Annotated in this window: 100 protein-coding genes, 2 tRNA genes, 1 pseudogene and 1 other annotated feature (2 of these 104 running past the window's edge); of the genes and pseudogenes, 23 read left to right on the top strand and 80 right to left on the bottom strand. The window is 48.5% G+C overall.

Annotation, left to right across the window (positions count from 1 at the left end):
- A protein-coding gene (locus K331_RS0100995; RefSeq protein WP_028588829.1) for a glycoside hydrolase family 32 protein crosses the window boundary here: on the top strand, positions 1 to 1,327 show its 3' portion. 143 nt of this gene lie to the left of the window's left edge; 1,327 of the gene's 1,470 nt are visible here — the last part of the coding sequence; the start codon falls outside the window, past its left edge; it ends in the stop codon at positions 1,325 to 1,327.
- Between the two features lie 122 nt (positions 1,328 to 1,449).
- Here the strand turns inward: K331_RS0100995 and dhaK are convergent, their stop codons facing one another.
- Positions 1,450 to 3,219: a dihydroxyacetone kinase subunit DhaK gene (gene dhaK / locus K331_RS31320; protein WP_028588828.1), complete on the bottom strand. Its 1,770-nt coding sequence runs from the start codon at positions 3,217 to 3,219 to the stop codon at positions 1,450 to 1,452.
- Positions 3,219 to 4,358: a glycerol dehydrogenase gene (locus tag K331_RS0100985; RefSeq protein WP_028588827.1), complete on the bottom strand. Its 1,140-nt coding sequence runs from the start codon at positions 4,356 to 4,358 to the stop codon at positions 3,219 to 3,221. The genes dhaK and K331_RS0100985 overlap by 1 nt, the downstream gene beginning before the upstream one ends.
- 302 nt (positions 4,359 to 4,660) lie before the next feature.
- On the opposite strand from K331_RS0100985, the gene K331_RS0100980 reads away from it, so the two are divergent.
- On the top strand, positions 4,661 to 5,701 hold the full coding sequence (locus K331_RS0100980) for a PocR ligand-binding domain-containing protein (RefSeq protein WP_028588826.1): 1,041 nt from the start codon (positions 4,661 to 4,663) through the stop codon (positions 5,699 to 5,701).
- Positions 5,702 to 5,887: 186 nt separating this feature from the next.
- On the opposite strand, the gene K331_RS0100975 is transcribed toward K331_RS0100980, so the two are convergent.
- Positions 5,888 to 5,973, bottom strand: a tRNA-Leu gene (locus K331_RS0100975).
- A gap of 276 nt (positions 5,974 to 6,249) precedes the next feature.
- Here K331_RS0100975 and K331_RS0100970 point away from each other — a divergent pair.
- Positions 6,250 to 6,420, top strand: a complete 171-nt coding sequence (locus K331_RS0100970; protein WP_018886841.1) for a hypothetical protein — start codon at positions 6,250 to 6,252, stop codon at positions 6,418 to 6,420.
- 222 nt (positions 6,421 to 6,642) lie between these two features.
- On the top strand, positions 6,643 to 6,837 hold the full coding sequence (locus tag K331_RS0100965; protein ID WP_028588825.1) for a hypothetical protein: 195 nt from the start codon (positions 6,643 to 6,645) through the stop codon (positions 6,835 to 6,837).
- Positions 6,838 to 7,231: 394 nt separating this feature from the next.
- Here K331_RS0100965 and K331_RS32100 read toward each other — a convergent pair whose 3' ends face one another.
- Positions 7,232 to 7,399 carry a hypothetical protein gene (locus K331_RS32100; RefSeq protein ID WP_169718287.1) on the bottom strand — a complete coding sequence of 56 codons (168 nt, stop codon included), beginning with the start codon at positions 7,397 to 7,399 and terminating at the stop codon, positions 7,232 to 7,234.
- A gap of 339 nt (positions 7,400 to 7,738) precedes the next feature.
- On the opposite strand from K331_RS32100, the gene K331_RS0100955 reads away from it, so the two are divergent.
- Positions 7,739 to 7,812 (top strand) — tRNA-Ile (locus K331_RS0100955).
- Between the two features lie 134 nt (positions 7,813 to 7,946).
- Here K331_RS0100955 and K331_RS32095 read toward each other — a convergent pair.
- On the bottom strand, positions 7,947 to 8,111 hold the full coding sequence (locus tag K331_RS32095; RefSeq protein ID WP_018886838.1) for a hypothetical protein: 165 nt from the start codon (positions 8,109 to 8,111) through the stop codon (positions 7,947 to 7,949).
- A gap of 226 nt (positions 8,112 to 8,337) precedes the next feature.
- Positions 8,338 to 9,204 carry a helix-turn-helix domain-containing protein gene (locus tag K331_RS28625; protein ID WP_051289520.1) on the bottom strand — a complete coding sequence of 289 codons (867 nt, stop codon included), beginning with the start codon at positions 9,202 to 9,204 and terminating at the stop codon, positions 8,338 to 8,340.
- Positions 9,205 to 9,338: 134 nt separating this feature from the next.
- On the opposite strand from K331_RS28625, the gene K331_RS0100940 reads away from it, so the two are divergent.
- Positions 9,339 to 12,389: a glycoside hydrolase family 2 TIM barrel-domain containing protein gene (locus K331_RS0100940; RefSeq protein WP_028588824.1), complete on the top strand. Its 3,051-nt coding sequence runs from the start codon at positions 9,339 to 9,341 to the stop codon at positions 12,387 to 12,389.
- Between the two features lie 185 nt (positions 12,390 to 12,574).
- Here the strand turns inward: K331_RS0100940 and K331_RS0100935 are convergent, their stop codons facing one another.
- The 3 genes and pseudogenes from K331_RS0100935 to K331_RS0100925 form a co-directional block, all read right to left on the bottom strand.
- Positions 12,575 to 12,901: a hypothetical protein gene (locus K331_RS0100935; protein WP_028588823.1), complete on the bottom strand. Its 327-nt coding sequence runs from the start codon at positions 12,899 to 12,901 to the stop codon at positions 12,575 to 12,577.
- Positions 12,902 to 13,238: 337 nt separating this feature from the next.
- Positions 13,239 to 13,403 (bottom strand): annotated as a pseudogene (locus K331_RS33080) (SDR family oxidoreductase); the annotation flags it as partial.
- A gap of 379 nt (positions 13,404 to 13,782) precedes the next feature.
- The gene (locus K331_RS0100925; RefSeq protein ID WP_028588822.1) at positions 13,783 to 14,661 is read right to left on the bottom strand and encodes a hypothetical protein; all 879 of its coding nucleotides are present in this window, start codon (positions 14,659 to 14,661) and stop codon (positions 13,783 to 13,785) included.
- A 121-nt stretch (positions 14,662 to 14,782) separates the two neighbouring features.
- Here K331_RS0100925 and K331_RS0100920 point away from each other — a divergent pair, with 121 nt between their 5' ends.
- Positions 14,783 to 15,724, top strand: coding sequence for a zinc-binding dehydrogenase (locus K331_RS0100920; protein ID WP_028588821.1), 942 nt, complete (start codon positions 14,783 to 14,785; stop codon positions 15,722 to 15,724).
- 183 nt (positions 15,725 to 15,907) lie between these two features.
- On the opposite strand, the gene K331_RS0100915 is transcribed toward K331_RS0100920, so the two are convergent.
- The gene (locus K331_RS0100915; protein ID WP_028588820.1) at positions 15,908 to 16,414 is read right to left on the bottom strand and encodes a MerR family transcriptional regulator; all 507 of its coding nucleotides are present in this window, start codon (positions 16,412 to 16,414) and stop codon (positions 15,908 to 15,910) included.
- A gap of 174 nt (positions 16,415 to 16,588) precedes the next feature.
- Here K331_RS0100915 and K331_RS0100910 point away from each other — a divergent pair, with 174 nt between their 5' ends.
- Positions 16,589 to 17,446, top strand: coding sequence for an SDR family NAD(P)-dependent oxidoreductase (locus K331_RS0100910; RefSeq protein WP_028588819.1), 858 nt, complete (start codon positions 16,589 to 16,591; stop codon positions 17,444 to 17,446).
- A gap of 127 nt (positions 17,447 to 17,573) precedes the next feature.
- On the opposite strand, the gene K331_RS0100905 is transcribed toward K331_RS0100910, so the two are convergent.
- From K331_RS0100905 to K331_RS0100885, 5 genes are all read right to left on the bottom strand, one after another.
- On the bottom strand, positions 17,574 to 18,965 hold the full coding sequence (locus tag K331_RS0100905; RefSeq protein WP_028588818.1) for an ABC transporter substrate-binding protein: 1,392 nt from the start codon (positions 18,963 to 18,965) through the stop codon (positions 17,574 to 17,576).
- Positions 18,966 to 19,079: 114 nt separating this feature from the next.
- On the bottom strand, positions 19,080 to 20,702 hold the full coding sequence (locus K331_RS0100900; protein WP_028588817.1) for a response regulator transcription factor: 1,623 nt from the start codon (positions 20,700 to 20,702) through the stop codon (positions 19,080 to 19,082).
- Entirely contained in the window at positions 20,699 to 22,453 is a 1,755-nt protein-coding gene (locus tag K331_RS0100895) for a sensor histidine kinase (protein WP_156897599.1), read from the bottom strand. The genes K331_RS0100900 and K331_RS0100895 overlap by 4 nt, the downstream gene beginning before the upstream one ends.
- Positions 22,454 to 22,499: 46 nt before the next feature.
- Positions 22,500 to 23,399 carry a carbohydrate ABC transporter permease gene (locus K331_RS0100890; protein WP_028588815.1) on the bottom strand — a complete coding sequence of 300 codons (900 nt, stop codon included), beginning with the start codon at positions 23,397 to 23,399 and terminating at the stop codon, positions 22,500 to 22,502.
- A 17-nt stretch (positions 23,400 to 23,416) separates the two neighbouring features.
- The gene (locus K331_RS0100885) at positions 23,417 to 24,313 is read right to left on the bottom strand and encodes a carbohydrate ABC transporter permease (RefSeq protein ID WP_018886825.1); all 897 of its coding nucleotides are present in this window, start codon (positions 24,311 to 24,313) and stop codon (positions 23,417 to 23,419) included.
- A 245-nt stretch (positions 24,314 to 24,558) separates the two neighbouring features.
- Between K331_RS0100885 and K331_RS0100880 the strand changes: the two genes are divergently transcribed.
- Positions 24,559 to 27,144, top strand: a complete 2,586-nt coding sequence (locus K331_RS0100880; protein ID WP_028588814.1) for a heparinase II/III domain-containing protein — start codon at positions 24,559 to 24,561, stop codon at positions 27,142 to 27,144.
- Positions 27,141 to 27,461 carry a cupin domain-containing protein gene (locus K331_RS0100875; protein WP_018886823.1) on the top strand — a complete coding sequence of 107 codons (321 nt, stop codon included), beginning with the start codon at positions 27,141 to 27,143 and terminating at the stop codon, positions 27,459 to 27,461. Before K331_RS0100880 ends, K331_RS0100875 begins: the two co-directional genes overlap by 4 nt.
- A 264-nt stretch (positions 27,462 to 27,725) precedes the next feature.
- On the opposite strand, the gene K331_RS0100870 is transcribed toward K331_RS0100875, so the two are convergent.
- A complete protein-coding gene (locus K331_RS0100870) occupies positions 27,726 to 28,556 on the bottom strand; it encodes a MurR/RpiR family transcriptional regulator (protein WP_028588813.1) in 831 nt (276 codons plus the stop codon).
- A 203-nt stretch (positions 28,557 to 28,759) separates the two neighbouring features.
- On the opposite strand from K331_RS0100870, the gene K331_RS0100865 reads away from it, so the two are divergent.
- Genes K331_RS0100865 through K331_RS0100850 form a run of 4 tightly spaced genes read left to right on the top strand, consistent with a single transcriptional unit; the run spans position 28,760 to position 33,294 of the window.
- The gene (locus K331_RS0100865; protein WP_028588812.1) at positions 28,760 to 29,647 is read left to right on the top strand and encodes a hypothetical protein; all 888 of its coding nucleotides are present in this window, start codon (positions 28,760 to 28,762) and stop codon (positions 29,645 to 29,647) included.
- On the top strand, positions 29,640 to 31,688 hold the full coding sequence (locus tag K331_RS0100860) for an ABC transporter ATP-binding protein (protein ID WP_028588811.1): 2,049 nt from the start codon (positions 29,640 to 29,642) through the stop codon (positions 31,686 to 31,688). The genes K331_RS0100865 and K331_RS0100860 overlap by 8 nt, the downstream gene beginning before the upstream one ends.
- Positions 31,663 to 32,490, top strand: a complete 828-nt coding sequence (locus K331_RS0100855) for an energy-coupling factor transporter transmembrane component T family protein (RefSeq protein WP_028588810.1) — start codon at positions 31,663 to 31,665, stop codon at positions 32,488 to 32,490. Before K331_RS0100860 ends, K331_RS0100855 begins: the two co-directional genes overlap by 26 nt.
- 15 nt (positions 32,491 to 32,505) lie before the next feature.
- Complete coding sequence (locus tag K331_RS0100850; RefSeq protein ID WP_028588809.1) at positions 32,506 to 33,294, top strand: PHP domain-containing protein; 789 nt, start codon at positions 32,506 to 32,508, stop codon at positions 33,292 to 33,294.
- 76 nt (positions 33,295 to 33,370) lie between these two features.
- Here the strand turns inward: K331_RS0100850 and pyrE are convergent, their stop codons facing one another.
- From pyrE to lspA, 10 genes are all read right to left on the bottom strand, one after another.
- Entirely contained in the window at positions 33,371 to 34,012 is a 642-nt protein-coding gene (gene pyrE / locus K331_RS0100845; RefSeq protein ID WP_025680842.1) for an orotate phosphoribosyltransferase, read from the bottom strand.
- Positions 34,009 to 34,746, bottom strand: a complete 738-nt coding sequence (gene pyrF, locus K331_RS0100840; protein ID WP_028588808.1) for an orotidine-5'-phosphate decarboxylase — start codon at positions 34,744 to 34,746, stop codon at positions 34,009 to 34,011. Before pyrF ends, pyrE begins: the two co-directional genes overlap by 4 nt.
- Positions 34,747 to 35,122: 376 nt before the next feature.
- A complete protein-coding gene (carB, locus tag K331_RS0100835) occupies positions 35,123 to 38,338 on the bottom strand; it encodes a carbamoyl-phosphate synthase large subunit (protein ID WP_028588807.1) in 3,216 nt (1,071 codons plus the stop codon).
- A 3-nt stretch (positions 38,339 to 38,341) separates the two neighbouring features.
- Positions 38,342 to 39,478, bottom strand: coding sequence for a glutamine-hydrolyzing carbamoyl-phosphate synthase small subunit (gene carA / locus K331_RS0100830; protein ID WP_028588806.1), 1,137 nt, complete (start codon positions 39,476 to 39,478; stop codon positions 38,342 to 38,344).
- A gap of 99 nt (positions 39,479 to 39,577) precedes the next feature.
- A complete protein-coding gene (locus K331_RS0100825; RefSeq protein WP_404821455.1) occupies positions 39,578 to 40,915 on the bottom strand; it encodes a dihydroorotase in 1,338 nt (445 codons plus the stop codon).
- Between the two features lie 2 nt (positions 40,916 to 40,917).
- Positions 40,918 to 41,829 (bottom strand): aspartate carbamoyltransferase catalytic subunit, encoded by a 912-nt coding sequence (locus tag K331_RS0100820; protein ID WP_404821460.1) that lies wholly within the window; start codon positions 41,827 to 41,829, stop codon positions 40,918 to 40,920.
- On the bottom strand, positions 41,829 to 42,389 hold the full coding sequence (gene pyrR / locus K331_RS0100815; protein ID WP_018886811.1) for a bifunctional pyr operon transcriptional regulator/uracil phosphoribosyltransferase PyrR: 561 nt from the start codon (positions 42,387 to 42,389) through the stop codon (positions 41,829 to 41,831). Before pyrR ends, K331_RS0100820 begins: the two co-directional genes overlap by 1 nt.
- Positions 42,390 to 43,189: 800 nt before the next feature.
- A complete protein-coding gene (locus K331_RS0100810) occupies positions 43,190 to 43,918 on the bottom strand; it encodes a hypothetical protein (protein ID WP_028588804.1) in 729 nt (242 codons plus the stop codon).
- Positions 43,919 to 44,303: 385 nt separating this feature from the next.
- Complete coding sequence (locus K331_RS0100805; protein WP_404821454.1) at positions 44,304 to 45,272, bottom strand: RluA family pseudouridine synthase; 969 nt, start codon at positions 45,270 to 45,272, stop codon at positions 44,304 to 44,306.
- Positions 45,256 to 45,759, bottom strand: a complete 504-nt coding sequence (lspA, locus tag K331_RS0100800; protein ID WP_028588802.1) for a signal peptidase II — start codon at positions 45,757 to 45,759, stop codon at positions 45,256 to 45,258. Before lspA ends, K331_RS0100805 begins: the two co-directional genes overlap by 17 nt.
- A gap of 184 nt (positions 45,760 to 45,943) precedes the next feature.
- Here lspA and K331_RS0100795 point away from each other — a divergent pair, with 184 nt between their 5' ends.
- Positions 45,944 to 46,672 carry a TraR/DksA C4-type zinc finger protein gene (locus tag K331_RS0100795; protein ID WP_028588801.1) on the top strand — a complete coding sequence of 243 codons (729 nt, stop codon included), beginning with the start codon at positions 45,944 to 45,946 and terminating at the stop codon, positions 46,670 to 46,672.
- A 147-nt stretch (positions 46,673 to 46,819) separates the two neighbouring features.
- Here the strand turns inward: K331_RS0100795 and K331_RS0100790 are convergent, their stop codons facing one another.
- From K331_RS0100790 to spoIIGA, 12 genes are all read right to left on the bottom strand, one after another.
- A complete protein-coding gene (locus tag K331_RS0100790; protein WP_051289516.1) occupies positions 46,820 to 47,167 on the bottom strand; it encodes a DUF5665 domain-containing protein in 348 nt (115 codons plus the stop codon).
- Between the two features lie 160 nt (positions 47,168 to 47,327).
- Positions 47,328 to 50,417 carry an isoleucine--tRNA ligase gene (gene ileS, locus K331_RS0100785; protein WP_028588799.1) on the bottom strand — a complete coding sequence of 1,030 codons (3,090 nt, stop codon included), beginning with the start codon at positions 50,415 to 50,417 and terminating at the stop codon, positions 47,328 to 47,330.
- A 74-nt stretch (positions 50,418 to 50,491) separates the two neighbouring features.
- Positions 50,492 to 50,781, bottom strand: a binding site (T-box leader).
- Between the two features lie 92 nt (positions 50,782 to 50,873).
- The gene (locus K331_RS0100780; protein ID WP_018886804.1) at positions 50,874 to 51,383 is read right to left on the bottom strand and encodes a DivIVA domain-containing protein; all 510 of its coding nucleotides are present in this window, start codon (positions 51,381 to 51,383) and stop codon (positions 50,874 to 50,876) included.
- A 188-nt stretch (positions 51,384 to 51,571) separates the two neighbouring features.
- Positions 51,572 to 52,354, bottom strand: a complete 783-nt coding sequence (locus tag K331_RS0100775) for a YlmH family RNA-binding protein (RefSeq protein ID WP_028588798.1) — start codon at positions 52,352 to 52,354, stop codon at positions 51,572 to 51,574.
- A 9-nt stretch (positions 52,355 to 52,363) separates the two neighbouring features.
- Positions 52,364 to 52,627, bottom strand: coding sequence for a YggT family protein (locus K331_RS0100770; protein WP_018886802.1), 264 nt, complete (start codon positions 52,625 to 52,627; stop codon positions 52,364 to 52,366).
- 7 nt (positions 52,628 to 52,634) lie between these two features.
- Positions 52,635 to 53,078, bottom strand: a complete 444-nt coding sequence (locus K331_RS0100765) for a cell division protein SepF (protein ID WP_018886801.1) — start codon at positions 53,076 to 53,078, stop codon at positions 52,635 to 52,637.
- Position 53,079: 1 nt separating this feature from the next.
- On the bottom strand, positions 53,080 to 53,769 hold the full coding sequence (locus tag K331_RS0100760; RefSeq protein ID WP_028588797.1) for a YggS family pyridoxal phosphate-dependent enzyme: 690 nt from the start codon (positions 53,767 to 53,769) through the stop codon (positions 53,080 to 53,082).
- Between the two features lie 8 nt (positions 53,770 to 53,777).
- The gene (gene pgeF / locus K331_RS0100755) at positions 53,778 to 54,662 is read right to left on the bottom strand and encodes a peptidoglycan editing factor PgeF (protein WP_028588796.1); all 885 of its coding nucleotides are present in this window, start codon (positions 54,660 to 54,662) and stop codon (positions 53,778 to 53,780) included.
- A 49-nt stretch (positions 54,663 to 54,711) separates the two neighbouring features.
- Positions 54,712 to 55,029, bottom strand: a complete 318-nt coding sequence (locus K331_RS0100750) for a YlmC/YmxH family sporulation protein (RefSeq protein ID WP_084165319.1) — start codon at positions 55,027 to 55,029, stop codon at positions 54,712 to 54,714.
- 191 nt (positions 55,030 to 55,220) lie between these two features.
- Entirely contained in the window at positions 55,221 to 56,003 is a 783-nt protein-coding gene (sigG, locus tag K331_RS0100745) for an RNA polymerase sporulation sigma factor SigG (protein WP_018886797.1), read from the bottom strand.
- A 140-nt stretch (positions 56,004 to 56,143) separates the two neighbouring features.
- Entirely contained in the window at positions 56,144 to 56,866 is a 723-nt protein-coding gene (gene sigE / locus K331_RS0100740) for an RNA polymerase sporulation sigma factor SigE (RefSeq protein WP_028588794.1), read from the bottom strand.
- Positions 56,867 to 56,880: 14 nt separating this feature from the next.
- Complete coding sequence (spoIIGA, locus tag K331_RS28620; protein WP_036633845.1) at positions 56,881 to 57,825, bottom strand: sigma-E processing peptidase SpoIIGA; 945 nt, start codon at positions 57,823 to 57,825, stop codon at positions 56,881 to 56,883.
- A 403-nt stretch (positions 57,826 to 58,228) separates the two neighbouring features.
- Here spoIIGA and K331_RS0100730 point away from each other — a divergent pair, with 403 nt between their 5' ends.
- On the top strand, positions 58,229 to 58,837 hold the full coding sequence (locus K331_RS0100730; protein WP_028588793.1) for a hypothetical protein: 609 nt from the start codon (positions 58,229 to 58,231) through the stop codon (positions 58,835 to 58,837).
- A 159-nt stretch (positions 58,838 to 58,996) separates the two neighbouring features.
- Here the strand turns inward: K331_RS0100730 and K331_RS0100725 are convergent, their stop codons facing one another.
- The 20 genes from K331_RS0100725 to mraZ all read right to left on the bottom strand — a co-directional run bounded on the left by K331_RS0100725 (position 58,997) and on the right by mraZ (position 83,769).
- Positions 58,997 to 59,317, bottom strand: a complete 321-nt coding sequence (locus tag K331_RS0100725; protein WP_028588792.1) for a PTS sugar transporter subunit IIB — start codon at positions 59,315 to 59,317, stop codon at positions 58,997 to 58,999.
- 38 nt (positions 59,318 to 59,355) lie between these two features.
- Positions 59,356 to 60,792, bottom strand: coding sequence for a glycoside hydrolase family 1 protein (locus K331_RS0100720; protein WP_028588791.1), 1,437 nt, complete (start codon positions 60,790 to 60,792; stop codon positions 59,356 to 59,358).
- A 35-nt stretch (positions 60,793 to 60,827) separates the two neighbouring features.
- Positions 60,828 to 62,123: a PTS sugar transporter subunit IIC gene (locus tag K331_RS0100715; protein WP_028588790.1), complete on the bottom strand. Its 1,296-nt coding sequence runs from the start codon at positions 62,121 to 62,123 to the stop codon at positions 60,828 to 60,830.
- Between the two features lie 15 nt (positions 62,124 to 62,138).
- Entirely contained in the window at positions 62,139 to 62,504 is a 366-nt protein-coding gene (locus K331_RS0100710; protein WP_036633842.1) for a PTS lactose/cellobiose transporter subunit IIA, read from the bottom strand.
- Between the two features lie 209 nt (positions 62,505 to 62,713).
- Positions 62,714 to 64,636 (bottom strand): BglG family transcription antiterminator, encoded by a 1,923-nt coding sequence (locus K331_RS0100705; protein ID WP_028588788.1) that lies wholly within the window; start codon positions 64,634 to 64,636, stop codon positions 62,714 to 62,716.
- Positions 64,637 to 64,739: 103 nt separating this feature from the next.
- Entirely contained in the window at positions 64,740 to 65,846 is a 1,107-nt protein-coding gene (ftsZ, locus tag K331_RS0100700; protein WP_018886787.1) for a cell division protein FtsZ, read from the bottom strand.
- A gap of 59 nt (positions 65,847 to 65,905) precedes the next feature.
- Entirely contained in the window at positions 65,906 to 67,165 is a 1,260-nt protein-coding gene (ftsA, locus tag K331_RS0100695; protein ID WP_018886786.1) for a cell division protein FtsA, read from the bottom strand.
- A 198-nt stretch (positions 67,166 to 67,363) separates the two neighbouring features.
- A complete protein-coding gene (locus tag K331_RS28615) occupies positions 67,364 to 68,128 on the bottom strand; it encodes a cell division protein FtsQ/DivIB (protein WP_036633839.1) in 765 nt (254 codons plus the stop codon).
- 60 nt (positions 68,129 to 68,188) lie between these two features.
- Entirely contained in the window at positions 68,189 to 69,472 is a 1,284-nt protein-coding gene (murA, locus tag K331_RS0100685) for a UDP-N-acetylglucosamine 1-carboxyvinyltransferase (protein ID WP_028588787.1), read from the bottom strand.
- Positions 69,473 to 69,920: 448 nt separating this feature from the next.
- Complete coding sequence (gene murG, locus K331_RS0100680) at positions 69,921 to 71,036, bottom strand: undecaprenyldiphospho-muramoylpentapeptide beta-N-acetylglucosaminyltransferase (protein WP_028588786.1); 1,116 nt, start codon at positions 71,034 to 71,036, stop codon at positions 69,921 to 69,923.
- A gap of 4 nt (positions 71,037 to 71,040) precedes the next feature.
- Positions 71,041 to 72,138, bottom strand: coding sequence for a stage V sporulation protein E (spoVE, locus tag K331_RS0100675; RefSeq protein ID WP_025680828.1), 1,098 nt, complete (start codon positions 72,136 to 72,138; stop codon positions 71,041 to 71,043).
- A gap of 50 nt (positions 72,139 to 72,188) precedes the next feature.
- Positions 72,189 to 73,610 carry a UDP-N-acetylmuramoyl-L-alanine--D-glutamate ligase gene (gene murD, locus K331_RS0100670; protein ID WP_028588785.1) on the bottom strand — a complete coding sequence of 474 codons (1,422 nt, stop codon included), beginning with the start codon at positions 73,608 to 73,610 and terminating at the stop codon, positions 72,189 to 72,191.
- Between the two features lie 3 nt (positions 73,611 to 73,613).
- Positions 73,614 to 74,582 carry a phospho-N-acetylmuramoyl-pentapeptide-transferase gene (gene mraY, locus K331_RS0100665; protein ID WP_028588784.1) on the bottom strand — a complete coding sequence of 323 codons (969 nt, stop codon included), beginning with the start codon at positions 74,580 to 74,582 and terminating at the stop codon, positions 73,614 to 73,616.
- Between the two features lie 21 nt (positions 74,583 to 74,603).
- Positions 74,604 to 76,004, bottom strand: coding sequence for a UDP-N-acetylmuramoyl-tripeptide--D-alanyl-D-alanine ligase (locus tag K331_RS0100660; RefSeq protein WP_028588783.1), 1,401 nt, complete (start codon positions 76,002 to 76,004; stop codon positions 74,604 to 74,606).
- On the bottom strand, positions 76,004 to 77,491 hold the full coding sequence (locus K331_RS0100655; RefSeq protein WP_028588782.1) for a UDP-N-acetylmuramoyl-L-alanyl-D-glutamate--2,6-diaminopimelate ligase: 1,488 nt from the start codon (positions 77,489 to 77,491) through the stop codon (positions 76,004 to 76,006). The genes K331_RS0100660 and K331_RS0100655 overlap by 1 nt, the downstream gene beginning before the upstream one ends.
- Before the next feature lie 2 nt (positions 77,492 to 77,493).
- Positions 77,494 to 79,461 (bottom strand): stage V sporulation protein D, encoded by a 1,968-nt coding sequence (locus K331_RS0100650; protein WP_028588781.1) that lies wholly within the window; start codon positions 79,459 to 79,461, stop codon positions 77,494 to 77,496.
- A gap of 134 nt (positions 79,462 to 79,595) precedes the next feature.
- The gene (locus tag K331_RS28610; RefSeq protein WP_036633835.1) at positions 79,596 to 81,893 is read right to left on the bottom strand and encodes a penicillin-binding transpeptidase domain-containing protein; all 2,298 of its coding nucleotides are present in this window, start codon (positions 81,891 to 81,893) and stop codon (positions 79,596 to 79,598) included.
- A 24-nt stretch (positions 81,894 to 81,917) separates the two neighbouring features.
- Positions 81,918 to 82,325: a hypothetical protein gene (locus K331_RS28605; RefSeq protein ID WP_036633832.1), complete on the bottom strand. Its 408-nt coding sequence runs from the start codon at positions 82,323 to 82,325 to the stop codon at positions 81,918 to 81,920.
- Positions 82,326 to 82,362: 37 nt separating this feature from the next.
- Complete coding sequence (gene rsmH / locus K331_RS0100635) at positions 82,363 to 83,313, bottom strand: 16S rRNA (cytosine(1402)-N(4))-methyltransferase RsmH (protein ID WP_018886774.1); 951 nt, start codon at positions 83,311 to 83,313, stop codon at positions 82,363 to 82,365.
- An 18-nt stretch (positions 83,314 to 83,331) separates the two neighbouring features.
- Positions 83,332 to 83,769: a division/cell wall cluster transcriptional repressor MraZ gene (mraZ, locus tag K331_RS0100630; RefSeq protein WP_018886773.1), complete on the bottom strand. Its 438-nt coding sequence runs from the start codon at positions 83,767 to 83,769 to the stop codon at positions 83,332 to 83,334.
- 246 nt (positions 83,770 to 84,015) lie between these two features.
- Between mraZ and K331_RS0100625 the strand changes: the two genes are divergently transcribed.
- Positions 84,016 to 84,381: a papain-like cysteine protease family protein gene (locus K331_RS0100625; protein WP_226383514.1), complete on the top strand. Its 366-nt coding sequence runs from the start codon at positions 84,016 to 84,018 to the stop codon at positions 84,379 to 84,381.
- Between the two features lie 127 nt (positions 84,382 to 84,508).
- Positions 84,509 to 84,991 carry a hypothetical protein gene (locus K331_RS0100620; protein WP_028588779.1) on the top strand — a complete coding sequence of 161 codons (483 nt, stop codon included), beginning with the start codon at positions 84,509 to 84,511 and terminating at the stop codon, positions 84,989 to 84,991.
- 389 nt (positions 84,992 to 85,380) lie between these two features.
- Here K331_RS0100620 and K331_RS0100610 read toward each other — a convergent pair whose 3' ends face one another.
- From K331_RS0100610 to K331_RS0100570, 9 genes are all read right to left on the bottom strand, one after another.
- A complete protein-coding gene (locus K331_RS0100610) occupies positions 85,381 to 86,646 on the bottom strand; it encodes an adenosylhomocysteinase (RefSeq protein WP_018886772.1) in 1,266 nt (421 codons plus the stop codon).
- Positions 86,647 to 86,698: 52 nt separating this feature from the next.
- Positions 86,699 to 88,330 carry a bacillithiol biosynthesis cysteine-adding enzyme BshC gene (gene bshC, locus K331_RS0100605; protein WP_028588777.1) on the bottom strand — a complete coding sequence of 544 codons (1,632 nt, stop codon included), beginning with the start codon at positions 88,328 to 88,330 and terminating at the stop codon, positions 86,699 to 86,701.
- A 187-nt stretch (positions 88,331 to 88,517) separates the two neighbouring features.
- Positions 88,518 to 89,462: an ABC transporter ATP-binding protein gene (locus K331_RS0100600; protein ID WP_036633955.1), complete on the bottom strand. Its 945-nt coding sequence runs from the start codon at positions 89,460 to 89,462 to the stop codon at positions 88,518 to 88,520.
- Positions 89,463 to 89,765: 303 nt separating this feature from the next.
- Positions 89,766 to 90,716, bottom strand: a complete 951-nt coding sequence (locus K331_RS0100595) for an ABC transporter permease (RefSeq protein WP_028588775.1) — start codon at positions 90,714 to 90,716, stop codon at positions 89,766 to 89,768.
- Between the two features lie 3 nt (positions 90,717 to 90,719).
- Positions 90,720 to 91,652, bottom strand: a complete 933-nt coding sequence (locus K331_RS0100590) for an ABC transporter permease (protein WP_028588774.1) — start codon at positions 91,650 to 91,652, stop codon at positions 90,720 to 90,722.
- A 198-nt stretch (positions 91,653 to 91,850) separates the two neighbouring features.
- Positions 91,851 to 93,536, bottom strand: coding sequence for a peptide ABC transporter substrate-binding protein (locus K331_RS0100585; protein WP_028588773.1), 1,686 nt, complete (start codon positions 93,534 to 93,536; stop codon positions 91,851 to 91,853).
- A gap of 151 nt (positions 93,537 to 93,687) precedes the next feature.
- Positions 93,688 to 94,074 (bottom strand): DUF3397 domain-containing protein, encoded by a 387-nt coding sequence (locus K331_RS0100580; RefSeq protein ID WP_018886766.1) that lies wholly within the window; start codon positions 94,072 to 94,074, stop codon positions 93,688 to 93,690.
- Positions 94,075 to 94,079: 5 nt separating this feature from the next.
- Positions 94,080 to 95,081 (bottom strand): ketopantoate reductase family protein, encoded by a 1,002-nt coding sequence (locus K331_RS0100575; RefSeq protein ID WP_028588772.1) that lies wholly within the window; start codon positions 95,079 to 95,081, stop codon positions 94,080 to 94,082.
- A 325-nt stretch (positions 95,082 to 95,406) separates the two neighbouring features.
- Positions 95,407 to 96,054, bottom strand: a complete 648-nt coding sequence (locus K331_RS0100570) for an RsfA family transcriptional regulator (RefSeq protein WP_018886764.1) — start codon at positions 96,052 to 96,054, stop codon at positions 95,407 to 95,409.
- Positions 96,055 to 96,362: 308 nt separating this feature from the next.
- Here K331_RS0100570 and K331_RS0100565 point away from each other — a divergent pair, with 308 nt between their 5' ends.
- Positions 96,363 to 97,448: a hypothetical protein gene (locus K331_RS0100565; protein WP_028588771.1), complete on the top strand. Its 1,086-nt coding sequence runs from the start codon at positions 96,363 to 96,365 to the stop codon at positions 97,446 to 97,448.
- A gap of 126 nt (positions 97,449 to 97,574) precedes the next feature.
- Here the strand turns inward: K331_RS0100565 and K331_RS0100560 are convergent, their stop codons facing one another.
- The gene (locus K331_RS0100560) at positions 97,575 to 98,906 is read right to left on the bottom strand and encodes a PhoH family protein (RefSeq protein WP_025677079.1); all 1,332 of its coding nucleotides are present in this window, start codon (positions 98,904 to 98,906) and stop codon (positions 97,575 to 97,577) included.
- Between the two features lie 189 nt (positions 98,907 to 99,095).
- On the opposite strand from K331_RS0100560, the gene K331_RS0100555 reads away from it, so the two are divergent.
- Entirely contained in the window at positions 99,096 to 99,677 is a 582-nt protein-coding gene (locus K331_RS0100555) for a YhcN/YlaJ family sporulation lipoprotein (protein ID WP_028588770.1), read from the top strand.
- Between the two features lie 7 nt (positions 99,678 to 99,684).
- Here the strand turns inward: K331_RS0100555 and K331_RS0100550 are convergent, their stop codons facing one another.
- From K331_RS0100550 to K331_RS0100530, 5 genes are all read right to left on the bottom strand, one after another.
- Entirely contained in the window at positions 99,685 to 100,137 is a 453-nt protein-coding gene (locus K331_RS0100550; RefSeq protein WP_028588769.1) for a pyridoxamine 5'-phosphate oxidase family protein, read from the bottom strand.
- Between the two features lie 83 nt (positions 100,138 to 100,220).
- Positions 100,221 to 101,300: an LCP family protein gene (locus K331_RS0100545; protein WP_028588768.1), complete on the bottom strand. Its 1,080-nt coding sequence runs from the start codon at positions 101,298 to 101,300 to the stop codon at positions 100,221 to 100,223.
- A gap of 234 nt (positions 101,301 to 101,534) precedes the next feature.
- Positions 101,535 to 103,376 carry a translational GTPase TypA gene (typA, locus tag K331_RS0100540; RefSeq protein ID WP_018886758.1) on the bottom strand — a complete coding sequence of 614 codons (1,842 nt, stop codon included), beginning with the start codon at positions 103,374 to 103,376 and terminating at the stop codon, positions 101,535 to 101,537.
- A 198-nt stretch (positions 103,377 to 103,574) separates the two neighbouring features.
- The gene (locus K331_RS0100535; RefSeq protein ID WP_028588767.1) at positions 103,575 to 104,066 is read right to left on the bottom strand and encodes a hypothetical protein; all 492 of its coding nucleotides are present in this window, start codon (positions 104,064 to 104,066) and stop codon (positions 103,575 to 103,577) included.
- Between the two features lie 230 nt (positions 104,067 to 104,296).
- Positions 104,297 to 104,965: a TerC family protein gene (locus tag K331_RS0100530; protein WP_025677074.1), complete on the bottom strand. Its 669-nt coding sequence runs from the start codon at positions 104,963 to 104,965 to the stop codon at positions 104,297 to 104,299.
- Positions 104,966 to 105,142: 177 nt separating this feature from the next.
- Between K331_RS0100530 and K331_RS0100525 the strand changes: the two genes are divergently transcribed.
- A complete protein-coding gene (locus K331_RS0100525; RefSeq protein ID WP_051289563.1) occupies positions 105,143 to 105,805 on the top strand; it encodes a TerC family protein in 663 nt (220 codons plus the stop codon).
- Positions 105,806 to 105,992: 187 nt separating this feature from the next.
- Here K331_RS0100525 and thiI read toward each other — a convergent pair whose 3' ends face one another.
- The 6 genes from thiI to K331_RS0100495 all read right to left on the bottom strand — a co-directional run bounded on the left by thiI (position 105,993) and on the right by K331_RS0100495 (position 110,737).
- A complete protein-coding gene (thiI, locus tag K331_RS0100520; RefSeq protein WP_028588765.1) occupies positions 105,993 to 107,219 on the bottom strand; it encodes a tRNA uracil 4-sulfurtransferase ThiI in 1,227 nt (408 codons plus the stop codon).
- Complete coding sequence (locus tag K331_RS0100515; RefSeq protein ID WP_028588764.1) at positions 107,216 to 108,370, bottom strand: cysteine desulfurase family protein; 1,155 nt, start codon at positions 108,368 to 108,370, stop codon at positions 107,216 to 107,218. Before K331_RS0100515 ends, thiI begins: the two co-directional genes overlap by 4 nt.
- Positions 108,371 to 108,530: 160 nt before the next feature.
- Positions 108,531 to 109,214: a lytic transglycosylase domain-containing protein gene (locus K331_RS0100510; RefSeq protein ID WP_028588763.1), complete on the bottom strand. Its 684-nt coding sequence runs from the start codon at positions 109,212 to 109,214 to the stop codon at positions 108,531 to 108,533.
- 160 nt (positions 109,215 to 109,374) lie between these two features.
- Entirely contained in the window at positions 109,375 to 109,749 is a 375-nt protein-coding gene (locus K331_RS0100505) for a hypothetical protein (RefSeq protein ID WP_084165296.1), read from the bottom strand.
- 51 nt (positions 109,750 to 109,800) lie between these two features.
- Positions 109,801 to 110,025, bottom strand: a complete 225-nt coding sequence (locus K331_RS0100500) for a DUF1540 domain-containing protein (protein WP_028588761.1) — start codon at positions 110,023 to 110,025, stop codon at positions 109,801 to 109,803.
- 211 nt (positions 110,026 to 110,236) lie between these two features.
- On the bottom strand, positions 110,237 to 110,737 hold the full coding sequence (locus K331_RS0100495) for a YpuI family protein (RefSeq protein ID WP_025677069.1): 501 nt from the start codon (positions 110,735 to 110,737) through the stop codon (positions 110,237 to 110,239).
- 233 nt (positions 110,738 to 110,970) lie between these two features.
- Here K331_RS0100495 and K331_RS28600 point away from each other — a divergent pair, with 233 nt between their 5' ends.
- Positions 110,971 to 112,863 (top strand): S8 family peptidase, encoded by a 1,893-nt coding sequence (locus K331_RS28600; protein WP_036633827.1) that lies wholly within the window; start codon positions 110,971 to 110,973, stop codon positions 112,861 to 112,863.
- 132 nt (positions 112,864 to 112,995) lie between these two features.
- On the opposite strand, the gene pdxR is transcribed toward K331_RS28600, so the two are convergent.
- Entirely contained in the window at positions 112,996 to 114,471 is a 1,476-nt protein-coding gene (gene pdxR / locus K331_RS0100485; protein ID WP_028588760.1) for a MocR-like pyridoxine biosynthesis transcription factor PdxR, read from the bottom strand.
- 194 nt (positions 114,472 to 114,665) lie between these two features.
- On the opposite strand from pdxR, the gene K331_RS0100480 reads away from it, so the two are divergent.
- Positions 114,666 to 115,343: the 5' portion of an aminotransferase-like domain-containing protein gene (locus tag K331_RS0100480; RefSeq protein WP_028588759.1), read on the top strand. The gene runs 531 nt beyond the window's last position; 678 of the gene's 1,209 nt are visible here — the first part of the coding sequence; its start codon is at positions 114,666 to 114,668; its stop codon lies off the right edge, out of view.

Genomic DNA, 115,343 nt, shown 5'->3' with positions numbered 1-115,343 from the left:
GGGTCCTATGCACTGGGGGCATGCGGTTAGTACCGATCTGATTCATTGGGAAGAGCTCGATATAGCCTTGCACCCAGATGACAACGGAACAATATTCTCCGGGAGCGCCGTCATTGACTGGGATAATACAACTGGATTCTTCCCAAATAAGCCAGGAATTGTAGCCATATTCACTAGCCATAAGGACGGAATCCATGGAGGTCCGGCTGTTCAAGCCCAAAGCCTGGCCTACAGCCATGATCAAGGGAGAAGCTGGACGAAGTATGATGGCAATCCAGTCTTGCGCAGTGAAGACAAAGTCGACTTCAGAGATCCTAAAGTATTCTGGCATCCACCTACTGAACAATGGATCATGGCTCTTGCTACCGGGCAGACTATAACCTTTTTTATCTCTTCTGATCTGAAGGAGTGGACACTGGCCAGTGAGTTTGGTGATGGAATTGGTATACATGATGGCGTGTGGGAATGTCCTGATCTTTTCCCGTTAACGATTGAGGGTACGAACACGACCAAGTGGGTGTTATTAGTTAGTGTCGGAGATAATCCTGAATTGGAGTCAGGCTCACTAACGCAATATTTTATCGGGTCCTTTGACGGAATCACGTTTAGGCCCGACGATGAAATTGTCCGTATCCTTGACCATGGACGTGATAACTATGCAGGTGTGAGCTTCTCAGACATACCTGAGCAAGATGGACGGCGCATATATCTGGGCTGGATGAGCAACTGGCGTTACGCCAATCAAGTGCCCACATCTGGCTGGAGAGGTGCAATGACCATACCACGTGTGCTTGGACTAAAACAAGTAAATGATGAAACCATTCTTGTGCAAAGGCCTGTTGAAGAAGCAGACAGCTTCTTCTCACAAATACATGTGACTAGTACCGATTTGGAGATCATGGATGGCACGCCAAAGGAATTTACTTGGGGGTTACATGCCCTGGATTTGAACGTAAAATTCGATATGGGCTCTGCCCACTTATTGAAACTCATTATAAAGCACGCTGATCAGCAGCAATCGGCCATCACTTACTCTGCAACGGATGGTACCTTTACATTAGATCGAAGAGGCTCTGGGCAAATAGCTTTCTCAGAGATGTTTGCCAAGCCTCAATCCGTTACGATCAATCCTAGAGATTCGCTTGAGCTTCGTTTAATGTTGGACACCGGCTCCATGGAGCTATTCATGAATGGCGGTGAGCATGCGTTAACCAGTTTACTGTTCCCCGAAGGCATATGTGAGAAAATAACCATTCAAGCAACAGGTGGTTCCGTCAACATAAGAAAATTAACTTTGTCGGCTCCAGAAAATAAGTCCATAATCTAAAGTAAAAGAAACGACTTTAGTTCTAACTTCCCTTAGACTAAAGTCGTTTCTTTGGCTTACTGTAGACATTCCACCATCAAAAAATTATCAAGTGTTGCTGCCATAATGCACGTTCCCTATAGCTATTTCATGGACTCGGACAGCTCTGTGAAAATAACGCCTAGTGCGTATGCGCCAGCATCTGGGTATCCCAGACTACGATCACCGACTGTTCCTGCCCGGCCCATGCGTGCCACGATATCTTCCGTTTTCTTCGCACCCTCGACGGCTGCTGCTGCACCTTTGGCAAATGCGGATTTGAAGTCATCGCCAGACTCTGCACTTTGTGTCCAGGCATCAGCACATGGAACGAGTGCATCAATCAATGTCTTGTCCCCTACAACGGCACCGCGACCGAAGGAGCGCTCTCCTGTCGACTGAATACCTTGAACCGCCGCCTGCATCATTTCGGCAAATTCAGCAACGCTCAATTGCTGTACATCCCCCACAGCCTTGCCTGCTGCACGGAAGGCCGAGCCCCAGATCGGGCCAGACGCACCGCCACAGTATTCCATGATCACAAGCGAACAGGCATCGAGGAACGAACCAATGTCTTTCTTCTCTTCATGAATGATGTGATTCCACTCGCGCTTCAATTGACGGAAGCCCTTGGCCACACTCATGCCGAAATCGCCATCACCCGCATGGGAGTCCAGCTCACAGAATGGCACTTCGTTCTTGATGATGATTTCACTCATTTTATCAATCAGGTAGACCATGTTATCCAGGGAGAATTGATTGTTGCTAATCACCGCAGACGAAGCAGGCGTCTCCACTTCATAAGAGACCGGAGCATCCTCCGTCTGAGCAGCCTCAAATGCATCGGAATATGCCACTTGTGCTGCAGGAGGACCGGATACTTTGAACGCAGGAGCTTCACTTTCCTTGAACAACAGAGCCTTCAGCTCCTCGTCCAGCTTCAGTAGGGTAACGGACGCCCCCGCCATATCTATACTTGTCATATAGTTGCCAACAAACGTCGTAGCCACCTGTAGACCTGCATGTCCTGCAAGCTCCCGTTGAACCGAATTGTTCAGCAGGTACAGCTCCTGAAGCGGTGTTGCACCAAAGCCATTCACAAGCACCGCTATCTCGGCAGAAGCATCCTTGTCCAGCTTCATGTCTGCTAACAATGCCGCGACCATCCGGCCTGCCAGCTCATCTGCGGTTACGATTTTCTCACGGCGGATACCTGGTTCACCATGGATGCCTACACCGAACTCCATTTCGTCCTCTGCAATGTCAAATGTCGGGGTGCCCTTGGCTGGAACCGTGCAGGATGTGAATCCAAAACCAATGCTACGCACATTCTGTGCTGCTTTCTCCGCCACTGCTTTTACCTCTGCCAGACTGCGTCCTTCTTCTGCTGCTGCTCCGGCGATTTTGTGAACGAGTACCGTACCAGCAACGCCGCGACGACCTACAGTATATAGGCTGTCTTGTACAGCAATGTCATCCTCAACCCGTACATATTGTACGTTGATGCCATCTTCCTCTGCCAGATGCGCCGCATTCTTAAAGTTCATCATATCTCCGCTATAGTTCTTGATGATCAAGAGTGTACCCTTGTCGCTGGCTGTGGCCTTGATCGCCTGATACACCTGGATTTGGGAAGGAGATGCGAACACATCCCCACACACCGCTGCATCCAGCATGCCTTTTCCGACGTAGCCCGCGTGAGCAGGTTCATGTCCACTACCACCGCCACTGATGAGACTGACTTTATCAGCCTGGATCTCTCTGCGCTTAATCACTTTATATTTCTTCAAAAATTCAAGCTCTGGGTGCGCAAGCGCAATCCCGTTGCACATCTCCATGACAACATTCTCAGCCTGATTGATTATTTTTTTCATTATTTCCCCTCCCGGCGAGCCTTGTACTCCCGTCCGATCCGGTCAGCTGTTGCAATAGCGCCAGCAACCTCAGGAACTGTGATCGGGAACGGCATCGAGTGAATGGATTCCTCCGGAATACAAGCAATCTCTGCCACCTTCAGCAGCTCTTCTTGGCTAATCGTATCTACTCCGATATCGGCCAGACTGACTGGCAGGCCAACTTCAAGACAGAAGTCGAGTACCTGATGCAGCTCCTCGGTTGGAGCATTTTCAAGGACGAGCTGTGCAATGGTTCCGAACGCTACCTTTTCCCCGTGGAAGAAATGATGTGTACCCTCCAGAATGGTCAACCCGTTATGGATCGCATGGGCTGCAGCCAGACCGCCACTTTCGAAGCCAAGACCAGACAACAGGATGTTGGTCTCCACAATATTCTCCAGCGCCTGCGTCACCATGTTGCTGTCACTGGCTAACTTGGCCTTCACGCCATCGCTCAGTAGCATTTCATAGCACAACTTCGCCAAGGCAAGTGCCGCATTTGTACCGAATGCTGACGGTGTGTAGCCTTCACGAGAGCCCATCGGCAGACTTGCATTCACGCGGGAATAAGATTTCGCTGTTGCTCTTGCTTCAAAATACGTTGAGAGTGCATCTCCCATACCAGATACCAGGAAGCGTGTGGGAGCGTTAGCGATCACCGTTGTATCCACGAGAACTACGCTCGGGCTTTGTTTGAAATAAGCATAGTCATCAAAGGCACCCTCTGGTGTATACAATACGGCGGAGTGGCTTGTCGGTGCGTCGGTTGCCGCAATTGTTGGGCAGATGATCAACGCCTCACCCTCTGCTACACATTTAGCCGCGTCAATCGCTTTACCACCACCGAGGCCAATGGTACAGGTGCAGCCTTTGTCCTTCGCAATCGCTTGCAGGCGCGCAACTTCCTCACGGGAGCATTCTCCTCTAAAACCGCTTTCAACAAAAGTAATATTGAACTTCTCTGCGGTTGCATCCAGCTTCGCCTTTACGCGCTGAACATCATCCGGATGTGCAATCAGCAACGCAGAATTCCCGAAGGATTGTACAAAGTAACCCAGGTTCAACAGCTCATCTTCGCCTTGCACATATTTGGTTGGACTGATAAATGCTTTTCTCATATAGATATACGCCTCCTGATCTGATATGAAATCAGAAATATGTTTTAATTTTAATCGCTTACAATAACCCTAATATAACGCAGGAGATGGACGTTTACAGTGGACTTTTATAACAAATAATTATAATTTTCAATCGTAAATTTTTGCTTTTTCACACAGTCGTGGTATGTTATTGTCATGAGATGGTTGAATATTGACCTCCCATACTACATTACCCTTCGTTATTCCATCTTAATATGTACAAATTGCTAACTTTTAACGGCCAAATTCATGGATTCAGGTTAGCTATGGGGGTCGCACCTATGATCAAAGAATATCTGCATATTCATAAAATTCTGGATCTTAACAAATGGAAACGTCTACAGGACTCACTTGCAACGGTGACCAAGCTCGCGATACTAACCGTGGATTATAAAGGTATTCCCGTAACCAGCCATAGTAGCTGCCAGGCCTTCTGCCAGAATGTTCGCCAAGATCCCGAGCTTCTTCCCTACTGCCAAAAATGCGATGCGCGCGGCGGTCTGGAAGCCGTTCGACTAAATGAACCCTACGTCTATCTTTGTCATTTCAATATTATAGATATTGCGATTCCCATTACGATCGATGGTAAATATATCGGCGCCGTGATGGCGGGACAAGTGAAGCTCGCCGACCCCGAGAAAGGGACTGAGCTGGAGCAGATCGTCACTTCTAAGAACGTGCCCATGCATGCCGGGAAGCTAGAGGAATTACAGAGCGACTACGACCAGTTGCCTGTCATGACCTATGATGAGATTGTGAGCATCTCCAATATGCTCTCCCTACTCTGTAGCTACATTGTGGAGGAGGCGCTGAACAAGCATTTGCTGGTCGAAATGTTCGAGAAAGCCTCCGGGAATCAGGAGACATTGAACCTGTCCACCATTCTGCCTGGCTACTCCATTCGCAATATCGAATCCATCAAAAAAGAGATGACCAACGCGATTGCAGATGCCTATCTCAAGAACAGCCCGAGCGATACTGACATCACAAGCCCGGTGCTACAGCCTGCTTTTGAATACATACACAGTCACAAGAGTGAACAGATTACGCTCAAACAAATGGCCGAGCTATGTCACCTGAGTCCAAGCTATTTCAGCAGGTTGTTCGCCAAGGAGACTGGCGAGAACTTCACGACTTATCTGGCAAGGCTGAAGATCAAATGGGCCAAGCAATTGCTAGAGGTCACCGACATGCCCGTCGCGCAGATCAGTGATGAGCTGGGATTCAATGAATCGGGGTATTTTATCAAAATTTTCAAAAAGTTCGAGGAGATCACGCCTGCGCTCTATCGCAAGTATATTCAGGAGAAATCTGTTCGGTAAGGGTGAAGGCGTGAACCGTGTTGCAATGATGATGGGGCTACGCGGCTTGGGGACACTTCTGACAAAATTGCTTGTCCCCAGTAGTGAACTTAAGGTACGTGCCTTTTGTTATAGGTGGTATAACTTCAATTATTAAAAAAAGAAAGAATCCCTTAAATATCAAGGGATTCTTTCGATAAAATATGATGCCGAGGACGGGGGTCGAACCCGTACGGTAGTCACCTACCGCAGGATTTTAAGTCCTGTGCGTCTGCCAATTCCGCCACCCCGGCATAAAATCATATGTGCTTCCGCTTATATCCAAAGCAATAATTGGAAGGCTTTTAATTCATATCCGTTTTGCGGTCACCAACATATCTTACGATAAATTAGAGATGTTTGCAAGTATTTTTTTCAGTCCTTTGAAAAATCCTGTATTTGCGGAGACCCCGAGGCATTTATCTCCTATAACAAATTCAAACTTCACACAAATACAACCACGCATATCCTGTTGCGCTTAAACACACAATAATGCTGTCTTTCATTCTGATCTGTGAGGAGTGTTATGTATGCGTGAAGGGTTAGTTCCAACCGTTCTTGGTACCGTTGTGTCTGCCTCGGGAGCCGTACTGCTTGCAAGCAAGTACAAGCTCGCCGCCACTGGCATTCTTGGATTTGGTCTGGCCCATTTGGTGCTGGGCACCATCGATTTGGTTGAACACCGAGTTGAACACAGATAAGCACGAAGGACCTGGCCGGAGAGGTACAACTTCTCCGGCTTCATTTTGATTCAAGATCAAGAATGCGGTTAATAGCATCATATAGCGAATCGTAAAGTCAGCGAAAAATTACTTTATGTTGTTTCACTTATTACTTGTCTCCAATATAGGCTCAGGTGTTGGCTCACTTACAATATCACTTGAATCACAAACAGTTCTTTTCGAAGAAATGAGGTGTAATAGATGAGCAAAGCTTCTAATCATGAGAAAGACAAGCCATTGGAGGAGCGAGCTCCAGGGTTCAATGAGCTCCCTGATGTAGACCCCAGCCGTCCAGCAGCAACCGATATGATTGACGAAGCCGTCAACAAAGGAATGGAGAAGCTCGCAGAGGATTTTAGTGGCGAGCACACCCAGCATGAACCTGAGGAGGAATAATGTCCCCTTAGGCTTACTTATCAACCAGGATGGGTCTAAGGTGCTACAGGCGTGGTACAGGCGTGTACAGGCTTTATAGGAGTTTATAGGCAGGCACAACGGATATGCAATCCTAGCCCCTCTTTTAGACAGCAAAACACCGCCACAGATATCTCTGGGCGGTGTTTTCTCGTATTACTACAATTAATTGCTTTACTACAATTAATCGCTTACTACTACAATTAAAGGCTATTTCGATACTTATTCCTACGATAACAAAACGTTTCTACTATGTTTTAGATAATTTCACTTCAGATATATGTAGTCTGCAGCTACCTCCAGGAACAGGGCTATCGTTGTTCGCTGCTCCTTTACGTCTTTGCGTTAGCTTCTGTAGCTGCACAATGTTTACTTATTAGACCTTCAATAACATTGAAATCCAGCCAATAATAGATACCCAGAGTACCGCACTGAGCACGAGTCCCCAGATGATCCCGGTCGTAAAGCTGCCTTCCTCCGTTGATCTGGCAGGATGCATGCCAAGACGCATGCCAAGCTTAACCTTTATTGCATTCCAGTTCATACAACCCCCTCCTTAAGTTCTATTTCGACATATATGACCCGATTATTTAGACCTATAGGCACATTCGTTCAACTTTTTTATAGGCTTTTGCGACGAATATCCCCATAATAGTACAGGACCTTCCTCTCAACTCCCATTATGTCCCCTACATTTGTCCACAACTGTACCAAAAGTCATACTTGTTAAAATTTTAATAAAAGCTGTTCAGCATTGTTCATGAGACCGTCATAGCCTGATGTCAAAAAAACACTTGACGAATGAAATGAAAATGTTGTATATTAATTAACGCCGCTGTTTGATGTTTCCTAAAAAATAATCAGCAACACAGCATAGCATTGAGGGCCCTTAGCTCAGTTGGTTAGAGCGGTCGGCTCATAACCGATTGGTCGGGGGTTCGAGTCCCTCAGGGCCCATACATAGCAAATCCTCTCCTGTTCATTCAGGAGAGGATTTTTGCTTTATCTCATGTTTTTTTGCTGTGTTCACCATACAGATTTCATCCATTTCATCTTTCCAAAAAAATAATCCTTCTATACTATTCCTTCAATCACGGTATGAAGCGAACGCCGTAGCGCCCCCTGCGTGACTGATAGATCTCCACGGCCTTGGGGTCCTGATATCCGTACATCCATCCGTCCTCCTCAAGACGCTTGGCCAGGCAGCCGGCTTGGAACTTTGTTGTATACAGCTTACCGAAATAAATCCACTGCATGAACGTCCCTCTTTCGCTACAAGTTGTCCCTGCTAGTGTGCCCGGCTCGTCGCAAAAATAGCATTATCTGCAATGATTCCCTGTCATACACAAGTTTTCTTCCATTGATCATCCATAAAATGAGCTTCCTAACAGCATGGGTTTCCTTACGGTATGGGTATGGTAGATCCCCTTCCCCTTTTGGCTTTATTAAGTACATATGGGCAGATGCCCATGGATCATGAAATCATCGGTTCCCTGGCGTCCAGAGCTTCTTCTTGTCAAGCTGGCGCTGGCGATGCTCCGAGGGCGTGACCGTATAGGTCTGCTTGAAGGTACGGGTAAAATAGTCCGGCTCCATCCCTACATGAAGCGCAATCTCCTTCACCGTCATCTGCTGCTGATGATCAAGTAGCCAAGTGGCAGTCTCCATACGTATTTTTTTCAAATACTGATGTGGTGTCATTCCTACTCGTCCTGTGAACAGCCGCACCGTCTGCTTCGCTGAATATCCAATGTACGCTGACAATTCATCAAGCGAGAAATCTCGCTCTAGATGATCATGCAGAAATGAGGTAATCGCTTCTACCACACTATCCGGCTGACGTGTCGGCACGATGTCCGTTCTCTCCGCTTTCTGCAACCGATGCAGCTCCACGCAGAATGATAGCAGCAGCTCGGCAGACTTCCACAGCTGAGGACGCTCCCCTGTAATCTCCCACATCTCCTCCATTCGTGCATACAGGGAATCCACCTCGGTCAATGGCATACAATAAGGCTGCTGCCCGAAGCCTAATTCGGCCATCCATCCCTCTCTTCGCTCCGTGAAGGTGACGAATCCCAACAGCCAATGCTGCTGATCCAGCGCCATGTATTCATGCGGCAGCCCAGCAGGTATATACAGCAGACTGTGCTCGGGAATAGCCGACCATTCCTCCTCCCCATAGATTCGAAATACCCCGCTCCCCTGGAGCGAAATCATGCATTGCATCGCTGAGAAGCCCTGCGGTCGCGTCATAGGCGCTTGAGGCTCCACCCCAATAGTATATAGCTGAATTGGCATCCCCTCCGGGCTTTGCTGATACAGATTGATTCGTAGCCCCAGCTTCTCCACTGTATTGCCTCCTTAGATAAAATGTCCTTTTTGTGAGGTTAAATGTCCATTTACCACCTATGTATTAACTCACTTTGTCTATATAATCAGATGTGTTATTACAGTGATCTTACCATGACAAGGAGTCTGATGAAATGATCCGTATCGAACCCTATTGGGAAAATCCAAATATTCTACAGGTGAATCGCGAACCGGCCCGCGCTGCCTTCATACCTTATGATAATCAGGCCGATGCCATCTCCAGAAAAAGAGGGTTTTCACCCTACTACCAATCTCTGAACGGAAGCTGGAGCTTCAGCTACAAGGCAAGTGTTCATCAGGTTAATGAGCCTTTCTATGAGAAGGACTTCGACACCTCCTCCTGGGATCAACTGTTGGTGCCGTCCTGCTGGCAGACGAATGGGTATGATCAGCAGCACTATACAAATGTAAACTATCCAATTCCATTCAATCCACCTTACGTTCCGAGCGAAAATCCTGCCGGATTGTATGCACGTAGCTTCTATCTGTCGGAGAAGGAGACCACGAAGCAGCAGTATATCGTGTTTGAAGGGGTCAACTCCTGCTTCTACCTGTGGGTGAACGGTCAGTTCGTTGGTTACAGTCAGGGTAGCCGTATGCCTGCAGAATTCCGAATCAGCGACTATGTACAGGCCGGCGAGAATAAAGTCGCAGTCATGGTGCTGAAATGGTGTGATGGAACGTATTTGGAGGATCAGGATGTCTGGCGTTATTCTGGTATCTTCCGTGATGTCTACTTGCTGAGCCGCGAGGATAGCCATGTGCGTGACTTCGAAATCCTTCAAGCCTTCAATGAGGATCTGACCTCCGTCAACTTGCATGTACAAATTCAAGCGTCTGACTTATCGACAGACGAGCTTCCTGTGACAGCTACACTGCTGGACCACAATCGAAACTCTGTCGGCACTGCACATAGCAAGCTGACGAAGGATGGAAGTCTGTCCATAAGACTAACCAATCCAACACTATGGAACGCCGAGCAGCCTTATCTCTATGAGCTGATTATTCAGGCCGGAACGGAGACCTTCGCTCATCATGTTGGCTTCCGCACCGTATCCATTGAAGATAGCGTGTTCAAAATCAACGGCGTCCCCGTCAAATTAAAGGGTGTGAACCGTCACGATTCTCATCCTGTTCTGGGTGCTACCGTCTCCATGCGGCATATGAAGGAAGATCTGATGCTGATGAAGCAGCATAACATTAACACGGTTCGTACATCGCATTATCCGAACGATCCGCGTTTCCTCGATCTGTGCAATGAATATGGCTTCTATGTCATTGATGAAGCAGATCTGGAGTGCCACGGGCTCATTCGAGCTTTCCCTGGTAAGGAAGAGGCCTTCCACATGATCTCTGCTGACCCTCTCTGGCGTGAATCCTTCTTAGAGCGGGCTGAGCGGATGGTAGAACGGGATAAGAATCATCCGTGCGTCATCATCTGGTCTATGGGGAACGAGTCCGGCTATGCAGACAATCACATCGCAATGGCTGCCTGGACCAAGCAGCGGGATGCCTCAAGGCTGGTGCATTACGAGGGAGCGGCTGAGCGCTACAATGGCGACAAGCGCAAGGATGTCCTTGACATGGAGAGCGAAATGTATGCCTCCACAGAGAAGGTTCAGGCTTATGCAGAGGACCCGAATCAGACCAAGCCATTGTTCCTGTGTGAATACAGCCATGCGATGGGGAACGGCCCTGGGGATCTGAAGGAGTATTGGGATTTATTCTACCGCTATCCGAAGCTCATGGGTGGATGTGTATGGGAATGGTGCGATCATGGTATCCAGCAGACTACTGCCGATGGTACCAAGTATTTCGCTTATGGTGGAGACTTTGGAGAATCGCCACATGACGGCAACTTCTGTATTGACGGATTGGTATCCCCTGATCGCAAGCCACATACAGGTCTGCTGGAGCTCAAGCAGATTATCGCGCCTGTCCATACGGAGCTGGTGGATTTTGCAAAAGCAGAGATTCGCATTCATAACCGCTATGATTTCACGGATCTGTCCAATGTCATGCTGCACTGGAAGCTGGAGCAAGCTGGGCAACTCATCGCGCAAGGTCTACATTCAGAGCTGAACGTTCAGCCCGGTGATCAGGCCGTGATTCAGCTGCCCTATTCTCTGGAGGAGCTGGTGCAAGAGCAGGATTCGGTCTGGCTTACACTCACGTATCGGAGCAAGCTGGAGACGGCCTGGTCAGTACCTGGCTACGAGCTTTCCTTTGCTCAATTCGAATATGCCGCACAGCAGCAGGCTGTCGCACCGATGGTCTCGTCGTTACCGGAATGGCCACTGGAGACTGTGGAGGAGAATGGTCAGCTGTTGATTTGTGGTCGTCATTTTCATTACACCTTCGAGCTTGGTCTGGGCACATTCACTTCGATCTCCAAGCAGGGTGTGGAAATGCTCGCTTCACCGCCGAAGCTATCCGTATGGCGAGCTCCAACAGATAATGACATTAACATTAAGAAAGATTGGTTGAGCTGGCAAATGCATGAGCTCCACACGAAAATCTACAGCTGCTCATGGAGCCGCACCGAGACAGGTATCATTGAGATTCGCGTCTCCTACGGACTTGGCGGTAGCATTCGTCCGATGCTGATTCAAGGTCGTTCGGTATGGACAGTGGACAGTCAAGGCCTGATCACCTTCTGCACACAGGCCGATGTGAACGAAGAGGCTCCTTATCTGCCGCGCTTTGGTCTTCGTCTAGAGATGCCGAAGGGTGCGGAGGAAGTCGAATACTTCGGCTATGGACCACATGAGGGCTATGCTGACAAGCATCACAGCACCCGTAAAGCCGTGTATGAGACCACCGTTGACCAACTGTTCCAGCACTATGTGATGCCACAAGAGAATGGCGCACGCTTCGGTACAGGATGGGCAAACGTAACAAACCTGCTGGGCATGGGACTTCGCTTCACCGCCGAGGAGGATTTCTCCTTCCAGGCGCTGCATGTGACCCCAGAGCTGCTGGCTAAGGCAGAGCATACCTATGAGCTGCAGACGATTCCGGAGACTGTAGTCCATATTGATTACAAAATGAGCGGTGTCGGCTCCAACTCCTGTGGTCCAGAGCTGCTGCCAGCCTATCGCTTGTCCGAGAAGAACATTCGCTTCACTTGTCAGATCCGTCCTGTATTCAAGGAAGATGAATAAGGAGCGACATTGTGGATGAACCCCGTTCACTGAGTTACTGGGTTAGTTTCAGGCATATCATTCACTTGATCAGTCAGCAGAAAAAATGTTAGACATCCACTAGTAAAAAGCAGCGGGAGACCAAGACTTGATTAAAAAGTCTTGGTCTCCCGCTGTTCTCATTTAACTAACGCTTCCCGTTAGCTTCACTGTGACTTCCAACGTTCTAAACTTTCGCAAAGAGCCATATAGGCTCGCACCGCTATTTTAGCCTCATCTGCGAGGATGGTGATTGAATCATCGAAATACGAGACAATGATTCGCAACACGAATTCTCCATCTCCTTCAATCCAGTAATAAATTTGATAAATCTCCTGTTCTTTACTGGCGCGCTCTAGTACCACTGTAGCATCTATAAATTCATTAGCGATAGCTTCAGGGAGAAAAGGTAAATACGTGCGCGAACCCAGGGGCTTCCTGTACCCGTAGATGATCAATTTATTTTCTAAGTCTCCAACAATTCTATAGGCCATCTTTAAACTCCCATCCAGATCAAATACTTCTCATGATATTAATTTACACTTTCTTCTAGAGAAGCGAAAGGTCCTGTTCCAAGTACTCGAAGACGCTGGTGCGCTACTAATCTGGGAGTCGATAGAACCAAGTCCCCACTCCTAACCTTCATTTTAACTTGCGCTATTGTTTCCAGTTAGTTCAGTATGGTAAGATACGGCTCTCCGCGTTGTCTTTAACGGCAAGTATGTCGACTTCTTTTTCGTGTCCTAATTGCACGAAAAAAGAGAGTCAACCAACAACACTACTTCCCGCTGTTCGTTCGCCTCTCCTTTCTCAGAACCACTTTCCACAATATCAATTAAACCTGCCGTTAATGCGAATCGTCTGTCCCGTTATCCAATGGGCTCTGTCACTGACGAGCAACTCGAGCGCATTCGCAATATCCTCCTTTTCACCGAGCCGTCCGAACGCGTTCATTCGACGGAACGAATCGACCACCTCCGGCGATTTACCATTGAGATTTTGGGGTGCGTTCACATTGGTCAACGGCTTTCTTGGTGTCAATGAGCTATAGTGTCCCGTTAATTCAATAAAATGAATAGCTAGCATCCGCCGAGCATAGAAAGACCGCCATTGAAGGCGGTCTAAAAAATTCATTATTTCTGCACGACAATGACAAGGGGAAAAGGTAGCCTTGAACCAGCGCGGCGTAATCAAGTCTAGAATGAGATTCGTAGGCAAAACGATTAATGCCTATACCATCATAAATAGTACTTGTTTCAACTTCATAGCCAGCGTTGTGAATGAATCGCTGGGCATCTTCCTTCTGCATGCGGTAATCAATGAAATGATATTCATCAAAAATAATGTTAGTCTGATACACGCTAGAAGTGTCAGATTAGACAAATGCACAATCAGTTGGACATCCCAGTTTCCCAAAAACTGTGCGCGCGGCAGAATCTACCGGCAGGAAAACCTCAATTTGCGGATATAAGCGGCCACCTGCAGAGATCGAAACCTGTCTGTAGCGTACGGGAATAAGGTCTCCGGAGCTTTCCATTCTGGCTAGAATTGTTTGTGTTTGATCAGCATTTCCCCTTACATCCGGCACACTCAGATATTCGCACGCGTTATATTTCCGAACTCTATCCAGCAATTTTTGATACCAAGCATCATAACGCGAGAGCATGTGCTCACTCTTAAATGCTTGTATTCCGTTTATGATGTGCTCCTCCCACTGCTGAAACGACGCCTTATCAAACGTGGAGCGGGACCGGATAGGAAGACCAGAATTAAAATGTAAATCAACCCTATTCATTAAACCATCATATGAACGGTCGAGAGGAATTTCGAACAATTGATGAAACGGCTCATTTAATCCCTTAATGTCCTGAGTATGTGTTACGACCATGGCGGGAAAAGGAATACTTCTCATCGTTTGCTGAGCCCACTCTAATGCACGTTCCAACGACCGTCCATACAATTCCGTCTGAATTGGAAGATAACCGGCTGCCATAAGTAAATCGTTACGCTCGTCGGATGTACACTCAAGATATTCTGCAATATTTATGATCGTCTGGCGGGTCGGTATGCGGCGGGTACGTCCAACCAGCAGATTTTTATACGAAGGAAAAGCCTCGTCGTTCAGCTCTTGTTGAGTAAATCGTTTCAAGGACGGTTGAGGTAGATCGACAAGCTTTTGCTGACGTTTTATCCGCAGGGCTTCAATTTCTCCCATTACGATTCTATGTCTGGAATTCTCCATATCTATATCCATCTTCTCTTCCCTTCTCTTATGAAGTGTAGTTCTGCACTTGGGCCGAACCTTTATTTAAAGTATACTCCTCATTGAAATGAAGGTCATCTAATGACCATAACCAACATGGAGGAAAACCGATATGATTCGTACTATTGTAGTTGATCCGCATGCCCCGTCACATTTGGCGTTCAAGGAAGTTGACGCCCCGCAGGCCAAGCCTTGGGAAGCACTTGTGCAAGTGAAGGCCGTCTCACTCAACCGCGGTGAAGTGAGTGACGCTAAAAATCAGGAAATACCTAGTCGTCCTGGCTGGGATTTCGCCGGGATTGTCATCGAGCAGGCTGAGAACGGCGCAGGACCGCAAAAAGGGGCCAGGGTTGTTGGTCTGCTCCCGATGGGAGCCTGGAGCGAGCAAGTGGCTGCTCCCGTATCGTTGTTGGCCGAAATCCCAGACAAACTCACTTTTACGGAGGCGGCTACCCTCCCCGTAGCAGGGCTCACGGCTCTTTATGCACTCCGCAAAGGCGGCATGCTGCTTGGCAAACGCATTTTCATTACAGGCTCTAACGGCGGAGTTGGGCTATTCGCCCATCAGCTTGCAGTCCAATCCGGCGCATACGTTGTAGGTACGGCAAGCACGGAAGAGAAGGCTGAGCTTGTTCGGGAGGTAGGAACCGACGAAGTGATCGTTGGATATTCCCTAATTTCATCAGCCCGTAAATTTGGACCGTACGATCTGATCATCGATTCAGTAGGCGGCGATACACTGGCGGCGTTGCTGCCGCAGTTAGCGCCCCAAGGGGTTTGCGTTGCGGTAGGATTTTCCTCTTCAAATACCGCAACGATCGATATGATGAATCTGGTGACCAGCGGAGGCAGAACCTTGTACAGCTTCTTTCTAGGTGAGGAACTCACTCGTCAATCAGCGGTGGACGATCTGAGTTTGCTAGCCCGGATGGTAACAGATAAGCGGTTAATCCCCCGGATCGAAGTGGAGGCGCCTTGGACCGAAATTGACACCGTTGCCCGTAACATGATGGAACGGAAATTCTCCGGCAAAGCCGTGCTTCACATAGGTTGATTGTATAAGTTTGCAACAATAATGCCAGGAATCTAAAAACGAATCTGTTACTTTCTTACTTTCTACGCAAAAAACCCGTCATTTCGACAGGTTGAATAGCATCAAATGTGCAGCGCCAAAACATGGGCTGTGCTGGTTAAGTTATTGTCTGTTTGGCTGGAACTCCTCTTGTTATTTGCGAGCTTATCTTATAGTTGCCCGTGACTTGCCAGCTTTGGCCGATACGGAAAAATAACTCATCTCAGCGGGTGAGACGGACTTGGGATTCGGTTCTCCAGTTATATGCTCTGACACGCCGTCTTGGCTTTCATCCGAGCAGTGCCGGCGGTATCTTCCCTCCTCGAGCTTCATGTCGATAAAATCGACGACCTGCTGTAGCGAAGCGATTTGGCTGACGATATTTTCCCGGTGGCTCCTTATGTGCTCTACTAGCTCAGGATATTCTCCGGGATCTGCGTCGGCGGAGACTGCCAAAAATGGCCGCATTTCCTCCAGTGGCATCCCCGTTTTTTTCAGGCAGCCTATCAGCAGGATCATATTGATGTCTTCCTGCCGGTAGATGCGGTGCCCGTTGTCCTTCCGATCCGCCCGAGGTAGCAACGCGATCTTTTCGTAATAACGAATCGTATCCTCGGAGATTCCTGTTTGCTCGGCGGTTTGCTTTATTGTAAAGGTATGCTCGGCCATCATCCTATTTCCTCCCGGAGATCGTTTTTTTGTGCATTATACATCTTGGTGCTGACTCCAAGTCAAGTCCCTTATCCTTAAAACAAAAACTCTGTTTACGTTCCTTGACTTAGAGTCGACTCCAATGAATAGAATATGCGCTATCAGGGAAATATCCCACCTCAGGAGGAATCTACAATGAATACGAGCCAACGAGAAAATATAGCACTGATAACTGGTGCAAGCAATGGAATCGGGTTGGAATTAACACGGAAGTTGCTGTCGGAGGGCTGGCAGGTGGTTGCTTTGAACCGTTCCGACTTTCCTACCGATGATATGAAAATCCAAAATGCCATAAATAGTGGATGGCTTCGTATGTATAAAATAGCGGATCTTGCCGATTATGCCAGCTTGAGACGTACTTTGGAAGAGATCAAAGGAAAAGAGCAGCAGATCGACATCTTGTTCAACAATGCGGGCGGAAGCTTTCATGAACTGAGCTATTCGAAACAAGGGCGTGAGAAGCATTATGAACTGATGACGGTCGTTCCATATATCATTCTGATGGAATTAAAGGAGCTCTTAAAAAACGCTGACTCAAAAACGGTAATCAACACCTCATCTTCAGCACTAAACTTTGTGAAAGAATTTAATATCGAAATCCTGGAACACCCCAGAACCTTTCGCAAGCTGCTTGGTCCATATGCCACTTCAAAGCTTGCGCTTTCACTGTGGACTCAGGCTATCGCACCACAGCTTGCCAAAGAAGGCATTAAAATCCGCAGCGTTGATCCGGGTGGCAATAACACGCTAAGAAAAGGGAAACCGTCGGGTTTACCCAAAGTGGTTGAATTGCTAATGAAGCTGTTTTTCTCTCCACCGATCCACGGTGCGAACAAGTTGTATGAGGGGGCCCTCGGGCAACACTGTAATGAGACTGGCGTGTTTTTGCTAAAAGACCAGGTTGCAGATTTAAAATTCAAAGATCAAGCGCACAACGTTTTGGATAGGATTAATGCGATTTACACACACGAATTTCTTGATGAGCGCGTCTAAAGCCGCGCTCCACCGTTCACCACCAGATTAATAAGTAAAAGGGCCTTACCCCGTCACTAGCTGACTGTTGGGAAGGCCCATGCATTCAAACAAATCACTTTATTACATTTACATACTATTTATATCGTTACTTCTTCTCTGCCAGAGAGCCTTGAAGATCTGCCGCACTGAAATCTGGCTTGGCCTCGATGGAGGTATCTCCAGCAGCCTTTGCCTTCTCCAGCGCTGCATTGTAGCGAGCGTTCAGATCTGCGATATCTTTATCCAGATCGCCGCCAGCGAAGATAAAGCGGTTAAAGATATCGACCTTCTTCATTCCCTCTACACGCCCTTCTGTAATGATCAGCGGAGTAGCCGGGTAGATACCGTCATTGGCCGTTGGCAAGAAGTTCTCGATGCCAGCAATATCAGGCGCCTTGGCAGTTGCTGCTACGGAAGGAATTACGGATAGGCCATAGCCACCCTCTTGGTAAGCTACCTGTACTTCATCACTATACATCCATTCAATGAACTTCCATGCCGCTTCCTTGTTCTCGGAATTCTTGCTCAATGCAAGGTAGCTACCGGAAATGACCTGATCTGCACCGTTCGCTTGTCCGTCAATGGTAGGCGGCATAGCTGCTGCCCAGCGAATGTCTGTCGGGAATTGGGTCTTGTATACAGTCGGCTCTACAGAGTGGTTGAAGTACATGCCGATCTTGCCTTGCGCAAATTGCGCACGCAGTGGATCGATATCCAGCGATTCCGAGCCTGGCAGCATGCTTCCATCTTCTTTAATCTGATGCAGTGCCTCAGCTACTTCTTTATACATACCGAAATCAAATTGTCCCTTTTGGAAGTCATAGCCTTCGTTACCTACATTCTTACTTAGCGTCGTAATCGGATAGGCAATACGCTCAAAGCCACTTGCACTCTTGAAGTTGCCCGCGAAGCCATAAGCACCGATATCCTTACCTGCCTCTGTGATCTTCTTGGCATCTTCAACCATTTCCGCAACGGTCGTCGGAGGACTGTCGATGCCTGCTTTTTCGAACAGGTCCACATTATAGATCAGACGCCAGAATTGACCGATATTCGGCAGGGTGTAGATCTTGCCATCGACCATATTCTTCTCCTCAATCAGCACGTTAGCGAAGCGCTCCTTCATCTCAGGCGAGATGTAATCATCGAATGATTCCAGATAGCCCCGTTTCACCCAGGTCGGTACGTTACCAGGATCGACCCGTAGAATGTCTGGTGCTTGATTGCTTGCGAAGGCAATGTCCACGGACTGTGAATAGTTGTCCGCCATCACCTTCATTTCAATCTCTACATCTTTATTCAGTTCCTGGTATTCCTTAATCTTAGCTTCAATAAAATCGGAGTCATGTCGGTCAATGGTCCAGTATACCAGCTTGGTCTTCTGTCCCTCCGTACCACTGCCTGTCTCAGGAGCAGCTGTCTGTCCCGAGGAGCATGCAGCCAGGGAACCCACGAGCAGCAATGAAGCTCCAGATAACAACCATTTTTTCATACCCATACCTTTATTTCCTCCCCTTTTGTAATCGCATTCATTTACAACTAAATCATAATCCAATGTCCTCTGATGTCGTGAAGGAGAAAACAACTGTTCAGGGGAGAGAAAACCATCATTCTAATTGGTAGCCGGCGATGCGTATTTTGCACGAAAATCCGTAGGCGTCATCCCGGTATGGCGCTTGAATAGCTCCGTGAAATAAGGGCGATCCTCATACCCTAGCGAGCTGGCAATATCCTGTACCTGTAGCCCCTCCAGGACAAGCTCCTTAGCCCGTTCCATGCGTTGACTCGTAATATACTGAGCGAGAGTCATCCCCATCTCCTTTTTGAACAGATTGGAGAAATAGCTTGGACTTAAATGCACCACCTTGGCGCAATCCCCCACAGATAGATTCTGATGCAAATGGCTCCGTATATGTGAAATCGCCCGCTCCACAAGAATGCGGGAGTCACTAACCTGTCTCACCTTCAGATACTCGCAGCCCTGGCGGCACAATTCTCTGATCTGGCTACGTAGATCCTCGAAGGAGGTCGAATTATTCATGTCCGACAGCTTGCGATCCAGATCATTCTGTTCCTCCTCGGATACTTTCTCTGAGAATGCCCGATGGATCGAGTGGGCCAATTCCAGACAAAGTGTCTTCACATGAGCTGGATCAGGACGTGTCGGACAAGCGATCCATTCGTTCCATATCTGCTCCAGCTGCTCCTCTGCCTTTGGCAAATTGGAAGAACGTAGACAATAGAGGAGCTCCTTCTCCTTCTCATAGGAGTAACGAAGATGACCCGCTCTGCTCTCGGCCTCTTCCTCGAAGCAATAGACACTGTTGCCCCCGGTCAGGAAGGTATACGCCAGCGCCGTCACTGCCTGTCTGTAGGACATGGCGAGCTGGGATGTCTGCTTCACCTCCGTACCAACACCAATGGAAATGGTCTGATAGGTGTGGAGATGTACATTTTCACGGCAATGCTCTGCCAGTTGCTCCATCGTTAATGCCTCGCATGGATTCACCACGATCACAAGCTGGTTCACCTTCTCACGGAAGACAATGCCCTTCGTGTAGCGGAAGATGGTCTCTTCTATAATATTCTGCACAGCAAAGCGGATCAGCTCTACCTCGTTGACGGGCAGCTCGGCGGTACGATCTGCGAAGAAATCAATCTCAGCGACCATCACGCCAAAATCCTGATCCTTCATCGTAATCCCATAGAAATCCCATTGCTGCTGATGACGATCCTGCTGAATACCGTAGCGAATTGCAAGCCGCATGAATTCCTGTCTTAAGTACGGAAGACTTTCACGCAGCTTCTTCTCCATGCCTCGCATCTGCTCTACCTGACTGCGTTCTCGTTCGATAATTTCCTTAGCCTTCAGAACAGACTCCAGTACCTGCTCCTTCGTGAATGGCTTGACAATGAAATCGAAGGCTCCGAGCTTCACAGCTTCCTGTGCGTAAGCAAAGTCCGTGTAGCCGCTCAGGAAAATCAGCTTCAGGCCTGGTAACTCATCTTGTAGGCTACGCATCATTTCAAGTCCATCCAGAAACGGCATGCGAATATCCGTTAGCACAATATCCGGCTTCACCAGCCGGATCTGCTTCAAGCCTTCTTCACCGTTGCTGGCCGTCGCAGCTACCGTGATTCCATGCTCCTCCCACGGAATACGCTGGGATAACCCGCGCACCACCGTCGCTATATCATCAATAATGCAAATTTTGATTCGCTCATCAAATGTCATGATTCATCCTCACCTTCCAGTGGAATCAGCAAGGTAGCTACAGTAGCCTCGTAAGGTATGCTGGTGAAGTGGATCGCTGCTGCTTGTCCGTAATAGAGCATAATGCGGTTACGAATGTTGGACAGCGCATATCCTCCACTGCCACCTGCTTCTCTCAAGCTGGCATTAAGCTGGTCTGCATCCACGCCGATTCCATTGTCCGTTACTCTAATGATCAGAAAGGTCTCATCTGACGTGACTTCAATATGAATTTGTCCTTGCTCCCGTTTCTCCTTCAGACCATGCAGGATGGAATTCTCCACCAAGGGCTGGATGATAATCTTCAGCACTGGCTTGTTCAGCAGCTCAGGCGGGGCAGTAATGGTGTATTCGAACAAACCCTCGTAGCATTGCTGCTGCAGACTTAGATACTGACGCACATGCTCTAGCTCTTTATCCAGCGTGGTTATCTCCAGGCCATTATTCAGCCCCAGCCGGAACAGCTTGGACAAGGAGATCAGCATTTGCTTCACATCCTCATACTCATCCATTTCACACTTCCAGAAGATCGTATTGAGAGTGTTGTACAGGAAATGCGGATCAATCTGCGCCTGCAGCGCCTTGATCTCTGCCTTTCTTTTCTCCTTCTCCGTAGCCTTAACCTCTACAATCAGACCATTGATCCGGTCAAGCATCTCATTGAATTTCTGACCAGCCTCTGCAATTTCATCCTGGAAAGGGCTTTCAAATCTGGCGTTGAGATCCTCTTCCCCCACACGCTTCATCGTACGCTGCAGCTTCTGCAGGGGGGTAAGCAAAAGGCCGGATAGATAAGCGGCCAATAATAGCGTCAGTAGTGTACAGCCTGCTATAATCAACAACACCATCCATTGGATCGTACGGACAGGCTGCAGCAGTCCCTCCTTGGAAAGGTAGCTAATGAGCGCCCAATCTCTGGCGTAACTGGACTGGGCGTAGCTTACCAGCATAGTTCCTGCATCCGTATTATATTCAAATTCACCCGCAGGCTCCGCGCCAAGCTTGTCAACAAAAGAAGCCGATCGTGTCCAATCTGGACGATTCTGATCGCCAATGACGCTGGTGCCATCCTTTTTAATAAGCAAAAAGCGGGTGGAGCCATGATCGGCCCCTCCGCTAACGACTTTCTCCAGCATAGCTTCTTTTACATTAATGGTCAGAAATACATCCGGTACATAATTCTCGGTCAAGGGCTGAAGAATTAAGGAAATGACCCGATTTCCCCCTACGAACAGCTCATCCTGATGATACTCAATCCAAGGTGATGCCGGGTCCTCCTTAATCCGCTGATACAGGCTGGTAGATTCGAACGGTACCCCCGCCTTGCGCAGCTTACTATTGGAGTAAAAATCGCCATGAGGCGTACTGATCAGAATGGAATCAATCGTATTCTCCGTAAGCTCAGCCTGTGTGAACTGGCCTTGCAGCAGAGAGAAATTCACAAAATAGCGCTCTGTATTATTCGCCTGAATGTCACGGATCGTCTGTTTGAAGGTCTCACTCAGCATCATCGTAGATGAGGCGACAATGATCTGCTTGAGCTTCTGATCCAGCACATTCACGGATTGGCTGATGACATTTTTGTTGAGCTGCGATGCATTCCGCTCCATAGCTCGGGCTGCAATCATATATGCGCATATCCCCGTCAAGGCTACGCAAAACACCGTTAAAATCGTGAACGACACCCATATACGTTTCTTGAGCGAGGTTCGGTATAACCAGGCTTTGATCACAGCTTAACACCTCTTCACCGCAGATTCTGCCCGCTTGCTGTAGCGATTAGCCTTTGACAGAGCCTGCTGTCATCTGCATGAACGTTTTGTTCGCAGCGACATAGACCAGCAGCATAGGAAGAATGGACAAGCACGCTCCTGCCAGCATCAGCTGGGATTGCGCCGCATCGCCTACACCGTATTTCAGACTCGCGAGACCTACGGTCAGCGTCTGCAAGCCTGGCTGCGTCATCGTAAAGACCAATGGAAGAATGTACTCATTCCACGCTCCGCGGAAGGTCCATAGCGCTGTAACACCAATCGCAGGCACCAGCAGCGGCAATATGACTCTGTAATATACACTATAGAAGTTGCATCCGTCAATATAAGCAGCTTCATCCAGATCCTTCGGAATCGCCCGCACAAAACCGATGAGCATGAAGAAGGCTGTCGCGTGAGAACTGATCAGGATAATTATAACCGCCCATAATGATTTTTGCAGATTCAGAGCTACCATCAGGTCGAACTGCGGACGCAATACCACAGCACCGATGGAGATGAACAAGGTCGAGGATTGGAGAATGATATATAGACGCTTTCCGATAAAGTCCACCCTTGCTACGGCATAGGCCGCCATCGTACCGATCAGAATGGTGCCTGCCGTCGTGAAGAAGCTGATAAACATACTATTCCACGTAAACTGTGCAAAATTCGCCGAATTCCAAGCCTGCACATAGTTATCCCATTTCCATGCCTGTGGCAGCAGCGTAGAGCCAGTAGATAGCTCCAGATTGGACTTCAAGGAACCGAAGAACGCGAGCAGGATAGGAAACAGGGCAAAAACGGCTACCGCAATCAGGAAAATCCACAGGATAATATTCGCGACAAGCTTCCGCATTTTGCCAAGCTGTGCACTGGACTCCAGTTGCTGTTCAGTACGACCAGCGGATGGATTGGCTGTATTCATGGTAGATTCCCCCTTCATTAATAGACGTCATTTAATTTCTTGGAAATGTAGAAGTAGATCAATGTAATCACACCTACGATGACTGCTGTGGCGAAGCCGACGGCACTACCATAGCCGAATTGTTGAATGCTGGAGCTTCCACTGGAGATCGGGAAGAACAGCTTGTACAGATAGAGATACATAACCTCGGTACGTCCATAAGGTCCCCCCTCTGTGAGGACCATAATGCTCTCATAGCCCTTCAGAGAAACCGTAATAGCAAGCATAATGATCATTTGCAGCACAGGGCCCAGCATGGGCACAGTGATGCTCCACATTTTCCGGAACGGCCCTGCGCCATCAATGGAAGCAGCCTCATACAGATCCTCTGGAATATTCTGCAGACCTGCGATGAACAAGAGCATGTAGTTCCCGATCGCACCCCAGATCGCAATAATAATGGAAGTCAGCAGTGCATATTTAGGTCCAAGCCAATCGATGGGAGCGGATACAATTCCGTAATTCACCAGCAATTGGTTCACCATACCGTTGTAGGAGTTGAACACAACATAGAATACGATGGCCATAACCGAAGCACTGACTACGGTAGGTAAGAAGTAAATGGCCCGGAGCAGCTGTCTACCTTTCAGCGCACGGTTCAAGATGACCGCAAGTATGAAGGATACGGGGATTGTAATAATCAGCTTGCCTCCGGCATAGATGAAGGTGTTCAGTACAGCATGCCAGAACTCGGTATCTCTGAACAGACGTGCGAAATTGTCCAGACCGATGAACACAGGCTCGCCAAAGCCCTGATAATCATAGAACATGTACTTCAAAGCCCAGATGATGGGATAGACACCGAAGATCAATGTCAGGATCAGACTGGGAGCAATAAACGTCCAAGCATTCAGTTGGCGTTTGCTATGGTGCATGGGTGATTCCTCCTCATGGTCAACTCAATTTCCTTATCCTCATCATAAGAGCGACTTGTCAGAAGGAGTTATGGAGAATACCACTTGCCAAGGGGGAGAAATTCACTTTTTCAGTGTATTTGCCTTTTTTCAGTTGCTTTACCCCCTTTCCTCCTTATGTTTATCCATCCCTTATTATGTAAGACCCACGATATAATCAGATCAGAACCCTGCAACGAATTCTATAAAGGAGGTCAGAACCTTTCATGTCTTCCATACACAATCGTATTCCCAATGCTCCATTTGGCTGCTATGAAGAGTCAGAGCTGGAGTCCATTCGTACTCGTGTCCGTGCTTCGACATTCATGCAGCAGGAATACGAACGACAGGTATCTCTGTCCGAGCAATTCCTGCGGGCTGAGGAAGCCTCCTCCTTACAGGAGCTTGGGTCCTTCCGCACGGACCCGTTCGTGTTTCGAACACCGGCTGCTGCGTCCTACCTGCATATTGCCATTCAAATCGTCGGTCCAGGCACTGCACGAATTCGCGGTATTCAGCTCACTCATTCCGAGTGCGGACTTGCAGTAGACTTGGCATCCCCATATCTGGGTCAGGACCTGACAGGATGGCGAGCTTCTCTCCCTGAAGGGTCATTTATGCAGGCTGTTCCTTACCTATCTACAGAAGCCTTCGCGCAAACGTCAGGTATTACACCGTCAGGTGGAGCTACCGAGGTTGTAAAGACTAGCTGTCTCGAGTTAGTCAGCAACGGGCCAGAGCCGATTGTACTAGTATATGAACAGCCAGTGTCTATTCAAGGGGATCAATATTACAGTGTGCAGACAGCACTTAGCCTTCTTCCCCCAAGCTACGCTGGAGTTCAGGTCGAAGTATCGTTCACCAATGAACAGCATCAGCCCGTGGCTTCACCTATGCGCTCTCCCCTATTCCAGCGAAGCACCTGCACGAACTGGGCCTATCTCCTTGAGGCAGCTGGCGCAGACGCTAACCGCTATATGATGGAGGATGACCCCCGCCATGCCAGATCTAGCGCGGACAAGCTGCTCTACATGCTGGATGATATGCTGCAGGGGATGGAGATTTTCCGGGCAACAGGTTGGCACGATGACGATGTATACGGGGCCGTTCACATCGGGCGCGGGCTTGCTGTCATTTCCATTATCTATGGGCAGATTATGGGTGCAGACGTACTAGAGCAAGGGGAAAAGCTACGGATACAGGAATATCTGGGCTCCATAGCCACCATGATGATGGACACCCAATATTACCGATATGATCTGACCGAATTCCCGGATGAAAAAGGCGGCATGCGCAGCAACTGGAATGCGGATCGAGCTACAGGACTTGGAGTATATGCTCTAATGTTCCCGCAGGAGAAGGATTCCGAGACATATCTGGAGCACGCCCGAAAGGTCGTGGATTGGCAGCTTGAGCATGTAGTTGACGCTCGCGGAGCATGGCCTGAGAACATTCGTTATCATGGGGCCGTCTTGCACCGATATTTTCTATTCTTTGTCTTGTTGAAGCGGCTTCGAGGGATTGATTATTTTGGTAACGAGCGTGTACAGGATATGTACCGCTTCCTGATCGGCTCGGCTATTACCTTTGACCGTTCTGTCAAGGTAGGAGCGGATGAACATCCGAGTCCTCGCATCGTCACGCCAAGTGTTGGCGATGCGAATGTCCATGAGCAATGGTGGCGTCTGATGGCTTATGCTGCGCCGCAATATAGCGAGGTGAATCCTAGCCTTGCGGGTGAAATGATGTGGGCATGGCAGCACGGAGGCAGGGTTGTACGAGATAACGGTGCTTTCCCCTATCCACTTGCCGCTCTGCTCTATCCGCAGCCTGAGCTGCAGGCACAGGCTCCCACGCTGGGCTCGGACTACTATCCAGACATGGGCTATGTTATATTCCGAGACCAGACAGATGAGCCTGATAAGAGTCATTATCTGCTCTACGAGGCTTCACCCTTGACCTATCATGCCCATAACGATGAAGGACACTTCTCGATCTGGGCTGAGTCTGTGCCGCTGACACTGGATTCGGGAACTGGCGGATATTATAACGGAGATCGTCATTGGTATCTGTCGAGTAGCGCACACAATGTCGTACAGTTCACTGATGCAAATGGTATCCTGCAGAATGGACCATTACGTAGTACTTGCGATACGGTCTATTTCTCGGAGGAGCTGGATTACGTATCGAGCACAATTCCTGACGAGCTGGCCCGCTCTTATCGGCGGCATATAGCATGGGTCAAAGCGGACTGGCACGTCTACCTCATCTGGGACCAAATAGACAGCGACTATGATTCCGTATGGAATCTGCATACGCTCAGCGAGCATGCGGATCTGGCAGCCCAAAGAATTACGGCTTACGGTCTGCAGGGAATGTGTCTGGATACTATGATTGCATCCCCTCAAGCTCCTGTAATCACTAGTGATGTTGGTGCCATCGGCGGTGGGTATGAGCTGGGAGCTCAGCAACACTTCAGAGTGCATGGAACTGCGGGACAGGATTATATCACTTTGCTGCATCCGAGAAGGCAGGGTTCACCACCACTTGTGGTTAACGCTTTACATGATGTGACGCTGCCCGAAGGTATTCACATGTACCAGCTCCGTTCTCATGACGGACGAGAACTCGTATATGTGCTTAACGCCAGCAAGCTTGGACAAGAGGTTCCATTTGCACTCGAAGGGAAGTTCCGCCTGTTAACAGCTGAACGAGACCAACATGCCTTTGACAATCTCTATACAGCAGAGCGCAAGTTACCGATTGGAGTCAATCAAATTCATATTTTCTCAAAGGAGGATGTTCAATCATGAGTAATATTGGTGTATGGGAGCAAGCAGAGCCTGGGGTACAACGCAAAATACTGAAGGCCGGCAAGGACCTGATGATGATGGAGGTTCATTTTGAAAAAGGGGCTGAAGGCTACGAGCACAGTCATGTGCATGAGCAGATGAGCTACTGCCTGAAAGGAAGCTTCGTATTCCGGATCGACGGCAAGGAGTATGCCGTATCCCAAGGCGATAGCATCGTCATACCAAGTGAGGCCAAGCATGGAGTCACCTCCCTGGAGGAAGGTTCAGCACTCTTGGACGTGTTCACTCCTTTACGCGAGGATCTGCTGAAGCGCTAAGGCAATCGGTGGTGCATCGGTGACGCAGAGATAAGAACTAATACCATATGAAACAAAAACAAGAGACAACGCGTGTTCTTCTGACTGCAAACAAAGCTACCAATGCTACCAATGCAGGTGCTTTAAATCGTCATGAGTGAACGCTTGTCTCTTTTTTGCTGCATGCGGGTCAGCGATAGCTGCTTATTCAAACTTTTATTCGATAATTCATAGGACTTACATTCGACCATTCCTATGTTATTCGGTGTTGTCTTCTCCACCTATCTACTCACGTGGTAGCTTATCCACATATCGTCCGCGCAGCGCTGTCAGTCGCTCCAGATTGGTGAGCGCATGCTCCTTCTGCTTCAGTCCAACTGCTAGCACGAGCTGCTCCATCAGCAATAGCGGGGTCACCATAGAGTGGAACTCTCCGAGCTCTCCCCGACTTACATAAAAAGACAACGACACAGGCAGTCCATACAATAAGTCCTCGCGGTCAGTCACCAGCATCGCCCGACTGCCAGCTTCTCTAGCATAGTCAAGGATGACTTCCGCTTCAGGCAGTAGCCGGGTGAAGCACATGAGCAGCACCACATCCTCTTGGTTCATATGCATCAACGTCTCCAGCAATTCATGCCCACCTCCAAGGCGAATGATGCTCATACCGAAGCGGGACAAGCGGAAGGACAATAGCTCAGCGAGGCCAGCGGAGGGACCTGGCGCATAAATATATAATCTCCGTGCCTCGGTCAGAAGTGCTGCGGCCTGCTCCAGCTCTCCTTGCTTCATATGTGATAATGTATCCTGCAAATGCTGGATAGAAGTCTCCAGCATCTGTACAGGCAAGCTGTCTGTATCGAGTCGTGAGATGGTCTTGTTCAGCTTCAGTGCAGGGGTGGTATCTGCTGAGGTGCGCAGCCGGATTTTGAACGCCTTGGCGTTATCGTAACCAACTGCACGCCAGAAGCGGGATACCGTAGCAATACTGACACCCAGCCTGTCGGCGATCTCCTGCTCCGTCATGAACAGCAGCTCCTCCGGGTGACGTTCAATAAAGTCTGCAATCTTTAGATGTCCTGGGGATAATTGCTCCCTTTTTGCAAATAAATTCATTGGCTAAGTTCTCCTTTTCCTGCTGTGACTCCAGTATAACAGTTGTTCAGACAGAAAGTAGGTCGCCTATGTAATATTTTTTTCAATAAATTTTATACCTTGTAATAAAAATTACATTTGATTTACAAATGTCCTTCCTCCCGTTAATAATCCGCCTCTAGACTGTGGCTATAATCGTTAACTTTCAGAGGAGGCAAGTATCGATGAAGAAAATAACCGAGCGTTACACACTCACGTCCTCGCAAAAAATGATGGTGTTTGTACTGTCCATGTCACTGTACGGCTTGTCCAACATGTTCACAGAGCTGATCCCGAAGCTCCAGCTTGGCCCCATTGAATTGTCTGTCGAGTATTTCGCCTTCATTCCACTCACGCTATGTATTCTGTTCCATCCCATGATTGCGGCATTGGGAGCGGCTCTTGGAGAGGTGATCTTCGGTGAGCTGATGCTGGGTCAATTCGGCGGACTGGGTGAGCTGGAGAAATTCATTACCTTCTCCTTCGCCATGTACGTTGCTGGACGTATGGTCAGTGACCCTCGCAATCGCAGACAGGTAGGCATCGCGGCGATTACGGGCGTCATCATTCACCAATTCCTCAGCTCCCTGGTCGATATCGGCAAGGTATGGATCGGAGTCGAGGAGCTAGAAGCCGTGCCTGGACTAGCAGAGAGCGTAGTTGTTATTGAAGGTGTAGGCTTCCTGAATGACGTATTGTTCTCAGGCATCCTGTTCGCGTTACTGCCCACACTCTATCTTGTTCCTATGCTTTACGGCAAAATCGAGCCTCTGCTCGGCATCAAGCCACGGAATCCTGGTATGAAATACGAAGGGATTAGCATCTTCCGTCCGAAGCTGGTTCTGATTGGACTTGTGCTGTTTGCCCTGGCATTTGGCGCAGAATCCCTATCCGAGATGGATATCAACTTTGCGGCATGGGAGACAGACTATGCAGATTCCCTTGGCACCACTGCGATCTGGATCAGTCTAGGTGCAGCAGCATTAATTGCCGCCATCACGATGCTGATTATGCGGAGCAGACGCAGCAAGAACAAAGCCGTCAGCGACCTGGAGAACCCACCTTATGCCTAAAACCGAGCAAGCTATCTCGATTCAGCAGGTAACCTTTACTTATCCTGGCTCTGAGCAGCCTGTCCTGAACGAAGCCACTCTGGAGCTGGCACGCGGCAGCTTCACGGCGATTATCGGGGGCAACGGGTGCGGCAAATCAACGATGTGCAAGCTGTTTAACGGTCTGATTCCCCAGTTCTATACCGGGGATTTCTCCGGTGAGGTTCATGTACTGGGTACCTCTGCAGCAGGTCGGGCTGTAGCAGAGCTGAGCAAGAACATCGGCTACGTCTATCAGGATTTTGATAATCAGCTAGTACGGCCTACCGTGCTGGATGAAGCCTGCTTCGCACCATTGAATTATGGTCTTCCCCACTATAGGGGGCTAGGTGAAAGAGCCCTTGCGATGTGTGGTCTAACAGGACTTAATGAGCGGTATATCTGGGAGCTGAGCGGCGGGCAAAAGCATCTACTCGCCTTGGCCGGGGCATTGTCGATGGACCCGGATATTCTGATCGTGGATGAGCCTGTCTCTCAGCTAGACCCTCAGCATGCCAGACAGATCTATGAATGCTTGTCTCGCCTGCATCGTGATCATGGCAAGACCATTATTGTAATCGAGCATCATACGGAATTTATCGCTGATTTCTGCGAGGATGTCGTGCTCATGGAGCAAGGACGTGTCATGTGGAAGCTACCTGTCAGGGAAGGACTGAACCAAATTGATGATCTACAGCGGCTTGGGATTCAGCCTCCAGAGGTCACCCGTGCAGCTATAGCTGTCGCTGAATATTCGGCAAATAACACCTTAAAGCAGACTTCATTTACTTCCAAGGTGGAGATCTACGCTCCGAATACTGAGGCAGTTGAGGCAGCATTACAGACAGAGCGCACATCATCCGAAAAGCTGGCAGCCGAAGCCCTGCTTAAGACTTCAGCTCAGAAAGGAGAGCTGTACCCGGTGACCGTCGAGGAAGCGGCGATGTATTTTTCAACGCGATACCCGTCCACTCCCTCGGGAACAGATTATCATCACACCGAAGCGATTAATCCGGGGGCCGATGATGCAACAGCATCACCGCTCATGAGCAGGAGTTTACAGACCCCAACAGGCTTAAGGGCAACGAGGCAGATAAGTTCCCTGGAGCCCATGCCAGTAGACATGCCTACTGGCACACAAGCTTGTAGTCACGCTATCGCAACCACACCTGTCGTTGAATTCAGTCATACGAGACTAAGCTATAGAGGGCTCGGCAAGCAGGAGCACGAGGTTATTCGCGGGCTGAACCTCACTCTGTACGAAGGGGAGCGTATCGCGCTGGTCGGCAACAACGGTGCAGGCAAATCCTCGCTATTGAAGCTTATAGCAGGAATCAGCCTACCGCAATCCGGCAGTGTCAGCGTACTTGGTCAGATCACGAACCGATCTTCCTTGGAACGTCTCGCTGGTCAGGTAGCCTACATTTTCCAACAGCCTGGTGAAATGTTCATTGAAGACAGTGTGCAGAAGGAGGTCTCGCACTTCATGCGAGCACGTCGTATGCCGGATACAGGGCAGCACAGCCAGCATGTTCTGGAGCGCTTCCGGCTGGGTCCGTTGCAGGATCGAGATGCTCGTCTTCTGAGCGGAGGACAGCAACGGCGGGTGACACTTGCGATTGGTGCAGCAATGAGGCCCTCTCTGATGCTGCTTGATGAACCGACTGCCAATCTAGATATGGCTACCCGGGAGGAGCTGATTGCAACCTTGGCTGAGCTGGATCAGCATGTACGCACCACCATCATTGCTACACATGATATGCAGCTCGTTACTGAGTGGGCCACCCGTGTCATTGTTCTTCATCATGGTCAGGTTGAGGCAGATGGTCCACCAGCTGATATTTTCACCGATGTCGCCCTGCTTCGACGCTGCGGGCTTGCACTAACACAGATTATGGAGCTTTCGCACCGGATGGAGCTGCCTTCACTCTGTTCAACAACAGAGGATTTTGTGACCACTCTTCTCTCAAGGTCTCTCATAAAGGAGGATGCTCGCCATGCAGCTTGTCCGCAACTGGCTTGATAAAATAACCATTGAGCGCATTCAGCTGGAGCTGATGAATACCGTATACGGTAGTGGTCATGCCAGCCTGTCGCGTCTTGATCCACGAGTAATGCTCATCTGGTATCTGTTCTTCGGAATTGTACCCTGGTTCATCCATAACGGCACAGTGCTGCTCGGGATGTTCTTATTGATGGTGACGACCACCATTCTATCGCGAGCCGCTCCCTTCATTATTATCATTCTGTGTCTGGGCTTGGTAGGACAGGTCGGCTGGATGTTCATCATCTCGCTATTTTTCGGTGGAAATCTGGAATCGGCCATGCCTCTCCTGCTGCTGACTCTGAAGCTGTCTATTGTCTCACTGGCAAGTATCACCGTCTTCTCTGGTATGGACCCGGAACGGATCGGAGACGGGCTGCTCGCACTAGGAATGCCCGCTGCCTTTTCTTTCAGCCTGTCCTATGCGTATCGCATCCTGCCCGTGCTGTTCGGTGAATATCGCAATATCATGCTATCCTACAGACTGCGTGGACAGGTGCCTTCCCGACCGGGATGGCTATACTGGCGGCTTGCAGTGTATTATATGAGGCTGCTTATGGTCTCCTTCTTCCCTCTCATGCTGGCTACGGCCAAACGATCACGCACAACCGTAGAAGCTCTGGAGACTAGAGGGTTCTCCTATGGCATGAAGCATCCTGCTTCCACACGCCTCAAGCTGGCCCATTTAAAAATTACAGTACGTGACATAGCTTTCCTTAGCGGATCAGCTATATACGTCGGTATGCTTTTCTGGCTGGGCGGACAGATTAACATTTTATAATAAGGAGTGTCACAAATGCGCATTGATCTTCATACTCACGGCAAATTGTCCAAGAAATCCGATTTCTCGGCAGCCTATTTTACAGAAATGGTGGCTGAAGCCAAGGCCAGCAGACTAGACGCGCTCGCCCTGACCGAGCATTTTAATACCCGTAATTTCTATGATGTCTATGAGTCTTTGGATCGCCTCTATCCTTACAATGGGGAATATTATGAGGCAGAAGGTCTACGTATCTTTCCCGGCATGGAGGTAGATATTCAGGAGGTAGGACATATCTTGCTCATCGGGCAAAAAGAGCACATTCTGGCAGTTCGCAAGCTGCTGGAGCCTTATACAGCTAAAAACTCGTTCATCCCGTTCGCAGATCTACTGGATCTGGCGGAGGCTTGGCCGTTGCTCAAGATCGGTGCACATCCCTTCCGTAAATCCACCCCACTCTATTTACATGACCGCAGTCTGCTCGCTCGCCTGGATGCCTTTGACCTGAATGCCAAGGACATGTATGAATATGGAATTCAGCCTTGTCGTGAGCAGGTGGAGCAGTTCGCAGCGTCATTCAACAAGCCAGTTACAGCTGGCAGTGACACACATCAATGTCTGCAATACGGTAGCGTCTTTAATGTGCTCGAGCGTCCCTGCGCCTCTGTAGCTGAGCTCAAGGAATTAATTCTGACTCAGAAGTATCATATTGAGGTCTCTTCAGAGCTGCCCCTACGTGTCAAAGCCTCCGTTATGCTCAAGAAGCTGATGAAGCGTCTGGACAAGCTGGAAGCCGGGTCGGTAAAGGAAATGCAGGAAATATAGCACGCACAAAAAATGAGCCCGAAGGAATAACTCCTTCAGGCTCATTGAATTTTCACAACCCATATGATGTGTCGAATTACTTACCGAAGGACGATGGGTCTTCTCGCCATGAACGAAGCAGTTCCAACTCTTCCTCCTGAATAGCCCCTGTGCGCAAGGCTACCTGCATCAATGCACTGTAATTCGAAAGTGTATCCAGCTTCAAGCCAGCTTCTGCGAATGCTTGCGTAGACTTATCCAGCTCATAAGTGAAGATCGCCAGCACCGCCAGTGGCTCTGCCCCTACTTGCTTAATAGCCTCTGCAGCCTTGATGGAGCTGCCCCCGGTCGAAATCAGATCCTCGATGACGACGACCTTCTGCCCCGCTTCGATGCGGCCTTCAATCTGATTCTCCTTGCCATGACCTTTGGCCTTGTCACGTACATAAGCCATTGGCAGCTGCAGCTTCTGCGCAACCCATGCCGCATGGGGAATACCCGCTGTCGCAGTTCCCGCAATGACCTGTGCTTCAGGATACCTCTCCTTGATGACTGCGGCGAATGAATCAGCAATCAGCTCTCTAACCTCTGGATGGCTCATCGTCAAGCGGTTATCGCAATAGATCGGGGATTTGATGCCTGATGTCCAGGTAAATGGCTCCTGAGGTCTAAGTGCTACTGCCTGAATCCGAAGCAGATGCTCGGCTATACTCTCGGGGATCGCTGCTAATGTGGTCATGCTTGAACCATCTCCTCAATAATTTGTAGGGCAGCCTGTCTTGGATCTGCTGCTGCTGTAATCGGACGGCCCACGACAATGTATGTACTGCCGCCGGCGATCGCTGATCCTGGTGTCGTGAAGCGGGACTGGTCTCCAATGTCACTTCCGGCTGGACGTATACCTGGTGTTATTGTACTGAATTCAGGACCACAGGCTGCTTGTATTGCTGCAGCTTCCAGTGGGGAAGCTACGACACCTTGCAGTCCTGCCTCCTTCGTCAACACCGCATAACGCACTACTGTATCTTCTACAGTACCCGGTATACCAATCTCTTCATTCATCACCTGCTGATTCGTGCTGGTCAGTTGGGTCACCGCAATAATGATAGGCATGGACAAGTCTGTGTTCTCCTCCAGTGCAGCCTCAGCTCCTTCGCGGGCAGCCTGCATCATGGCAGCGCCTCCGGCTGCATGAACGTTGAACATATCTACGCCGAGGTGTGTGATGCTGTTCGCTCCGCCACGTACCGTATTAGGGATATCATGCATTTTCAGATCAAGAAAAACGGAGTAGCCCTTAGCCTTAAGCTCCTGTACGAAGGCTGGACCTGCCGCGTAGTAGAGCTGCATCCCTATCTTCATGTAGCAAGGAATCCCCTCCAGCTGCTGAACCAGTTGACGGGCTGGCTCTGGATTCGGATAATCCAGTGCAACAATCAGCCTTCCGGCCATGCGCTTGAATTCATCAGTCATGCATTTATACCTCCTGTTGCTCGATTTCAGCTCATTCTAGTGCACTTTCGGGATTTTTGCCCGTGATAAAGGACATCCATCAGACGGTGCTGAAGATGTCCTCTCATCATTCGTTGCTGTGTTCTAGTACCTTGGCCGGATCATAATTGAAAATAGAGTCGCTGCAAGCAGGGAGCCATGTCGACCGCTGTTAAGCTTGCTGTTCTTTGATCCAAGCTGCTTCGGCGGTTGAACAGCAAGCTTAAAGGCGGACACTTCGTTTCTTTATAGCTTCCCCGCTTTCCGCTAACAATGTGCTTCCCAGGCCATTCAACCCGAAACCATATCCAGTCGTGGTACTAATGTTGTAGGAAGCTTATGCTCTTTACTCTATCCGCTAGCTCAGAACAGGCATCGCCTCGGAGGAGAAGTTCAAGGTCTCCAGCATACCGAGCAATGCTTTTACCGTATCCAGGGACGTCATGCAGACAATACCGTTCTCCACTGCCTCACGGCGGATACGGAATCCATCACGAGTAGGCGTCTTACCTTTGGTCAGCGTGTTGAACACGAAGTTCGCTTCGCCCGTACGGATCAGATCCAGAATGTTCGGTGTACCCTCACTGAGCTTATTCACGATGGTAACCGGGATATTAGCGGCCTGCAGGGCAGCAGCTGTTCCGCCAGTCGCGTAGATCTTGTAGCCCAGCTTGTAGAAGCCGCGCAGCAGCTCTACTGCCTCTTCCTTATCCTTGTCAGCCATCGTAGCGATGATCGCACCCGTAGAAGGAATCTTCATGCCTGCACCTACAAGACCTTTATACAGTGCCTTGGCGTATTTAGCGTCACGTCCCATAACCTCACCTGTGGACTTCATTTCTGGTCCGAGTGTAGGCTCTACGCGGCGCAGCTTGGCGAAGGAGAAGACCGGTACTTTGACCGATACATACTCGCTCTCAGGCCACAGACCATCCGTGTAGCCCATATCCTTCAGCTTCGTACCGAGGATCGCTTGAGTAGCTACATTTGCCATCGGAATGTTCGTAACCTTGCTCAAGAAAGGCACTGTACGTGAAGAGCGTGGATTTACCTCGATGACATACACTTCTCCGCCATGAATGACGAACTGAATGTTCACCAGGCCAATCGTCTTCAATTCCTTAGCGATGCTGATTGTGATATCCACAATCTTCTGCTTCGTAGCTGCATCCAGATGCTGAGGCGGATATACCGCGATCGAGTCACCAGAGTGAACTCCGGCGCGCTCTACGTGCTCCATGATTCCAGGAACGATTACCGTCTCACCGTCACAGATCGCATCGACTTCCACTTCTTTGCCAAGCATGTAGCGGTCAATCAAGACCGGATGCTCAGGATTGATCTTCACCGCTTGCTCCATGTAGCTCAGCAGCTCTTCATCAGAATATACAATCTCCATTGCGCGTCCACCCAGTACGTAGGATGGGCGCACCAGCACTGGATAACCCAGACCTTGTGCCGTCTCTACTGCTTCATCTACAGAAGTTACTGTACTACCCTTAGGCTGTGCAATCTTCAGACGAGTCAACAGCGCTTCGAACTTCTTGCGATCCTCTGCTTCATCTATGCTCGCAAGGTCTGTACCGAGAATCTTGACACCTGCCTTGCTAAGCGGTGCGGCGAGGTTAATCGCTGTCTGTCCACCGAACTGCACGATCACTCCAATCGGCTGCTCCTGCTCGATGACGTTCATGACGTCCTCGAAGAACAGTGGCTCGAAGTACAGACGGTCTGATGTATTGAAATCCGTCGATACCGTCTCCGGGTTGTTGTTAATGATAACCGCTTCGTACCCGGCTTTTTGAATCGCCCATACCGCATGCACCGTGGAATAGTCGAATTCGATCCCCTGCCCGATCCGAATCGGCCCGGAGCCCAGAACGACGACCTTTTCCTTCCGAGTCTCGGTCACTTCATTCTCAGTCTCATATGTGGAGTAGTAGTATGGCGTTGTTGCTTCGAATTCCGCCGCACAGGTATCTACCATTTTGTATACAGGGCGAAGATGATGTGATTTACGGAATTCAGTTACCTCTGCTTCCGTCTTATACCCGCCACCCAGTGGTGATGCACTACGCAGCTCAGCGATGGAACGGTCCGTGAAGCCCATGCGCTTCGCTTGGTACAGCGTATCGTAAGTGAGCTCTTCCTCTGAAGCAAGCTTCTTCTCGAATTCTACAATGCCTTCGATCTTGTCGAGGAACCACCAGTCGATGCTGGTCAGGTCTTGAATCTCCTGCTGTGTATATCCACGTCGGAATGCTTCTGCCACCAAGAACATCCGCTCATCATCTGGCTTGTTCAGACGCTGCTTCAGCACCTCGTCGGACAGCTCTTCCGCTTCCTTCAGATGAATACGGTTCACACCGATCTCCAGGGAACGAACAGCCTTGTGCATCGACTCTTCAAAGGTACGTCCAATCGCCATGACCTCTCCAGTCGCCTTCATCTGTGTGCCCAGCTTCCGATTCGCCGATGTAAATTTATCGAATGGCCAGCGTGGGATTTTGCTGACGATATAATCCAGCGTGGGCTCGAAGCAAGCGTAGGTCTGCCCAGTTACCGGATTCACGATCTCGTCAAGCGTATATCCGAGTGCAATCTTCGCTGCCATCTTTGCAATCGGGTAGCCTGTTGCTTTGGATGCAAGCGCAGAAGAGCGACTCACACGAGGATTAACCTCGATAACATAGTATTGATAGCTGTGTGGGTCCAGTGCGAACTGAACGTTACAGCCTCCCTCGATATTCAGCGCGCGAATGATCTTCAGGGAAGCTGAGCGCAGCATTTGATACTCACGGTCAGACAGCGTTTGGCTTGGAGCCACTACGATGCTGTCCCCTGTATGCACACCGACTGGATCAAAGTTCTCCATATTACATACGACGATACAGTTATCATTACCGTCACGCATAACTTCGTATTCTACTTCCTTCATGCCAGCGATGCTCTTCTCGACCAGACATTGTCCGATCGGGCTATAACGAAGGCCAGAGGCTACGATCTCACGCAGCTCTTCCTCATTTGCACAAATTCCGCCGCCTGTACCACCGAGTGTATAAGCAGGGCGCACGATAATTGGATATCCGATCTCATTTGCAAAATTCAGCGACTCCTCAAGCGTAGTAACAATCACGCTTTCAGGAACTGGCTGCTCCAGCTCGCGCATCAACTCGCGGAACAGGTCGCGGTCCTCCGCTTTCTCAATTGAGCTTAGCTGTGTACCCAGCAGCTTCACATTCTCGCTCTCAAGCACACCTGCACGAGCCAGCTCTACAGCCATGTTCAATCCCGTCTGTCCACCCAGTGTTGGCAGAAGACCATCTGGACGCTCCTGACGAATAATCTGGGTTACGAAATCAAGTGTAATCGGCTCGATGTATACTTTATCCGCCATATTGGTATCGGTCATGATCGTAGCAGGGTTGCTGTTGATCAAAATGACTTCTACGCCTTCTTCCTTCAGCGCTTGACAAGCCTGAGTACCTGCGTAATCGAACTCAGCTGCCTGCCCGATGACAATGGGACCGGAACCGATGACTAGTATTTTTTTGAGATCTGTATGTTTCGGCATGAATTAACGGGCTCCTTTCCCGGCAGCTGCGATGACTGCCTGACGCGGTTGTTGAGGGTGATTAAGCTTGTGCTCCCGGATCATTTCCAGGAAGCGGTCGAACAGATAGCTGCTGTCGTGCGGCCCTGGGGCTGCCTCTGGATGATACTGCACGGAGAAGGCTGGGAAGCGTTTATGCTTGAGTCCCTCCACCGTTTTATCGTTATTGTTGATATGTGTAATTTCCAGCTCTGTTCCCTCTACGGACTGCTCGTTTACCGAGTAACCGTGGTTCTGGGAGGTGATGAAGCAGCGTCCGCTCTCCAGCTCCTTAACCGGATGGTTGCCACCGCGATGACCGAATTTCAGCTTCTCAGTATCTGCACCTGCCGCTAGGGCAAAGAGCTGATGGCCGAGACAAATGCCGAAGATCGGATACTCGCCAAGCAATTCACGAATAGTATCTACTGCATGTGGCACATCCTTAGGGTCCCCAGGGCCGTTGGATAGCTGAATGCCATCCGGGTTCAGTCTGCGGACTTCATCGGCAGTCACATTGTGAGGCACGACGACAACATCACAGCCACGCTCGTTCAGCTCGCGCAGAATACCACTTTTTGCGCCATAATCGATCAGTACAATGCGCTCACCGTTACCAGGGCTGCTGTACATATGTGGAGTCGAGGTCATCGGTACCTGATTGCGGAGCTCAGCTATTGTCGTGTCATTCATCATTTCCAGCAGCTCTTCCACGGACTTGGAGGAGGTTGTCAAAATGCCTTTCATCGTACCGTGATGACGGATGATGCGGGTCAGCATCCGGGTGTCAATGTCGCTGATCCCGATAATGCCATATTCCTTCAACAGAGCGTCAACGCTGTATTGTGCTCTCCAGTTACTTGGAACAGGCTCATAGCGGCGCACCGCAAAGCCATGCACATAAGGACGGACGGATTCAAAATCATCACGTGTTATCCCATAGTTCCCGATCAACGGATATGTCATCGTAACGATCTGACCACAATACGAAGGGTCTGTAAGTACCTCTTGATAGCCTGTAATTCCTGTGTTAAATACCACCTCGCCCGTCTTTTCACCTTCAGCACCGAATGCTGTGCCGGTGAACAGCGTGCCGTCTTGAAGCAATAATCTTGCCTGCATTCCGTCTCACTCCTCTAATTGATCTTGTCTATTAAGCATTCTGCACATATCCTCGCCCAGCCATCTTTCACTTTGGCGATTGATTTAGCAAAATGAGTATTATTGTTCTGTTTTTACGCTCCAGACGATCTGACCATCTACCCAAGTAGCAACCGGCCAGCCCTTCAGCTTCCATCCACCGAAAGGTGTATTGTGGCCTTTGGACACGAAGGTCTCTGGGTCCACTGCCTGTTCCTGCTCCAGATCAATCATAGTTAGGTCAGCAGGTGCTCCCTTCGCAAGTCGTCCCGTCTCCAGTCGGAATACCTCTGCTGGAGCCTTTGTCATTTTTTGCACCAGGAATTCGAGTGTCCACAGCCCTGTCTCCACGAATCTCGTATAGAGCAGCGGGAAGGCTGTCTCGAAGCCCACGATGCCAAACGGAGCAAGCTGCATTCCCTTAGCCTTCTCTTCTGCACTGTGCGGTGCATGGTCCGTCACGATTATGTCGATCGTTCCATCCATCAAGGCCTCAATGCAGGCCTGCACGTCGCGTGGACTGCGTAATGGAGGATTCATTTTCCAATTGGCATCCATTCCCGGGATATCCTCTTCTGACAGAATCAGATGGTGTGGACATACCTCAGCAGTCACTCGAATCCCAATCTCCTTGGCCTGGCGAATCAACCTTATGGATTGCTCCGTGCTGACGTGGCATACGTGATAATGTACACCCGTAGCCTCAGCGAGCAAAATATCCCGTCCGACATGAATCGCTTCGGATTCATTTGGAATGCCCTTCAAGCCATGCTTGGTTGCAAACGAGCCTTCAGCAACAGGTGCTCCTTCTACAAGGGTGTTGTCCTCACAGTGGGCGATGACTGGCATGTCGAGCGCCTGTGCACGGTACATGGCATCCTTCATCATCTGCGCACTCTGTACACCCACTCCATCATCGGTGAAGCCAATGGCTCCGGCTTGTCGCAGAGCTTCGAAATCTGTCAGCTCTCGTCCGAGCTCACCCTTCGTAATCGCGGCGTATGGTAGTACCTTCGCCAATCCAGCTTCCTTCGCTTTGTTCAGGACCAGCTCCACAATCTCCGGGCTATCCGTGACTGGGCGTGTATTTGGCATACAGGCGATTGTTGTAAATCCACCCTTGACTGCTGATCTGCTACCTGTCTCAATCGTTTCTTTATGTTCGAAGCCAGGTTCACGCAAGTGTACGTGCATATCGATCAAGCCCGAAATGACCAGCTTGCCGCCAGCATCCACGATCTCCGCACCCTCCTCCGGATTCGGAAGCTCTTGGCCGTAATATACGCCCTGAATTTGTCCTTCAGCTATCTGTACCGCTCCGTTAACCTGCTCACCTTGCTCATTCAACAAGCTTGCATTTATGATCCATTGGGATATCATGTGCTTCGATTCCTCCGCTTCAAGTCTCTGATCTTTCATCCTTACAGCTTCATAGCCCGTTCCATGACGGCCATTCGAATAGGCACGCCGTTCGACATTTGTGGAAAAATCAGCGATTGCGGACTTTCCACGACCTCGCTATCAATCTCCACATTCCGATTGACTGGAGCCGGGTGCATAATAACCGTATTGCGATTCAGACGCGAGGCTCTCTCTGCCGTCAGACCATATTGCTCGCGATAGTGCTCTGCAGATTTCAGCATGCCTTCTGCATGTCGCTCCAGCTGTACGCGCAGCATCATCACAACATCACTGCGCAGCGCCTCCTCCATGGATACATAAGCTGCATGCTCAGCCAGCTCTGGTGCCTGCATATTTGGTGGTGCACAGAAGCGAACCTGCGCTCCGAACTTTTGCAGGGCCCACAGATTCGAGCGGGCAACCCGACTATGCAGGACATCTCCGATAATTGCTACATTCAGACCTCTCAGCTCACCAAATGCTTTGCGCATCGTGTACAGATCCAGAAGACCTTGCGTCGGATGCTCGTTGTTCCCGTCACCTGCATTGACCAGCGGGACACTGACCGTCTCAGCCAGCTGTTGGAGAACGCCTGCCGGCTTCAGCCGGATGACCCCAGCATCAATTCCCATGGATTCCAGTGTACGAACTGTATCATATATGGACTCGCCCTTCTCAACACTGGAGGCTGCGGAGGCGAAGTTCAGCACCTGAGCTCCGAGACGTTTTTGTGCCATTTCGAAGGAAAAGCGGGTGCGTGTACTGTTCTCGAAAAACATATTCGCTGCGAATTTGCCCTCCAGCACGGGAACCAGCTTCTGCTCCTGTCCTTCCCAATAGGCTGCACGATCCAGAATGGATTCAATCTCGTTACGGCTTAATTCCTTAAGTCCCAGCAGGCTGCGATCTTTGAGTTTGGTTTGGAGTGCCATCATTCCTGTTCCCCCCGATTCTGGATAATCACGACTTCATCTTTGCCATCGGTCTCCATGAGAGCAACTTCAATCTGCTCCGATCTGGAGGTAGGAATATTCTTTCCAATATAGTCAGGACGAATCGGCAACTCTCTATGTCCTCTGTCCGCCAGCACCGCCAGTTGAATCATACGTGGTCGGCCGCAGTCCATTAATGCATCCATCGCAGCCCGGATCGTCCGACCCGTGTACAGTACATCGTCGAACAGGATGACTTTCTTGTCCTGAATGCTTACTGGGTGGCTCATCTTGAGCTGCTCCGCGCAGTTCTTCTCGACAGTCGCGCTACGATCATCACGATAAGGCGTGACATCCAGCTCGCCCCAAGGAATCGGTGTTCCCTCGATCTCTTCAATCTTGGCTGCCAGCCGCTCTGCCAGATATACACCGCGTGTGCGTATTCCAATGAGCAGACAATCTCCGATCCCTTTGTTCTTCTCCAAAATTTCGTGGGCAATACGAGTTAGTGCACGGCGTATTGCCGTCTCATCCATAAGTACATGTACTTCACTGCTCATGCTTCCAGCCTCCTCGGGTATCCCTTCCGATATGGTCCCGTGACAGATACAAAAAAAACTCCTTGCCTAAAAGATGGCAAGGAGTTCCTACGACAGAGTACACCTGTCGCTGATCTCATCGGATACAACAAAGCATACCACCGCAGTGGATGCAGTTGTTCCATTCACGTTACCTTGCCAGCCTCACGGGACTGATTTAAAGGTGCTATTCAGATTTCCTTCATGCATTATGACATACAGGAAATGGCCTGTCAACACCTTGCCTGCCGGAGCACCGGAAGCATTTGCAGATTATGAAGTTGTTGAGAGCACGAATCCTTTAGAAATAAGTTCTACACATTGCCCACAAGAAAAGCTGTAATAAGATTCCACACTTACATCGGTTCATTCTTATTGCTGGTAAGTAACCTGAAATTCACCTGGAATGTAAGCCATCTGATCTTCGTTTATAATTATACAGCTTCACTGCATAATTATCCACTCCGATTTTTTCAAGTCTTCTTCCATTTCTTATTCCTTTAAGCTTAATCCATCTCCACAGTGAGTTGAATGTTGAGTTATCATGGATCTTTGTACGAATCGCAACTAAATTATCCAAAGCGAAAAAGCCTCTCACTCCACTTCATGTGGTAGGAGAGGCTTCTTTTATCCGATATGCATACGTCTGCAGTTGATCCCGGAGCTTCCGCACAATCGCCCAATTATACATGCCAATATGAGCTTCCCAAAAAGGGAGACAACTCACCACATGTTGTTAAATAGAGTAGATTTGATTACTCGACATCTGAAGAGGACGATATTTACTGATTATAATCAACTCTAGTCCACTCCGTTTCACCAAATGGTTTCTTGGCCCCAGGAATTACAAGTTTGTTATCGTTAACGGCAATCTCGAATACATGACTTGTATTTTCTACCGAGGTAGTTTTATAGTCTGGGGGAGTTGCTAACGTCCATAGCTCATACTGGAGTTTCAAGCGTGTATTGTTGCTAAAGGAATACGTCCCCGAAAATTCATAGTAATCGTTCTCACCTTCATAAGTACCTCTTGCAAATGTGCCGTCCCTAAAGAATTCCATGTACCCATTTGGAATTCCAGCAGCCTTCCATCTTCCAATAATGAGGGTACTTGAATCCAAGCTTGAACTTACCTTCGGCGATTCTTGTACTACATTTTCTGAAGATGACATCAAGGATTGGACCGGCTCCGGTTGCAAAGAATCCTCGGGTTGAGTAACTGAGGAATCAGCTGCCTCTGACGAATTGTCTTCAGCATTCGGTGGATCGGTCGTCTCCGACGAATGAGACTTTGTAGTTGATGGGGTTTTCTCGGTTGAAGATGGCTGCAAAGCATCCCGCTTGACCTCTGCATTCTCGTCATTTTTAGTGTCTGGTGAAGAATCCGTCGTAGATGAACTGTTATTCGTCTGTAATAGCTGCGGCATGGCTGAAGTAATGTATAAGGCCACTCCTAAAAATAGTACAGCGAATACAGCTACAGAAATAGAAAACACCTTTAATACTTTCATTCCTAACCTCCGTCATGTAAATAGGTACAAATATTAACTGCATGCCGCCGTAACCGATGTGGAATAGGAATGACCATTCTTTTTTGGGTGATCTACTTCCTTAACAAAAAAACACCCCAACAACTTATCCAGCAGGGTATTACCAAATGCATTCATATGTATTGTCTCAAGTATAATAATCCATTGGGTCTATTTTGTAAATAAATATAGTAATTTATTCCTGATCCTTATAGACTATATGCTGGCAGTTGATAAGTGAACAAGGGGCAATGATGAAGGTTCCCCCTCTTTTTGTAAAATGTAAAAAGCACCCGCTACTCCCGAAAAGGAAGAGTGAGTGCTCGAAAAGCCAGCTTTATATCAGCGCATGCAGTGCAATATTGGACTACCTGCTGCGTAGAGAAGCAAGTACATCTTCTATATCCTCAGGCAGAGGAGCACTGAATTCAAGGTATTCTCCAGACGATGGATGAACAAAGCCAAGTACCGCTGCATGCAGTGCCTGTCCATCCATTCGGATCCCTTTGTTTCGCCCATACATAGGATCGCCTACCAGCGGATGACCGATGAATTTCATATGCACACGAATCTGATGCGTACGCCCCGTCTCCAGCTTCAGCTCCAGCAGTGTGTAATCGCCAAAGCGCTCAAGTACCATAAAATGAGTCACCGCATGCTTGCTGTTGCGTTCTGTCACGGCGAACATCTTGCGATCATTCGTATCTCGTCCAATCGGAGCATCGACCGTGCCTTGATCGTGACTGAGATTACCGTGCACCAGCGCAATATAACGCCGAGTTACACTGTGATCCTTAAGCTGGGCAGCGAGCGAGGCATGGGCCTTATCATTCTTGGCTGCCATGAGCAGGCCGGAGGTATCCTTATCAATTCGGTGTACAATGCCCGGGCGAAGCTCACCATTAATGCCGGATAGATCTTTGCAGTGGTACATCAGAGCGTTCACCAGCGTACCCGAGGAATGTCCAGGGGCCGGATGCACCACCAGCCCTCTTTGCTTATTCACAACAATGACATCTCGATCCTCATAGACGACCTCAATAGGAATCGACTCAGGCTGTAGGTCTACAGCTTCAGGCTCGGGGACAGATAGCTCAATATGATCCCCGATATTCAGCTTGTAGTTGGACTTAACGACTTGGCCGTTGACAAGGACTTTTCCATCCCCAATCCATAGCTGCACCTGAGAACGAGATACATCCGGTAGCTGCTCCGCAATGAATTTATCTATACGTGTCTTGGATTCTTCTGCGATCCATGCCAGCAGCTCCTGCACAGTAGATTCACCAATCTCATCTGTAACATCACTTTGGTTATGGTTATTCTGTTCCATCATGCTGCCCCGTTCCTTTCGTCTGCTCCTGAAGCTTTGTCCGTCTCGAATCCAGAATGGTATCCAGAATAATTAATCCAACTCCGATGCAGATGGAGGAATCGGCTATGTTAAAGATCGGAAACGTATAGCTACCAAAATTAAATTGTGCGAAGTCCACTACTTCTCCCATCAGGGCCCGATCCAGGAAATTCCCGATTGCACCACCCAGCACAAGACTTAATCCCCATGGTAACAGCCGTTGCCCACTCTTAAGAGCTTTTCTCATATACCAAATGATCGCAATCACCACTACAATGGTAATGATAATGAACAGCCAGCGTTGACCCTCAAGTATTCCGAATGCCGCGCCGCGATTCCGATGGGATGTAATCAGAAAGAAATTGCCGATTACCGGAATTTGTTCTCCTAGCTCAAGTCTTGTAGCTATTAAGTATTTGGTGCCTTGGTCCAATAAAAAAACGAGTAGAGCGATTACATAGTACAGCACAGCGATATGTCATCTCCGTTCTTTCTAATTCCGTATTCATTTCTTGCCAATTTCAGACCCGTTCATTGTAGCATAATCGTCCAGACTCAGTCCACGCACCATCTATTTCACTGCCCGTATTTTTCCTTCGCTAAAACCATGCCTCTCGGCGCACCCTATTCCTATATTGGAAAGGAGGCCACTTATGTCCCTGTTAGACACGGAGCAGCTGCAATGGCTTCAGAATGAGCTGCTTGACCGCAAACGCAGCATTGAGCAGCGTCTGGAGCATAATGATCATTACGGACTTGAGCATACGCATCGTTATGAGACCGGAGAATTGTCGACCATTGATAATCATCCAGGCGACGTCGGTACTGAAGTATACGAGCGAGCCAAGGATGTCTCCTTGACGGAGCATGATGAGTTCATGCTGGAGCGGATTGACTCTGCCTTGCATGCTATGAAGGAAGGCAGCTATGGTAGCTGCGCAGCATGCGGAGCAGCGATTCCGTACGAGCGATTGCAGGCCATTCCCTATACCATCTATTGTGTGCAGCACTCCCGGGAGACGCAAGCTTCAAATAACAGACCTGTCGAAGAGGAGTTTTTGTCCCCTCCATTTGGACGTAGCAGTCTTGATGAGCACGAATATTCAGGCTTTGATGGGGAGGATGCATGGCAAATTGTCGAAAGCTGGGGCTCCTCCAACTCCCCAGCCATGGCCGAGTCCAACGAGATTACCCATTATGATGACATTGAGATCGAAGCAGGCGATGACCTTGGCGGCTTCGTTGAAAGCTATGAGAACTTCGTCGCTACCGATCTATATGGTCATGATGTCACCGTGATTCGCAGTAAGCAGTATCTGGATTACCTGGATAAAGGTGAAGGCGTTCCTTTACTGGAGACCGAACATGAGGATGAAGAGTAACACCTGTGGCACCTATATCACCTATTGCACCTGTAACCTAATGTATACATGCTTATATCTCATTCTTATCAGTTCAGTGCTTTAATCGTATGGCCCTAAGTGCGTGCATCTATCTCATAGGGATAATTTGATGCACTCCCAATGCTGTTAATAGCTGGTCAACTCCAGCTGCCGCTGTACGATGCGGACGATATCTGCAATGTAATCCCCGATAATGGGGAGATTCAATGCTCCTAGTACTTGCAGTATATAAATAATGGTCGCCGCAAAAAAAGTGAAGCCGATAGCAATGCCGACGCCTCGGAAGGTACCTGACAACAGGTTCAACCAGATCAGACGCAGGGGACGATTGAGCAGCAGGGCATAGTCGGCTAAGCGAGCATATTCCATCCTTGTAGCCGCACTCCTGATGACGGCCTTCGTGACAGTTCGTTTATCGTGCTTCCCACGGAGTGCATGACGGTTCATGGATTTTCTCTGACGCCGAGTGGCCATCCCTGTTCCTCCTTCAAAGCAGCATTAGTTCGCTTTATGACCTCACACAAAGCTAAAACAGCTAAAAACAGACTTAAAACAAATCACGAGCCTAGAAGTCATAGCTTCAGGCTCGTGATTTGCTAATCATTACCTATATTTTGTTCCCATGCATGCTTGATTATTCAGCAATGTGAACGCCGATTGTTTTGCCGCCTGCCTCAACGCGCTCCATCGGCTCAGCATGACCGAATTGCACATCTGTAACCAGTACGTTCTCGCGCAATACGGCATCAAAGGCCGTGATCGCTGTACGCAGCTCATCATCGACATCCAGCGTCAGAGCTACATATTTCTCGATCGGAAGATCCAGCTTCTTACGGTAATCCTGCACGGCACGAACTACCTCACGAACCCAGCCCTCTTGCTCTAGCTCAGGCGTAATATCCGTATTGAGCGCTACTGTCAGGCCATAGCCAGAAGCCGATGCGAAGCCTTCCTTCGCTTTCTTCTCCACAAGCAGCTCCTCAGCAGTCACCTGCAGCTCCTCACCATCTGGAGATACGATATTCAACAGCCCCTGCTCCACTACTGTACGAGTCTCGGCTGCAGACATGCCCTTGAAATGATTTTGCAGGAAGCCAACGTTCTTGCCGTATTTCTTGCCTGCTACCTTGAGATTAAGCTTGAGTGTGAAATCAACGAACCCGCTGTCATCTGTCTCCGTACGAATCTGCTTCACATTGATCTCATCTTTGATGATCTCCTCATAATCCGCCAGATGGAAATCATTGTCCAGAGATACAATCAGCTCAGATAGTGGCTGACGGGTCTTGAAGCCCGTCTCGTTACGCACGTTCCGAGCGAGTTCAACCACACGGCGTGCCGTCTCCATATCCCGTTCCAGCTCCAGATCGATCAGCTGCTCGTTGGCTGCAGGATAATCCTCCAGATGCACGCTTTCCCCACCGCTCAGATTCAAATAGATATCTTCTGCAATCATCGGCATGAACGGCGCAATCAGCTTCGAGGTTGTCAGCAATACCTCAGTCAACGTGCGATAAGCATCCAGCTTATCCTCTGTCAGGCCACTACCCCAGAAGCGATCTCGGGAACGACGGATATACCAGTTGCTGAGCTCATCCACGAAGCCCTCAATGGCTTTTGAGGAATTCAGGAAGTCGTTCACAGCAAGCGCCTTATCGACCTGCACAATCAAGCTGTTCAGTCTCGACAGAATCCAGCGATCCAGCTTGTGGGCAGACAGCTTGAATGGATGCTCTGCTGGGTTGAACCCATCAATCGTCGCATACAATGTCAGGAACGCATGGGTATTGACGAGTGTGTCCACCATCTTGGACTTCGCCTCACCAACAATTCCCTTGGAGAAACGTTTGCTGTTCCAAGGAGCGCTATCAGCTAGCATCGCCCAACGGAAAGCATCCGTTCCGAATTCCTCAATGATCTCCCAAGGATCAATTACATTTCCTTTGGACTTGGACATCTTCTGTCCTTGCTCATCCAGTACATGGCCGGTCGCCATAACAGCCTTGTAAGGTGCTTTGCCTGTCAGGAGTGTGGACACCGCCAGCAGACTATAGAACCAGCCCCGAGTCTGGTCAATTCCTTCGCAGATCATATCTGCTGGGAACTGCTGCGCGAAAATCTCTTGATTTTCGAACGGATAATGCTGCTGCGCGAATGGCATCGAGCCGCTATCGAACCAGACGTCGATGACTTCTGGTGTTCGTGTCATCACGTATTTACCGCAGGAGCTACGAACCTTGATCTCATCTACAAATGGCTTGTGCAGCTCGATATCCGCAGGGACGTCGCCAATCGCCCGCTCCCGAAGCTCTGCGATGCTGTGCGGCGCGAATTCTTCACCGGTCTCCTCACATTTCCAGATATTTAGTGGCGTCCCCCAATAACGGTTACGGCTAATGTTCCAATCCACTAGCTCCTCCAAGAACTTACCGAAGCGCCCTTCACGGACGTGACCCGGATACCAATCCACCTCATTGTTGTTCGCAATGAGCTGCTCCTTGATGGCTGTCGTCTGGATGAACCAGCTGTCCATGGCGTAATACAAGAGCGGTGTATCACAACGCCAGCAGAACGGATAGCTATGCTCATATTTTTCCTTGCTATAGAGCAGCCCCTTATCCGTCAGCATGCGCAGGATATCAATATCGCAATCCTTCACGAAGCGACCTGCCAACTCAGTGACTTGCTCTGTGTAGCAGCCCTGGAGGTTAACTACATTGACGAAGCCAATTCCGTGCTCACGAATAACACGATAGTCATCCTCACCATGCGCTGGTGCCATATGAACGACACCTGTACCACTTGAATCCGTAACGAAGGAGGCACCCAGGATTGTACTTCCACCCGTCACATCTACATAGTTGAATGGTGGTGTGTAGGTCTGACCCACGAGCCCCGAGCCCTTGAGTGTGCCAAGCAATTCATACTCGCCGTTAATTACCTTCTCCACGAGATTCTTCGCAACGATGTACACTCCATCCTCTTGCTTCACGCGTGCATATTCCATATCAGGATTCACAGCGAGAGCAACGTGACCCGGGAGTGTCCATGGTGTAGTCGTCCAGGCCAGTACATACTCGCCGCTCTCATGAAGCTTGAACTTCGCCGTGGCACTGAGATCCTTGACGTCTTTGTAGCCCTGTGCCACCTCGTGGGAGCTTAGGGTCGTCTGGCAGCTCGGACAGTAAGGACTTACGCGATGACCGCGATACAGCAATCCTTTGTCATGCACCGTGGCGAGAATGTTCCACACACTCTCAATATAATCGTTCTCCAATGTTACATATGGATTATCCAGATCCGTCCAGTAGCCGATGGCTTCCGTCAAGTCACGCCATTGCTGCTCATATACGAAGACACTAGCCTTACATTTCTCTACGAACTTTTCGACACCGTATTCCTCGATCTCATGCTTATGAGTGATGCCCAGTTCCTTTTGCACGCCCAACTCAACAGGCAGTCCATGTGTGTCCCAGCCTGCTTTACGCACGACACGATAGCCCTTCATTGTCTGGTAACGACCGATGAAGTCCTTGATGACGCGGCCCAATACGTGTCCGATATGTGGCTTTCCGTTTGCTGTAGGTGGTCCTTCGTAGAATACGAAGTTCGGCTTTCCTTCCCGATTGCTGATCGATTTACGGAAAATATCCTCCTGCTTCCACTTGTCGAGCACGCGCAGATCGCGTGTTCTGGCCTTTTCCTTGATATCTACTCGTTGCATCCTCATCTGCTTCCTTTCATCTTCAAATCACACTCTGGTGAGTCAAAAAAACAACACCAAAAAGCCTCGCCCCATAAAGGGACGAGGCTCTGCTCGCGTTACCACCCTGATTCCGACATCTGTCACTTCACTCTATTCTATAGAATGATGAGCAAACAGATCAAACCGGCTCTCTAATCCCCGCCTTCAGCAGGGAGCCACATGATAACGTATGGCATACGGTGACCGCTTACACACGCATAACGCGCTTCAGCTCACTTCTCGGGGAGGATATTCGATCATGCCTTGAACGTTGGCTTGCACCGAAATGCCAACTCTCTGCTGAACAAGCTCATGACGTACTGATTCCCGTCTTGGAATTTATCGTTTGTGATACAGTTGTGCTACAAATATGTCGCAATGCAGATAATATACTCTGATTACCAGCAAAAGTCAACCGCACGACGAATGGAGAAATCAATAAATCTCCTTCATCTCACGCTCGCGATCAAGAACCTCACGTTCACGATTCTCCAGAGCTTCCCAACCGTCCTGACTAAGCAAGTCGAGCTGAGCCTCCACCAAGGTACGGAACCGGGCACGATAGATCGAAGCCTGCTTCTTGAGCTCCTCGACTTCAAGCGCGATCTTGCGTGATTTCGCGAGTGCATCGTTCACGATCCGGTCAGCATTCTTCTCCGCTTCCTTTACGATGAGCTGCGCTTCCTTCTTCGCGTTATTCTTGACCTCGTCTGCTGCTTCCTGAGCCACGATAATCGTCTTGCTCAGCGTCTCTTCAATATTCGCAAAATGATCCAGCTTCTCCTGAATGGACAGTAACTCGTTTCTGAGCTCCTTATTCTCGCGAAGCACGATATCATAGTCTTTGACCACCTGATCCAGGAATTCATTAACCTGGTCCTCATCATAGCCGCGAAGTCGACGGGCAAACTCCTTGTTATGTATGTCCAATGGTGATAATGGCATGATGTCCACCTCCTGTGAATTTGTCTTCTTGGGCATGCCAGAAGATTAGTCGTAAGACGCCATACAATGCGGACTGTCATGCGCCCGTGCATTCCTGCCTTCCTACACTCTACTGTATGCATCGGAAAATTCGTGCCAACTTGTTAGCTTAAACAATTCGACACAGTGTCCGAGAATCCTGCAATGATTTATACAAATTTCCCGATTTTCACACGCAGTCTGCCTTTTTTGGTGACACCATCTGTCTCCAGCAGCCTGAATCGACCAAATCCATGAAAGGATACCACATCTCCAGCCTTCAGCATACAGGAAGGATTCTCCTCCTGCTTCCAGTTTACCCGACAGCGCCCTGCCCGAATCGGTGCAAGTACTTTACTGCGGCTCAGGCGGTATACGTCACTCACAATGCCGTCCAGACGTAAAGAGGCCACCGTGAGGTCCATGGTCTCATAGGCAGTCTCTGTCCTGATCAACTGATCAAGAGGAAGTAGCTCTGTTCGAACCTGTACCCGGTGGACTTGCCCCAGATGGGATGTAATGAATGAACTGATATCCGATGTCATCAATACATGACAGCCTTCATCCCGGACATGAAAATCGCCAATCTTGCCTCGCTTAATGCCAAGGCCAAGAATGGCACCCATATAATCACCATGCTCCAGCTCGGACAGCTTCTTATCCTCTGATGAGATGGAGAGCACTACGACTCCCATATCCTCATCGTCTAAATAACTGTAATCCGGGGCGATTAGTGCCCGCTGTCGTTCGGCTCCGTCGTAGCCGCCGTCCAGACGGACCTGCACATCCCCGTTTCTGGATGCAATGGTGCTCAGTATGTAAGCCTGCCGAGGATCAAGGAATTCGCTGAGCTTGCGCTCATGTAGCTCACTCGCACGCTCGATCCACTCCGAAGCACGATCTATGAAGTCCTTCTCATCAGCGTGGAAGTGCTCATATATCTCCGTATGCATGACATCCTCCTACACAAAGTAACGCAGGACGGAGATCAGACCTGAAGCAGCAAAACGCAGCACAATCAGAGCAATGATCGGCGAAATATCAATCATACCGAAGATCGGAGGAATGAACCTGCGGAAAGGCGACAGATAAGGCTCTACAAGCTTCGCAAGCAATTCCCCAATGAAGCTCTCACGGGCATTCGGAAGCCAAGACAACAGCACGTACACAATAATCATATAAGTATAAATTTGAAGCAATAAACCAACAACAATCTCAATACTCAAAACGCAATCACCTCATCCTATCTAGTTCAGATTCACTATCGGCTAAAATTTCAGTAATCGAGCCCTGAATTTCCACCGTGTCTGGCGTGCATAAGAAGATATTATGCCCTACCTTGGAGATACCACCGTTCACGGCATAGACGGTACCGCTCAAAAAATCAATAATCCGCAAAGCCTGATCTTTGCGTATACGTTGCAAATTAACGACTACGGAGCGATGAGAGCGCAGATGGTCGGCAATCTCCTGGGCTTCATCATATGAGCGCGGCTCGTAAAGGACAACCTTCACATTCTTCTGGGAATGAATACTGACTACATTGCTTCCTCTTTGGTTCTTACGCTTATCAAAGGCTGGAGTTTCAAGTTCTTCTTCCTGTAGCATTTCCCGCTCAACAACCTGCTCTTCCTCCTGCAGGCCCAGAAAGTTCATAAACTTATTCATTACGCCCATACTAGCCCTCCTCTTTTCCTACCAGGACAGATCCCAGACGCAGCCAGGTCGCACCTTCCTCAACGGCCACTTCAAAATCATTGGACATGCCCATGGATAATTCAGTCAAAGGCTCGGAAGTCAAGGCTTGTCCGTTCAGCTCATCCCTAAGCTCACGCAGCCCGCGAAAGACCGGACGGGTCTGTTCGGGGTCCTCCTCATGCGGAGCCATCGTCATCAGCCCAATCACCTTCACATGCTTGAGGTGGGCTATATCCTTCAGGAAGGGCTGTACCGCTTCCGGTGCCAATCCGTACTTGCTCTCCTCGCCCGATATGTTCACCTGCAGAAAGGCTTGAATCTGCATGTCCAATCCTGAAGCTCTGCGTTCGAGCTCCTGAGCAAGTGATATTCGATCAAGAGAGTGAATATACTTGAATTTATCCACAATATCCTTAACCTTATTCGTCTGTAAATGGCCTATAAAATGCCATATTCCCCGTTCGCCAAGCTGCTCCCACTTCTCAGCAGCGTTCTGCCAGCGATTCTCACCGACATGCACAAGCCCACTGTCCAGAACAGCGGACATGGCTGGGACAGCCACATATTTCGTGACAGCAATCACATTCACATCATGACTGGCTCGGCCGCTCCGACTACAAGCTTCGCCGATTCGGGCCTGGACATCCTTTATTCTGTCTTCCAAGGACACAGGAAGGTTCACCTCTCTTCAAAGCCTATCCAGCTAGCCATCCTTCCCGTCATGCCATTCTCCTTGCGATAAGAGAAAAACAAATCGTTCCTGCAGCTGGTGCATAAAGTAGTACATTCGATATTAGACGCCAATATTCCTGCTTTCATCATAATCTGTCGATTGCATTGTTTCAAGTCAAGCATCGTTTTTCCCGCATCAGTGGGGTAATATACCTTCTGGTTCCAGGAACCATTACCCCCGGATTCTTCCTCCAAAACCCGTATATGACGCATCACATGCTCATCTACCTCATAGCAGCATGAGCCAATGGAAGGCCCAATTGCTGCGCGCAGATCGGCTCTTGATGTGCCGTATTGCTCTTCCATAGCTGTAATCATGCGCAGTGCGATCTGACCGACTGTGCCCTTCCAGCCTGCATGCGCCAGACCTACGACTCGTTCTACGGGGTCCCAGAAATACAATGGGACGCAGTCAGCATAAAAAGAGGTCAGTAGCACACCGGGTACATTCGTAATCATTCCATCAGTATCTGCAAAAGCAGAAGCACGACCCCGGAAGCCCTTGCCCTTATCCTCAGCTGTCACGACAGCAATGCTTGTTCCGTGCACTTGCTCGCCACATGTCCAGGCCTCTGGTTCAAAGCCAAGACGACCTGCAAGCTGTATACGATTATTAAGCACAGCTGCAGGATCGTCTCCCACATGATAAGCACAGTTCAGGCTATGGTAAGGCGGTCTGCTGGTTCCCCCGCTCCTTGTCGTGAATCCAGCCTGCAGGCGTTCATCCTGTGCCCGCCAAGCCTCAAGATTCATTAAGCGCGGTACGGGACCTGACGAAAGTTCGCCTCCGCTCGTTGCTCCTGTCCATTCTTCAATCACAAATGGTTCCAATTCATTTCACCTCTACAGCCCAGTGTACCAAAATCAGCTCCGGGTGTCTCTACGTACCTTTGCGTTCCCATCGTTCCACATAGTCCCCTTGGGGTGTACGACGTCTCTCCGTCTGAACTTCTGCAAGCTCCTCCAGTCGCACCAGGATTACATCCGTCCCGATCTTGACAATATGCTCCCACGGAATGACCAGCTCACTCCCTCCACCGAACCAGCCTTTGAACACACCCGCTGCTGGTACAGTAATCGCCTCAATACGCCCGTATTCCAAATCCACCTCAAGATCGCCAAGCTGCCCCAGCCGCCTGCCATCCATGACATTAATGACGTCCTTCGTCTGAAATTCGGATATTTTAATCGTTCGCATGACAGTCCTCATCTCATCCACAGCCTCACATCCTTTACTTTGCAAGTATATGAGGGAGAATGTAAAAATGTCCTGTCCCACTAAATTTAATGCAGCAGTCCATCAGCTTTCAAGATGAAAAGGGCATCCTTCAAGATTCCCGATCTTGAAGAATGCCCTGATGGAAGCCATTTGAGATGGAAGCCATTTATTTAGGATTTCACATGCTTCTGCATTTGCTGGATTGCCGACTTCTCAAGTCTGGATACCTGGGCCTGGGAGATGCCGATTTCATCAGCTACCTCCATTTGCGTCTTCCCTTCAAAAAAGCGCATGGACAATATCATTTTCTCACGCTGGCCCAGCCGTTGCATCGCCTCACGCAAGGCAATCTCCTCAATCCAGGATACATCCTTGTTCTTGTCATCGCTGATTTGGTCCATCACATAGATAGGATCACCGCCGTCGTGATAGATCGGCTCAAACAGGGATACAGGGTCCTGTATGGCATCCAGCGCGAAGACTACATCCTCCTTTGGAACATTAAGCACCTCGGAGATCTCAAAGATCGTCGGCTCTCTGGAATTCACAGTCGTCAGGTTATCCCTGACCTGAAGTGCCTTGTAGGCAATGTCTCGCAGGGAACGAGATACCCGGATCGGGTTGTTGTCACGCAGATAACGCCGAATCTCTCCAATGATCATAGGAACAGCGTAGGTCGAGAATTTTACATTCTGGGACAAGTCGAAATTATCTATAGCTTTCATCAGCCCAATACAGCCAACCTGGAACAGATCATCCACATATTCTCCCCGGTTGTTAAAGCGCTGGATGACGCTGAGGACGAGCCTCAGGTTCCCGTTAACCAGCTTTTCCCTGGCCGAGCGTTCATTGTGTTGCTGTAGAGCTGTGAATAGTTCGCGCATTTCCACATTCGTCAGTACAGGCAGCTTGGCTGTATCCACACCGCAGATTTCAACTTTATTACGGGTCATCGTGTCTTACCTCCCAAGGAGCAACATTAATGTACATTATCTCCTTGAGGTCCAATTTTATTCGTCCCTCACACTCGTTCCTGGACTCTGCTTCACTAACTTCATAGCTGCCGACGGGCGGCAGTATGCGATTGATAGCGCTACACCATTTTATTAAATTCCTTGCGCAGACGACGAATGATTCTCTTCTCCAGTCTTGAGATATACGATTGGGAAATCCCAAGCAGATCCGCGACATCCTTCTGCGTCTTCTCCTCACCATCCTGTAGTCCAAAGCGTAGCTCCATGATGAGTCGTTCACGTTCTGTCAGCTTGTCGAGCGCCTTGTGCAGCAGCTTGCGGTCCACCTGCTCCTCAATATTGCGATAGATAGTGTCATTTTCTGTACCCAGCACATCAGATAACAGCAGCTCGTTACCATCCCAGTCGATATTTAGTGGCTCGTCAAAGGACACCTCTGTGCGAGTCTTGTTGTTCCGTCTAAGGTACATCAGAATTTCATTCTCGATACAGCGTGATGCGTAGGTCGCCAGCTTGATCTTCTTCTCCGGGTCAAATGTATTCACCGCTTTGATGAGGCCAATCGCCCCAATGGATACGAGATCTTCAATATTAATCCCCGTATTCTCGAACTTACGGGCAATATAGACAACCAGGCGCAGATTGCGCTCAATCAGGACTGCACGTATCGCCGAATCTCCTGAGGGGAGCTTCTGTAGCAGATAGTCCTCCTCCTCGCGGGTTAACGGCGGGGGAAGGGCCTCGCTGCCTCCGATATAGTAGATTTCCTCCGTCTTCAAGCCCAGCAGGAACAGCACCCGATAATACTGCAATTGAATAGACAGCTTCCATTTGACAGGCAACACTTGTAAACGCATCAAATTCCTCCTACCTCAGGATTTAAAGAAGCGACGATCAGATCAGGATGAATGACAGCCCGGTAACGACCTTCAGACGACAGCGTACCGCTGTCCAGTCCGATTAATACCCGCTTGCTTGTGGAACGAAGGCCGTTCATCGTCACAGTCACCTCATCAGGCTTCAGGGCCAGCATGAACGCCGTACCTTTGTTAATGCCCCGATACGGAATCAGCCGTAGCCGATCCTGCCATCGGAACTCCTCTTCGCCTAGCTCGGTGACCAGGTTGTCCGCCTCTCCATTTTTCAATTTTCGCTCCCACGATTCTGGAAAATAGGTACTCCATAAGGAAAGCTCCATGATCATCACGGGAATCCTCGTTAGCGGGTCAACAAGCTGATTGCCCGTATCCAGCAGGCCTGTACAACGGACAGATACACCATCAATGCTGGCTTCTACCTCTCCCAGATAGCTGCCAAGCTGTTCAGAGCGTTGTCTCGCCGCCTGAACTGTCTTGAAGATAATCATCACCACCGCGAACATGCACAGCACGAACCAGAAGCCAATCTTCAGCTCAAAGGATAATCCCCCCGAGGCTGAAAACCAGATCCCATTCATGACCTCACCAGGATTCTGTACTAGATAGTGCGTCCCCAGAATACCTCCAGCCGCTACAAAATTCACGATATAGAACGCCCCCAACGTCCGTAGGAAGCGCTGTAGTCCCCCGAATCCAAAGGAAATCAGAAGCATGATGACAGACAGCATGAACTTGACAAGAAAGGTAAAGGCAAACGTAAGCGGCGGAAAAAACATCATTACGACGTAAGCGGCACCTACAGTCGAGGACAGAAGCACTCTCCACCATGCTGGCCGCAGCTTTCTCATCCAGGCCGTCACCATAATCAATACTGCGTCGATAACCAGATTGACCAAGAAGATGAGATCCAGATACACTACCAATCGTTTCACCCGCCTGTGCAATTTACAGGATACGGTTAAGTATAAGAGGAGTGAATCTCAAAGTCTGTCTAACTTTGTAGGCATGTGCCCAACTAATTTTGTCGGATAGAGGGGGCGAGCGCTACGAGTTGAAGGTTTCGGGTTTTAAAGGCGAGCACTTTGTTTCTCCAGAAATCCTCCAACCCTCCGCTACAGCATCGCAGTTCTCCCAAATCCTCCAAACTTTCGCTACCGTGGTTCAGTCTCTTATCTATTTACTTTCGTCTGGTACGTACTCAATCAAATCAGATAATAAGTTCCTTTTTTTGGATTATACAGATTATTATGACTAGAGGTTTCGCAAATCACGTGTTAAAGTCCTAAGTACACTTGTAACATTCAAAGAAAAAGGGGAAGATTGTGAATGAAGAGAAACGCGATAGTATTTGCAGCTTTAGCACTCATACTGTCAGGGACTATGCTGTTCCCTGCCGTGTCGTCTGCAGCCGAGGCCGATACCACTACGGATCCCTTCGGTACAAACATCGAATTAGGAGAAGAAATCTCTCCAACAGACGAAACGGTCACAGATGAGGAATTGTATGGGGATTTGGATCCAGAGCTTGTACAGGAGTATATCGAGTACATGGATTATTGGGATCAACTGGATCAGCTCGATGTTTATCAAGGCAAGGCGGTAGATGCATACAACAATGCTCCTAGACTTACCAACGCAACCCGCAAGCAAATTTTTCTCGCCCTGAATAACACAATAATCCCTAATTACACCAAATACGTATCAGGACTCAAACAAATTCAACCAGCCAATCCGGAGCTTGCCGCCATTCACCAAAAGATTATCCGCGGCTCTTACTTACAGCTTGAAAATATGATGCTCTACAAAAAAGCAGTATCCAAAACGAAAATCAACTGGACTTTGTATTATCAATCCAATGCCAAAAATGAGGCGGGCAAAAAGCTGATGTATCAGGCCAAATTAGATTTGTATGAGTATGAGGGCAGATTTAAGTAGTGCTTACTTCGTCCAACTTCAAAATCAAATATTGACGAAAAAGAACCGGTGCGCCCGGTTCTTTTGTTTTTTCATAGATACTATTATTTACTCCAGATATGACGGAATCATATCTTTGATTAACCAACGTCCACTCTTAATTCTAATCCGTCACCAAGGCTACTTGCCTGACATCGCCAAGGCCTGATCCAGAACTGCCGGACCATTCCCTCTGCCGTAGGCCACCGTGTCGATGACATCGACCGGAATGCTGTACGGGGCCGCAATTTCAGTTACAGCATTTTTACGCATGCGGACCTGGGGACCGAGCAGGATCGCAATCACATGATCGCTGATGCCCGACAGCTCATCCTTGATTGTGCTTTCGGGAATGGCTATAATGTCGATTTCGAGAGATCTTGCTTCCGCTTCTTTTTTCATCTTGGATACCAGAATTGAAGTAGACATGCCGGCTGAACAGGCAAGAATAATTGTTTTCATAGTTAACGCCTCCTGATCTGATTTTTTCATAAATTCAGTTATTTGTACTCTTCATCCAAATCAACTGTAAGCGAACGTTCAGCGATAATGGACTTGTACCAGTAACCGGATTTTTTCAAATGCCGGCTGCGTTCGTTCTCCAGGTTGATTTCAACCAGTCCATAGCGGTTCTTGAACGCATTCATCGGGGATACATTATCCGTGAAGGCCCACAGCATGTACCCTTTGCAGTTGGAGCCGTCCTCTACGGCTTTGAGTGTATAGTACAAATGCTCGCTGATGAAGGAAATCCGGTAATCATCCTGAATGATCTGATCTTCATTTTTGAACATCGCCTCGTTCTCGATACCCATTCCATTCTCGGAAATAAACCATTCGATATTGTTGTATTCGTTTTTGATACGTATGCCCATATCGTAAATGATTTTAGGGTAAATTTCCCACCCGCGCGATTTATTCATTTTCTTGCCTGGAAGATCAAAATGCTCATAGTAGTAAGACGGATGAAAAGGTGCATTTTCATTCCATGCCTTGGTTTGCGTCTTTACCCGGTGCGGATAATATAGATTAATGCCCGCGTAATCAATCGTGTTGTTTTTGATGATGGCCAGCTCTGCCGGTGTAGACTCGAACGTAATGTCATGCTTATTCATCAGTTCGAACAATTCCTCGGGATATTCCCCTTTGATCAGAGGGTCCATAAATACCCGGTTGTAGAACAGATCGTATACATGAGCTGCATACTGATCGTGCGGCGCGCTTGAGCGGGCATATGTTACCTCGGGATTGAGAATGGCGCCGATCTTCGCACCGTTTTTGCCGTAGCCTTGCTTCTTGAACAATTGCACGCATTTGGCGGTTGCGAGTGTTTTATTGTAATTCCACTGCATCCATTTGCGGGTGTTCTGCTCATAGGGATAACGCAACGCATCCAGATAGACGCGGGTCTGCACTACAATCGGTTCATTAAAGGTAAACCAGTGCTTGACACGGTCGCCGTAGCGTTCAAACACCTTATCCGCATATTTTACGAATAGTTCAACCACATGTTTTGATGACCATCCATCATATTTATCCAGCAAATACGCCGGCAGCTCATAGTGCTCCAGACAAATCATCGGCTCGACACCACTCTCTATCAATTCGTCAATGACCCGTCCCACGTAATCCGCATAGGTTTCGTCCACAATCACATTTTCATAGTCGGTTAAAAAACGGGACCAGTTAATCGAGGTACGGAAATGCGTCAGTCCAATCTGTCTCATAAGTGCGATATCTTCGCTGTAGCGATTATAGAAGTCAGTCGCGCCGGCCGGACCATATCCGTTATGCCAGACATAGCGGTCATTGATATACCATCTGTCAAGATAAGAATCCTGCCCTTCCTTCTTGCCGCTCCACCCTTCTGTTTGCCAGGCGGATGAAGCAGCCCCTATTATAAAATCAGCCGGGATGTTCATTGTATGCTTAGCCATTGATTACTCCTCCTTAATTCCGCAATGATTTCTGCTTACTCTACGGTCCGCTTGTTGGCAATTCTGACGAACGGCAGATAGATTAATATCGCAACTGCAATACACACAAGCTGGGTAATGACCGCCCCTATGCTTCCACCTGTTGACAGATAGGCATTAATAATCGGCGGTGTGGTCCATGGCACCATGACGACCGTACGGCCAGCAAAACCAAGCAATGTCGAGAAGTAACCGATGGTGCCCGTAACAAGCGGCGTGATGATGAACGGAATAGCCATAATAGGGTTCAACATGATCGGAAGTCCGAAAATAACCGGCTCATTAATATTAAATAGTCCCGGACCAATTGATAGCTTAGTAATCTCCTTCATATCCTCGCGTTTGGAGGCGATCAGGATGCTGATAAGCAGAGCCAGAGTAACGCCGGAACCGCCGATGCTCATGTAGATGTCCCAAAACGGCATCGTAATAATATTAGGGATAGGCAGCCCTTGCTCATAAGCGGTCATGTTAACGGTAATGGCTCCAAGTAGCAGTGGCTCGCGAATCGGCTTTACCATCTGATTGCCGTGGATGCCGATGACCCAGAAAATTTGCGCAACCAGCATCAAGGTCAGGATACCCGGTAGACCTTGCACAACCGTCTCCAGCGGTTTTTGCACCACATTGTACACGGCATCATACAAATACAGGCCTGTAAACATATGAAAGAAAAATCCGACGGCCGAGAACACGGTTACGGTAATAATCGTCGGAATCAGCGCCGAGAACGACACGGCCACATTGGGGGGCACACTTTCCGGCATCTTAATTTTGAGCTTATCCGATTTGCCCAGCTTGCTGTACAGCTCGACAGACAGGATAGCCACAAAAATACCGAGAAACAAGCTTTTCGTATCTGTAAATTGACGCGCAATCACATTCGTAACCTCTTGCATCTCACCGTTCACCATTAGTTGAAGCGTTGTTGGCGTAACGGAAACAAAGCAGATGACCGCTAGCAACCCTGGAAAAAAGTTCTTCTCTCCGTTAATTCTACCTAATTCCAGACCAATCATAAAGATGGCGAGTATGGTCAGAATATTTAAGCTGGCATAGTTGATCGCGGTAAAAATCGGCTTGTAATCCGCCAAAAATGCAAACGGGCGAAAATGAGCCAACCCGTTCGTCGGGTCCATCACCATATTGGATATAAGGACCGCGAAAGCGCCTACAATAATAACAGGCATCAGTGTGATGAAAGCAGATTTGATAGCCATAATATACTTAAAATTGTTAATGGCGTTCGCTACAGATGTAAGACCATTAACAACTTTATCCTTGAGTGCCATCAGAAAAACCTCCCTCTACGATTTCGACCCCAATTGTTCAATGCGTTCATACAAGTTAACAAACTCGGAGGCCATGTCGTGAATGGAAATCGCATTCATTAAATGATCCTGGGCATGAACCATCATGACGGACACCTCCATTTTCTCCCCTTCTGCTTCCTTCCGGATTAATCCGGTCTGGATTTTGTGAGAGGATATCAGTTCTTTTTTGGCAGCTGCCAGCTCCCCTCTTGCTTCGGTGAACTTGCCTGCTTTGGCAAGCTCAATCGCTTCCATCGCCGAGCTGCGGGCATTGCCTGCGTACAAAATGATCTGAAACACAATTTCAGTCTCATCCAGAATCTCGTCACCAACGGAATTGTTTATTTCTTTTTCACTCACTCTTATGGTCCCTCCTTCAGAGTAGCCCTGATCTAGCAGCAACCCTTACTGTAGCTGTTGGCTGTAAATTTATTATAAATTGCAATGGTTTACAATTTAACATAAGCTTTTTCCTCTTCTTAACGGAAAATAACTATATACAAAAAGAGGAATATCCCTCTTTAGAGAATCGGGATATTCCTCCATACGTCGTTTCACTGAATTAAATCTTATGCATGTTCATGAAGAACTCGAGCAAAATCCGAATACGTCTTACATTTAATAAGCTGCTGGACCAGAGCTTCGTTATTCAAAATCGTAAGCAAAATATTGTACATGCTCTGTACATCCTCCGTTTTACTGCGCTGCATGCACAGCACGCATACAAACTGCACCGGCTTGCCGTCCCAATCAATAGGCTTTAGCAGCGTGCATACAGCCCAAAAGGTCGAATCAGCAAAAGGCTCCATCGGATGGGGAATCGCTACAAAATTGCCGAACGAAGTGGGAGACATCGCTTCACGCTCCAGCACAGACTCCAGGAACGGGCCTTTGACAAGCCCCGCCTCCTGAATCCTGTCCGCCATAAACGCCAGCACTTCCTCCTTGTTGTCCATTTTCTGCTGAAGAAAAACGAGCTTTTTTCGTATATAATGGATAGCCGGCAATCCAGTTTCCGAGATAGCCTGTTCAATCTTGTCTACGTCTGCGCCGCCGAGAAACGTATTGACATGTATGATCGGTACCGCCAGCTTTTCGGAGACAGGTATTGTGCTGATTACAAAATCCAGCGAATCAAGCGACATCTGCTTGAGCTTGTAAAATTCAGTCGTACCGACAATGTCCAGCTTGGAGCCAAATACCGATTGCAGCTTGTAATAGAGCAATTTGGCGCTCCCCCTGCCCGATGCGCATACGATCAGGCATCTCTTAGGAGTGTTCTGCTCTTTTTTTCGCTCAATTGCAGCGCCGATATGAATAGCAAGGTAGCCAATTTCATTTTCTTCAATTTCGAAGCCAAGCCGCTTCCTAATCGTTTCACCCGCCAGTATACCCGCTTCAAAGGCCAGCGGATAATTGGATTTGATCTCATCCAGCATCGGATTGCGCAAATTCATGCCATACCTGAAACGGTTAATGACGGGTTTGAGGTGCAGACAAAATGCCACAAGCAGCTCCTTGTCATGGCGGATGCCTAATTGCATTCCTTTTTCAATATGATCCAATATTTCAACTGTCAGGTTGTATATTTCGCCGTCTATCATCCCTTTAATTTCCGTATCGTCCATATTAGCCGCTACAATTGTTCTTACACCAAGCAAATGTACCGCTATATACGCAACCTCAGCGAAAGGAAAGGAATGATTCATCTTGCGCTCAAGACTGGACACAATCTCAGACGCCACGCCAAATTCCTTCTGCGCCTCAATCTTTTTCATTTCCTGCGGATAAAAAGAGACATACCTTTCATCCCGTATCCGCTTACAAGCTATTGCGATATGAATGACCAGATTGTTGAGCGCAATATCCGATAATATAATGTCATTGACTTCAATGCGTTCAAGAATAACCTCTCTGATTAAATCCATTTCTTCATCGGAAAGAATGGATGGAGAATGTGTGCTCTCGGGTGCAATCTCCGTACGGCTAAAAATATAATCGGACATGCAGTAGCGTAGCTGAGTCTCGCTTCCCTTGATTTTAACACCGTAATGGGGACGATTCTCCAGCGTCAAGCCGTAATTCTTCAATATTCGCCGTACTTCCCTGATGTCATTTTGTATCGTTGGACGGCTTACATACAGTAGATCAGCCAAGTCTTCAAGCCTGAAATACTCCTCCGTCAACAGCAGCTTCCTAATCAGAAAACGATGTCTGCTCTCGGATGATCCGCTTACTTGCTGCGGTGTAGCCGCTTCATTTTCTTTCAATTGCTTCAGCAAATGTCGGAAACGCTGCTCATCATGGATTTCAAGCTGATATCCTGCTCCTTTTAGTGACTTGACCGTGGCTCCATGGGTGGACAACAATGCGGATAATTCCTTCAGATCCGTCCGAATGGTGCGTGATGACACATTCAACAGTTTGGCTAGATACTCGCTGCTAACAATTTGCTCGGAAATCAATAGGTGAAGAAGATGAAAAATCCGCAACAACGAAACTCCTTTCAATATTAGGATCGACCGTATCCTTCAATAAAAAAAAGGAATGTCCTGCAAGTAGAATACTACTTGGGGACATTCCTGCTAATTTATGTTAGTCATTGTTGTTCCGCGGACGGTTGCGCAGGAAGGTCGGGATATCCAGCTGATCGCTCTGCTGGTTGCCGAACGGACGCAGGTTGGACGGACGCTCTTCCTGTTCTGGCTGACTTGCTGCCGGCTTGCGGGAAGGAGCAGATGGAGCTGGCTTGCCTTCGAAGCCTGTAGCAATAACAGTAACTTTAATCTCTTCTTTCATGTCATCGTCAATAATCGCACCGAAAATCATATTCACTTCCGGATCGGACGCAGAAGTCACGATCTCGGCCGCTTCATTCACTTCATACAGAGAGAGATTAGCGCCGCCTGTAATGTTCATGATTACCCCGCGTGCCCCTTCAATCGACGTCTCCAGCAGTGGGCTCATAATAGCCTTGCGCGCAGCCTCGGCAGCACGGTTCTCGCCTGTTGCCAGTCCGATCCCCATCAGGGCTGAACCACGCTCAGTCATGATTGTCTTCACGTCAGCGAAGTCAAGGTTGATGAGACCCGGTACAGCAATCAGATCAGAGATGCCTTGTACCGCTTGACGAAGTACATTATCTGCCTCGCGGAAAGCCTCCAGCATTGGAGTCTTCTTATCTACAATCTCCAATAATCGATCATTCGGAATGACGATCAGGGTATCTACCTTCTCCTTCAGCCCTTCGATCCCTTGCTCGGCATGTGTCGACCGCTTGCGACCCTCAAAGGTGAACGGGCGTGTAACCACACCTACTGTCAATGCTCCGCATTCCTTTGCAATCTCAGCGATAACTGGCGCAGCACCTGTTCCGGTACCGCCACCCATTCCGGCTGTCACGAACACCATGTCTGCCCCTTTCAGGGTATTCATAATCAGATCACGGGACTCCTCAGCAGCCTTCTTGCCCACATCAGGGTTAGCGCCAGCACCCAGGCCGCGAGTCAGCTTATCGCCGATTTGCAGCTTATGCTCGGATTTGGCCAGATGAAGTGCTTGGGCATCCGTATTGACCGTAATGAATTCAACGCCTTGTACTCCATTATCAATCATGCGGTTGACAGCATTGCTGCCGCCCCCACCGACGCCTATCACTTTAATTTGGGCCAAACTCTCCATTTCAAAATCAAATTCCAACATACTATTCCCTCTCCCCCTCAATGTGCATGGCTAGCTCGTCCATGTATGGCACTCAACCGTTATATAAATTCACTGAACATGTTTTTCAAACGTTCGATAAATCCCGGTTTTTGCTCTTTTTCCGGAGCGGGACTGCTCTTCGTTCGATTGGCCGGCTTCTTGGCACTTACGTTGCCACTTTGGCTGCGCACACGATATTGGCGTACCGCATTTTGCAAAATACCGACTCCGCTAGTAAAACTAGGGTCACGAACACCAATGAAATCCGGCACGGCAATCCTTACCGAAGCAGCCAGCTCACCTTGAGCTACTTGAAGTACACCTGGCATGGATACAGTTCCTCCCGTAAGTATATAACCCCCAGGAAGCTCCGTATAACCAAGTCGTCTTACTTCGGCCTGAACCAGCTGGAATATCTCCTGCACCCGAGGCTCGATGATCGCAGCCAAGTCCTGCTGATTAAATTCCTTGTCCACGTTACTACCGATGCGCGTTACCTTGAACAGGACATCTGTAGCCGCATCATCATAATTGGCACAGCCGTATTTCAGCTTCACCTTCTCAGCTTGGTCGGTTAACGTTCTCAATCCATAAGCGATATCATTGGTTACGAATTCGCCACCAATCGGCAAAGTCGATGTAGCCACAATGCTGCCTTCCTCAAAGATCGCAATCGTGGTAGACCCTGCCCCAACATCGACAAGTGCTGAACCCATCGTCTTCTCATCCTTGGACAGAGACAATTGTCCCGTACCAAGCGGAAGCAGGACCAGATCAACAATACGCAAACCACTCTTCTCAACACAACGCAGTAGGTTATGTATAGGCGTCTTGGCTCCTGTCACGATGGTAGCCTCTACCTCAAGTCTCACCCCGATCATGCCACGTGGGTCCTGAATACCCTCCAGACCATCCACGATATATTGCTTGGCCACTACATCAATAATTTCTCTCTCCGGAGGAACTGCAATGACTTCCGCAGCCTTCAGCACCCGTTCGATATCCTCTTCACCGATCTCGCGATCCTCATTAGAGACCGCCACCACGCCATGGCTTGTCTGCAGGCCAATATGATTGCCAGTGATACCTACGTATACTTCAGTTATCTGAATACCTACCATGCGTTCCGCATGATCAACTGCACTGCGGATCGATTGCACGGTCTGATCGATATCTACGATTGCACCTTTGCGAATTCCTTCCGAGTCGGCAGATCCAACTCCAATAATATTAAAGGTTCCATTATTCATTTCACCTATAATAGCCCGAACTTTGGATGTACCGATGTCCAAACTAACAATGATGTCATTGTTACTCAAGTCTGTGGCACCTCCTAACTCCAAATGATTTGTCATCTCTAAACATACCTCTACAAATATTCAACACTATTTATACGATCCCTCTTTTTTCTACAAATTTTTTCGGTGCCAACTTCTGGCCAAAGATATAAAAATTTCAAGAAAAAAGAAGGAATACCGAGCTAGAGCTCATAAAACTCATTTTATCATTTTTTCAGATTACTGAGTAGTGGCATTTTCGATGCTACCATCTTCCTCGCGCGGTTTGAAAGGAACATACGTATCCGCTTGAAACATAGTGATCATGCCTGGCTCTTCCGTCTCAATGACCTGATTCAGATAGCTGATCTTCTTCTCAAGTAATGATACAGCTGTCAGCACTTCGAACTGGCTCCGGGTATACATTCGAATACGATCCGGAAAGGAAGGAGTAGGGTCTGGTAAAATCTCTGAAATATCAGCAGTCCACTCACTAGGAATGTTGGCTAAAGTCTGACTAAGCTTAATTTTAATGGGATCATCAGATTTCCATTGTGTCAGAATGGGCTTCTCTACAGCAATTCCACTGCTGGATACCTCCACGCTTGTCCCGTTCGAGAGAATGGCTCTAAGTTCTCCATCTGTATTTACCTCGTAGGCTACTGTAGGGTATTCCTTGATCTGGATGCTAATCTCCCCTGGAAAATGCTTGTCCACATTCACCGTCTGGATGGATTGAATCTGCTTCAGGCGGCTAATGATATCTTCCTTACTGGCACCAAAAAATTGACCACCAATCTCCAGACCACTCTGCTCCAGGAGCTTGTCCTGCGGCGTAAACGTACTTCCCTGAAATTGAACCGCTGTAATTTGGCTTAATGAGGACCTGAAAAACAGGACCGCCAGCAGCACGATAAATAAAATGATAAGGGTCCAGGCTATTTTTCGACTTGTATTCCTTTTTGGCCTGCTCTCTCTGAGTGCAGGGATCTGGGCTTTATGCATATGAACTCCCCATAGAAGCCTCTCGTCCCCTCCGACAGGGAGGGGACGCTGCAGGCAATGTTAATTAGCAAAATCAAGCTCCTCCGGTACAACAGACTGACGACGCATCTTGGCTCCAAGACTCTGGAACAGTAGCTCAAGTCTATCATAACCTCGATCAATATGATGGACCTGCTCAACGATCGTTCGTCCCTGAGCAGCGAGACCTGCAATCACCAATGCGGCTCCCGCACGCAGATCCGTTGCTTCGACAGTAGCACCGTAGAGACGGGGAACTCCCCGAATCAAGGCTGCATTCGCGTCCACTGAAATGTCAGCACCCATGACGTTCAACTCGTTCACATGCTTGAAGCGACTTTCGAATACCGTCTCCTTCATGATGCTGAAGCCATCAGCCAAGGACAGCAGTACCATTACCTGAGACTGCAGATCGGTTGGAAATGATGGGTAGGGTGAGGTGACAATACGGCCAACAGGCTTGGGACGGGTCATACAGCTTACTTTTATTATATCATTGCAAGCATTGATTTGAACACCAGCCCGCCGGAGGACGTGCAGGAGCGACGAGATATGACCCGGATTACAGCCTGTAAGCGTCACGTTACCACGAGTTGCTGCTGCCGCAATCATAATCGTGCCTGCAACGATCCGATCAGGAATAATCCCGTACGAACAGGATTGTAGCGATTTTACGCCAGTAATCGTAATCGTATCTGTCCCTGCTCCAATGACCTGAGCGCCCATGGTGTTCAGAAAGCGCTGAAGATCCTGGATTTCCGGCTCCCTTGCCGCATTGGTAATCGTCGTCCTTCCTTCCGCAAGTACCGCTGCCATCATGATATTCTCTGTGGCTCCTACGCTTGGGAACTCCAGGTGAATATCTGCACCAGTCAATCGTGACGCACGACAGGTAATCTGCTCGCTCTGTTCGATAATTTCTGCTCCGAGCGCGCGCAAGCCATCCAGATGTAGATCTATCTTGCGTTCTCCGATGGCACACCCACCTGGCTGGTATACTGTAACTTCACCGTATTTGGCCAGGAGCGGTCCCATCAGAAAGATAGATGATCTCATCTGCTTCATCAGGTCTTCCGGAATGACGGTTGTGGATAAAGTTGAAGCATCTACCTTCACTGTCTGCTGTTCATAGCTGACATTGCATCCCAGGCGTTCGAGAATGCCAATCATGACCTGGATGTCCAGCAGATTCGGGACATTGCGGATTTGCACTTCACCATTGGCAAGCAGACTTGCTGCCAAGATCGGGAGCGCCGCATTTTTGGCACCGTGAATGCCAACAGTTCCGGACAGAGGATATCCGCCCTCAATAACCAGTTTATCCAATGTATCACCTCCGAGTTCTACCGCTCACCCACCACGAGGTTACTCCGGCTCAAGGAGAATGCCGGCATGAGATGATATTTGCTTTGAATATGCTGCAAAAGGGTAAGCACGTCCTCTGCTGTCGCTAGCCCGGTGTAAATTATCGCTTTGGCGCAGCACAGCCTCAATGGACTGAGTTGTATGGACACATCTGACCCTGGGTCCGGCTTTTATCCGCGTTCTCTTATCAGCGTAGCTTACTGGTGCCCCGTCCAAACAGAAGCCAGAGAAGGCTGTGCCGAGAACAGCGTTCATCTGTGTCCAGGAACTGTCAGCTGTTTCCCCATCCGATTGAGCATGGCGGAGATCTAAAGGTCGGGCGTTAGCCGGCAGCCCGGGTGGTGGTCACAATGTATAAGGTATCTTATGACAGGATGACGCCACGTGTGACAACCGCCCAAGTCTGTATTTAGTTCCTTGTCTTCCCTGCTATTCTCACCAGCTCCTGTACCAGCACCTCAGCAGAATCCGGCTTGCCCAAGGTAGCGGAGGCCGTCGACATGTGAGCCCGTCTGTCAGCATTGTGCATGATATCCGCGATCTCATCGAATAGCTTCTTGCCCGTAAGCTCTGGCTCACGGATCATGACAGCCGCCCCTTCCTCCTCCAGTCTGCGTGCGTTCGCCTCCTGATGATTATTCGTCACATTTGGCGATGGAATGAGAATGGACGGGATACCCAATGAGGTAATCTCCGACAAAAATGATGCCCCTGACCTACTCACAATCAAGGAAGTGCAGGCGAGCACCTCCGGCATATTATGGATATAAGGAAGAATATGCACATAATTAGGAAGAGAACCAATCTTGCTGCGTACTTGCTCTGTCGTGCGTTCGAAGTAGCTTTCACCCGTTACATAAACAAAATGTACGTCCTTCAATTTCGAAAGTTGCGGAGCCATGTCAATCATGGCGTCATTAATCGCCTTGGCACCTCTGCTGCCTCCAACCACGAGCACCACAGAACTTTCCATCGGGAGTCCCAGCGTAGCAAAGCCACGGTCCCTGTTGGCATGTCGTACAGTAGTTGCACGTGGATTACCGGTATAGACCGCATGCTTGGCTTTTGGAAAAGCTCGTTCAGAGCCTTCAAAGCTTACAGCTACCGTATCTGCATAGCGGCTCAGGAATGAATTGGTTAATCCAGGGATGGCATTTTGCTCATGAATCATGCTAGGAATGCCGAGTCTCGCTGCTGCATATACCACCGGACCACACACATAGCCACCCGTGCCGATAACGACATCCGGCTTGAATTGGCGCAGCAGAGCCTTTGAAGTCCGTACTCCTTGGAAGAAGCGCATAATTGTTTTTACATTTTCAAAAGACAAGCTCCGGCGAAAGCCTGTAATATCGATCGCCTCAAAATCTATTTTTTCCTGGGGAACCAGCTTGCTTTCCAGCCCCCGTTTGCCGCCAATATACAGGAACTCCGCATCTGGAAATTCCTCTTCAATCTGTCGGGCTACAGCAATCGCCGGGTAGATATGTCCTCCAGTCCCGCCGCCGCTTAACACCACTCGCATGAGATCACCTCGTATTACGTGATAGACTTAATAATATACCCAGTGCTGTCAGCATCAAGGTCAAAGAAGAGCCGCCATAGCTGATTAACGGTAGTGTGATCCCTGTTACGGGCATGAGTCCGATGACGACGCCTATGTTAATCACGACCTGGACCGCGACCATCCCGACAATTCCAACAGCCAGCAGACTCCCGAATGTATCCTGAATAGTCATCGCTGTTCGCATGCCCCGCCATATCAGCATCAGAAACAGTAAAATAACGATACAGCCGCCAATGAAGCCCAGCTCTTCTGAAAGTATTGAAAAAATAAAATCTGTCTGTGGCTCGGGCACATAACTGTACTTCTGCCGACTCATACCCAATCCGAGTCCCCCCAGTCCACCAGGACCGATGGCATATAAAGATTGAATAATCTGATACCCCGCACCCAGCGGATCGGACCATGGGTCCAGGAAAGCCGTAATCCGCTTCAGACGATACGGCGCTGCAGCAATTAATGCTGCAAAACCGGCCACACCGCCAAGCGCCAGCCAACCAAGCTGCTTGAGACTTGCCCCTGCAGCAAAAATAATCAGCATGGACGCACCCAGCATAACCGTGCCTGTGCCCAGATCAGGCTGAAGCATGATAAGACCAAAGGCAAGGCCTGCAAGGCCCATAGGTGGGAGTAGTCCTTTAGTGAAGGATGTAATGTTATAGCCAGGCCGGCTCAGCCAGCGCGCCAAAAACACGATCATCCCAAGCTTCATGAACTCGGAAGGTTGAATGCCGAAGGAACTAATGCCTAGCCAGCTTCGAGCTCCTCCCCGCACGACTCCAATGCCCGGAATCAAAACTGCAAGCAATAGCAGAAAGCAGACCAGAAGCATGGGCTTCGCGAGTTGTCCCCACAGCCGATAATCCATTCTTGACGTGAACCACATCGCGATCAGACCAAGCGAGGCGAATAGCAGCTGGCGTTTGACAAAATAATAGGAATCTCCATATTCACGAAAAGCCAACACTGCGCCGGCGCTATACACCATCACAAGGCCGATCGCAAGCAGGGCAATAATGCAGACGAACATCCATAAATCCGGAGCCGGACGCGATTGCTTCATATAGGAGGCCACCCCTTGCACCATAAGTAGGGGCTTATCCACCCCCCTACTTACAATTTATGCACCGCCTCTTTAAAAATTCGTCCCCGCTCTTCATACGACTGGAACATATCCCAGCTTGCGCAGGCTGGCGACAGCAATACGACATCGCCTTCAGTAGCCAGACTGGCAGCTCGGTTCACAGCCGTCACAAGGACAGACGCGGCATCCTCCCCATTATCGACGATCTCTATACGTTCTATGCCTGCTAGCTTCGCGACAGAAGCCAGCTTTTCTCTGGTCTCTCCCAATAGTACGACCCCTTTCACGCCTTCCTGCAAGGCGGGGAGGAGCTCCATATAATCGGAGCCGCGGTCAAGCCCCCCAGCAACGAGTACAACTGGCTGGTGGAAGGATGTGAGAGACATGAGTGTAGCTTTGCTATTTGTAGCTTTGGAGTTATTATAATAGACTGCACCGTTCTTCTCGGCTACGAATTCCAGACGATGCTCCACTCCGCGGAAGCTTGCCAAAGGCTCGCTGAGAGCCTCTAGCCTCGCACCAGCGGCGATGGCAATAGCACATGCAGCAAGAGCGTTCTCAACATTGAACACCCCTGGAATGCCAAGCTCGCTAACCTTAATAATGTTATGCTCTTGTCCTGTAGAGTCGCGATACACTACCTTGCGCTCCAGATCATCCTCAGCACCGTCAACATAAGGCGGGTTCACGAACACCCCCTCCTGCAATTGCTCGGACCGTGAGAAAGGCAACAGCCTGCCACGCACATGCGTAATCAACTCCCGACATACCGGATCATCCCAGTTCAGGACAGCTGCATCCGTGTCACGCTGGTTCTGGAACAATCGTGCCTTGGAGGTAACATAGTCCTCCATGCTGCCGTGGTAATCCAGATGCGTCTCTGCAACATTCAAGAGGCAGGCTATAGTTGGCCTGAAGTCTGTAGTACCCTTCAACTGGAAGCTGCTAAGCTCAGCAACAATCCATTGATCTGAAGTAACCTCTTCGGCAATCTCACACATCGGCGTCCCGATATTGCCAGCAACTACAGGCTTTAGACCAGAAGCCTCCAGTAGCTTACCTACCCATGTGGTAGTTGTAGTCTTGCCGTTAGAGCCTGTAATGCCAATAATCGGAGCCTTGGTAAGATGGTATGCCACCTCAACCTCCGTTACCAGTTCGATACCAAGCTCCAACGCCTGCTGTACAGGCGGAGCTGTATAAGGAATGCCTGGATTCTTGACCACCAGCTGAATGTCAGAGTTAATCAATCCCTCCGGATGTCCTCCGCATAAAACGGAAATTCCCAAAGCCTCTAATTCCGAGGCTTCGGGACACTGTTCTCTCTCCTTCATGTCACTTGCAGTTACAATCGCACCGGCGCGATGCAAGGCTTTGGCTACTTGCACGCCACTTTTGGCCAGTCCAAGCACAACGACCTGCTGGTCTTGATAGGTATGTGGATGATTCATTAATTACAACCCCTTGCTGATATAGAGTCCAATTCCTGCAAGTATAATACCAACCGCCCAGAAGGTCATGACTACACGCCATTCAGACCAGCCTGATAATTCAAAGTGATGGTGTATCGGGCTCATTTTGAATACACGCTTGCCCCGTGTCTTGAAGGACACTACCTGAATGACTACCGACAGCATCTCGATCACGAATATACCGCCAATAATCAGGAACAGCAGCTCACTCTTGGTAACAATGGCTATAGCGCCGATCGCCCCACCGATCCCGAGCGATCCCGTATCTCCCATAAATACCTTGGCCGGGTGCGCATTATAGACCAAGAAGCCGAGCACGGCACCGATCATCGCAGCAGCACAGATGGCCGCAGGTAAAGATGTGGCTTGAATAGCAATCACCGCATAGGCACCAAAGGCGATGGCACTCGTACCTGACAGCAGCCCGTCCAGACCATCTGTAAAGTTAACTGCATTGCTGATTGCTAGCATCATGAGGACAATGAATGGATAGTAGAACCATGCTCCCCAGTCAAAGGACCATTCAGTGCCTGGAACAGCGATAGCCGTGCTATGACCATTTTGAATCAGCAGCCAGCACATCAGTCCTGCAAAGAACAGCTGTCCAAATAGCTTCTGACGTGGTGTCAGGCCAAGGGACCGTTTGAACACGATTTTAATATAGTCATCCAGAAAACCAATCAGCCCAAAGCCAAGTGTAGCGATAAGCAATACATAGAAATCCGTGTTTTTCACACTGGAGAATTTGAGGAATGTCAGTGTAAAAGCCAGCAGAATCACTACGCCCCCCATTGTCGGCGTTCCCGTCTTCTTCAGATGACTCTGTGGCCCATCATCACGTATCTGCTGTCCGAACTTCATCCGCCGCAGGAGCGGGATCAGCAGGGGGGCGGCGATCACCGCCAGTATAAATGATACGCCGATCGTAAGTAGCAACAATTGAATATCCATGGTAGTCCCCCTTTCTTCTCCTTAGTTCTGTAGCGGAGCGTTGATCAATGCATTCACAACGATCTCTAATTTCATGCCACGTGAGGCCTTTACCAGTACAATATCCTCTGGCTGTAGCTCCTGCAGCAAATGATTAATCAATGCGTCCTTGTCGGTATAGGCTGCTACATCTGCCGTAGCCATCGTTTCCAGCGCCCCTTGTGCAATGAATGCACCTAAGCGTCCGAACGCGTAAAGCTTCGCAACTCCGGCATCAGCAGCATACCGTCCAAGCTGTGCATGATAATCCTCTTCTTGCGGTCCCAGCTCCAGCATATCGCCTAATACCGCAATCTTGCGGCCTTGTCTCGTATAGCCTGCCAGGGTATCAATCGCCGCCTTCATGGAGGAAGGACTAGCGTTATAAGCATCATTTAGCACCATCAGGCCCGTATTACTTGTAAGTATTTCAATACGCATTCCTGTTAATTTCAAGGAAGATAATCCCTGACGAATCTCGGACAGCCCTAAATTAAAGTGTCTGGCAACTCCTATTGCTGCCAAAGTATTCAAAACATTATGATGACCGAGTAACGGGAGCTGTAATTCTTCTTGCCCCATAGAATGTGCAGTAAAGAGAATTCCCCTCTCCTGAGTTGTAATTGCTGTCGGATAGTCATCATTATTCTCAGAGCGACCAAACGTATACAATTGAAGGTTCTCTGGCTGCTCCGTATTAGCCTCCTTCAGCACTTGTGGAAGCAACGGCTCATCTCCATCCATAACAAGCAGACCGCCTGGCTTCAATCCCGCTATAATCTCCAGCTTGGCTCTTGCAATCTCCTCCCGGGAGCCTAACTGCAGCAGATGCGCCTCACCGATATTCGTAATCACTGCCACATCCGGCTGGGCAAGCTCGGATAGGAGACGGATCTCTCCACGACCACTCATACCCATTTCAAGAATAGCGATGTCCGTATCTTCCGGCATTTGCAGAATAGTAAGCGGAAGGCCTATATGATTGTTCAGATTCCCCTGTGTCTTATGAACCTTGTACTTCGTAGACAGCAGCGCCTCTATCATATCCTTCGTCGTCGTCTTCCCATTGCTGCCGGTGATTCCCACAACTGCAGCGGGAGTACTCTTCAAATACGCAGATGCGAGCTGCTGCAGCGCCTTAAGCGTATCGTCTACCAGTATGACCGGACCTGGCGGCATATGGGGATGATCCTTTTGCCACAGTAAGGCAGCTGCACCAGCCTGTAAGCACTGCTCGCCGAAGGTATGTCCGTCAAAATTCTCTCCTTGAAGAGGAACGAACAGCGCTCCCTCTACCGGTGTACGTGAATCGGTGAATACACCGCGGACCACAGCGTCCGCTGCACAGCCCTCTACGACTGTGCCGCCGCACATGTCGGCAACTTCTTTTAACGTTCGAATTATCACTTCAATTTGCCCCTTATCGCTTCTTTGGCCACGATGCGATCATCAAAATCAAAAGAAGTCTTACCAATGATCTGATACGTTTCATGACCTTTTCCCGCAATCAATACTACATCTTCCGGGCTTGCCATTTCAATAGCTTTAAATATAGCTTCTCTGCGATCTTCAATCATATCGTAGATTTCCCGGGAAATCCCAGCTTCCAGCAGCCCCTGCTCAATATCTTTGAGTATGGCCGCAGGCTCTTCGGTGCGAGGGTTATCCGAGGTAACAAATATGTGATCACTGTAGCGTGCAGCGATTCCACCCATTAATGGACGCTTAGTGCGATCCCGATCCCCACCACAGCCGAATACACATACAATCCGTCCCTTGGCGAATTCCTTGACGGAGCGCAGGACATTCTCGAGACCATCTGGCGTGTGGGCATAATCAACAATGACTGCAAACGATTGCCCGGCTTCTACTGCCTCTACCCTGCCATCAACCCCGGGAACAGATTCAAGACTTTTGCGAATTTGCTCTAATGGAACACCTTCCAGCAGGGTTGCTGCAATCGCTGCAAGGGCATTATACACGTTGAATTTCCCAACCATCCGCAGTTGTATGTCTGCTTCTCCCCTAAATGTGCTTACATGAAAAGAAGTTCCCTTGGCGGTGATCGCAATTTGTGATGCTCTGACATCAGCGCCTTGTTCCAATCCGTATGTAATTACTTCTGCAGCAGTAGCCTTGCTATAATATTCAGAAGCTGGGTCGTCTGCATTCAGGACAGCATACTTTCGACTATTCGGGTCTTCACTGTAGGCATTTCCCAATCTAGAAAACAAAAGCGCCTTCGCATCACGATACTGCTCCATCGTATGGTGATAGTCCAAATGATCCTGTGTAAGATTGGTGAAAACAGCTATTCGGAAGTCCGTCCCCTTGACTCTGCCTTGCTCAAGCGCGTGGGAGGACACTTCCATAACACAGGACTTCACTCCCTCGTCTACCATTAACCGCAGCTTTTTCTGAAGATCCACCGCTTCAGGTGTTGTTCCAGACATCGGCACAGTCTTGCCATTGTAACGCATCTGGATGGTACCAATCAGTCCTGTAGGCACTCCAGAGTCTTGTAGTATTTTCTCAATTAAGTAAGAGGTTGTTGTCTTGCCATTAGTACCTGTAATGCCAATCATATTCAACTGATGACTGGGTGATGCAAATAATTGGTTTGACAGGATCGCCATCGCAAGGCGAGCATCTTTGACTAGCAGTTGCGGAACCTCGATATCCAGTTCACGCTCGACGACTAATGCTGATGCTCCCTTACTGACAGCCTGTGCCGCATAATCATGCCCATCTACCGTGAAGCCAGGAAGGCACAGGAAGAGATCTCCTGGCTGAACGAGGCGTGAGTCTGCCTGTATGCCTTGACACTCGACATTTCCATCACCAATAATGCGGGCTGTTGCTATAGCTGAGGCCAGAAATTGTAACTGCATAATCAATCTTCCTTTCCAGATTCGTCACCAGATTCGCCAGAATGCTCATCAGCATGTTGCCCCATATAGATGCGAATGGTCGAGCCTCTCTCGACTCTTGAGCCGGCTTTCGGGGATTGGCTGATGACAGTATTCCCAGAGCCTGATTTGACGAGCATGAAGTTCATGTTCAGCTCCTCATAGAGATCCTGAACAGAAGCTCCAACCAGATTCGGTACTGTATCCATTGGCGTCTCGCCGTATTTATATTGCTTTGGTATTTGCTGCTCCCGTGGTGGAACCTTCATTACGTGCAGAGCATCCTCAAGAATATTTTGCACAATTGGAGCGGCTACAACACCACCAAATTGAATCCCAAGCGGATTATCGACAGCCGTATAGACTACAATTTGCGGGTCATCTGCTGGAGCGAAGCCTATAAAGGATACGATATGCTCCGAAGTAGAATACCGTCCATTGACTACCTTTTGCGCGGTCCCCGTCTTGCCGCCAACACGGTATCCATCAATAAAAGCTGGGCGGCCTGTTCCCTTGGCTACTACACTCTCCAGAGCCTCCCGTACCTGTCGAGAAGTATCCTCCGATATGACCTTGCGGACCAGCTCGGGCTCGATGCTCTCCAGTACCTCTCCGGTCTCTGGATGGATCCAAGCCTTTGCAATGTGCGGCTTATAGAGATTTCCACCATTAATAGCTGCCGATACAGCTGTGATTTGTTGGATTGGGGTTACAGACACCCCCTGTCCAAAAGAGGTAGTAGCAAGCTCCACCGGACCTACCTGAGCTGGCTTAAAGAGAATTCCGTTACTTTCACCGCTCATATCAATACCTGTCTTGCTGCCAAATCCGAAGTCACGAATGTACTTAAACAATGTATCCTTACCCAGCCTTTGACCGAGAGCGACAAAGCCAGGGTTACAGGAGTTCTCGACGACCTGCATGAACGTTTGGCTACCATGACCACCCTTCTTCCAGCAGCGCAGTCGTGCACCTGCCACCTCAACATAGCCCGGATCGAAGAAGTGGTCATTCTTCAAATTCACTTTCTTTTCTTCCAGCGCAGATGCCAGTGTAATGATTTTGAAGGTAGAGCCTGGTTCATAAGTCATCCAGATGGGCAGATTGCGATTGTACACTTCCGGCTCATATTGCTTGTAAAGAGAAGGCTCGTATCCAGGTCTACTAGCCATCGCCAGAATCTCTCCTGTCTTCGGGTCCATCGCAATAGACAGGGCTGAGGCAGCCTGAAACTTCACCATGGCCTGATCCAGCTCACGTTCCATGATCGACTGAACGGACTTATCAATGGTGAGCTGCAGCTTCAGCCCTTCCTTGGGCGGTATATATTTCTCCGAGGAACCAGGCATCAGTCGACCGCCCGCATCAGACAAATAGGCAATGCTACCATCGATCCCCTGTAGCCGTTCATTATGGCGCTGCTCTACCCCTGTAAGGCCTTGATTGTCAATACCAGTGAAGCCCAGAATGTGGGCCGCCAGATCACCGAATGGGTAAAAGCGCTTGTTATCCTCTGTAACAACGATACCCGGCAGCCTTAAATCACGAATTTGTTGAGCTTTCTCCATCGTAATTTTCCGGCCACCGGGCTGTAGTTTTTGGCTTGATTGTCTCTTAGTTATCAGCTTATATACGCTCTCTTCGCTCATCTCCAGGATAGGAGCCAGCTTCTTCGCCGTCTGCTCCGGGTCCTTCACCTGCACCGGGATTGCGATAACCGTAGGCGAAGTAATATTATACGTAAGAGCTGTGCCCTGCCTGTCTACAATTTGGCCTCGCTTGGCTGCAAAGACGATATTGCGCCTCCAGGAATCTTCAGCCTTCGCTGCCAGTTCTGTTCCCATGCCCAACTGAACATAAGCAAGTCGAATCAGCAAGGACGCGAACAGGATCAATAACCCCGCCAGCGTCCATAACAATCTTTTTCTTAGTCTAACATTGGAGACCTTCACACCGTTCCCTCCCCGCTTAAGATCCATTAGCTCATGACTTGTCTACATCATGACTATTCGAATCTCAGCGGGTTTAGAACATTTGTCCCTACTAGATAAAACCACCGAAGAGCCTGCTCTTGAAGAACCTGCTATTAAGGAGCAGAGGTGGTACTAGATGCCTCTGATTCTAATTCAACCCCGGATTCATCCGCTGAATCCCCAGGTGCATCTGTATCCTCTTCCTGCGTCTTCCCGTCTGTCTCCTCATTCGTATCTTCAGATAGCTCTGGAACGACGCCTGTCACCGTCTCCTTTGCAGGCTGCAGCAAGAGCGAGAGCACTCGCTTATCCCCCTGCTTCTCTTCTTTCTGACGAATAACATAGCCTTCTCCATCAATCTTCGCACTAATCTTCATCAAGGTCAGTAGCTCCAGGCTGTCTCGTAACGACACTCCTGTCAAATCCGGAATCTCCATATTACCGCTATCCTCTGTCAGCAAATACATCCGCTGGCCCGGAGTCATTAGCGCAGAAGGTGCTGGATATTGACGGACAACGGTAGAACCCTTACCGACTGTCTCATAAGCTACACCTTGCTGTAGTAGCATATTTTGGGCATCTTTTCTCGTCTTGCCTGTTAGCTGTGGAGCATTGAAGGGCTTAAAGGCTTTGGACGTCTTCTTCTCGCCTTCTCCCTTGCTATTAGCCTTAGGCACGCCCATATACTGCAGGGATTGAGAGACAATTTCCTTGAAGATCGGAGCAGCTGCTGTACCGCCCCCAACATTGGCTACACGCGGTTCGTCAATTACGACCAGCACTGCTATCTTCGGATCATCGACGGGTGCAAAGCCGATAAATGACACTACGTCCTTGTTCTCATCATATTTTCCGTTAACAACCTTACGCGCCGTTCCTGTCTTACCCGCTACACGATAACCATCTATGTATGCGTAGCGCCCAGTACCGATATCGCGGTCAGCTACTACCTGCTCCAGATAACCGCTGACATCCTTCGCAGACTTCTCGGAGATGACTTGACGGATTACCTTTGGTTGAATGGTTTGTATTGCCCCAGTCTCTGTATCTATAATATCTTTGACGACATGCGGCTCCATGAGCTTACCACCATTTGCGATGGCTGAGATCGCTGCCACCTGCTGGATCGGCGTAACCTGTACAAGACCATGACCATAGGCAGCAGCAGCCACTTCGGAATCATAGACAAGCTCTTTGATTGGAGACGGTACCTCAGCAGGGAGATCAATCCCTGTCTTGCTACCAAAACCGAATTCATCAATATAATGGCGGAGCTTCTCCCGACCTAGCATACGGAAGCCCAGATTGACAAAGGCTATGTTACTTGAACGTTTAACCCCAGCCAGATATGACATATCTCCATAGTATCGACCGTTATCACTGATTCGGAAGCCACCTATTACGGTTCTCTGGGAGACAAAATGAGCATTCGGGTTGAACATTTTCTCCTCCACTGCACCGGCAAGCGTTACAATTTTGAAGGTTGATCCCGGCTCATAGATCGACTGAAGAGCATGATTAATAAAGTTCTTCTGATCCTTGGTCTGACCATACGTATTGGGGTCATAGGTTGGCAGATTGGCCATGCCTAAAATCTCCATCGTCTTGGGATCTGCTGCAATCACCGTCATACTGATCGGGTTGTATTTGGCAAAAGCCTCCTCCATTGCCTCTTCAATATAATATTGAATCTTGTCGTCGATTGTCAGCCTTAACTTTTTACCATTGACAGCTGGCTCATAGACCTGCTCCGAGTTCGGAAGGCTAACCCCTTTGCGATCCCGCTCGTAGAGGAGCTTGCCGTCTATCCCCTTCAGCTCATTATCGTAATAGGCCTCAAGGCCAGTTACAGCATTTCCCTCCTTGTTCACATACCCCAACACATGGGCAGCCAAGTTGTTCTGTGGGTAGAAACGCTTGGTCTCCTTCACCGTGAACACGGCGTTAAGCACTTTGTGCTTCTGCTTCAGCTCTTCATTGAATTCGTCAATCTTGCGTGCAAGAGCAGGCTCAATCTTCCAGCCCTCCTGACGCACCTCACGATATTCACGATACTCCCCATCCTCTTTCTTGTTGCGCACATGCTGTTTGATTTCGGACTCCGGCTTGTTCAGTAACGTGTGGAGACGAGCTACGACTTCATCCTCCAGATTGTATTCCTGAATGATCTTCGGATTCACTACAACGGTATATGCGGGAGCGTCGGTAGCCAGAACGTCATTGTTACGGTCAGTAATTGTTCCCCTGCTGGCCTTAATTACCTGATCTTTCTGGATCATGGTCTGAACCTGGTCCTGCCATTCCTCCCCATTTACCACCTGAATCCAGAACACGCGGAACACCAGCACGAGAAAAAAGAAGGTTACACAACCCAGAATTAGCAGGGAGCGTAGCTTTACTCTTTTCAACATGACATTCAACCTTTCTATCCGCTGCTATTTACTATTGCTCTCAGTAGATACGCTAGACGTCACATTTTGCTTCACACGAATGGGCAGCTGCGTTGGCTCTATGTAACCCAGTTCTTTTGCCTTTGGCAAAACCTGATTCTCAAGCTTCTCCTTCTCCACCTGAAGCTCGGCTATGGATGTATTCAATGTACTGATTGCTACATCTGCCCTATGAATCGACGTATTAAGTTGATACATCTGTGCATAGCGCCCAATTAAAAATCCGGCAACCACTACACAGGCCACAATCGTCGTCAAATACAACAGCTTCTCCCGAATCGGTAGCTCACGCCGCCGGGTTACAACCTTCGTCGTCTCCCGGTAGCGCTGCTGACTCGATCGCTGCTGCTCTTCTTTTTGCTTGACAGCAAGATTTCCGCGTGTATAAGCCATCCAATCGCTCCTTATCTTAATCATATTTTTTTCAAAATCACAGCTTCTCCGCCGCACGTAGCTTCGCAGAACGAGAACGAGGATTCAACTTCAGCTCCTCCTCGCCAGCCACCAGCGGCTTGCGATTGACCAGCTTCAAGATTCCCTTGCGACCACATACACACATTGGGAAATCTGGCGGGCATGTGCATTTCTCCAGATAGCTTGCAAAAATCTGCTTGCAAATCCGGTCCTCAAGCGAATGGAAGGTAATCACAGATACACGCCCACCGGGCGCCAGGCAATTGACAGACTGATGAAGCACATCCTCTAGTGCCCCAAGCTCATCATTGACAGCGATCCGCAAAGCCTGAAAGCTTCGCTTCGCGGGATGGCCGCCCGTTCGTCTGGCAGCAGCAGGAATTCCTTCCTTGATCAATTCAACCAGTTGACCTGTTGTCTCGATTGGGGTATGCACACGATACTCCACAATCCCTTTCGCAATCCTTCTGGAGAATTTCTCTTCACCGTATTGATACAAAATGCGCGCAATCTCCTGCTCGCTCCATTCGTTCACGATGTCTCTGGCGGTAAGAGGACCGTCCTGATCCATTCGCATATCTAGCGGAGCATCGTGATTATAGCTGAAGCCCCGATCGCCTTCATCGAACTGAGGTGATGAGACTCCAAGATCCATCAAAATGCCATCTACCTGGGGAACCCCATTCAGCATTGGCACGTTCAAGCGCGCTAACTCCTCTTGCAGATGTCGGAAGTTGGACTTAACCAAGGTGACTCTGTCCATATACTCCGCAAGCTTGTGCTGTGCATTTTCATGTGCCCAGTCATCCTGATCGAAGGCTATAAGTCTTCCTTGTGGACCTAGCTGGGACACAATAACAGAGCTATGCCCTGCCCCACCTAGTGTACAATCCACGTAAATCCCGTCCTGCTTGATCTGCAGAGCATCCGTCGCTTCTTCCTTGAGTACGGTAATATGGTGAAACAAGCGTTAGACCTCCAGACATTATAATTCAAAGTTAAAATCAACCAGTTTCTCGGCAATCTCATTAAAAGTATGCTCTGACTCGTTGAAATACTGCTCCCACGTCTCCTTGCTCCATATCTCTACGCGCGAGGATACCCCAAGCACCACACAATCCTTATCCAGCTTGGCATATTCGCGCAGATTTCCAGGCAAATGAACCCGGCCTTGCTTATCCAGTTCACATTCGGTTGCCCCCGAGAAAAAAAAGCGACTGAAGGCGCGTGCATCGGCTTTCATCATCGGCAGTGCTTTTAGCTTCTGCTCCATATTGCCCCACTCTTCCATGGGATATACGAATAAGCATTGGTCAAGACCGCGGGTAACGACAAATGAGGCTCCGAGAGCATCACGGAATTTGGATGGGACAGTTAAGCGCCCTTTGTCATCCATGCTATGTTGGAACTCCCCCATAAACACCGTTTAGCTCAACTCCTTACCCCAATCTCCCACTTTGACCCACTTTCCACCACCTAAGCATAATAGATTCGTTAAAAAAAATCAAAACCCTTTATCTACGCAAGTTCCAAAAACAAAGAAAAACTTATAATTTCAAATAATAAATGTAAAATAATTATATTTTTCCCAATTCGACACTATTCATCTTACTTCGACGTCGCGCGTAAGTTATTGTTAAGTTTGTTACAAATAAATCCAGATTAAAGTTTGGAATGTTGGGCTGCTGTTACAAGCATGTTGGCAAACTATCTCGGCGCAAATGCAACTCAATCACAAATTGTTACAAAGATCTATGGTTCAGCAGTTAATAAGACAGGCACTGTAATCGATATGAAGAATGCCTTATCTAACTGGAATATAAGATCAACAACCATTCTTAATAGCGTGTCATTTGGCGAAATTATAAGTAACATTGATAAAAACATGAACCTTAGTGCTGCCATCGCTTGGACGGATGGTAATGGACATGCTCTTTTAATAAAGGGCTACTATCAAGACACAAATAAATCAGTTCGAAATGTTTATTACATCGATCCCGCTGACGGGACAGGATATATTAAAAAATTACAATGAATTTGTAAGCAATAGTGCTTGGGATTGGCGAAACACCTTGAGCACCGTTTATGTGAAGTAAATAATTTATAATTGTAAAACAAGAGTTATCATTTTGCGTAAAACATATTTTAAGGAGGGTAACACATTGAAAAGAACATTTATTTATACACTATGTATTGTGTTGAGTATATTTTTATTTAGCTTTGATACGGATTCCTTAGCCCATGCTAATGAAGGAATTCCCGAGCCTCAAATTAGGAAAGAAATCGAAGCAGATTTTAGAGCAAATTACCTAGATTCTCTAAATGCGGTGAAAGAAGACTATGGTTTAACTGAAAACGAAGATTTTACTAAAGCTAAATTAAGCGACGGAAGAGCCTTCTATACGATTTCTGATGATGTATATAACAGTGATACTAATTTTAGCGGTTATGTATTTTCAATTAGTGTTAACGAGCAAGATACTGGAACCATTTATAGTAATAATGATTCAGGACAGTGGAAGGTATCGAGTATTAGCACTTTTGTATATCCTGAAAGCGTAATTACGGCAGTTGAAACGAATCTTCACCCTGATGAACAGCTAAAGCTCATTGATGACATACGATACGGCCTTCAGCCTTACTGATTGAGGGTGGAGATCAAGAACGAGTTATGGACCTAAGCACTACGGATAAACTTAATATCAATAACCTTAACCCCAGTTCCACCAAGACCATTACGAAGTCCTTGTTCGATCAGAAAATTAAACAAATCAAGTCAGAGCGATCTAGCCCGACAACCAGAGATGGTGCAATCATTATGGGATCCGCTTCATTTGATTTTAGTGAGCCTGCGACAACCACTCCCCCTCTTTCGGTTATATTGTTCGCTATTGGTATATTGGCTTTAGTACCGATCATCATCATTGGTTTTAAGAAGAGAAAAAGCTAAGCACACATAAATAAAGCGACGATATCAAAGGACTCCATGTCCGTCTGATATCGTCGCTTTATTTGTGATCCTGTTTACTCCAAATCAAGCGTTCCAGCTATCCAGATATTTGATCTGCTCTTCGCTCAGCGTATCAATGCCAATGCCCAGGCTCTCCAGCTTGAAGCGTGCTACCTGCTCATCAATCTCATAAGGCACATTCACGACTGTTGCTTGCAGCTCATTATAGTGATCGTTCACATACTTCAGACCAAGTGCTTGCAGCGCAAAGGTTGTATCCATAATCTCAGCAGGATGCCCGTCAGCAGCAGCCAGGTTGACCAGGCGACCTTCGGCAATCAGATACATTTTGCGTCCGTCCTTGAAGGTATACTCCTCGATATTACGGCGCACCGTCCGTACAGAGCTTGAACGCTCCAGCATTGCTGGCTTGCTCACCTCTACATCGAAGTGCCCTGCATTGCTCAATACAGCTCCATCCTTCATGACATCAAAATGCTCTCCAGAGATAACTGCTTTATTCCCAGTAACCGTAATGAAGAAGTCACCCTGCTTGGCAGCCTCTACCATCGGCATGACATGGAAGCCGTCCATATGCGCCTCTACAGCCTTGATCGCATCTACTTCCGTCACAATTACATTGGCTCCAAGTCCCTTGGCACGCATCGCTACTCCCTTACCGCACCAGCCGTAGCCTACAACGACTACCGTCTTGCCAGCAATGACTAAGTTAGTAGTACGGATAATGCCATCAAATGCAGATTGCCCGGTACCATAGCGGTTGTCGAACAAATATTTACAATAGGCATCATTGACAGCCACCATCGGGAACTTCAAATTACCTTCCTTAGCAAGCGCCTTGAGGCGGATAATACCTGTCGTAGTCTCTTCGGCTCCACCACGAATGGTAGCAGCCAAATCTGGACGTTCGGATTCCAGCAAGGTCACGAGGTCCCCACCATCATCAATAATCAGGTCCGGCTTGGTCTCCAAAGCCTTGATCTGCAGCGCCTTGAATTCTGACGGATCAGGATTGTATTTCGCGAATACTGTAACTCCGTCCTCCACCAAGGCTGCACATACATCATCCTGTGTAGATAGTGGGTTACTTCCGGTAATTGTTACTTCAGCGCCGCCCGCCTGGACCACTTTGGCAAGATACGCTGTCTTGGCCTCAAGATGAAGACAGATCGTTACCTTCAAGCCAGCGAACGGCTGCTCTGCTTCAAATTGCTTGCGAATCCGATTGAGCACTGGCATGTGCGCTTCTACCCAATCAATTTTCAGATGACCTTCACCCGCAAGTGAAATATCTGTGATGATGCTATTTTGGAGAGATGCCGATGTCATAGTACTGCCTCCTTTGAAAATATGGACATCCTCGCTCAGCAAGGATGTTCCCTTACAAATACACCACTCGGTGGAGATGCTCCCAATCCAGCTCAATATCCATAAGCTGTTCAAGCAACTGATTCCCGTAACGGTTCATATACAGAAGTATATTATACACTCGCTCCTGTGGTCGCTCCAGCGGAAATAACGATGCACCCATCAGATTCCACTGGTTCAAGGCTGTCTCATGCTTGCGCTCCAAGGCTTCCTGTACTTTCGACTCTAGGTAAGACAGTTGCTCTTCAATTTTGGACTGATTCGTTGCACCCACCCGTGCCAGCCCTTTCTCAATCGTCGTAGCCCGCTCAAGCAGAGGTTCATATAATGTACGGAATTGGCTTCGGACACGTCCGAACTCTTCTTCCATTCCGTAATCATCCTGAGCAGACAGCCATTGCTGCTTCTTCTGATCCAGCCCATACAATACATCTCCGAAGGTAACATCGTACCTGGTCATATACTTATACACGACTGGCTCCACAAGTGTGTAGGACATGCGTGGAAGCAACGGTGGCATTTCCATACCCATGACTTCAAAGGCTCGGCGGGTCAACGCCCAATAAGAGATTTCACCATTGCCAAGCACAGTTCCTAGCACTGGAAGTAAGTAATCCTGCATTAATGGCCGTGTGAGGACATTGTTGCTGAATCGTTCGGGATGAAGTCGAAGCTGCTGAAGCAACTCCTCCTGACTGAACACCACTTGACCACGACGATCCATGAACCGATCCCGTTGCCTAAATAGTAATAGTCTTTCTCCTTCATGAATGTAGAAGAGGTTCACCCCTCCATCTACTACATCGGCTTGTGGAGAGTAGCCACGCTCGATAACCTGTTGTTCAGCCTGCTGATAGGCTCGATTCAGCACTTCATTTTCCTGAATTAGACGCTCGAACATAGCCTGCTCCAGCCGTCTTAGCTCTGGATCTGCCGAATCCAGCAGAATGAGTCCGTATGGGCCAAACAGCATCCCCAGGATCTTGGCAAAAGCTTCGCTTAATGTAACTGATGCATACAATAGCCCTTGGAGGTTCTCCAGTAGCTGACCCTTATGCTCAGAATCCGGTAAATTCTGCTCCAGATCACGCAGGAGCTGCGCCCATTCCTCGCTGGTAATTTCCACTTCGCTCACCTGACTACGACCCGATGGCTGGGCGGAGAGCGCCAGCTTGAGCGGTGATGAGGCTCCTGACATAACGTAGCTCTGGTTAACCTCATCCCAGTCGTGATCCTCACCTGCAATCCAGAATACAGGTACCACAGGGCGTCCGAGCTTCGCTTCTGCTTCTTTTGCTGTTTTGATAATCGTGATAGCTTTGTAAATAACTAGCAACTGACCGGATAAAAGTCCGCTCTGCTGCCCTCCTACGATGACCAGTGTCTCAGGCCGCTTAAGGCGGTCCAAAGATGCCTTAACAGCTTCATGTGCATTGTGACGAGTATTATATAATTCTAGACAGCGCACAACCTCTTCACGGTTCATGCGCAGCTCAGTAGTAGCATCCAGACGCTTCGCCCGAAGTGCATAGGTATCCGTTTGACGTATGTCGTATGTATACAACTCCATTGCCTTAACGGTTCCTCGTGCATAATCTTCGGCCAGGATCGAGCCTGCACGAAGCGCCTCAGGAACGATATTCATGAGTAGGCCTCCTATTCTGCAGCTAACCTATTTGATTGTACCCAATACAACTGCCCTACGTCAAAAGAAATGATGAACAGATTTTTTTATTATGAAAAAAAGATACCCAGCCACGCAAAGCAGCCGGATATCTTATATGGAGCAATGAATTACTTAAGCTTCTAATTCCAGCCCTGCAGGGCCTCAATCAAGCGTAAGGCTCAGCCACGAAATGACCTTTGGATACCTCTACCAGCTTGGAGTTCTCAAGGTTAAATACCTTTTTCTTCGCAGCCAATGGGTCACCATTGTCATCTCCCACTTCAATACCATCCTCTGGCATAAAGATCCGCTTCTTGTTCGCTTCAACGTCCGGGTCTGGAAGAGGAATAGCGGATAGCAGCATCTTCGTGTAAGGATGGACAGGATTGGAGTATAGCTCTTCACTGTCAGCCAATTCCACCATTTTACCCATATACATTACCGCTACACGGTCACTGATATGCTTAACCATGGACAAGTCATGAGCGATGAACAAGTATGTCAGCCCAAGACGCTCTTGAAGCTCCTTCAACAGGTTAACTACCTGAGCCTGGATCGATACGTCCAGTGCAGAGATCGGCTCATCACAAATAATGAACTTTGGATTCACAGCCAAGGCACGTGCAATCCCGATCCGCTGGCGCTGTCCACCGGAGAATTCATGCGGATAACGGGAAGCGTGATCCGGGTTCAGACCTACAAGGTCCAACAGCTCCTCAATACGCTTCTTGCGTTCTGCACGTGAACCAGCCATATGGTGAATATCGAGTGCTTCGCCGATTATATCGGATACTGTGAAGCGTGGGTTCAATGATGCATAAGGATCCTGGAAGATCATTTGCATGTCACGACGCATTGCTTTCATTTTACCAGGTGACAGCTTGTAAATGTCCGTACCATTGAAGGAGACACTTCCAGCCGTTGGTTCATACAGACGAAGAATGGTACGGCCAGCAGTGGACTTACCGCATCCGGACTCTCCAACCATGCCCAGTGTCTCGCCTTCACGAATGTAGAAATTCAGGTCATCTACTGCTTTCAGCACCCGACCCTTACCTACGTTAAAATGCTTCTTCAATCCACTTACTTCGATTAAATTTTTGCTCACGATACGGTCCCCCCTGTCGCCATTGGATGCAAATTCAGTCAAATCCCTCGTTCAAATAAGTGCCTGGATCTTACGGGTTATGTCTGACTTGTATGCTCAAAAATCCCCGAATAGCGGCCCTTAGCAGCTGTAGCACTCCGATCAACGATCCGGATTGACCGATGTGCTGCAGCTTCGGACACAGACATACTGGGATATAAGATTAAATGAGGATCAACAGCTGACCTCTCGAAATATACAGTATACAGGTATTTCTCGTGAAGAGATCATACCACTTGGCTGCATAGTACCGCCACATGCTATCTCTTAACGCTTAAGCTTAGGATCAAGCGCATCACGCAGACCATCACCAAACATATTGAAGCACAGCATAATCAGTGCAATCAGAGTAGCCGGGAAGAGCATACGCCATGGGAAGTACATCCATCCAGTCAACGCAGATTCGATCATGGAGCCAAGCGATGCTTGTGGGGCTTGTACACCTAGTCCCAGGAAGCTCAGGAACGCCTCTGCGAAGATCGCTTGTGGAACCGTCAATGTCAGAGTAACGATGATCGGCCCTACAGCATTCGGCAGCAAATGACGGAAGATCAGACGGTCTGCACCAGCACCCATGGAACGGGAAGCAAGCACGAACTCGCGGTTCTTCAATTGCATCATTTCGCCACGCACAATCCAGGACATGTTAATCCATCCCGTCACACATAATGCGACAATAATGGTGATTACACTTGGCTCCATCACGACCAGCAACAGAATTGTTACGAGCAGATAAGGAATGGAATAGATGATCTCAGAGAACTTGTTCATGAACTCATCCACACGTCCACCAAAGTAACCCATAATACCGCCGTAAATAATACCGATCAGCAAGTCAATCATAGCAGCCGCAGCACCAATAATCAGGGAAATACGAGCGCCCATCCATGTACGAACGAACACGTCACGTCCCAGATCATCCGTACCGAACCAATGCTCAGCTGAAGGCGGCTTATTCGTATTCAACAGATCATTCGAATAGAAATCGTGAGGTGAAATCCATGGACCTACGATGGAAGTCAGGACAATCAAGGCAAGAATAACAAGGCTTGTCATGGCTACCTTGTTCTGCTGCAGACGCTCCCATGCATCACGCCAAGCCGAAAGACTTTCGCGCTTGATAATCTCTGAATCCTGACGATTCGCTCCAACCTGGCGGAAGTCATCTGGCTTCAGCCCTTGCTTGTTCACGTTTAGTTCATGTTCAGTTGCTGACAAAGCTTAGCCCTCCTTCCTGCTGGTTAGCTTGATACGGGGATCGATTAATGCATAAGCGATATCCGTAATAAAGCGAGCCAACATCAGTATGGCACCGTAGAAGATGGTAACACCCATGATCATAGTGTAGTCCCGAGTTGTAATACTCTCAACCAGAACCTTACCAATTCCGCCGATTCCAAAAATTCTTTCAATAACGATAGAACCTGTAATAATATTTGCTGTCATAGGTCCAACGTAGGTAACTACAGGCATGATCGCATTACGAATCACGTGTCTGAACATGATTGTAATGGCATTCAGACCTTTGGCCTTAGCCGTCTTGATGTATTCTGCATGCAGAACCTCAAGCATACTGGAACGTGTCAAACGAGCGATAAACGCAATCGGCTGTGCCGTCAAAGCAGCTACCGGCAAGACATAGTCCAGTGGACCTTCAAAGCCCATAACATTGAACCAACCGAGCTTCAGTCCGAAGAAATACTGGATCAGTGATGCAAGCACAAAGCTTGGAACAGCGATCCCTAATACAGCGAGGAACATCGCGAGATTATCAATCAGTTTTCGATGGTAGAGTGCTGCAAGCATACCGAGTGCAATACCCAGAATGACTGCCACCACAATCGCTACAAGCCCGAGCTTCAGTGATACCTGGAACGTCTGGCTAATAATATCTCCAACATTTTGATTCAGCTTCTTCATCGAGATTCCAAAATCACCAGTTGCGATATCACCCAGGTATTTAAAATACTGTTCATAGACAGGCTTATCTAAACCATACTGCTGCATCAGGCGAGCCTGAATTTCGGGAGACGTTGCTTTCTCGCTCAGAAATGGGTTGCCCGGAATGGCTTTCATCAGAAAAAACGTAGCCGAAATCAGAATAAACAAAGACAACAGCATGAATAAGAACTTGTTCGTCAAATAACGTAGCATTGCCCGTCTGCACCTCCCTATTTTTTAGTCATAAGTACAATTTTATCGAAACAGAATTAGGTTGTCTAATCCTATTTGTTTTCAAAGTTACAAGAAACTGGATATAAATAAGGCACACAAAAAAATCGGGATATATATGGAGTAACCACACATATATCCCGAAGCGTCTATCCAACTTCAGAAGCACTTCATTTGTTATTATTGAGTCAGGTAAGCTCTAGTAAAGTCAATAGCTCCACTGAAATCAAGTGCGATTCCTTTTACGTTAGGCTTGGTCAAAGAAACGTTAGTGTAGTAATAGATCGGAGCTACAACTACATCATCTTGAATCAGAAGTTTTTCTGCTTTTGCAAATTCTTCCATACGTTTCGCTTGATCAGTTTCACTACGTGTAGCTTTGATCAGTGCATCATATTCTGGGTTGGCATAACCGGAATCGTTATTTCCGTTGCCTGTTGTCCACATATCCAGGAAGTTGATTGGATCGTTATAGTCAGCAGACCATCCAGCACGTGCAACTTGATAGTTCAGTTGCTTACGGTTTTCAAGGAATACGCCCCACTCTTGGTTTTGTGTCTTCACATCAACACCAAGGTTACGTTTCCACATGTCAGCTACAGCCAAAGCGATTTTTTGGTGCGCTTCACTGGAGTTGTACAGCAATGTGATTTCTGGAAGAGTAGTGTAGCCTTCTTCCTTCATACCTTCTTCAAGCAATTTCTTAGCTTCTTCTACGTTCTCAGTGAAGTAGCCGCTGTCTGCATGCTCTTTACGGAACTCATCGGATGCACCCTTGATACCTGGAGGTACGAATCCAAATGCAGGCAATTGTCCACCTTGAGTTACATTGTCAACGATAGGCTGTCTTTCGATTGCCATCGCGAATGCTTTACGGATCTTAACATTGTCAAACGGTTTTTCAGTTACGTTGAACATATAATAGTAGGTACTTGCGATACCCGTGATTTTGAACTCGTTAGGAAGCTCTTGCTTCACGCCTGGAATTTGATCCGTAGGGATCTCACCGTTAGGATGTCCAGTGTAGTCAAGCTGACCACTTCTGTAGGAAGCAAGTTCAGTAGCACCACTGTTAACAAGAGACATAGAAATTTTGCTCAGCTTGATGTCATCTTTGTTCCAGTAGTTTTCGTTTTTAGTAACTTCGATCTTTTGGCCTTTAGTCCACTCAGTCAGAGTGAAAGGTCCATTTACAATCATGCTATCTTTGTTAACTGCCCATTGCTCGTTACCCTCAACGGATTTGTGAACTGGGTAGTATGTGTAGAAAGCAGTCAGACCCAAGAAGTAAGGAGTTGGATTTTCCAAAGTTACTTCGAGTGTGTGCTCATCGATTGCTTTAACACCCACATCTGCGAAATCAGTAACGCCTTGTTTCAGGTTGTACGATTCAGCATTCTTGAGGTAGTACAACTGATAAGCATAAGGAGGAGCAGGAGCTGTACTTGGATCAAGCACACGCTGCCAAGCAAATACGAAATCATTAGCAGTTACAGGATCACCATTGCTCCATTTAGCATCTTGACGAAGCTTGAACGTGTAAGTCAGACCATCAGGGGAAATTTCCCAAGACTCAGCTGTACCTGGTTGTTCTTTACCGTCTGCACCGATTCTTACCAGACCTTCATACATCGTCTTCAGCACTGTGTTTGTTTGGCTATCTTGTGCTTGAGCCGGGTCAAAAGTTGGTGGTTCTGCACTCAGGTTAATGCGCAATACCTGGTCAGCTGCAGCTACCGGTTCAGATGGAGATGTGTTGCCTTCAGGACTTTGTGCACTGTTCCCGTTGTTGGACGAGCAAGCTGCAAGCAGCGAACCCAGAGCCAGGATCAGTGTCAAAAGGACTAACGTACTTTTCCTTTTCATCTAGCTTTTCCCCCTAAGTGAATGTGGTATATGTTTATAGATTATACAACCACCGGTCAAAAAAATCTACATTTGATCCCTTAATTTCGAGGATTTTTTCAAAAAAATGCGACTTTTTTATGTAATCCGGCACATCTTATGTCATTTATGTTTACATCATATTGAATATGTATCTAAAAAGTCCAATAATAGTAAATAGAGCGTAACATATGCTTGTTCCAATAAATGTTATTCTCCACACGGCTCTGAATAATCTTGTCCAATTCACCTCACCTTTAAGACGGTTCTGAGCACCGCCAATGAATCCCATCATAATTATTAGCAGCAGCAGGATTAAGTAAAAGCCAAATGATGAATTGAAAATATTATTGAATAGTGCCGCTACAGATACGACCAGGAAGACAGTGGTGATGTCAAACGCAGTAAGTAGTGCTTGTTTTTTATCTTTTTTGAGGGCATACACTGTGAAATACACGATCAAAAAAGGAAAAAAAGGAAGCAAACTCAATACAATGAAGGTATTGTGCAAGAAGTCCATTGGCGTCACCTCTCTTCGATTTGTATTCCCGCTATCAGCTCAAGGAGCATACGATGCGAAGGTGCTGCTATTCCAGCCTTGGCTGCAAGATTTACAAGCCCGCCGTTAATGGCCATAATCTCTGTCTGCCGTTCATGAAGTACATCAGTCAGCATAGAGGATTGATTCGCTGCTGTAGCACGGCATACACTGAGCAGTTCCTCCCACCAATTTGAGCTAGTTGCAATTCCATTTGCTTGATAGATAATAATTGCTTCATTATATAGCTCTTTCATAAGCCTGATTCGTCGTTCAGATTGCAGGAGCTCACCATTCGTAATTCTCCAAATAGCTGTAAGTGGGTTAATGATGGAGTTGAACAATAGCTTGCGGTAGATGGCTGTATCGATTTCATTCGACATGTGCGAGGAAAATCCTGCCTCATTGAATAAGGCGATTAGTGCTTGATCTAATTCATCTACCTGGTCAGCATGCTGTAGCAAGCTTGAAGCGTCTTCAGCTTCGCCCCTAGCTACATCATTTCCAATCTCTGTCTCCCCCGAACCTGCGTGGACTACTGTAGTTGCATCTAATCTTTTGGCCCCTTCCGTAGTCACGGCTGGTCGAACTCTAGCCCTGGGAAGTAAGCTTGCAATTTTCTCGATATGTCCAACACCATTTTGAAAGCATATAATATGTAGATTATTAACAGCCTTATTCATGCTCGCAGCTATATTTTCCACTGCTCCTTGCTTGGTAGCCAGCAAAACAACTGTTGGAGTTGGGCTGACCTGACTATGCGCATTGCCATGAGTCCTGTTCCAGTCTTGCATAGGACGGACTATCATTCTATCTCCAGCATAACAGTTCTGCCTTCCATCCTGCTCAATTACAGTAACACCCTTTGTTTCTAGTGCATGAGCCTGCTCCAAGGTGCGCACCCACAAGGTAACTTCATTCCCTGCACCTACTAGTCTACCCGTGAGTAGTAGTCCCAATGCACCACCACCGATAATTTGAATCTGCATTGGATTCCTCCATGTCTATAATAAATTTAACGAATGATACGCCCCAAACCCAGTCTCAATGGCATATGCTATTCGTGTATTTAGCACAATCGTGTTCCTGAGTGGATGACATGTTATTCTTCTTACTATACAACATAATCGTAGTCCAGGGAAAAAGGTCTACACTCAAATCACTTCAGGCCGACCACACTAACAATGTATACTATAGCGTAATATACGAAGATACACACACGCTTCAGCAATTTTTTAGCTAAAAAAGAGCCGTCCGCTCGCATAGTATTATGCAAGTCGACAGCTCTCTTTGTACCTTAATTTCCTATACTCACTACTCGATTCGCTCCAGATTGCCATTAGCATCCATTTTGAAGCGAGATTTCAGTTCTTCCTCTTCTTCACTGAGAAATGCAAGTTTACGAGCACGATCCATGATCTGGATTAACGCTTTGTAATCATCGTTAACGACTCTATAATCCGTCTGCACTTCGCTGACCTCTTTGGATAAACGGTCATTTACCCGGCGCAGTTCGCCTAACTCTTCTTCCTTATCCCGTAGCTCCTTCTCAAGCACCTTCACTTGTCGCACCGATTCCTGATAGTTTCCTTTCCACTGACGCAAAAATCGCAGAACTGCATCCATAGAAAGCGTTTCTTCATTCATCGAATCCAGCTTGTACTTGCTATCCTCCACCAATCCGTCATAGGAGGCTATCTGGGATACAACTACAGAGCTCTGCTTTCTGAGATAGCTTCTTTTCTGGCGCTGTGCCTTAGCATTGCTGATGGCTTCTTCATATCTCTTGCGAACGCAGCTGTTCCAGCGGAAGCCGCAGGCTGCAGATGTTCTGGCAATCCTCTGCCCTACTTCCTCAAAAGCGGCCAACTGTGTCCCGCCTTCGCGAATATGGCGCAGAGTGACTTCAGCCAAAATAAGATCGTCCTCCGCACTCCATGCATCTTGTCTAACTGCTGTCATGCCAATGCCCTCCTAACAACATCATAAATAACCATCTTCATGAACCGGAACCGTCCCGGTATGTGAATGAGGTATAAAAGCTGCTCATTTCATTCCTATGCCTCTCGTAGAGTTCATAGAATCTATTTGATACTAAAATGTATTTCCAAAATGGGCATGCGCCATACGTTTATTTTTAATTTTGGTTCTTTCATGTAAAAAGTTCATGGTTTCAAGCGTACGACTTATGTTTTACAATGGATGAAGGCTATATTCTGGGCTACATTCATATACATACATTACAAGCCATCATTTAAAGGAGAAGAGCATTGACTACTACTTATTATGTGAAGGGAATCAGACTGGTAGCTCTGGCATTACTGGTCTATGTTCTTTGGGGCACACCCGTAGATGCTGCTCCTACGAGTGAGGAGACGAGGCGAATTCTGGAGGACAGTCTCTCGATCGTTGAAATGGATCACGAGATCGGGCGGATTAGCAGTGAACAGGAGCAATTAATCCAGCAGCAATCCCGGCTCAGTGTGCAACTAGCAGCTCAACAGGAGCAAATTCAGTTACAGCAGGAGCGCGCCTCTCAAGTGGTGCGTGCTTATTATATGGGTGATCGGGATCAGTTGCTTCAGGCTCTTCTTGAAGCTGAGAACTTACACCAGCTACTAACGTTATACGATTATTACGATCTGATCATGAGTCGTGATCAAGAGGTGCTCGCGGCCTACCAATCCGATTATCAAGCTTTGCGCCGGACAGAACAGAATACCGCTAGGACCGTTGCAGAATTAGCAAATGTAAAAAGTAGACTACTGGAACAACGAGAACGACTATCCAGACTCAAGGATCAGGTGTCTGCTCAGATCGCGAATAGCTCAGATCCTGAAAATATCAGGCTGTTAGCCGAGGAAATGACAGCTTATTGGGAAAATATCGGGCTCTATGAGGTTAAGCGTCACTTTCGGGCTCTTGCCAGTGCCATGCAGGACCTTCCAGCATTTATCCAAAGTCAGCCTGGCGCCATTTCCACCAACGGCAGAACATATCATATAACCTTGCAGGAGCAAGCCTTTAACCAGTTCCTCAAATCCAAAAGCAGCTTGTTCCAGCAATTTGGCTTCACATTCGGTCAGCATCAAATCACGGTACAGGGGAAAAGCGGCTCCATGGACCTGCTGATCGCTGGCTACTATTCAGTAGAAAATAACACACAGAATGCAATAGTTTTTCATGTTGAACGCTTGGTCTTTAACGGATTGGAGTTACCGGAGTCAACTCGAAAGGCGCTAGGCGAAGAATTCGATCTCGGATTTTATCCGCAGCAACTAATCTCTTATGTTAAAGCAACCGATGTTCGGATTATACCCGGAACTATGGAGGTCACCCTGGAGCTTAGCTTGTAGGTTGTTCATTAAGCTTATTGAGTTCTGATCCGTAAATCTTCATTTAAATTCGGAAAAAGCTATAAGGAAAAACCTTCAACGACCTGTCTCGGTCATTGAAGGTTTTTTTCATATCAGTAATGATTATTATAATAGATCTGCCGCCAGTTGAGCCAGTTTGGAGCGTTCACCCTTCTCAAGGGTAATATGCCCGCTGATCTCCTCCTGTCTAAATCGTTCCACAACATAGGTCAATCCGTTGCTCGACGCATCCAGATAAGGATGGTCAATCTGCTCAGGATCTCCCATCAGAATGATTTTACTGCCCTCTCCCACACGAGAGACGATCGTCTTGATTTCATGTCGAGACAGATTTTGTGCTTCATCTATAATAATGAATTGTCCTGGGATCGAACGACCGCGAATGTAGGTAAGAGCCTCGACTTGGATGCTACCAAGTCCCATGAGAATTTTATCAATATCTCCTGCCTTCTTAACGTCAAAGAGATATTCCAGATTGTCATAGATCGGCTGCATCCATGGCCGGAGCTTCTCCTCCTTCTCCCCTGGCAGGTAGCCGATATCCTTCCCCATTGGTACGACGGGCCTAGCAATCAGAAGCTTCTTGTACTTATGCTCATCCTCGACCTTCAACAGACCCGCTGCGAGGGCGAGCAAGGTTTTTCCCGTACCGGCTTTTCCCGTAATCGTAACTAGAGGTATATCGTCGTTGAGCAGCAGCTCCAGCGCCATTCTCTGTTGAACATTGCGGGCTGCAATTCCCCACACTGGCTCATTACTCAGATAGAGTGGCTCAAGCTTGCTTCCCTCCTTGTTCACCCGTAATAGAGCCGATTTGCCTGTGCCCATTTCATCCTTCAAAATGACAAATTCGTTAGGATACAACTTGAAGGACAACTGCAATGGTGCAATGGCCAATTGCCGGAATGAATAGAATTCATCAATGATCGAAGGATGCACCTGAATGGTGAGGCAGCCAGAGTAAAGCTCTTCAGGACCTGCCGTTCGATCCGATAGAAAATCCTCCGTCATGAGCCCAAGTACATCAGCCTTGATGCGAACAAGTACATCTTTGCTCACAAGCACTACGGTTTTCGGCTCAGCCTGCTCCTTCTCTTCCATCTGATAATTCAAAGCAACGGCCAGAATTCGATTGTCGTTGGACAGTTCTCCGAACATTTCTTGTACCTTCAAAAAGCTGCGATGATTGAGCTCCACCTTCAACCTGCCTCCATGCGGAAGCGGTACGCCACTATGCAAATGACCGCTCTCCCTTAGAGCATCGAGGAGACGGGATACGTATCTGGCATTGCGTCCAATCTCGTCAGCATTGCGCTTTTTCGAGTCAATTTCTTCTAAGACCACTGCGGGAATGATGACTTCATGTTCTTGGAATGCAAATATGGCTTTAGGATCATGAAGCAGGACATTGGTGTCGATCACAAATATTTTCTTCATAGCTATCCCCTCCAAAGCGGCATCTGTTCCAGGACGCACATGCTGATCATGCACGGACAATCATGCGCTCCATACATATTAATATTCCCGGCGGACACAATAATTGCAGGTTCCCGTTAAAATTGCCTCACCTCCTTTTCAGAACAGGGAGGAACATACGAATCAGATACAAGTAAAGGAGGAGTCTTTGTGAAAGTCTATGCATGTATCATGCTGCTCAGTCTAGTACTGACTGCCTGTGGTGTATCCAGACAAGAGCAAAATATTAGAGAGCATAGCGTGCCAAATGGCCCTGCAGCTCACCCCGTAGAAGATGTAGCCCGCCTACCACAGGAGGCTAATGCTACTGAGCAGGCTGATCATCTAGCCAAAATAGCTCGCAGAGTCAACGGGGTGGCGAATGCGAACTGTGTAGTTCTTGGCAACACGGCCATCGTCGGCATTGATGTGGACGGAAAGCTGGAGCGTGCCGATGTAGGCACCATCAAGTATTCCGTAGCCGAAGCCATTCATAAGGACCCGGATGGTCTCAACTCCCTTGTCACGGCTGACGCCGATATTACCCAGCGCTTATCAGAAATGGCTGCAGATATCCGGGCGGGACATCCCATTCAGGGATTTGGCCTGGAGCTGGCTGATATTATGGGACGCTTAATTCCGCAAATGTCTACAGATACTCAAATATCCGAGAACGAGCCACAGATGAATAAAGGTAAACCAACAACCAACACCGGCCAGCCATACACAAATAAAAACGAAAAAGCCCAGTGATCACTCACTAGGCTTTTTTCATGGCAGAAAAGACCTGGGCATCCAGCTTCCGGGCTGCACGCTCATCTTGAACTCTTGCATATTGAGGCGGCGAAGCCAGCTCCATGCCATAAAACAAGGCATTACGAACGGCCTCAATCGTAATATCAAAGCAACAAATTTTAAAAGGTACATCCTTCAACGGGTCCTGCACAACACTGGCACGTCCGTTAATGGCATAGATTGTCCCTTCACCGAACACAGTCACTGTGACCAGCGGAGACTTGTGCATGTTGTGAACAAGACGCGAACGATGATCCACAGCAATACGTAATGTGGCAGGGTTCACCGCATAAATCCAGGAGAGCACCGTGGAAGTGGGTCCTCCACTATCCGCATCAATCGTATTGATGATGACGAAAGTCTCTTCCTGCAGTTGATTCCACAGCGTATCTGGCAAATGGGTGACCATCTCGGACATCTACGTCCCTCCCTCAGCACCACTACTCTTACTTATTAAAAATTATATCACAGAATCATAGTATCATTCAAAGGCTAGAGTTGTCATGTATTGCTGCCAGCATCTCCACTATCATCGGTTCCACCGAGATCCTTCTTGATGTGTGCTCCATCATATTCCGCCTTGAGAGCTTGCTTGGCTTCCTCCAGCTTCTCTTCGTCAATATATACATACGGACTTCGCCAAGTACCAGCTACTGGATTGTATGTGACATTGTCCTTGGATATATTCCAATAAGTAGAGACAAGGTTCTTCATTTGCGCTGTCTCAATGTCCATCGTCAGGTTTTTGTCCACGGCTTCAATGACATTCCCGAATTTCGTGAGTCCATTAAAGCTCTGCATCTGATCAATCAAAGCACGCAGCACCTGGTTCTGACGCTGATTACGTTCAAAATCATCAGAAGCTGCGGTACGCGGTCTGCAATTGGATTTGCGATATCTTACAAAATCGAGCGCTTTATCACCATTCAAATGCTGCTCTCCAGCCTTCAAATTGATGTCAGTACCGTCTGCTGTATCACGATAGCACATGTTCTTGTCCACCGTAACGCTGACGCCTCCCAGCTCATCTACCACATCACGGAAGCCCTGGAAGTTCAGAACGGTCACATAATCAATTTTCAGCCCCATATACTCGCTGATCATCTTCTTCATTTCTTCCTCAGCACTTACACCTGACTCTTTTTCCCGTGATTTGAAGACCGGATAGTATTCATTCAGCTTGCGTGATCTGTAGCCATCTAGCTCGAATTTTGTATCACGTGGCAAGGATACCAGCGTCGCTGATTTTGTCTTCGGATTCAATGTAGCTACCATAATCACGTCCGTAAGGTAGGTCTGATGCTTCGGACGATAGTCTGTCCCGAGCAGCAATACCGTCAGAGGCTTAGCCTCTGCTAACTCCGTCTGTGGAACGGGCTTATTGATTCCTGTATCCAGAACGGCCTCGACCTTGTTCATGATGTAGTATGCGTATAGACCTCCGGAAATCAATCCAATGATCATAAGGAAAAGAACAAATTTCATGAAGGAGCGAAAGAAGCTTTTTTTCTTTTTTTTGCCTGCTTTGGCCCGTTTTCCAGCTCGTTGACGTGGAGGCAGATTATTCTGGGAGTTGCTCATGATTCAACACCTTTTCGCTTAAATAATGAGGACACAAGATCTAGCGATATCATATAAAAAACAAACGTCTTTCCATCTATTCTCACAGGAGACAGACGGTACTTAGAAATGTATAATACAATTTTTAATCTCCAAAAAAACGCGAAACGGCGCAGCCCCGGAAGGGACTCGCCGCCGCGGCTGACCAGCATTTGGAACAGATGCTCTCTCTGGCCAAACTGCCGATCTGTGCTATTAGGAATTCGCTTGTGCCATTTTACGTTGCTTCTCGGCACGCTCACGCTCACTCTTGTTGAGAATTTTCTTACGCAGACGGATGGATTGTGGAGTAATCTCACAATATTCGTCATCATTCAGATATTCAAGTGCCTGCTCCAGTGAGAAGATACGTGGTGTTTTCAACTTAACCGTATCATCCTTGGTAGCCGATCTCACGTTCGTCAGCTGCTTTTCTTTGCAGATATTCACGACGATGTCGTTATCACGAGTATGCTCACCAACAATCATACCTTCATAGATCTCAGTACCTGGCTCAAGGAACAGAATACCGCGGTCCTCTACTCCCAGCATACCGTAGAATGTGGAGGTCCCATTCTCAGTGGAGACTAGTACGCCTTGATGACGCCCGCCGACTTGGCCACCAACCAGTGGTCCATAGCTGTCAAATGCATGATTCATTACACCGTAGCCACGGGTCAAAGTCAGGAAGTTCGTGCTGTAGCCAATCAGGCCACGAGCCGGAATCAGGAACTCCAAACGTACCTGGCCGCTACCATTATTGATCATGTTCACCATCTCCGCCTTACGCATACCCAGGCTTTCCATGACAGATCCCATGCTCTCTTCTGGAATATCAATCAAGAGGCGCTCGATCGGCTCCATCTTCTTGCCGTCGATTTCCTTAATGATAACTTCAGGCTTGGACACTTGCAGTTCATAGCCTTCACGACGCATATTCTCAATAAGAATACCCAAGTGAAGCTCACCACGTCCGGATACGATAAAGGCATCTGGGCTATCCGTCTCATCAACACGTAAGCTGACATCCGTCTCCAGCTCTTTCAGCAGACGATCACGCAGCTTACGGGAAGTAACCCATTTACCTTCGCGTCCAGCGAATGGACTGTTGTTAACCAGGAATGTCATCTGCAGCGTAGGCTCATCAATCTTGAGTACAGGCAGTGCCTCTGGTTGATTCGGATCAGCAATCGTCTCACCGATATTGATATCCTTAATTCCAGCAATCGCTACGATATCTCCAGCGCCAGCTTCTTCAGTCTCGATACGCTTCAATCCCTGGAAGCCGAACAGCTTCTCGATCCGTGCGGACTTCTTGCTACCGTCACGCATCATGACTGCAACCGGTTGTCCCTGACGGATAACGCCACGGTTCACACGACCAATGGCAATACGGCCAAGGTATTCATTATAATCCATCAGAGTAACGAGGAATTGCAGAGGCTCATCGACCTTCTCTGTTGGAGCTGGGATATGATCTACGATCATCTCATAGAGAGCCTGCATGTTCTCATCCTGCTTCTCAGGGTCCGTACTGGATGTCCCGTTCAATGCGGAAGCATAGACGACAGGGAATTCCAACTGATCATCATTAGCACCGAGCTCGATGAACAGATCCAGTACTTCATCGATCACCTCTGCCGGACGAGCGGCAGGACGGTCAATTTTGTTCACAACTACGATAGGTGTCAGATTCTGCTCAAGCGCTTTGCGCAATACGAACTTCGTCTGTGGCATACAGCCTTCATAAGCATCAACTACGAGTAGTACGCCGTCAACCATCTTCATAATCCGTTCCACCTCGCCACCAAAGTCGGCGTGTCCCGGGGTGTCAACAATGTTAATCAGATAATCTTTATACGTAATGGCTGTGTTCTTCGCCAAAATTGTAATTCCGCGCTCCCGCTCGAGATCATTGGAATCCATGGCTCTTTCCTGTACCGCTTCGTGCTCGCGAAATGTTCCGGATTGTTGAAGCAGCTTGTCGACGAGCGTCGTTTTTCCGTGATCGACGTGGGCAATGATCGCAATGTTGCGAAGATTCTCTCTTGCATGCATGGTTTGTTCATTATCCTTTCCTATGTCAAATAATGGTCTATATATCTCTATATGCTGCGGATTTTGCACGACTGTGCAGACCCGGAACCATTCACTCACAAAACAAGCGCCGGGGAAACACTCCGACGCTGCACAATATCCCTTATATTATAGTTGAATTTAAGGAAAAATCAAGAGTTTTCAATTACCAGCCCTTGTTTACCAGATCCGTTTGCCCCCTCGGCGAAGGATAAGCCACAGACCACCCGCGATCAGTAACACCGCTAGAATGTAGCTGATACTCGTCTGCAGCAGCGTAAAAATCAAGAAAACGATGGACAGAACCCCGCTCCATATGCCAAGAGCAAAGGCCAGACGAGGACGTTGAACCTCAGAGACAGCATACTCCAGCAGCCCGACCGCAACACCAAGCAACAAAAACGGCCATAGGTATGTCATCAGACCCCAGCCCCAGGTGTTGCAGAGAAAGAACAAAACCCCGTAGACGGTCAGAATCCCGGCTGGTATGAGTGTGTAAGCAGGCAGAAGTCGGGACATGTAGAGAATGTGCAGCACGATTCCTGGAGCCAGAATGAGCAAAGGCCAGAATGCCTGTCCAAGAAATGCGAACACCCCCAGCTTGCCAAGCAAGATAATAAGCCCTGCAGCGACGATGGCTATACCGATCAAGCGTTCTTTTCCGGAATTCATATATTCACCTTCTTTTGTGAGATTCACTGGGAAATGGATAGCGACAAAGCGCTCCCTAACTGTGTTGTTATGATTAGTTTAGCTGATGTTCTCCGAAAAAACTACTTCATCCGTCTTTTTTCTTCATAGCCATTTTCTGCGGTTTTATGTTAACGTGTTATCCCCCTGCCAGAGCTCTGGTTCGACGCACGATCTGCTCATGAATAATTTCATTCAGAATCATTAGACTATTATGAGGTCATGCCTGTTCTCTTACGATATTGGTAATATATACCCACAAATACTAGCAGGCATGCCAGCAGCAACGGTAACAGTGGATGGGACGCGTAGGCTAGCTGCGACAGCCAGGAGCCCAGCTTGGGGTCCTGAAGTATCATCTCGCCGGATGTATAGGCAAGGATGGCTGAGCCGGCCATGACGAGTGCTGGATAGCGATGTAGCAGATCCGCAATCAGGGTACTACCCCATACAACAATTGGGATACTGAGGGCAATCCCGATAACTATTATGGAGAGGTCTCCACGGGCAACCGCAGCAATAGCCAGCACATTATCAAGACTCATCACAAAGTCAGCCGCTAGAATAATCTGAATTGCTTTTCCGATGGTCGCTGCCTCACGCACCTGTTCGGCATTGCCATCATCAAACAGCAGCTTGAACGAGATCCAGAGCAATAGTAGCCCGCCTGCAGCCTGAATATAAGGAATTCCTAGCAGCAGCACGGCTGCAAAGGTAAGAATACAGCGCAGCAGCACGGCCCCCATGGATCCCCACCAGATGGCCTGTCGACGCTGCCCGGCTGGCAGGTTCTTACTTGCCATCGCAATGACGACGGCATTATCTCCGCTAAGTACTAGATTGATCATGAGTATTTTGGCAAGTAGCAGTATATGCTCCATTGTATAATCCCTCCCATCCTAGCTCTATGCGGAAGGGGGCCAAGCTATGCTTGACTGGGTACACGTAGAGGACTATAATTGGTCCATTTAATAGGCATTAAATAGGGTTATTAGGGCTTTAAAAAAGTAGATCAAGGAGTGAATGAAGTGGAGCTATCCTGGCTACAGTTTTTAGCTATGCTACTAAACGTCGTATTTGTTGATCTGTTACTGGCCGGAGATAATGCTATCGTAATCGGGCTCGCTGCTCGCAAGCTCCCTGCAGATAGCCAGAAGAAAGCGATTATTTACGGAACCACAGGTGCTGTACTTATTCGAATTTTAGCCACCATCGTGGTGCTGTGGCTTTTGCAAATTCCGTGGCTGCTGCTCGTGGGTGGAGCCATGCTGATCTGGATCGCTACCAAGCTGTTGCATGATCAGGAAGAGCATACAGATATACAGGCAGGTACCACACTGTGGCAAGCCGTTCGTACGATTGTTGTGGCTGACGCCGCAATGGGACTGGACAACGTCATTGCTGTTGCTGGAGCGGCGCAGCAGCATTTAATTCTTGTAGTGCTTGGTCTCATGATTAGCGTTCCTATCGTCGTATGGGGCAGCACGCTCTTCATCAGGCTGATCGAGAAATTCTCTTGGATTATCTATCTGGGGGCTACCGTGCTTGGATATACTGCAGCGCATATGATTACACAGGAGCAAGGACTCGCCTTTATGTTCGTAGGTCACCCGGTATGGCAGAACCTGTTCATCATACTAATCGTCGTTGGTATTCTTGTTACGGGCTACTTGCGCAATCGTAGACTTCGATTACGACAGCACAACAGCTCCTTTTCTTGAGCAGACTAGGAGTCTTTCTTCTAACAGATGGGTGTTATATTCGGAAAGTATAACTAATAGGCCGACATCTCGCATAGCGAGCTATCGGCCTTATTTGCATTCACTCATACTGAATGATCTGAAGAGCATACTGACAGGACTCCCGCTTTCAGCAGCTCTACACTTTCATATTTGCTCTGGTCAGGTACTAGAACCAATCCTCGTTGATGGTCTGTTCATCCAGCCCCCTCACATCTTTGCCTGCCTCCAGTGTGATCGTTTCCGTCTTGGCGACAGCCTCTTCAATGAGGGTTGGTAGCTCCCGCAGGCTTGCTTCGATCTTCTCAACCACCCACAGATTGGGGTTCGTTGCCGGAGATTTGGGTATGAACAATGTGCAGCAATCCTCATACGGCAAGATGGACAAATCATAGGTCCCAATCTCTTTGGCTTTATCAATAATATCATTTTTGTCCATCATCACTAAGGGGCGCAGGAGCGGCAAATTCGTCGCACGTCCAATCACATTCATGCTCTGCAGCGTCTGACTTGCCACTTGCCCGAGGCTATCCCCAGTTACGAGGGCGAGAGCCCCTTCCTTCTCAGCCAAGCGAGTAGCAATACGCAGCATAGCCCTCCGCATCAGCGTTATGATCAGATTTTCCTGACGTGTCTGCGTGAATGCCGTCTGCACCTCTGTAAATGGTACCAGATGCAGACGGATGTGTCCGGCATAGCCTGACAGCACCTTGGCCAGATCAATGACTTTTTCCTTGGCTCGCTCGCTTGTATAAGGATAGCTGTAAAAGTGAACACACTCCACCTCCAGACCACGACGCATAGCAGACCAAGCCGCTACCGGACTGTCAATCCCGCCGGACAAGAGCAGCATGGCCTTGCCGTTCGTCCCCAGTGGATATCCACCAGCCGCAGGGATGACTTCACAGAATAGGTAAGCTCCTTGCTCACGCACCTCAAGACGAAGCTCTACATCCGGCTCTCTGACATTCACCTTTAGTCCTGGACAAGACCGAAGCACCGGAGCACCTATCAGGTGGTTAAGCTCATGAGAGGAATGAGGGAACTCCTTCCACACGCGCCGAGCATTCACCTTGAAGGTGGCTTCTTCAGGCAGATTTAGCTCCTGCATAAGCGCAACGGCCTTGCTTGCAATGTCCTCCACATCAAGCTTCGCAAGCTTGACCGGACTGATCGACGTAATGCCGAACACCTTTTGCAGCACCTCGATCATCTCTTCTCCAGATTCACCATTCAGTACGATATAGAGACGTCCGAATTCACGTTGGATGACAGCCTGCGGAAAAGCCTGTAGCAATGCTCTGACATGCTTCAGCACAGCCTTCTCAAAACGAGCTCTGTTCTTTCCCTTTAATGTGAATTCCCCGAATCTGAGTAATAATAGATCATAATTCATCTTCTTTTGTTCCACCCTTCCCATCCTTTCACCCTCTCCGACATCTGCTTCAGTGCTGTAATCAGCTCTCCAATATCAGAGTCTGTATGCTCCTCCCCGAAGCTGATGCGAATGCCTTGTGACGCAAGCTGCTCGCTTCGCCCCATTGCCAGAAGCACACGACTAGGCTCCGTGGCACGTGAAGAACACGCTGATCTGGTTGACACGAGCACACCAAGCTCCTCCAGCATATGCAGCATAACCTCGGCCTTCATATGCTCATGTGAGAAATGAACGATATGAGGCGCCTCCTGCCCGCTATTGATGTGAATGCCCTGGATACCCTCCAGCACCTGTGTAATCCGGTCTCGGTAGTCTGAGCATCGCTTGGCAAAGCCTTCCTGCCTTTCACCCGCTAATCGAACGGCTTTGGTCATACCTACAATGAGAGGAATATTCTCCGTCCCGCCGCGCAAGCCACGTTCCTGCCCACCTCCCGAGATCAATGGAGTGAGCTGAACTCCTTCACGAACATATAGCAGCCCAGCTCCCTTTGGCCCACGAAGCTTGTGAGCGGATATGCTGTATAAGTCGATACCGCTGGTTCCAAGCTGTACAGGTAGCTTTCCGAAGGCTTGAACACCATCCACATGGAATAGCACTCTGGGAAAATGCGATTTTAACAGCGCTCCGATCGCTTCTACCGGGTTCACGCGACCAGTCTCATTATTCACCTGCATAATGCTCACGAGTATGGTATCCTGGCGGACTGCGTTCAGTACTTGTTCTGGAGAAATATGCCCCTGATCATCTACACCCAGCACCTCCACCTCGAATCCTTCGCTTCGCAGTTGAAGGCACGCTTCATAGACTGATGGATGCTCCGTCGCAGATGTGAGGATATGACGTCTCCGGGATGCATATCTCCGTGCTGCTCCTTTAATGGCCATATTGTTACTCTCCGTTGCTCCCGAGGTGAACAATACTTCTTCAGGCTTTACACCAAGTGCACGCGCGCACACCTCTCGTGACCGCTGTAGCAATTTATGAGCTTGATCTCCATATTGATGGATGGAGGACGGGTTCCCGAACTGCTGCTGCATGACCTCCGTGATGGTCTGAATTACAGACGGATCAGGGGGTGTCGAGGCTGCATGATCAAAATAAAGCAAAGGCTTTGTCTCCTCTCTACGCCAACCAACACAAATAGACCAACAGGAGAAATCAGGCAACGGATTGTATCCGCGCGAAAATATCCCCATATTGATCCTTTGGCTGATTACTTGTGCTCCACCTAGTCAGATACTGGCAGATATTGAATTCACCCTATTATTAGCCAAGAAGATACTTGCTACGAGCATCCTGTATCTTGGAAATGTACTTCTGAGTCTCTAGTGGCAATTGACCGAGCACGCTCATCAGTTCCGCATCAGTGGACACTCCCAAGCGGTTAACCCGGGTTGGTCCTGCATTGTAAGCAGCCAGAGCCATTTGCTCCTGCCCATTGAAACGCTTGAGCTGATAAGACAAGTACCTGGTACCTGCATCTATGTTCTCCGCCGGATCGAAGGAATTGCTAACGCCTAATCCCTGTGCCGTAGCGTCCATTAATTGCATTAGTCCCTTGGCCCCTGCCGATGACACAGCGTGCGGGTTAAAGGAGGACTCTGTATCAATGACTGCCTTAATCAGCGATTCTGCAACTCCATATTTACGACTGGCATCGGAGATCAGCGCATCATAAGCTGTTGGCTTCGTCTCGCCTTCCTCTACACCAGTAGCTTGGAATAATAAAGGATTGTAGGCTGAAGCTCCCTTGGATGGGCCAATATGAAGCCAGAGCAGGCCATCTTCTTCCGTGACATCTCCTTGAATCGTACCTTCCGAAGACTGCGCTGCAGCAGCGGCAAGGATATTTGAGAAATCCGTACTGGTGTCAGATACCGAATTAGCCGTAGAAGGATTGTTATATTGTGATTCCAACAATGTCTTCGTCACGTGAGGGTCTATTTGCATGTCCCTTGTCCCAACTTTCTATATGGCATTATAGCCTATCATACACCGTTTTACTAAGGTCTGCCATAAGTATTTGTCGAAAAAAGAGGCTCGAAAGCTCATTTAATGAACTTTTCGGAGCCTCTCACGCCAATTTTCTACAACAGCTAATGGGTTATCACTACCTTATGAATGGAAGAAAAGCAAAATAACCAATCGTAGCTAGCACACCAAGGCCAATGGACCAGCCACCTGACACCTTGCGTCCTTGCGAGTAAGCATAGAACCCCAGAATCACTGCGACAGGGCCCAGGATGACGGACCACATGAACATCGCAAGAATCCCCAGAGCAACTCCGATATATCCGGATACTCGTCCTGCATCAGAAGTTCTATCCGCGGTATCAGACACTCTGTTGGAAGACACCGGGGCTACCTCTGCTGCATACTCCTCTTGATGATCCATACGAGGATAATCTACTCGTTTTCGGTCCTCATGCTTGTGCGTATGCTCCACAGGCTTGGGATCATCACAATTTTTTCCTTTGAACTCCATTTCAAGCACCTCCTCAGCAATTAGACCGCTACTGCTAGATCAGGAACAGCATTACTTTCTAGGCTTGAATGTGTGACAGCAGGTTGCTGCGGATGTCTCCGCATGGCCTTCCTGTTCTGCGCCAAAGCTTTCACTTGCATACTCTTCCTTGAGTCTGCTCTTGGCATACTCATCAATGTTGATCAAGATCGCTTCGGCATTACAAACATTGTCTTGTCCCCAATAATTACAGTTCGACACACTACAGCGTACGGTTGGGCGAGCTTCATGATTCATTTGTAGGATCACCTCATCAATAAGTATCCCCCCCTTTTCATCTGCTATCCTGCTCGCAGTATGCCAGTTGATGGAGAGCGAGACACAACACAAAAAAGACGCACATGCTCAAAGAGCTGTACGTCCTTCTTTCATGCAATATATGATTGGATTTATTTATATGCGTTTCTTGGCAATAATGCAAATTTATTTATTTGCTTCAAGTGTTGTCCTAAGCGCGACGAGTCTGCATGCGACGCTGAGTCAAATAGTCACTTTCATAATAAGACAGGTCATCACGAAGCTCTTCATACACCTTAGTTACGTCCATTACAACGGAACGCACCTCTTCAAGCGGCTTTTTGCGGAAGCGAATGGCGTCCTGCCCTGTATAGGCATATCTTCCATCCTCTGCATACGTCTCATTCTTGGGATAGAAAAAGCTGTTTACACAGTCGTGATAAACATTATATAAAGCCTTCTCAGCAAAATCGACATCAAAATTAGCGCGGCGAAGCACGACTCCCAGCTTCTCATAGGACACTTCAGAGTACACGAGCAGATGTCTGAGATCCGACAAGAACCCTTTGTAATAATGAATTGTTTCCTCGTCCTGATTCACAGTCAGCTGCGGAAGCGCATTCTCGTTCAAGAATAATTCCAGACGCGCAATTGCCGTTTTAAGCTTCTCCTGAGAGGACTCACATAATTTTTGAACATTGACTGCTGACATAGATACAGCTCCCCTTTGATCAGTTCCTTAATTGCAAATTCAATACATTAGCTACCACTCAATGGTTACCCGTTAACACCTATGGTCAAACCGAATTCACTTAATTTGCTCTATAGGCCTTGCTTATAATCAGTTCTAATCCTACCACAAATCAAGGACAAACGGTATAAAAAACTACAAACCAATCCACGCTAAAGCAAAGCTAAATAACTCAAGCACAGGAGGCATTGCATATGGCCCGTTCCACATGGGGAAAAGTGGCAGGAATCGCTACGGCAGCCGCTATATGTGCGGCACTGATCACTACCTTGAATACAAATCCGAAGGAGCGTCACGCTGCACCTGCCAAGCCGCAAGCTACAGAGCTGCCCGCAAGCCCTCAGCAGGAGCAGAAGCTGAAAAGAATGATGCTAAGCCAGGATCTGCAAGCAACCGAGCAACTGTCACGACAGGATACCAAAGCCCACCTCAAGGAGCTGTTGAACTCCAGACACGATCATAATACGAAGCACATGCGTGATGTTGCTGGCAAGCTGCGCAAGACACATGATCATTTTCATACTCTGATATGGATGGATCTGCGTCATGGCAAAGAATCCAACATCACGGAATCCAGTGGGAAACTGAGCTCTCTAACGAGCAGCAAGCAAGCAAGAGAAGCACTAAGTGCCGCCAAGAAAGCACTACACCAGGGCCGAACCTACGAATCAACAACCTTTGCTGCAGGCGACAAGAGCTATTACATTATGGCTGTTCCAGATCGGGATCACACACATGGGGTCATAGCTGTCATGGACCACAAAATTCTTGCCAAGGTCAGGGATCATCAACGCAACAATCTGCGCATGATTCCATATCCCAAGGAGGGTGAGTACAAAGTTGAGTCTGTACTTCCCAACACGATGAAAAATATGACCGTCAAGACGGGACACGACAATGCAAATGCGAGCCATTTTTACGAAAATGAAATCGTCGTTCGCTTCCGCTCCGACCCAACCGAGGAACATATGCAAAAGATTATGACCGCGCTGAACTGTGACAAGGGACGCAAGCTGGGCAACAATTATGTCTTCAAATCCAAGCACCATAACTACAAGGAATTAAAGCATTATTTCACAGTGAACTGGGACCCTCTGTACACCGAGCCGCATTACCTCTATATGACGAACGAAACTGTAACTGAGCGCCCAGGTTTTCCTAATGATCTGCTCTTTTCTGAATATCAATGGAACCTGCCAGCCACAGAGACAAACAAAGGGTGGAATCTATCGCGAGGCAGCAAGGACGTAATTGTAGGGGTAGTAGACACCGGTGTGGATCTGGATCATCCAGATCTTCAAGGGCAACTGCTGGAAGGCTATAATGTCGTTGACTCCGCTCAGAAGCCATATGATGATGTCGGACATGGTACGCATGTAGCAGGAATCATATCTGCTCTCGTGAACAACAATGAAGGTGTGGCGGGAATGACCTGGTACAATAAAGTACTCCCTGTAAAAGCACTTGACCAATCTGGCTCCGGGACGACCTATTCGGTCGCCGAAGGCATCATCTGGGCTGCAGATCACGGTGCAAAGGTCATCAATATGAGCCTCGGCAATTATGTCGATTCAGAGTTCCTGCATGATGCAGTTAAATACGCGTACGATAAGGATATTGTGCTGATTGCCGCCACAGGCAATGATAATACGGAGCGGCCCGGCTATCCTGCGGCGTATCCTGAAGTATTTGCGGTATCTGCTACCGATGCCAATCAGGAGCGTGCATCCTTCTCCAATTATGGCGATTATGTCGATGTCATGGCTCCTGGCGCAAGCATTGCGAGCACCTATCCAGGTAATCAATACGCCGCCTTGTCAGGGACATCCATGGCTAGCCCTCATGTAGCCGCATTGGCTGCGCTCATCCGCTCTCACAACCCTAAGCTTAAGAATCATGAGGTCATGGATGTGATGAGGCAGAATGTCATTGATCTTGGTGAGCCGGGGCATGACAAATATTTTGGCTACGGACAGATTGATGTCTATAAAGCGCTTGTAGCCGCAGAGTCCAAGAGCAATGCACTGCAATTCTGGCCACAGCAGCTCCGGGACAAGCTGAATGCCATCCTGCGGAGACGTTATTAGAAGACCGGCACATAGAAGGTAATTAGAGGGATGACACGTACACAAAAGGTGTGCAGTATCGCTAGGACTAACATGGCGAACTGCACACCTTTTGTTTATTTAATCATTTATCCATATCATTTATCTTACCTTCTACAGAACATGCATTTGCTCGGGAGGAAGCGGCTGTTGATCTTCACTCAACAGCTCACAAAGCAGCTTCAGCCCCTCCCTCAGTTCCTCTTCGCCCGCAAACGAATAAGATATCCGAATTTCCTTCATTCCCGTCCCTCCAGCGTAGCATACTTCACCTGGCAAAAATGAAATCCCTCGCTTGTCAGCCTCACGGCTGAGCCTTCCAAGATCCGTATCATCCGGTAGCTTGATCCAGAGGTTCAGTCCTCCCTTGGGTGCGACCCAGCTAATACGTCGCGGTGCGTGAGCAGCCAGAACTGCGACTGCAATCTGTAGGCGTCGGCTTAATAGTCTCCTCAGATTCGAGACGTGCTTGTCCCATTGCTTCGTCAGGAACGGCAAGAGCGCTTTTTGTGTAAGTAGCGGACTGCCCAGATCCGCTGTAGACTTCGCAGCAATGAGTCGTGACAATACACTGCCTTGGGCCGCCATACAAGCGATACGGCAGCCTGGAGCGAGGATTTTGCTAAAGCTCTTAATGTAGACCACATGTCCCCCCCGATCAAAGGACTTAATGGGAGGTGGAGGTGGAGAGTCAAAGTATAGCTCGGAGAACGGATCATCCTCCACGATCAGACAATGATAGCTTGCAGCCAGCTCCAGAAGCTGCTTTCGACGAGCCAGACTCAGATTCAGACCTGTCGGATTATGGAACGTTGGATTCGTGTAGATCAGCTTGGGCGGATGCTGGTCACATAGACGCGTCAGCATATCCAGCTTCATACCCTGCTCATCCATAGGAACCATGATAATTTTTGCGCCCCGACTGGTAAATACATCAATAGCCCCTGTATACGTTGGAGCCTCGACATAGACGACATCCCCTGGCCCGACAAATGTTCGTGCTACCAGGTCAATGCCTTGCTGCGCTCCGCTCGTAATCAGCACTTGATCTGCCGACACCTGTATACCCTTTTGCCGCAGAAGGTCTGCGAACTGAGCCCGCAATTCGAGATCCCCCTCGAAGGCACCATAATGAGCCATCAATTCTGGATTGTCCGACAGATGTCTGTAGGCGTTATCGACAATATCCCGTACAGGCAACAGCGAAGGATGAAGCGCCGCCAAATGGAACGGATAGCGAGAATGAAGCTGATGATTGAAATTACGCCACAGCTGTGCTCGGGGCAAATAATCGACGAGTGTCATTTGCCAGGTCTGGTCCGCTTCCTCCTTAGCAGGGGTTGCTGGTGCTGAGGCTGCTACGAAGCAGCCTTTTCCCTGACTGCAGGTGATCAGATGCCCTGACTCCAGCTCAGCGTAGGCCCTGCTGATGGTCACCTGACTGACAGCAAGGCTGGCAGACAGCTGACGGACAGATGGCAAGCGTGTACCCGGCGCAAGCAGACCCGAGCGGATGCGATCTGCAATCGTACCTGCTATTTGCTTGAACAGCTTGACTGATGTACCTGATCGGTTAAGCTCAATATGCATGAATCTCTCCTCCAGCTGAATACGGTTAGCTTTACTGTTATACTGTTAGCTTTACTGTTATACCACTTTCCATGTATGATACTACAAATTTAATCTATACAGAGCGGGTATGCCGAAAATTGATGTGGTTTGGAGCATAGTATACCACGGCATAGAATAGCTGTCTGTTATAGGAACCATAGGAGATGAAAGCAGTGAAGGACAGATTTTCGGCTTTGGCCAACAACTTGGGCTCATCCGCTGTAAGGGACATCTTGAAGCTGACGCAAGGGAAGGATATTCTATCGCTGGCTGGCGGACTACCGGCGGAGTCCTTTTTCCCAGTAGATGCGCTTCGTGAAGCCTACGCAAAAGTGTTCGAACATGGCGGAGCTGCACTGCAATATGGACTAACAGAAGGATTAACGCGTCTACGGGAGCAGCTTGCGAGTCAAATGAGCGGGGATGGAATTGAAGCTCAGGCAGACCAAATCATCATGACCACGGGATCACAGCAATCGATTGATCTGATTGCCAAAATTCTGCTTGATCCTGGTGACCACATTTTGGTGGAATCCCCGACCTATTTGGCTGCCTTACAGGTATTTCAATCCTATCGTGCCTGTCCGACCATGGTAGATACCGACAAGGATGGAATGCTTCCTGACGATCTTGAAGCGAAAATTATCCGTCATCGTCCAAAATTTATCTATGTCATTCCAACGTTCTCCAATCCCTCCGGGCAGGTGTGGAGTATTGAGCGTCGAGCCAGTGTGGTAGAGCTATGCCGTAAGCATGGGGTGCTGATCGTAGAGGATGATCCATACGGCAAACTGAATTTCCATCAGCAGAAGTACCCTTCGCTGTATGCGCTAGATCAGCAGTACGGTGGG

The sequence above is a fragment of the Paenibacillus massiliensis subsp. panacisoli DSM 21345 genome (assembly GCF_000426545.1).
Lineage (GTDB): Bacteria > Bacillota > Bacilli > Paenibacillales > Paenibacillaceae > Paenibacillus > Paenibacillus panacisoli.
The sequence above is the reverse complement of the archived record's forward strand: the minus strand, read 5'-3'. Positions and strand labels throughout refer to the sequence as shown.

What these genes read in the sequence shown, in the direction of transcription:
- K331_RS0100765 (WP_018886801.1), bottom strand. Translation starts at nt 53,078, where the DNA reads ATGGGCGTAATGAATAAGTTTATGAACTTTCTGGGCCTGCAGGAGGAA.
- K331_RS0100585 (WP_028588773.1), bottom strand. Translation starts at nt 93,536, where the DNA reads ATGAAAAGGAAAAGTACGTTAGTCCTTTTGACACTGATCCTGGCTCTG.
- typA (WP_018886758.1), bottom strand. Translation starts at nt 103,376, where the DNA reads ATGCATGCAAGAGAGAATCTTCGCAACATTGCGATCATTGCCCACGTC.
- K331_RS0100870 (WP_028588813.1), bottom strand. Translation starts at nt 28,556, where the DNA reads ATGAATTTATTTGCAAAAAGGGAGCAATTATCCCCAGGACATCTAAAG.
- K331_RS0100825 (WP_404821455.1), bottom strand. Translation starts at nt 40,915, where the DNA reads ATGAAAGATCAGAGACTTGAAGCGGAGGAATCGAAGCACATGATATCC.
- thiI (WP_028588765.1), bottom strand. Translation starts at nt 107,219, where the DNA reads ATGAATTATGATCTATTATTACTCAGATTCGGGGAATTCACATTAAAG.
- K331_RS0100580 (WP_018886766.1), bottom strand. Translation starts at nt 94,074, where the DNA reads ATGGACTTCTTGCACAATACCTTCATTGTATTGAGTTTGCTTCCTTTT.
- K331_RS0100985 (WP_028588827.1), bottom strand. Translation starts at nt 4,358, where the DNA reads ATGAGAAAAGCATTTATCAGTCCAACCAAATATGTGCAAGGCGAAGAT.
- dhaK (WP_028588828.1), bottom strand. Translation starts at nt 3,219, where the DNA reads ATGAAAAAAATAATCAATCAGGCTGAGAATGTTGTCATGGAGATGTGC.
- K331_RS0100655 (WP_028588782.1), bottom strand. Translation starts at nt 77,491, where the DNA reads ATGCAGTTACAATTTCTGGCCTCAGCTATAGCAACAGCCCGCATTATT.
- K331_RS0100875 (WP_018886823.1), top strand. Translation starts at nt 27,141, where the DNA reads ATGAGTAATATTGGTGTATGGGAGCAAGCAGAGCCTGGGGTACAACGC.
- K331_RS0100820 (WP_404821460.1), bottom strand. Translation starts at nt 41,829, where the DNA reads ATGGCACTCCAAACCAAACTCAAAGATCGCAGCCTGCTGGGACTTAAG.
- K331_RS0100865 (WP_028588812.1), top strand. Translation starts at nt 28,760, where the DNA reads ATGAAGAAAATAACCGAGCGTTACACACTCACGTCCTCGCAAAAAATG.
- K331_RS0100530 (WP_025677074.1), bottom strand. Translation starts at nt 104,965, where the DNA reads ATGGAGCATATACTGCTACTTGCCAAAATACTCATGATCAATCTAGTA.
- K331_RS0100535 (WP_028588767.1), bottom strand. Translation starts at nt 104,066, where the DNA reads ATGAATTCCGGAAAAGAACGCTTGATCGGTATAGCCATCGTCGCTGCA.
- K331_RS0100910 (WP_028588819.1), top strand. Translation starts at nt 16,589, where the DNA reads ATGAATACGAGCCAACGAGAAAATATAGCACTGATAACTGGTGCAAGC.
- K331_RS0100810 (WP_028588804.1), bottom strand. Translation starts at nt 43,918, where the DNA reads ATGAAAGTATTAAAGGTGTTTTCTATTTCTGTAGCTGTATTCGCTGTA.
- K331_RS28610 (WP_036633835.1), bottom strand. Translation starts at nt 81,893, where the DNA reads ATGTTGAAAAGAGTAAAGCTACGCTCCCTGCTAATTCTGGGTTGTGTA.
- K331_RS0100545 (WP_028588768.1), bottom strand. Translation starts at nt 101,300, where the DNA reads ATGAGCAACTCCCAGAATAATCTGCCTCCACGTCAACGAGCTGGAAAA.
- K331_RS28605 (WP_036633832.1), bottom strand. Translation starts at nt 82,325, where the DNA reads ATGGCTTATACACGCGGAAATCTTGCTGTCAAGCAAAAAGAAGAGCAG.
- K331_RS0100920 (WP_028588821.1), top strand. Translation starts at nt 14,783, where the DNA reads ATGATTCGTACTATTGTAGTTGATCCGCATGCCCCGTCACATTTGGCG.
- K331_RS0100805 (WP_404821454.1), bottom strand. Translation starts at nt 45,272, where the DNA reads ATGATGGAACAGAATAACCATAACCAAAGTGATGTTACAGATGAGATT.
- K331_RS0100510 (WP_028588763.1), bottom strand. Translation starts at nt 109,214, where the DNA reads ATGCAAATAGACCCTCACGTGACGAAGACATTGTTGGAATCACAATAT.
- bshC (WP_028588777.1), bottom strand. Translation starts at nt 88,330, where the DNA reads ATGAATATCGTTCCTGAGGCGCTTCGTGCAGGCTCGATCCTGGCCGAA.
- K331_RS0100970 (WP_018886841.1), top strand. Translation starts at nt 6,250, where the DNA reads ATGCGTGAAGGGTTAGTTCCAACCGTTCTTGGTACCGTTGTGTCTGCC.
- K331_RS0100915 (WP_028588820.1), bottom strand. Translation starts at nt 16,414, where the DNA reads ATGATGGCCGAGCATACCTTTACAATAAAGCAAACCGCCGAGCAAACA.
- ftsZ (WP_018886787.1), bottom strand. Translation starts at nt 65,846, where the DNA reads ATGTTGGAATTTGATTTTGAAATGGAGAGTTTGGCCCAAATTAAAGTG.
- K331_RS0100855 (WP_028588810.1), top strand. Translation starts at nt 31,663, where the DNA reads ATGCAGCTTGTCCGCAACTGGCTTGATAAAATAACCATTGAGCGCATT.
- K331_RS0100570 (WP_018886764.1), bottom strand. Translation starts at nt 96,054, where the DNA reads ATGACAGCAGTTAGACAAGATGCATGGAGTGCGGAGGACGATCTTATT.
- K331_RS0100725 (WP_028588792.1), bottom strand. Translation starts at nt 59,317, where the DNA reads ATGAAAACAATTATTCTTGCCTGTTCAGCCGGCATGTCTACTTCAATT.
- pyrR (WP_018886811.1), bottom strand. Translation starts at nt 42,389, where the DNA reads ATGAGCAGTGAAGTACATGTACTTATGGATGAGACGGCAATACGCCGT.
- murG (WP_028588786.1), bottom strand. Translation starts at nt 71,036, where the DNA reads ATGCGAGTGGTGTTAAGCGGCGGCGGGACTGGAGGACATATCTACCCG.
- K331_RS0100610 (WP_018886772.1), bottom strand. Translation starts at nt 86,646, where the DNA reads ATGACATCGGCATCTCTCCAAAATAGCATCATCACAGATATTTCACTT.
- K331_RS0100525 (WP_051289563.1), top strand. Translation starts at nt 105,143, where the DNA reads ATGCTACTAAACGTCGTATTTGTTGATCTGTTACTGGCCGGAGATAAT.
- K331_RS0100715 (WP_028588790.1), bottom strand. Translation starts at nt 62,123, where the DNA reads ATGGCACTCAAGGATAAAGTTGTTAATGGTCTTACATCTGTAGCGAAC.
- K331_RS0100965 (WP_028588825.1), top strand. Translation starts at nt 6,643, where the DNA reads ATGAGCAAAGCTTCTAATCATGAGAAAGACAAGCCATTGGAGGAGCGA.
- K331_RS28615 (WP_036633839.1), bottom strand. Translation starts at nt 68,128, where the DNA reads ATGCATAAAGCCCAGATCCCTGCACTCAGAGAGAGCAGGCCAAAAAGG.
- K331_RS0100795 (WP_028588801.1), top strand. Translation starts at nt 45,944, where the DNA reads ATGTCCCTGTTAGACACGGAGCAGCTGCAATGGCTTCAGAATGAGCTG.
- sigG (WP_018886797.1), bottom strand. Translation starts at nt 56,003, where the DNA reads ATGACCCGTAATAAAGTTGAAATCTGCGGTGTGGATACAGCCAAGCTG.
- K331_RS0100925 (WP_028588822.1), bottom strand. Translation starts at nt 14,661, where the DNA reads ATGGATATAGATATGGAGAATTCCAGACATAGAATCGTAATGGGAGAA.
- K331_RS0100905 (WP_028588818.1), bottom strand. Translation starts at nt 18,965, where the DNA reads ATGGGTATGAAAAAATGGTTGTTATCTGGAGCTTCATTGCTGCTCGTG.
- K331_RS0100575 (WP_028588772.1), bottom strand. Translation starts at nt 95,081, where the DNA reads ATGCAGATTCAAATTATCGGTGGTGGTGCATTGGGACTACTACTCACG.
- K331_RS0100935 (WP_028588823.1), bottom strand. Translation starts at nt 12,901, where the DNA reads ATGGCCTATAGAATTGTTGGAGACTTAGAAAATAAATTGATCATCTAC.
- K331_RS0100750 (WP_084165319.1), bottom strand. Translation starts at nt 55,029, where the DNA reads ATGCGAACGATTAAAATATCCGAATTTCAGACGAAGGACGTCATTAAT.
- pdxR (WP_028588760.1), bottom strand. Translation starts at nt 114,471, where the DNA reads ATGCATATTGAGCTTAACCGATCAGGTACATCAGTCAAGCTGTTCAAG.
- pyrF (WP_028588808.1), bottom strand. Translation starts at nt 34,746, where the DNA reads ATGACTGATGAATTCAAGCGCATGGCCGGAAGGCTGATTGTTGCACTG.
- K331_RS0100885 (WP_018886825.1), bottom strand. Translation starts at nt 24,313, where the DNA reads ATGCACCATAGCAAACGCCAACTGAATGCTTGGACGTTTATTGCTCCC.
- murD (WP_028588785.1), bottom strand. Translation starts at nt 73,610, where the DNA reads ATGAATCATCCACATACCTATCAAGACCAGCAGGTCGTTGTGCTTGGA.
- K331_RS0100590 (WP_028588774.1), bottom strand. Translation starts at nt 91,652, where the DNA reads ATGCTACGTTATTTGACGAACAAGTTCTTATTCATGCTGTTGTCTTTG.
- ileS (WP_028588799.1), bottom strand. Translation starts at nt 50,417, where the DNA reads ATGCAACGAGTAGATATCAAGGAAAAGGCCAGAACACGCGATCTGCGC.
- mraY (WP_028588784.1), bottom strand. Translation starts at nt 74,582, where the DNA reads ATGGATATTCAATTGTTGCTACTTACGATCGGCGTATCATTTATACTG.
- spoVE (WP_025680828.1), bottom strand. Translation starts at nt 72,138, where the DNA reads ATGAAGCAATCGCGTCCGGCTCCGGATTTATGGATGTTCGTCTGCATT.
- K331_RS0100940 (WP_028588824.1), top strand. Translation starts at nt 9,339, where the DNA reads ATGATCCGTATCGAACCCTATTGGGAAAATCCAAATATTCTACAGGTG.
- K331_RS0100880 (WP_028588814.1), top strand. Translation starts at nt 24,559, where the DNA reads ATGTCTTCCATACACAATCGTATTCCCAATGCTCCATTTGGCTGCTAT.
- K331_RS32100 (WP_169718287.1), bottom strand. Translation starts at nt 7,399, where the DNA reads ATGAACTGGAATGCAATAAAGGTTAAGCTTGGCATGCGTCTTGGCATG.
- K331_RS32095 (WP_018886838.1), bottom strand. Translation starts at nt 8,111, where the DNA reads ATGCAGTGGATTTATTTCGGTAAGCTGTATACAACAAAGTTCCAAGCC.
- K331_RS0100790 (WP_051289516.1), bottom strand. Translation starts at nt 47,167, where the DNA reads ATGGCCACTCGGCGTCAGAGAAAATCCATGAACCGTCATGCACTCCGT.
- K331_RS0100500 (WP_028588761.1), bottom strand. Translation starts at nt 110,025, where the DNA reads ATGAATCATGAAGCTCGCCCAACCGTACGCTGTAGTGTGTCGAACTGT.
- K331_RS0100900 (WP_028588817.1), bottom strand. Translation starts at nt 20,702, where the DNA reads ATGACATTTGATGAGCGAATCAAAATTTGCATTATTGATGATATAGCG.
- K331_RS0100495 (WP_025677069.1), bottom strand. Translation starts at nt 110,737, where the DNA reads ATGTCAGCAGTCAATGTTCAAAAATTATGTGAGTCCTCTCAGGAGAAG.
- K331_RS0100550 (WP_028588769.1), bottom strand. Translation starts at nt 100,137, where the DNA reads ATGTCCGAGATGGTCACCCATTTGCCAGATACGCTGTGGAATCAACTG.
- K331_RS0100560 (WP_025677079.1), bottom strand. Translation starts at nt 98,906, where the DNA reads ATGAAGAAAATATTTGTGATCGACACCAATGTCCTGCTTCATGATCCT.
- K331_RS0100505 (WP_084165296.1), bottom strand. Translation starts at nt 109,749, where the DNA reads ATGGAGTTCAAAGGAAAAAATTGTGATGATCCCAAGCCTGTGGAGCAT.
- K331_RS0100730 (WP_028588793.1), top strand. Translation starts at nt 58,229, where the DNA reads ATGAAGAGAAACGCGATAGTATTTGCAGCTTTAGCACTCATACTGTCA.
- K331_RS0100860 (WP_028588811.1), top strand. Translation starts at nt 29,640, where the DNA reads ATGCCTAAAACCGAGCAAGCTATCTCGATTCAGCAGGTAACCTTTACT.
- K331_RS0100980 (WP_028588826.1), top strand. Translation starts at nt 4,661, where the DNA reads ATGATCAAAGAATATCTGCATATTCATAAAATTCTGGATCTTAACAAA.
- carB (WP_028588807.1), bottom strand. Translation starts at nt 38,338, where the DNA reads ATGCCGAAACATACAGATCTCAAAAAAATACTAGTCATCGGTTCCGGT.
- K331_RS0100850 (WP_028588809.1), top strand. Translation starts at nt 32,506, where the DNA reads ATGCGCATTGATCTTCATACTCACGGCAAATTGTCCAAGAAATCCGAT.
- pyrE (WP_025680842.1), bottom strand. Translation starts at nt 34,012, where the DNA reads ATGACCACATTAGCAGCGATCCCCGAGAGTATAGCCGAGCATCTGCTT.
- carA (WP_028588806.1), bottom strand. Translation starts at nt 39,478, where the DNA reads ATGCAGGCAAGATTATTGCTTCAAGACGGCACGCTGTTCACCGGCACA.
- K331_RS0100890 (WP_028588815.1), bottom strand. Translation starts at nt 23,399, where the DNA reads ATGAATACAGCCAATCCATCCGCTGGTCGTACTGAACAGCAACTGGAG.
- K331_RS28600 (WP_036633827.1), top strand. Translation starts at nt 110,971, where the DNA reads ATGGCCCGTTCCACATGGGGAAAAGTGGCAGGAATCGCTACGGCAGCC.
- K331_RS0100780 (WP_018886804.1), bottom strand. Translation starts at nt 51,383, where the DNA reads ATGCCATTATCACCATTGGACATACATAACAAGGAGTTTGCCCGTCGA.
- K331_RS0100775 (WP_028588798.1), bottom strand. Translation starts at nt 52,354, where the DNA reads ATGCATACGGAGATATATGAGCACTTCCACGCTGATGAGAAGGACTTC.
- K331_RS0100720 (WP_028588791.1), bottom strand. Translation starts at nt 60,792, where the DNA reads ATGGCTAAGCATACAATGAACATCCCGGCTGATTTTATAATAGGGGCT.